We start from the raw sequence: 103494 nt of genomic DNA on the forward strand, positions 1-103494 counted from the left end.
GCCGGCGCTCAGGCCATAGATGAAATCACGGCGTTTGGAATCGGAAAGAGTGAGAAATTCGTTGAAATCCAACATCACCGGGAAGTTTCCTACCTCTGCGGCAACACGCGCCTTCCGGTCGGTTTCGGTCCGTTCCCCGCGTGCCGGAGAAACTGTAATTGATTCGGAGATGGTTACATTCGGTATGCCCTTTGTAAGCTTCGTGGTCCGTTCAAATGTGCGGGTGAACTTGAATCCCTCGAGCTCCAGCCCTACGCTCATCACGTTTTCATCAGAAGAGAATTTGTAATTGTCCAATGCTCTCTTTCCGTTCCCTGGCACATAACCGAGCATGGACATTTGCAACGCTTGGAGGCGGGTGGTCTTACCCGATCCGTTCCGGCCAATGAAGATGTCTTTTCCGGTCAGAGGCTGCTTGGCCGTCGTTCCTTTCAGATTCTGCATGGTGATCGCTTGGATTTTGCTCATCAGAACTTCACCTCGCCTTCACCAGCGGAAGCAGCGCGGCTGAACAGATCGCCCTGATGCCCAGAGGATACGGAAAACTCATCTTCTTCCTGATCGATGATCATATCTTCGGTAGTGGCTTCGGCAGTAGTTTCGATGATCTCAGCACGTTGGCCGTTCACCTTGATTTCTTCTCCGCGCTCAGCCTGGGTGGATATTTCCAAAAGCTGTTTACGGTCAAACTCGTTCACATAGCCGACCACGGTAACAGCTGCCACACGATTTTTTTCAGGGCCACTTACTTCCACGTATGGATAAGCCAATGCAGGATGCTTGGACATCACCAAGCGCTCGCAAATGGTTTGAGCATTCCGCTCAGCAAACTGCTTTTTATTGATGAAGGTATCTACTGCTTTGAGAATTTCTTTGTGGGTGAAATCCACGTATACACCAAGAGGGCCTTGGATTTTGTAGAATCCGCCACTTCTCTTTTCTTCTTCTGTCAGCATGGCCTCCATGCAAACCCGACCAGCGTCTTTGTTATATTTGACCTTGTTGGTCAGGTCTTGAATGAAATACATGTTCACATCGTAGAGAAGTGTTGCAGATGTAATCACGAGGTTCCCAATAGGGCTGAAGCCGATCGCAAGTTTTTTGACCCAGACCTTGCTGATCGTTCCACTCTCGGGATCAATGATCGGATAAGGATTGACCACCGTGTGCCCTTCAGGAAGCGTTAGTTTTTCGGGGGTTACAATGGAAAGGCCGGCAATCTGATTCAGTTTGTTAAACCCCTTTGCCGTTACCATCCCTTTGTCTTGAATCACTGCGATTTCGCCTTGCTTTTCGGAAAGGGCCATTCTTCCTTTTACGGAGCGAATTTGCCCTCCATCCGTTTTCTTGACAAAAACATTGCCATCACCGAGGCTTGTGATTACCGCCAGCTCATTACTCATTTACGTACCTCCCACTTGTTTTTTGGAGGCGAACACGCTAGGCTAGAAATAACCGAATTCTAACAGCGTTTCACCTAATGGCTCAGCGTTGCAGCGCTGGGTCTTTTATTTTTGCTGAGACAGGCATTTGTCGCACACTGCTTTTCCTACTGTTTGTCCAGGAACATCAACACTTGATAACACTGTCTGTTCTTTGCTTTTGCAATCAGCGCAACCGCCATGTTTTACTTCTGACATTTTCACTCCCCCCTTTCTTAGCCACGAGGTCGCCAGCAGCCCAACCTCTCTGCCAGCCGTCACAGCTCCGATGACTGCTCCCGTTGTGACCTCGCTTATGTATGACCAGTCTCATCAGGCAGGGAATGGTCATTCCCCTGCGACTGAGGCGGCAAGCCCCAGTTTCGACTCTTTAACCGGCGAGAAAATCCCGCTGACTTAATCCGTGGTACCCGAGAGGATTTTTCCGATATGCAGCGGAATCCTGATACATCTCACGAACCGTTTCCTCGGCTACGGTAAAAACGGAACGGTCCAGCTTTTCCCACACGTAATCGCGGATGTATTCGCGGCTGTAGACCTGATCGTGATATTCAAAGAGGTCTAACAATTCCTCTGTCTCTTGGGCAAAGAGATCGTCCTGTTGCAAATCAATCGTCCCATCCTCTTCAACGAACCGCTCAGGATTGCTGCTGTACACGTTTTCCAAGCGATCTCTGACCAGCTTTGCCATAATGCTTACCAGTTCCAGAATGTTGTCGCCTATGGACATGTCCAAATGGTTCACCTTGTTTTGCACATCGATTTGCTTCTTGGCCAGTTGCTCCAACTGCTGCTCCGTATCTTTTAAGGCTTGCTTTTCTTCATTGAGAAGCGCCGACAGGTTAGTGGTCTCCGTAATCAACGAGCGAGCTCTTGTGATGTTGCTCAGCGTGCTGCTTTTCATATGGGTTGCCCTCCCTTTAAGGAATGTGTTATTCTTCCGGTATCGAATATTTTCGTTAGGCCGTCTGTTGCGAGCAGGCGGTTTTTTCTTTGTCTTGGATTTGTTCGGTCAATTCCCGTGTTATTTGCTTATAGACTTCATGAGCAACTAAGTCTCCAGCCGTTTTAGCAATGATCATCATCCGTTGATAAAAGTGGAGCTGCATCCGCAGTGTTTGGATATTCACGCTGTTCCCTCCCTCTCTTCAACTTGTTTCCGAAATTCGTTCAACCGTTCAGCATACAGCTGATTTTGCCTTTCCCCCTCTTGTACAAAGAGAGCCATCTGCTTTGCGTCATATGGATAGGTTTGCTCCAACACTTCCAGCACCCGGCTATTCCAATCCTGAGCCTTCGTCATTTCACCCCACCTCCCCCGGTCACTATTTTTAGAAATCCTCGTTTGGCCAGTTTGGCTTTATGGTGTGTCCATTGATACACCCAGGAAAGCTTGACTTCCCTACAAATTACAGCGGCCATGTTGGTGGTTGAGGTGATCACGTCGAGGGTTTCCTGTATCAACTTCTCTAGCTGCTGACGTTCTTGCGTCGTAAGGCTCTTCGGCGGCTTAATTAAAATTGCTTGGGCCTTCTTGATCGCATCCAGGAGCTCTTCGACTTCCTCGACTGTCTTGGCAACGGCTGTGTGCCGGTTTAGATCTACGTTATCGCCGTCAAGGATCACCGGGCTTGTCCCTGCGGTAGATTCGTGAGCTGCAGCCATTGCCAGAAACGCGTTATCAGTAAGAAGAATCGATTTTGATTTCACATCCGGTGGAGCTACAGCTCGTCCATTTTTGTAAGCAGATACCGCTTCTCTGCTTACATGTGCTTCGAATCCAAATGTCATTTGCGTCATGTTAGCTTCCATTAGCGCATTTCCTAACTGGTGGCCGAATTCATTTGCGCTCATCCGTTCGTTCACTCCTTACCTTCGCTTTGTAGTTTTATGAGATACAATGAATTTGCTCATCTTCCAGACTCTCCCTCGGCTCCCACCGAGGGGGTTCCTTTAGAGGCGATCATGCGGATACCTCTTTCGGTGGGGTTTCTTGATCCAGCCAACGGAAGAAAGCATCCCTTGGTACACGGATCGATTTACCTACAACGATCTTTGGAAAAGTTGGGTTCTGAGCCAACTCATATGCACGGCGCAGGGCAATGTCCATTACGTTGGCTACATCACGCATTTTCATCATCAAGGGCAGTTGATCAACGTCCGTAATTCTTTGCTTTGTCATTACATTCACTCCCTAGGCTGGCTTTGAACTAGACATCTCTCTTATAACGGAATCCGTTAGTTCATCATCAAAAAAAACAGCTGGCTCAACACCTAATACGAATGCAATTACACCTAATCTCTCAACATCTAATCGAACATTACCAGAAGTAATATGTCTGTACCCTTGTAAGGAAAGATTAAGTTTTTGAGCTAAATGGGTTTTTGTAACACCTTTTGCTTTCCTAATACGTTCTACATTCAAATGTACCATTCAAGATCACCTCTTCTTTCAATTAACCAATTTCGTTAGTTTGATTATACTAACGGATTTCGTTAATGTCAACATGACTTTTCAATAATTTCTCATTTTTCGTTAGTTCACTACCGAATTACGTTAGTTGTTGATAATATTAATATATGGAGGTGATTTGTGCTGGAAACGGTCGGCCAGAGAATAAAGAGACTTAGAAAAACTAAGAACTGGACTCAAGAACAATTCGCTGTTCGAGTTAATGTTTCTTCACAAAAAGTCTCTAATTGGGAACGTGATTACACTCCTCCAAGTGTTGAAGATGTTGCTAAAATTGCGGAGATCTGTGATACAACCTCTGATTTCATACTAACAGGGCGCACTGAAGATCAATCTTCTACTGAAAAGAAAACCGCGAACGAGGGTACGAGTTCTTCAATATCTGAACTAGCTAAGACAATTAGTAGAGCTTTCCATGACTTTGACTCATTGCCGGATGACGAAAAGGAATTTTTGCTCGAGGAGCTACCTGAAACAGCAAAGTGGAAACTAGAAGAGTTTAGGAAGCACAAAGCGAGGGTTCTGGAGCAGAATAAAAAATCTGGAAAATAAATGACCCTGGACAAGCCAGGGTTTTTATTTCTACTATATAACCGAACGTACGTTTGCTTTTTTGAGGAGGTTATTATGTTTAACTTTTACGAACCAACAGTCTTGGAAGAATGGGTCGAGAATTTTTACATCGAGCATGACATCAGAACCCCCTTTGATTTAACCATTGATAACATTTCAGCAACTTTAGGAATTGGTGTTACATTCGCTCCAGGTATACATGACGAAGCAATATTTGACGAAGACTATACCCACGTGTTTATTAACTCACTCCACTCTCCGCAACGACAGTGGGAAATTTTCTGCCATGAGTTATGCCATTCACTTCGACATATCGGAAATCAATTGATGATGCCTAATACATTCCGCGAACTCCAAGAAACTCAGGCAAACAGTTTTCAGCTTTACGCTGCGCTCCCCTTCTTTATGATTAGGGAGATGAACTTACCTGCCACGCAAAACGAAATTATCGATCATCTCTCTAAAGAATTCGGAGTAACGCATCAATTGGCAAACAGGCGATGGGATCAAATACTTCGAAGAGTCACACGCGGCCGATCACATTATGAATTTGTTACCACACTTGCAAATCAGTATAAAAGAGCTGATCCAGCCAACTGGTCACATGAAACAAAAAAGCTTTTCCATCTGGCAATACAAAGAAAACTTCGAAAGGGAGAAGGAGTTGTATCTCGGTGAAAATCACGGTTTATTATGACTATCTAGAAGAAAAACTAGCACCTATCTGGTATGTCGTTGTTTTCCCTAAGGGGGAGCTTGATTGGTCAAAAAATACACTATACCTCCCTATTGAAGCCCCGTTTCAAAGACAAAATTCGGATGATTTTCATTCCGAGGCATTGAGTATTTCTGTTACACTTGGCGACTTAACTCTTAACCATGAAAAGCCAGGAAAGTTCGGTATTTTTCTTCCATTCTTACTACAAAGGGCTGCCGCAGCTAATGTAGACTTTAGAGACATCAAGCAATTAATCATACAAGTTTCCGACATAGAAGAAGTGTTATCGGCCAGAATATTTAGCAATTAAAACCAATTTCGTGATAAAATAACTGCAACCTCATCTGAAAGGACTTATTCGTTATGAAGGATTTACTTGACCAACATAAAATTCTAAAGATTTCATTGGTTGTAAGTATTGTAGTTTCAGTTATATTAATTTTAATACAGATAGTAAGTCTAATAGTTGGACATACCTTAACAAACTTAGAAGCAATGCTAATAAATATTCTTGTTTTTGTATTTTCGATTGTATTCTCTGGTATTTTTACCTATTTAGGCGCAAAATACAGTTTTAAACAAAGCCAAAAAGAATTTGCATCGAGTGCTTACCGTCGAATAAAAGAAATTGAAGCTGCATCCGATTCTCTAGCGGAAGAAATAATTAAAATAGACCAAGGTGAAGACTTAAACACTAACTCATTAAAAGTAATCAATTCTTTTTTAAACAGAGCAATTAGTTCATCAATCGAAGATTGGTATCAAATAATTGGAAAAGAAATTGAAACTATAAAGGACATTGAAGATAAGAATGCTCACGTGATGCAACTTGAAATAATGAAGGATTTAATATTGTCTGAAAAGGAATCGGAAGTATCAAAAATCAAGGAAATAAATACTGAAATAAATGCCCTTAAAACTGAAATTAAATCGTTGAAATCAGAATTACCTCAAAGTTTAAGAAGTAGTAATATACTTACCGATGAGCAAATTCAACGACTAAGGAAACGATTTTCTGGTCATTTTGCCTTCTCCCCAGAAATAGCCGAAAGAAATGAAAACGACTTTAGGTTAAGGCTACAACAAGATGAAATTGTTTTACAAATAGGTGTAACATCTTCATTTTTTGAGGAATTTGTAGGAATTAATCCACCTACATATGAACCTAACGAACTTTTAATAATTAAAAAAGATAAGCGATTTTATTACTTAGAAAACGATCGCGGACAAAAGACTCGTTTTATCAAAACTGGCATTGGAGCAAAATCCAGAAAGATTTTCGATGAGTTTTTAGAAGAGAACATGCTCGATCTAAATGACATTCATTTTAAGGTAGTTAACTGGTTACCAACCGAAATGACAGGAGAAGCAATACTTATCAAATCACCCATCCCATCTGTATCTAATGAGATTAATGCTAGTTAAGTCCATCTTGGACTTTTTCTTTTTACCACATTTAAGAACACATGTTTCTATTTAATTTACATTACTTTCTCGCTCCGTACCGTAACATTATTTTGATGTGGATTAATACGAGGAGGATGAACATATGAAAGGACATGTTAGAAAACGAGGTTCCAAGTGGTGTTTCGTGCTTGATCTTGGTAAAGATGAAACCACCGGTAAACGACAGCAGAAATGGTTCTCCGGTTTCGCAACTAAAAAAGAAGCTGAGAAGGCTATGGCTGAAAAGATAACTGAAATTAACCAGGGGACTTATATAGAGCCGTCTAAAGAAATGTTTTCTTCGTTTCTTACGTCCTGGTTAGATAACAAAAGGATGAGTGTGCGGAGTTCTACTTATCGCAACTACGAATGGCTCGTCAATATTCACATCCTCCCTCATCTTGGGAAATATGAATTATCAAAGTTGAATCCTATGCACATTGAAGCTTTTTATAGAATGCTTAAAAGAGACGATTCACCTCTATCGGATGAGGTCATAACTAAAATCCATACAATCATTAATGCTGTCCTGACACGCGCTCATGAACGAGGATTCGTTGCAAAAAATGTTGCTAAATTGGTTGATAAACCACGATTTAGTAAAAAGAAAATGGAAGTTTGGAGTGAAAAGGAAGTATTGCAGTTTTTGGATGTGGCAAGGGAGGATCGACTTTACATTGCTTTTTTCCTTGCAATTACCACCGGGATGAGACGCGGGGAAATTCTTGGCCTCCGGTGGAAAGATATTGATTTCGAAAATGGGGAGATATCGGTTCAGCAAACACTTTCAAATAAAGGTGATGAATTGCAGGAACCGAAAACAAAAAGCGCCCAAAGGTCAATAGCACTACCAGAACAAACAGTAGCTGAACTAAAAAAACATAAAAGGAGAATTGCTCAGGAAAAATTGATGGCACGATCGGTCTACCAAGACAACGATTTAGTTGTTTGTACATCAGTTGGGACGAAGGTTTTACCACGAAATTTGATTCGTACCTACTACCGCTTGTTGAAAAAGGCTGACGTTCCAAAAATACGGTTCCATGACCTTAGACATTCTCATGCTACTTTACTTCTTAAAAAAGGAGTTCATCCGAAGATTGCCCAGGAACGCCTCGGACATGCCAACATACGTATTACACTGGACACCTATTCTCATGTTCTTCCTAACATGCAAAGTGAAGCAGCCAAGCAATTTGGTGACTCACTTTTTAATAAGGATGAGGACAAAGAAAACGGCAAAAAAGCGCTTTAGTAAGGTAAAGGTTTGCAATTTGTTTGCAAACCTCTTTTTTTAATGCAAAAAGCGCGGCCTCTCATTTCGAGAAACCGCGCCGTTATCAGCTTTTTTATGGTGATCCGGACTGGGTTCGAACCAGCGACCCCCACCCTGTCAAGATGGTGCTCTCCCAACTGAGCTACCGGATCATGGGATATGTATGTGACCTTGTGAAACGTATGTACTCACTTAATGGTGGGCCCTGTAGGACTCGAACCTACGACCAATCGGTTATGAGCCGACCGCTCTGACCAACTGAGCTAAGGGCCCCAATCGCACCGGACGTCGATCACATTTATTACTATACAGCATCCTAAATTGGATTTCAAGAGGAAATGAATAATTTCTTGTAATTTTTTTCACTCTGACCAAAAGAACTTGAAAAACCCGCTTAAAACCTACTTTATGGCGTATTCACCACCTGTAAAACTCAAGCTGTCTCCCCTTTCTGCTGAAAAATAACCGATAAATTTTTCCTCGCCCTCCACTCCTCAACTTTTCCAAGTTGTTACTGACTGCCCCCCTTTTCTAAGTACACTCCTAAATCATTGCTACATCCATCAATTCTGGGGCTTGGGGAATGAAAAGTGGGGGTCGGGAGGGAGTGCCGTCGCCTTGCTCTTGTCCTTGCTCTTTATCCCTCTTCTTCCCCTACTCCAACACTTTAACTTCCCCCTCCCCCTACTCTCACCCCCGAACCCCAAAAAGCCATCCCCCCCGCCGCTCCTCTCCCCACCCTTCCTGCCACTCGCTCCTGCAAGCGGCAGCCCAAATGGGAACAGCACCAACGAAAAAATGGCTCTTGATTACTTTATACAATTTACTATTTTTGGATCTTCACTAGATTTTTACAACGCTCTATCTTTTTACCATCTACTACCTTTTCAAGACCGACAGGCTTTTCACAATCCCGCCAACAAAATTCCGCTTCCTTGTTCTTCCTTGCTTTCCCCCTACCTCCCTAATCCCTGCCCAAAACAACCACACAAAGATAGGTAGGTAACAATCCAAGCCACCTAAATCCTCTCAACCATCAAAACCGCCAACCTACGCAGCAACGCATTTACCCCGCCTGCTCGGTTCCCCCGGCCTTTTCCTCCACGCGCAGCTTGGCTTCCCCGCGCTTGAGGGCTTCGGCTTCCAAGCGGGCTTGTTCTGCTTCCTGTTCGTCCCGCATGCGGTGAGCCATGCGGCTGGAGGCGTTTGCGGCCACGGAGGCTACGAGGTCGTCGAGGAAGGTGTGGACGCGGCCCTCCTCCGATTTGGTGTCCAGTCTTTTGATGACGCCCACTTTATGTTTGTCCAAGTGACCAAAAGTGGTAACTGCGATGCTGCCGTATCCGAAGACGGAGCCTAGTGCCAATGTCTCGTCGCATCCGAACAGGCCTTCGTCCGTTGCGATGATCGATTGGAGCGGCTCGGACAACAGTCCTTTTTCCGCCAGCGTATCCAACTCAACGCCTACCAAAATGGCGTGCTGCATTTCCCTTTTTTCCAAGACGGCTTTTACGCTCTCGATGCACGGTTCTATCGTCAGGCCAGGGTGATAGGGAGCCTGCATGAGATAGACAATCTCAGCGATATCCTCCACCGTGACGCCACGTTCTGCCAGACGGTTGAGAGCAGCGTTTCTGACTTCGATGCTGTGTACTTGCTTCTTCATATAAGAGACAACCCCTTCCACAAATCGAGTGAAGTCGTTTCCTACCATAGTATCACATGGTGACAAAATTGCGACAATCTTTCGCCCAAATAATTGGTAATTCGCCCTTCCGCCGAGCCACAGCAAAATGCTTGAAGGGCAAACTAGCTCGCGACGATGCGCGGGAGCACACGAAAGCATTGGGCAGGTTATGTGCTCTCCTGTATAATAAATTTTGCGAAGAACACCCAGAAGGAGGACACTGCTGTGGCCCTTGAGGAAATCGTCTTGGACAGCCGGCTGCTCGGAACGCCGGAAAAATTGATTGTCTATACCCCGAAACGTTACTCGCCGCTTTACTCCTATCCGGTTCTTTACGTGCAGGATGGCGACGATTACTTGGCAATGGGCAGAATGGCGACCTTGCTGGATCAGATGATTGCGGACAAAGAAATCCCTGATCTGCTCGCCGTTTTTCTTCCCGTCGACAAAGCCAAACGCTTCGACCGCTACCATCCGGATGGGAAAGAGCATCTTGCCTATTCCCGTTTTCTCGCGGATGAAGTGGTCAGCTTCATTGATTCGCATTACTCCACGCATCCATTGGGCAACGGACGCACGTTGCTGGGTGAATCGCTTGGCGGCGTCGTTTCGCTGTTCACCGCGCTTGCTTACCCGCATACGTTTGGACAAGTTGCCAGCCAGTCAGGTGCTGTGGACGAGCAGTTGAACCGCCGGATCGCCCAAGCTGATCTCACCGTGTCCCAAACGTTCTACCTGGAGATTGGGACAGAAGAAACAGCCGTGAACTCTTCTCGCGGCGTCTTGAACCTGTACGCAGCCAACGAGGAGCTGCGGGCGATTTTGCAAACGAAAAAAGCCACCCTCTATTACGAAACATTCGAGGGTGACCATACATGGGGCCACTGGCAGAAAAATTTACCGCGCATGTTACGGACGCTTTACGGGTAAACTTACCGTGGCTGTTCTTCCTTAGGACCTTCATCTTTTAAAGGCGAGACGAGTGCTTCTTCGAACTCTCCTTTGCGGATCGCTGTCAAAATGGTGAAGGTCAGGACGGACAACAAAAGCAGGACGAGAAAAATGAATGTAATCATCATGGCCGTGTACATGCAGCGCGGCACCTCCTTGCACTACACAGTGTTTCCTGACGCGGCTGGAATATACGGATCGGCGCATAACATTACACAAATGAAGAATTTTCTGTTAAAATAGTTTCTTGTAGAGCATGATAGATAGTAAGGAGGAGTGGTTCTTATGTTGTACAGTATCGTAGTCTTTCCATCCAGCAAGGTGCAGGAAGTAGCCAACTCTTACCGGAAGCGTTATGACCCGGCATACGCATTGGTCCCTCCATATATCCGCTTGAAAGAAGCTTTTGACCTCGATGAAGCCAAGCTGCCAGAACTGGTGAGCCATCTGGAGCAGGTTGCCTTTTCTTCGGAGAGCTTTACAGCGCACTTCCATCGGGTATCTTCTTTCCATCCTACAACAAACGTGATCTACCTGGCTGTGCAAAACAAAGAGCCTTTTACCGCACTGCACGAGCAAATCGTGAACAAGTGTGTTTCGGAAAAGGAAACGTATGCGTACGTTCCGCATCTGACCATCGGGCGCGATCTGTCCGACGATGAGCTGCGTGATGTAACCGGACAATTGAGCATGGCCAAAATCGATTTGACCAGCGAGATCGATCGCTTCCACCTGATTTATCAACTGGAAGACGGAATCTGGAGCGTTTACCAGACATTCCTCTTGAACAAATAAAGCATTTCTCTTCCCCTCCTCGCGAGCCTGACTTGCCGGGAGGGATCTTTTTACTGCCACCAGAAAAGGACGTGTCCCCACAGTGAAACAACAATCTTATGCGATTCAAAAAGTAAGCTCGGAAAAAGAAATGCAAGATGCGCTCACGGTGCGCAAAGCAGTGTTCATCGACGAGCAACAGGTTCCTGCCGAGCTGGAAATCGATGAGCATGACGAGCAGGGCAGCGGCACGGTGCACTTCGTCGCTTACAACGAACAGGAACCAGTCGGAGCGAGCCGCTTGCGTCCGTACGCGCCTGGCGTTGGAAAAGTCGAGCGCGTCGCTGTGCTGCAAAGCGAACGCGGAACCGGACTTGGCCGCCAGATCATGCTCGTGATGGAAGACGCGGCAAAAGAACTCGGCTTCGACAGCCTCAAACTAAACGCCCAGACACACGCGCAGCGTTTTTACGAAAAGCTCGGTTACGAGCCGCACGGAGACGTTTTTGATGAAGCAGGCATTGAGCATATCGCGATGGTCAAAGCTTTGCGATAGATGCGTTGCCCCAGGCATCATAGACGTTCCTTGCGCTACATAAACCACTGGCAGGTCGCCTTCTTAGCAACCTGAGCTTTTCTTTTGCCCTCCCCTCTTTGTCAAAGCAGGCGGAGGGCGTTTTGCTCTTGACGACTTTTGCCATCTGAATTAGGATGGAAGCAAAACATACGCAACCGTATCTTTAGAGGTGAAGCATGCAATATACGCGAGAAGATTGGGTTCGCGCAGGGCTGAATACGTTGGCGGAGGCGGGAGTGGAAGCTGTGCGCGTGGAAGCCATTGCGCGGAAGTTGTCCATTAGCAAGGGGAGTTTCTACCACCATTTTGCCGACCGCCAAGATTTGCTGAACGCCATGATCGACTACTGGGAGCTGCACGCCACGGAGCGGATCATTTCTGCGCCGGAAGCCGAGCAGGCTACGTTGGAGCAGCTCTTGTCGTTCGTGTTTGCAACCGAGCGCAAGACGGAAGCAGCGATGTACGCCTGGGCCAAGCAAAACCCGGAGCTGGGCAAGCGCGTTGCCGGGATTGAAAAACGCAGAATCGGCTACGTAGCTGCCTTGTATGCCAAAAAAGGACTCTCCCCGGGCGAAGCAAATGCCCGCGCTCACCTCGCTTACCTCGTCTACATCGGTTGGCTGGTGCGCGGGGAGCTGGACGAGCCGTTTGACATCGCTGCGCCGTTGCAGCATTTTTTGAAATGGACAACGTGAAGCTTGCCTTGCTGTGGAGACTTCGTAGAGGTAGGGCTGTGCATGATGATGAGCCATATGGTCTCCATCCGGCAACATGAAAGCATTTCTTTCTGAGTGAGCTTCCTCATGCTGGGCACGATGATGTACCGTACAGCTCCATCTGACAACATGAAAGCATCCTTTCTTTCTGCGGAACTTCCTCGATCTAGGCACGATGATGACCATATGGCTCCATCTGACGACCTGAGAAAGTCCCTATCTGCGGCGAACTTCCTCATGCTGGGCACGGTGATGTACCGTACAGCTTCATCTGACACATGAAAGCCTCCTTTCTGCGGAACTTCCTCGATCTAGGCACGATGATGACCATATGACTCCATCTGACAACATGAAAACATCCTTGCTGCGCGAACTTCTTCATGCCGGGTACGATGATGTATCATATGGCTCTATCCGACGACCTGAGAACGTCCCTTTCTGCCCCCTCCCTGCACTGGGGGATTCTCGCGCCCGAAACATACGCTTGCGTATCTTTTGCAAAAAAACGCCCACGAAGCTTTAACCAAGGAGGCACTCGCATGACCACATTCGTCGTCTTATCTACTGCGACTATCCTGGCCGTTCTGTCATTGTTGCATGTGTACTGGGCATTCGGCGGCCGTTGGGGAAGCACTGCGGCCATCCCCGTTACTGCGCACGATTCCCGCCCGCTATTTCGTCCCGGAAAGATCGGGACGCTCATAGTCGCTGGCCTGCTGCTTTTCGCCGACTATTTGCTGCTCGCGCAAAGCGGTTATTTAGCGCCGCTGATGGCGCCCGCCTTGATTCAATGGGGCTGCATCTTCGGTACTGCCGTTTTTTTCTTGCGTGCTGTCGGCGACTTTCGTTACGTGGGCTTCTTTAAAAAAGTCCGGCACACCGTCTTCGGCCGCCAAGACACCAGATTGTTCACTCCGCTCTGCCTGTGGCTCGGAATGGCGTTTTTGCTGACGGTTCTGTAATCCGCCAGTCACGGTAGTTGCCGACATTTCCCAGGCACAAGGCAATATGTAATTTGCCAGACAAAAAAGCCCCTTCATCCGGTTCAGCCAATCGTCTGACGGATAAGGGGCTACTTTTCTACTTTTCTGTTCCAACAGGCAGGGGAGGCTACTGCGTTATTGCTTTTTGCTCCAACAGACAAGACAAGCCCCTGCGTTCTTACTTTTCGCTCCAACAGACAAGCCAAGCCCCTGCGTTCTTACTTTTCGCTCCAACAGACAAGCCAAGCCCCTGCGTTCTTACTTTTCGCTCCAACAGACAAGCCAAGCCCCTGCGTTCTTACTTTTCGCTCCAACAGACAGGCTAAGCCCCTGCGTTCTTACTTTTTACCCCAACAGACAGGCTAAGCCCCTGCGTTATTACTTTTTGCTCCAACAGACAGGCTAAGCCCCTGCGTTATTACTTTTTGCTCCAACAGACAGGCTAAGCCACTACGTTATTACTTTTTACCCCACCAGCACAGGCTAGACTGCTGCGTTCTTACTTTCTACTCCAACAAGCAGACCAAGCCCTTGCATTATTACTTTTTACTCCGACAGACAGGCCAAGCCCCTGCGTTACTACCTTTCACTCCAACAGGCAGACTAAACTACTGCGTTATTACCTTTCACTCCAACATATAAACCCATCTGCTCCAATTACCCCTTCCGCCTCCGAGCAATCTCACGCAACTGCTCTACCGCCTCTGTCGGCGCCGTGTGCGAGCCGAGCATGGCGTGAAAAGGCTCCTCGCCGCGCCAGCCATGAAAGTCGGAACCGCCTGTCACGACGAGGCCGTGCTCTTGTGCCCACTTGCTGTAGCGCAGCTTTTGCAGCTCATCGTTGTCCGGATGGTTGACTTCGATGCCGTCCAGCCCGAAGACGATCAGCTCGCGCACAAGCTCGTCATCGTCATACAAACCTGGATGCGCCAGCACGGCCGCGCCGCCCGCCTCCTTGATCAGCGTGATCGCCTCCTGAGGCGAGATGCGCGGAGGATTGACGTAAGCCGCTCCCCCTTTGCCCAAATACTTGTCAAACGCCTCTTCGATTGTGGCCACGACGCCCAGCTCGATCAGCTCTTCGGCAATATGCGGGCGACCGATGTTTTTATCTGTGCCTTGCTTGCGGCGGTAGACGTTTTCCAGCGTAATCGAAATACCCAGCTCCTGCAGGCGGGCAATCAGCAACTCGTTGCGCTGGTGGCGCGTTTCTCGCAAGCCCACAAGTCGCTCTTGAAACGCCTGATCCTCATATGGAACAAAATAGCCTAACACGTGAATGTCTTGCCCGTTTCCTACCGAGCTTACTTCCACGCCCGGAATGATTTCCACCCCGAGCCTCGCTCCCGCTTCGATCGCTTCTGCCACGCCCGCCACTGTATCGTGGTCGGTAATCGCCAGAGCGGCAAGTCCCGCTTCTTTCGCCAGGCGCACGTTTTCCGCAGGTTCGCAGGTCCCGTCCGACGCCTTCGTATGTGTATGTAAGTCTGCTTGCAACAGCATATTTTCTCCACTCCTTCTTTTCTTTTTCTTCAAGTCTGAAATCTGCCCACCGCACATAGGATGGTAGCAAACCCGAATTTCTCACAGGTTGAGCCGAGGAGGATGTCCATGCGGTTAAAAAACAAGACCCTGACCGGTGTCGTGCAGCCACTCTCCTATGTCGACAAAATGCTCAGACAGCAGGGGTTTCACCGATCAGGCGGGGACGGCATGCCCACGTACGATGTCGTCATGTACGATTCTGCCAGCAGCAGCACGTATTTCCTGCGCATTCCCACCAATTTTACCACCTCGTCCACTGGAAAAGGCGAGATGACAGTCAAGCTGGGCCATCCGTATCTGGAAGCAAAATTTTATATGAACACCTCTGAAGAGATTTTTTTCATCCCCAAATCCGTTCGGGAAGCAGCCGAGCATAAATTGGCCGAAATTGCCGATTATCTCTCTTCTTCGTCTGGTCCATCCTGAACCGTGCTCCACAACCATCTGTTGGCACAAAACCGATAGGTCACTCTCTTTTCTTTTACCAGTCCGACGAGATAGCCCATGAAAGCCGTCCGAAACAAGGCGTAGCTTCCGGCGTTTTCTATGGAAATGTGCAAGCGTTCACACAGGAGGGCGAGAGCGTCTTCTACTCCGCGCTCCTCTCTTAAAATGTCTTCGATGACAGCGTAAATCCGTTCATGCCATTCCATATTTTTGTGCACCGCACCTTGAGAGGAGGTGGTGTACGCTCCGTGACCTGGCAAATATCCTGTGCATGTGGTCGCGAGGAGCTTGTGCAAACTGTTCATCGTCTCATGCGCATCCACAAGAAACGGCAATTTGTGCTTTTCCAATACTTCTTCACCCAAATAGCTGTCGGCTGCAAAGCATATGTCGTCGCAGATCAGACCGACCTGCTGATAGCTGTGCCCCGGCAGAGAAAGGATCGTAAAAGGCACACCGTCGATTGCAATCGTTCCTTCTAATGGAAGAAGGTGGTCCACCCGGGAAGCTTGCGCCAGCAAAAACTTGTTTTTCAAATCGGCAAGAGGTTCTGCTCCCATGTTCAAGTAGATGGGTTCCAGAATCGGATAGCGAATGATCGCTTCTTCCAGCGGTGGTGCGTATACTTTGGCTTCGGGCCAGCATCCGAGCAGGTAGGCGTTTCCTCCGAAGTGGTCGGCATGAGCGTGTGTTTGAATGATCGCGCACAAGGGCTGGGCTATCGCGTCCAGCCCTTTTTTGATTTTCTTCGCCGTTTGCGCCTCCAGCCCGGAATCAATCAGGATGGCCCCGCTCTCCCCTATCACCAACCCGATGTTTACGTGACCGGGAAAATAGCCGACCCGCTCCGTAATCATTTGCGGTGTATGTGTAGACACAATGTTCGCCCCTCATTTCATCCTTTTCCTATTTATTTTCTCCAAAAACTTTGCTTCCCCTGCCCTGGTTCTTCCGGTTTGTTTTGCGCGTACAGATGCGAGCTGTTGTCTTTTCCTGTAAAAAACCGGCAAGACAGGAAAGGCTCGCAACCGTTCTTTGCTCCGCTCTGCGCGCAAAGTGTGCAGCGGGCCAACGATGGTATAGGGCGGGTGCGGACGCCCGATCCCGCTGAACATGTGTGTCGTGGCTGCGACGGCGACGATTGTCAGCAGCGAAAAGGCGGTGCGCACAAGTCCGATCGTATGCAGCGAGCAGGCCACGATCAGACCGTCAATCACCAGGATCAGCAAAGCCACAGGCAGACGAAAGCGCCGGGCCAAAAATTGCGCTACCAGATCCGTTCCTCCGGTATTCGTTTCGAAGGCGAGCATCAAGCCTACTCCCATGCCGATCAGCAAGCCCCCCGTTACAGACGAAATCGCCATAGACCAACTGTTGAAATCGCGCAAATCGGACAGGACATCGATCAAAAAGGCTGAGATCAGCATCCCGTGAAAACTGTGAAAAAACAGCCGACGATCGTAAAAAAACACGATGACATACACCGGAATACTGACGACAATCATGATTATCCCGGGCGGCCACTGCATGTAATACGTCGCCAACAGCCCGATCCCGATCATCCCTCCGTCCATGAGGCGGTGCGGCACCAAAAACAGATTGACGCCAATGGCAACCAGTACGCTCCCCATGACGATCGCCACGCTTTTTTGCAGCCAGTACACACGCCTCCCCTCCCTCGGACAACTGCTCGTTTATGTGTATGAATCGAGGGATTCCCGTATGTCCGGACAATGTGCAAAATGCGCCCGGGCAAATCGGAACGTTTTGACTCTTCGGTTGACCTATTGGTATACTTACCTGTAACAAGGAAGTTACGAATGTTTATTCCTTTTGGTTCGTACATTTAAAATACAATTAGCGTAACGGAGGTGAATTCTCCACCTTTCGCACCGCGGAAGGCTGGAGGTGCGCTTGGAGAGTCCGATAGGGGAGATTACGCTGAATCTGCTGCTCGTGGTGTTTTTGGTCCTTTTGAACGGCTTCTTCGTCGCAGCAGAATTCTCGCTGGTTAAAGTTCGCCAAACTCGTTTGGCCCAGCTCGTCAGTGAAGGCAACAACAAGCGTGCCCACTACGCGCAAAAGGTCACCCGGGAGCTCGACGCCTATTTGTCTGCCTGCCAGCTCGGCATCACGCTGGCATCGCTTGGATTAGGCTGGGTTGGTGAGCCTGCAATCGCCCATTACGTCGAACCCATGATGGCATACTTTCAATTCCCGCCGTATATGGTAGGCCCTGTTTCTCTTGCCATCGCGTTTGCTATCATTACGTTTTTGCACATCGTTTTCGGAGAGCTTGCTCCCAAATCGCTCGCGATTCAAAAAGCGGAAGCGACTTCGCTCTGGACAGCTGCTCCGCTCATGTTTTTCTACAAGCTCAGCTACCCGCTCATCTGGTTTTTGAACGGAGCGGCCAACCTCTTCATCCGCCGCTTGGGCATCGAGCCTGCTACGGAGAGCGACCCGGCCCACACGGAGGAAGAAATACGCTTGCTGGTCAATCAGAGCCATAAGAGCGGCCACATCGACCAGACAGAAATGGCCCTGGTGGACAACGTCTTTGATTTTTCCGAACGACTTGCCCGGGAAATTATGATCCCGCGCATCGACATGATTTGCTTGTACGATGACAACACGTTTGACGAAAATTTGCAAATCATCCGGGAATCCCGCCACTCACGCTTCCCTGTCGCCCATGAAGACAAAGACAGGCTGATTGGCTTCGTGCACACTTCCGACTTTTTCCTGTCGGCGCTGACAACCGGGAAAGCCGAGTTAAACGATTTCCTTCGTCCCCTGCTTACGGTGCCAGAGTCCATGGAAATCAGCCATGTGCTGCGGCTCATGCAAAAGCGCCGCTCGCAAATCGCGATCGTCATCGACGAGTATGGCGGCACAGCAGGGATTTTGACCATGGAAGACATCCTGGAGGAAATTGTCGGCGACATTCAGGATGAATTTGACGAAAATGAACGGCCTGAAATTGAAGAAAGTGCGAGCAATGCCCTCTCGGTTTCTGGAAAAACACTCTTGAGCGAGTTGAACGATTTTCTGACGATCGAGATCGTCTCCGATGAGGTCGATACGATTGCCGGCTGGCTCTACAGCCAACTGAACGAAGAAGTGGCATCAGGCAAAGCCGTCATGTACGAAGGCTATCTGTTTACAATTAGCGAGTTGGAAAATCACCGGATCACACGCGTGGCGATCACCCATCTGGATGAGGAAGAATCGGCCGCACTTCCGGAGGACACGATTTTGCTGCACGCCCAGTCATAGCGAACAACATTTGGCAAGTGTCCCCTTCAAGCCAGGGGGCACTTCTTGTTTCCACAGTCAGACCGTTGACAAAGAAGCTGTTTTTTCGAGGTGCCTACATGAACTATGCGTTACTAGACAACAAACCCATCCTGTTGCAGCCTGACACTTACAACCGCATACCGTTTTGGCGCATGGCAGCCCGACAGGACAAGGTTCGCTGTCCGGCCTGCGGCTCCCCGTTGCGCCTGGTTGCGGGCATCAGCTTTGAGCCTTATTTCGCGCATTCGCTGGAAACGGACTGTCCGCTTTTGCCGCAAAACAGTCCTGCCACTTTTGAGTGGCTGCAAGCGTTGGACGAGACGGCAGCGGCGGCGCTCCACCCTATCGTCACTGGCACCGCTGCTGTCGCCAGCACTGACGCAGCTGTAGAGCATACGCCAGCGGATGCAGATGGTACAAGCTCTGCAACTGGCGCACCAGCTGACAATTCGCTCGGCCGCGCGACGGAAAAAGCATCCTGCGAAGACGATCGCACGGAAACGGAAACGGAAACGGAAACCGACACCACAACGATCGGTTCCTTTCGCCTCCCGAAAAAACGGACGATTGGCAGCAGCGTCACACCAGCTCCGCCTCCGCCAAAGCCCCCGGTCTTTCGCAAGCGCTTCATGCCGAAAAAGACGATCGCGCACTTGGCGGAGCAACAGCTTGACCAACCGCTCCACCCTACGCAGCAGCAGGCTGTGCATGCGACAGATGGGCCGCTTTTGATTCTCGCCGGAGCCGGCAGCGGCAAGACCCGCGTGATGACAGCGCGCACCGCCCACCTGATCAAAGATCTCGGTGTGGAGCCAAACCGGATCATGGTCGTGACCTTTACCACGAAAGCCGCGGAAGAAATCCGTCTGCGCATTGCCAGACAGCTTCCGTCCGGTCAGGCCCGCGAGCTGATTGCCGGAACGTTTCACAGTATTTTTTACCGCATGCTCTTGCACCATCAGCCGAACAATTGGGATCAGCAGCGGCTTTTGAAAAAAGACTGGCAAAAGTGGCGGCTCCTGCGCGAAACCGGGTCGCTGCTCGGACACGACGAGCTGGCTGCCTTAAAAGAAACTGACATCACCGAAGCGCTCGGCATCGTCAGCCGCTGGAAAAACGAATACATCCTCCCGCGTGAGGTTGCCTACCGCGAACTGGCGACCGATGCGGAAAAGCGGGCGGCACAGTTGTATCCGCTCTACGAGGAAGCGAAGAAAAAGCACCAATGGTTTGATTTCGACGACATGCTGCTCGGCTGCTACGAGCTTTTGCGCGACAATCAAAACTTGCTGCAGCGCTACCAGGAGCGGATTACCCACGTCATGATCGACGAGTTTCAAGATATTAACCGCATCCAGTACGAGACGGTCAAGCTGCTGTGCGCACCGCAAAACAACCTGTGCGTCATTGGCGATGACGATCAGTCGATCTACGGCTTTCGCGGCAGTGATCCCCAGTACATATTGGGCTTCACCAAAGATTTTCCCCAAGCCTCTACGATTACACTGGAAGTGAACTACCGCTCTCACTCTTCCATCGTCAGTCTCGGCTATTCGCTCATCGGCCACAATCGCGCCCGCTGGGACAAGGCGTGCCGTTCGTTCCACCGCGAGGAAGGCGACACGTTTTTGTTTGAACCGGACGACGAAGAAGAGCAGGCATCCCGGATCGTGGATGAAATCATCCATCGGCGCGAGCAAGGAACGGCTTTAGGCGAATGCGCCATCCTCTACCGGACAAACGAGTCGACGCGCCCGCTTTTGGAGCGGTTGAGCGAGGCGGGCATCCCGTTTCACTACACCCAGGAGGAAGAGTCGTTTTACCAGCGTCAGACGGTTCGCTGGACTTTGCACTACTTGCGGCTGGCGCTCAATCCGGACGACACGGATGCGCTCAGGGAAATCTTGCCGACGCTGTACATTTCCGGCGAGACATGGAATGCCGTGCGCAGCCAGTCCATTTTGGAGGACAAGCCCGTTTTGCATATCCTCCCGCACCTGACACAGCTCAAACCGTACCAGCGCAAGCATATGCAAGTGATCAACGACATTCTCGCCGCCTGCAAGGATTGCCCCCCTGCCCAGGCGCTGGAACTGATTTACGAAGACGGAAAGCTGCGCGACTACTTGAAAAAGCGGGCCCGTGACCGGGAAGATGGCCGGGAACGCTGGAGCGACGAGCTGCAGCAAATTCTCGCCGCCGCCAAGCGGCACGCCACGATCGGCGACTTTTTGGCTTACATCGAGCAGATGACGCGACAAGAAAAAGAGTGGCGCAATATGCGGCCACTCCCGGACGAAGCTGTTCACGTATTAAGCATTCATCGGGCAAAAGGGCTGGAGTACGACCATGTCTTCCTGCCAGACCTGGTGGAAGGCGCTCTCCCTCACGAGTACACGCTGGATGAACTGCGCAAAGGGCAGACGACCGCCATCGAAGAAGAACGCCGTCTCCTATACGTTGCGATTACCCGTGCCCGGCGCAGTTTGTGTATCGGTATCCCCCGGGAGCGCTTCGGCCGGAAGACCCGCCCCTCCCGCTTCGTCTCCGAAATGGGCAGGTAAATACTGAAAGCCGCCGCCCATGTAAATCAAAAATTCTTCCATGTTTGTAATCAACGGAAACATAAAAAGGCTCCCTTCGTCGCATTTTTGTATAGTATGCGAGCGGAGGGAGCCTGTTATTCGTTTAGCCGCCGATGATGCTGTAGCCAGCGTCTACGTGCAAAATTTCGCCGGTGATGCCGCGGGAGAGATTGCTGAACAAGAAGAGGGCCGTGTCGCCTACCTCTGTCTGGTCAATCGTGCGACGCAGCGGAGCTTTTTCTTCGATTTCTTTCAGGACCGCATTGAAATTGCGGATGCCTTTTGCCGCCAGCGTACGGATCGGGCCAGCAGAAATCGCGTTCACGCGGATGTTCTCTTTGCCGAGGTCGTTCGCGAGGTAGCGTACAGATGCGTCCAGCGCCGCTTTTGCCACGCCCATGACGTTGTAGTTTTGCACCACGCGCTCGCCACCCAGGTAAGTCATGGTCACGATGCTTCCGCCTTCTGTCATCAGCGGACGAGCAGCACGCGCTACCGCTACCAGCGAGAACGCGCTGATATCCTGTGCCAATGCGTATCCGTCACGGGAAGTGTTGACGAATTCGCCTTCCAGCTCCTCTGTTTTGGCAAACGCGATGCAGTGTGCCAAGCCGTGAATGACGCCCACTTTTTCCCGGATCGTCGCGAATGCTGCTTCCACTTCTTCATCCTTGGTCACGTCGCAGTTCACCAGCAAAGATTCCTTGCCCAATTTGGCAGACAGCTCTGCTACGTTTTCGCGCAGGCGATCTCCCTGATAGGTGAAAATCAGGTTCGCTCCCGCGTTGTGCAAAGATTGGGCAATGCCCCAAGCGATGCTGCGGTGGTTCGCTACACCCATGATTACGATATTTTTGCCTTGCAACAGTGTATTCATTATGTATTCGCCCCTTCCCAAGCTATTCCCCGCCATTATAACCGATCTTGTCCTTCGTTACGAGAGGGGCGCGTGAAAAGAGCAGGAAACGCTTCGTTTCGACATCGGCTTCATCGGCTTAGGCGAACTACTCGGTCGCCGCCGAAGACTCGCTCGGGGTGGGAACGAACGTCCCCCACGCTTCGTCAAAAGGATTCAGGGAAGTTCCCATGACCGGGAACTCGCTCGCCGCCTGCGCGGTTTCGTCGACTTGATTACGATTTTGTTCATTCATGCTCACCAAGGCTCCTTTGCGTCAATCTGTCATGCCATTCTGTTCATTAGGCTGGCAAGGAGCGCCCTGGTTTATGCATGAAGATGATTCGCGTGCAAGTAAGCAGACAACACCATATAGACCAGGACGGAACCAAAAAAGTAGACACCGTATTCCGCTCGCCTCGCCTGCACAATGTATGGCACCAGATGACTGGCCGACACGTACAGGAAAATTCCCGTGGTCATCGCAAGCATCACATCCGACCAGTTCGGCGGAAAAATACGCTCGGCAACTCCGAAGCTGCAAGCTCCGACAATCGTGGCAATCCCCAGGGAGGTCGCGGCCCAGAGCGCTTTTTTCCGCGAGTTTGTAGCCGCGAGCATCAAGGAAGCGACCGTGACCCCGTCCGGTATTTTGTGCAGCAGCATAGCCAAAAGGACGGACATGCCTACCTCCGAATCCACCGTCAAGCTTGCCACAAGCGACACACCTTCGACAAAGGCGTGCAGCAAAAATCCGCCTACGACACCGATGATGCTTGTCGAACCGATTTCTCCTCCGGCTTTCCCGAGCAATTCCAGGGCAAACATCGCCGCAAAACCGACGAGCACAAACGGCATCATCCGCATATTCGCGCCCTGGAGCACATGCGGCATCAAGTCCAGAAACGTAATCGCCAAAAGCAGGCCCGCTCCGGCGCTGATCATGGCGAACAATGCCTTTTGCGACCAGACGCGCAGACAAAGCAACAGTCCGCCCACGCAGCTTGCCAGCGCGGCCGCAAGCAAAACTACCCAAAAGACAGGTTGCATCATCCAGTCCTCTCCTCATCCCGCATGAGTATGGGACGTGTATTCCCTCCATATGTACGCGCCTGTCCGGGCCATTATGAGTGGAAGCAGCCATTTCGTCCTGCTCGCGACTCTGTGACAAAAAACAACGGTCTGTCCAAATCAGACGAAATGCCACTACTTTTTAGAACCTTTGTCGATTCTCTCTTACCCGGAAAAAAATGGTGCTATAATGAGTCCACCGGGAATACCCAGGGGAAAAAGGAGTGATTCGGGATGGATGTACAAGTTTGGATGGCTTCGAAAGAGGTAGCTGATCGCCTTGACGTGCACGTTCGTACGCTGCGCAACTGGCTGGACTTGTTCGTACCTGTCAAGGAACGTCTGAAAAATCCGCAGGGTCACTATTTGATCAGTGAAGCAGGCTTCGCCCTGCTGCGAGAAGTAAAAGAGCGCAAAGATAGCGGAAACAGCTCCCTGAAAGAAATTCAGCGACAGCTCATAGATGAAGGCCGTTTGTCGGAAGAAATGCTGGCAGTCGAGGAGTGCGCCAGCGCGGAAGAAACGGCTGTAGCTTTCAGTGCGGGCACCCAGGTGGAGTCCGGCATGCGGGAAATGGAGCTTGCCGTCCACGAGACGCTGGTGAAGTTTCAGCAGGAACTGACGCAACTGTCGTCTTTGAACAGCATGCAATCGACCATTTTGCAAAAGATCGCGGATATCGAGGAAATGCAGGAATCATTGCGCCTGGAGATGCGCCGCGTCACATTTGAAATGGATTTGATGCAGCAGCGCCTGACTCGTCGCAAGGAGCGCTACGCCCGTCACGAGCCGCGCTGGTCGTTGAATCCGTTCCGCTGGTTTACCCGCTCCGACCGCGCCGCCGAGCAGTAACAAGTGGAAAAAAACGACAATTTGGCGAAGTGACAGGAAGCGGTAGTGTCCCGGTCTTTCCATATGATAGAATTAGACTATACGATGTGACTGAAAATCAGGACTATTTACATTCTATCGACAAAGGACTGGGGCTTTCGTTGTGAGAAAATTGCATATTACTTCAGTAAAGCCGGGAGATATCATTGCCAAAAGCATTTTTCAGGAAAACGGAAACGTCCTCTTAGGTCTGGGTGTACAACTGACTGAACGCTACATTGAACGTCTCAAACAATTGGGGATTGATACGCTCTACATTCAGGACAAGCGCACCGAAGACATCATACCCGAAGACACGATCCGCGACGAGACGCGCAAAGAAGCCGTCGATACCGTCTACAAAACAATGACGACGCTGATGGATCAGCCGCAGATCAAGCGCCGCACATCCCTTCCTGATTTCGGGAGCACCTTTCAAAAGGTGTTCCGGGAAATTATGCAGGACTTGAGCAGCCGCAAAGACGTTTTGGTCAATTTGTCCAATCTTCATGTCATGGACGGCTATTTTTTTCACCACGCCGTCAACGTTGCTGTGCTCGCAGGAGTCGTCGGTCTGGCCAAAGGCTACAACCAGCAGCAAATGATGGAGCTGGGGATTGGCGCTCTGCTGTTCGACATCGGAATGACGCAGGTGCCAAAGGAACTGTGGAGCTTGCGCAAGGAACTGACCGTCGAAGAACGGCAGCGCCTGCAATACCACACGGAAGACGGCTTCAACATTTTGCGCAGCCAGCACAATATTTCTGTCGTATCCGCGCACTGTGCGCTGCAACACCACGAGCGCTACAACGGGACAGGCTACCCCCGTCAGCTCTGTGAAAAAAACATCCACGAATACGCGCGGATTGTCGCGATCGCGGATGTGTACGATGCGCTGATCTCCCCGCGTCCTTTTCGCAAAAGCTACTCGCCGAGCGATGCGACCGAGTATTTGTTTGCTTCGGGGAACACGTATTTTGACCTCGACCTGCTCAAATTGTTCTTGCAGCATGTCGCGATTTTTCCGATCTCCTCTACCGTCTTGCTCAGTTCCGGGCATACAGGGGTCGTCTCGCGGGTCAATCCGCTCGCGGTCAATCGGCCGATCATTCGCATCCTGACCAACGAGGACGGCTCAGAGGTCGCTTCTCCTTTTGAGATCAACCTGTACGACAAAGACTGGATGAGCGTGACCATCGTCAAAACGCTATAGATACGTTGTTATAAAAAAGCAGCCTCTTCGCTGGAAGAAGGCTGCTCTTTTCTTTTATATGGGCAACTATTCGTTCAACAGACGGAACACTTGCTCGACGTCTTTGTCGCCTCGACCCGAGAGATTGACGATCAAAATCTGCTCCCGCGAAAGCGTCGGGGCGAGCTTGAGGGCATGGGCAATTGCATGGGCGCTCTCCAGCGCTGGGATGATGCCTTCCGCCTTGGACAGCTCCTGAAAAGCTGCCAGCACCTCTTCGTTCGTCACTGTGTAGTATTCGGCTCGTCCGCTCGTTTTGAGCTGACTGTGCTCCGGGCCGATTCCCGGGTAATCCAGACCGGCTGCAATCGAGTACGTCTTCTTCGGTTCCCCTTGTTCATCGAGCAGCACCAGACATTTGAACCCGTGCAGCACTGCCGGAACCCCTTCGTTCAAAGTCGGTGCCTGATCAGGCTCGACGCCGATCAAGCGCACGGAAGGCTCGTCGATGTAATGCGCGAACGCACCGATTGCGTTGCTTCCGCCACCTACCGCAGCGATCACGGCATCAGGCAGGCGACCTTCCTTCTCCAAAATTTGGCGCTTGGATTCCTCGCTGATGATCGCCTGGAAGTGCTTGACCATCGTCGGGAATGGATGCGGCCCTACAGCGGAGCCCAACAAGTAAAACGTATTTTCGTAGTTTTCCACGAGGTCGTTCAGCGCTTCATCGACGGCGTCCTTCAGTCGGCCTTGTCCTTTGGACACCCCGATGACTTTTGCCCCCAAAAGCTCCATCCGAAACACGTTCAAGGACTGGCGCTTCATGTCCTCTGCACCCATGTAAATGATGCATTCCATGCCGAACATCGCGCAAGCTGTGGCGGTAGCTACACCGTGCTGCCCCGCGCCAGTCTCCGCGATAATGCGATGCGCGCCCATGCGCTTTGCCAACAGGATTTGCCCGATGACGTTGTTGATTTTATGTGCACCTGTATGGTTCAAATCTTCGCGTTTCAAGTAGATTTTCGCGCCGCCGAGCTTTTCTGTCAGCTGACGGGCGTAGGTCAGCGGATTTTCCCTCCCCACGTATTCTTTCAGGTAATACTTGAACTCTTCGTTAAATTCGGGATCGTCCTTGTACTTCTCAAACTGCTCCGCCAAATAATCCAGCACTTCCTGAAGCTGCGGCGGCACAAAGCTTCCGCCAAATTCGCCAAAGTATCCTTTTTTCGTCTGTTCTGTCAATGACATGCTCATCTCTCCTCAGCTAAAACTAGACTCTTCTAATTTTTTCAATCATATAAGATAGAAAGCGGATTTGTCAATGAATGTAAAGTTTATTCTGAAACTTCCTTTTCACAAAAAACGGGGAGCACAAACGCGCTGCTTCCCGCTTCATTCCTCCCGCTTGTCAACTCGCTTTTCCTTTTGAGCGCTGCCTGTACCCTAACAGCAATACCGCCAAAACCAACACCGCTTTGACCAAAAAAGCCAGCCCCGGATACGGATCGACCCAGGCCCGAACCGTTTCCTCCGTCAAAATCATATTGGCCGCGGCGAGTGCGAGCACACCCGAGCCGAAGTAGACGAGCCAAGCAAACCGCTCCATCACGCGAAGGATCAGCTGGCTGCCAAAGACCATCAGAGGGACGCTGATGAGTAGCCCGATGACAATCAGCAAAATGTTTCCCTGGGCTGCGCCCGCGATCGCAAGCACGTTGTCCAGCCCCATCATGATATCCGCGACCACGATTGTTTTCACGGCAGAAACCAGATCCTCGCTGGCATCAATGTCGTCCTGATCGTCTCCCTCGCGCAACAAATTGTAGCTGATCCACAATAAAATCGTCCCGCCAATCAAATACAAATAAGGAATTTTCAACAGGTACACAGCGAGAATCGTCGCAATTACCCGCACGATGACAGCCAACGTCGTTCCCCAAACGATCGCCTTTTTCTGCTGCTCGGCAGGCAGCCTGCGGCAAGCAATCGCGATGACGACTGCGTTGTCTCCGCTGAGGACGATGTTGATGGTGATAATCAGCAAGAGCGAAGAAAAGAAGTCAGGATCAACCAAGGATAGTTCCTCCGTTTCGGTTTACTCGGTTCTGCTACTGCCATGAACAGCTTGTCCGGGCTTGTTGTCACTCCGCGATTTCAGTATGATGGTAACGAGGAGGGTTGTCGAAATGTCGAAACAATTCGTTATTGAAGCGATTATGTTGGCTATCTACGGGGAGTTGATGGTCCCATCGCAACCGGTAGAATATCTGATACCCGCGTCGACAATCTATGAATTGGACGAATTTATCCAGAGTCCTGAGCCAATCATGCCCTACTCCGGTGACGATCAGTATGTGCGCCGGATCATGCAGGAAATGAGCCAGTTTTTTGCCGATCCATTCAATCGCAAACGACTGGAAAAAGGACTGATTGCCCCTTGGTCGAAAGTTCCTTTTGCCTTTCCGAACGGCGTTACGCTGACCGTCATCAAGGTAGAGGACAATGCCATGTGGGGAGAAATATTTGATCCTGTCGAGACGCAGCTTTTGCTGACGTCCGTACGCTTTGAAGTCCCGCTGCTCACAGACCAGCCCGATTTTCAGGATCGGATTTTGGAATATATCGTGCCTGTTCAATTTTACGATGTGGATGATTTTGATTTCGCCCTGGAGCAAGGCATTTCGCTCAACGACTTGCGCGAGCCGTAATGCGCCAAAAAACAGACGAACAGACTGACGAGCCTTTTCGCTTGTTGGTCTGTTCGTTTTCTATTATGGCTGTTTCTCCTAAGAAAAATTGCTCGCTTGGCAAACCGGGCACGAAGATGGAAAAAATGCCGCCCAACAGGTTTGTCCATGGTACAATATGGGTAAAGACATAGGAAAGTGGTCCGGGGAGGAATTGTATAGATGGAACTGACAAAGCGAAACAGCGGCACAGATTGGGAGGGGGAAGCTGCAACGGCCCAATCGATCTTGTTTAAAATGGGAAGTGAGTATTACGGGCTGTCCATCGCGCTGGTGCGCGAAATCATCAAGCCATTGCCGATCACCCGTTTCCCCAAATCGCCTGAGTATGTAGAAGGCGTCATTGACCTGCGCGGACGAATTTTGCCGATCGTCAACCTGCGCAAAATGTTTGGCCTGGAGCCGCTGGAACAAACAGACGACACCCGCTTTGTCGACTTGCAGCTGGAAGGGCTGAACATCGGGATCATCGTCGATGCGGTATCCGAAGTCATGAACATTCCGCAGCACCTGATCGAACCGGCTCCCCCTATCGTGGCGGGTGTCGAGGGCAAGTATTTGCAAGGCATTGCCCGTCTAGATGACAAGCTGATCATGCTGCTGAATATCGATGAAATTTTTGGTCAGTGGAAAAAATAAGCAGACATTTATGGCTGAAGGAAACCAGTACACGTCGTTGGTACTGGTTTTTTGCTGACTCTGTTCCTTTTTGCCGAGGATGTCACGCCAGGAAACTTGAGCGCGACCTGGTTCGTACTAGCTGTTGAGATTTTTTGCATACGGAGCGTGATTTTCGATGCTTGCTCACCCGCTTTTCCCGCTGGCTCGTGCCATCCCGCTTGCTTTGAGCAGCGGACAATACTCGGCGCTGTATGACATGTGCAGCAGCGCTTTTCGGGACGAGGTTAGCAGGGAAGAATTTATTTCCTTCGCCGCCGATTTTCATCGCGATCTGGAATGCTACGAGGAACAGCCACTGTCTGTCGTGCCGCTGAATGCGATGACGCGCTTCGTCTGGACGGCTTGCGACGGACAAAAGGGCTTGTCTGCCGCCATCGATGCAGACGGGATCATTCACGGGCTGCGCCTTTCCCACCTGACGTCTCATCCCGACACAGACCAGGCTTGCAGCCGCCATCTGTACCGCCTGCCTTTTCAGGGAACGTGGTTTACTTTTTGGGGCGGGAAAAACGAACTGATCAACTATCACTACGCCTACGACAACCAGCGTTACGCCTACGACTTTTTGATCATGAAAGAAGGGCGCTCCTGTCACGGCGATCCTGCTGTCAACGAGAGCTATTACGCTTTTGATCAGCCCATCGTGGCTCCGTGCGTCGGAAAAGTGGTCAAGGTCGCAAGCGATGTGCCGGACAACGCGCCAGTCGGCGTGATGAACGAGGAACAGCCTGCGGGAAACTTCGTCGAGATCGATCACGGGCAGGGCGAGTTCAGCCTGCTCGCCCATCTGAAGCAGCATTCCATCACGGTCAAGCCCGGCGACATCGTGTCGGCAGGAGAAATCATCGGACGTTGCGGCAACTCTGGCAACTCCAGCGAGCCTCACTTGCATTTTCAAGTGTCGAATGCCGTGAACTTGTACACGGCGATTTCCATCCCGATTCGCTTTTCGGAAAAGGAACCGATCATCCAGGGCATGTTCGTCGGCAGCTGAATCGCCCCGCTCCTTCGCCCCTAGCATCGCTCAACCGACCGCTCAAACAAAAGCAGGACGGGAGCCATCTGCCCCCGTCCTTTTCTGTCGTTACTCCCTGCCTCCGCTTGCCAAGTACGCATAATTGACCCATACCATTTCCTCAATCCCTAAAATCTCTTTGAAAAGATCGACTGAGTCGTACAATAGTGAAGCCCCGGTCTCATCGTCTACGTCTGTCAGCAGTTGCAAGTCGAACAGCGAGCGCAGCTGCTGCACCTGTTTGGGGCCCGCGATCCGGTTGAAGGATTGCGGTTTGATGCGGGTAATTCCCTTCCCTACCTCTCGCCGATACAACTCCGAACGCACAACCCGGTCCAGTATGTCTTCATACTTTTGCCGAACGTCCTCGCTGTCTGTAATTCTTTCCTGCAGGTCAATCTCCGGATAAAGTCTGCCGAACTCCGCCTCTGCCATCTCCACATCCAGTGAATAGCTGATCGTCGCCGAAGAGACCTCGAAGCCAGCATCGAACAGACGAAACCCCCAGCCATTGTCTTCTGCATCATGAAACCAAAGCAGCGGCACGAATTGCTTCGACAGTGTAAGCAAAAAATCAAGCGTCGAGGAGGTTTCAATCCATTCATCCTGCAGGAAAAATGCGTTCCAGTCGCCATTGATGTTTCTGTGGAAGTACGGTTGCGAAGACTTGGACAAGGCAATCAGCACTTTCGGTTCGTATTTGCGTGGATAAAGAATGCCGGTCGTGAACTCACCCATCCGTTTTCCACCGCTTTCTGGAAAGCTTTCCCCTGGTCCTTTTCTTAGTCTATTCAGGTACCGCTCGTTTTTTGCTGTGATCTTTATCAAACGTGCTCGTATGAATCACGGTATGCACGGCTCCTTCTGGCAAAAGCTCCGAACGGTACAGATAGACATGCCGTACTTTCCAGCGCGGCGAATCGGGAGCCAAAAACCGCTCGTTCCAGTCCATGAGCGGCAGTCCTTCGCTTCCTGCCTGCGGCCCGCGGGCAAGCGTGATGTGCGGCCGATAGCGCTTGCGGTCATACGCCACGCCCTCATGCAGCTCAAAACGTCTGGCGAGCAAGAGATGCAACTGCTTCAGCGGATTCGTTTGCCCGCGCAGTCCGAGCCACAAGACGCGAGGATGCTGGGCGTGCGGGAATGCGCCAAAGCCGCCGATGCGCAAGGTGAACGGCTCGATAATCGCGCTGACGATGTCCATGTCCTCGCAAACAGCCGGGACAAGCCGCTCGTCCACCTCTCCGAGAAAATGCAGAGTCAGGTGCAGATTGTGCAGCGGCTGCCATCTGTCTGCCATCACTTCCGGCTTGAGCCGTTCTTGGACAGCGGAAATATATTGAACCGCTTCTTCTGGAATATCCAATGCCACGAACAAACGCATAGACGTCTTTTCGTCCTCCTTTTGACTGCCTTCTTGCCTCAACGAAAAATAGCCCTCCTGTGACGGAGAGCCATTTTACCATCTACGCCGCTTTAGGCAGCCATCATCTTTCCGGTTACGATGCCCAAAACGCTGCGCACATATTCGCCCAGTCGTCCAGAGCCAGGTTGATAGGTGAAGCGAAGTGTCAGCTCGACGTGCCCGACATGCCCCGCCGGAGGTATGTTCCAGAACAGGTCAGCTTCGCCGTACAAAATTTCCTCAATCCGCAGTTTCTTGCCCTCGATGTCCAGTTCCGGATCATGAGACAGCGAGAATTTCATCATGATGGAAAATGAATCTTTTTTTACTCCGCCCCGCAAGTTTAGTTTGCCGTGGATCGCGACGAGTCCCGCTTCCCCCCACAAGTTGTACTCCAGCAAAGCCTGGCATTGAGGCTGCACCTGCAATTCAAGCGCAGGCAGACCTCCCTCAATCGTTAGTGCATGACGCTTTGCCAATTGTTCGATCTCCCCTTGAAAACGGTGAGCGCAATCGGAAACAGCCTGGAACAAATCGGGCTCTACAGCGTACATCGTCGTCACCTCTCCCCAACGGATTATCTGCTTTATTACTTCGTACTTCCCCTTGTCGTATCCTTTGTTGAAAAATGACTTATTTACCCTTATTTCATCGAAGGGCAAAAGATTCCTATGAAAATGCTATTTCACAATGTTGCAACATTTACTGATACGGAACAGGCATGCCCGGAAACGCTTTCACGAACAGGGTTTGCAGATGCGCCTGTACATTTTCGTCCAGCTCCAAATGATAGAGTACGCCATTTTCATAGCGCAAAAGCGGATACGCGCCCAGACCGAGCGCAGAAACTTCTTTTGTCTCCACATATTCCGGCAGCGTCAACAGGAAGCGGGAAAACGGATTGGCGTCCTCCTCTGCCATGTGGATGACCTCAAACAAGTGCCCAAGCCCTGGGGTGACAATCAGATCGAGCAGTTCGCCGCGCTCCGCCACCCATACGGTAAACGCGGACTCCCGCACCTCGCTGCGCGCGTGTCTGCGCATCACCCAGACAGCCTGGCGAACGGTGCTCATCAGCAGGTGCTGGGCGCCTTCTTCGCCATGTACGGCCTGCATCCGTCTGTAGTCGAGGACAAAAGCCAGCCCTTCTTCCGTGAAAACCGTGTCGGGAAAAGACAGTGCCGCGATGCTTCGCATTTCTTCCTCGCGCACCTGCGCTTCCTGCGGGATCGTCTCGACTTTCCCATCAAAAAGGGAACGAATCATTTCCCGGGTGCGCTCGACTTCTCCTGCGGAAAAAAAGATGGACTCGGAGTAAATATGCGTCAGCTCGCCTTCCCCGTAAGCCAAATAGTGCAGGAGCGTACAAGGCTGTTCCAGCATTCGCAACGCCATTCCCCGCTGCTCCGCCAATTGGATGTCAAAAGTGAGCGGAAAGCCGAGCGGCTGGAGCGGATCAGACAGCGTCCAGATCACGCCCAAAAGCTTGCCTTGATACGTCTTGAACTCAACAGAGACAGCATCCCGCGTCTGCTCGACAAAAGCGTCCACCGATTCAAACACCAGGTACAGCTCGACCTCTCCTGTTCCGTTCATGCGGGCAAAATAAGGCAGCCCCGCTTCGCTGGCGAGCTGGTACAAGTCGAAAAAATCGTGCTTATCGAGAACCTCGCCCTGCGTCTCCTTGACGGGAGAGCGCAGAGCCGGGTCCGGGGCAAGCACGGGATTGAACTCCTCATTCATCTGGCTGCTCCCCCTGCTTTTCCCATGGCTGCATCAGCGGCCAGCCGTCCATCTGCTTGAGCAGCGAACGATCCGTGGCATCGATATGGACAGGCGTGACGGCGATGTAATCATGCTTCACCAGGTCGTAGTCATACGGCTCTGCAATCGGCATCACCTGCGGGTACTCCCGCATCAAAAAATATCCTTCTGCTGCTTCGCTGTACTTGTCCTCATAATGATGCAGCGAAAGCGTCGCCGGAACAATCCCTTTGACTTGCGCAAGCGGGACGTGCGGAATGTTGATATTCCAGAAAACTTCTGGCGCCAATTCACCTTTTCCGGCTCGCTCCGCAAAATCTTTCACGAGCGGCGCGATCATCTGTACGACGTCGCCGTAATTTTCCTGGTCGTACCAGTTGTCATAGGACAGGGCAACGCCGGGAACTCCCAAAATAACCGCTTCTCTGGCCCCGCTGCATGTGCCGGAGTAATATATGTCGCGCCCCAAATTCGTCCCTACGTTGATTCCCGAGAACACGATATCGGGCTTTTCTTCTGCCGCAAACAGCAAATGATAGGCGGCTTTCACGCAGTCGGCGGGATTGCCGTTCACCGCCCACGCTTTGACGGGAAGACCGTAAAAGTCGCGTTTTTCCGTTGCCAGTGGCGTGCGATAGGTCACCCCGTGGCCAACGCCGCTTTTTTCCTCATCGGGAGCCACCACAAAGATTTCTGCCTGGTCCAGTACGAGCAGCGCTTCCACCAGCCGCTTGATGCCCAATGCCTCGATGCCGTCATCATTCGTAACTAAAATTCGCAACATAAGATCTCCTCCTTCATCGTGGCGCCTAGTCGCATTTGCTTCACACTTCCTTTTATTGTACTTTAGAAAGCTTTGCCAAGCCAAGCTTCCCGCCCGCAACTTGCGACACATCTGGACAATAAAAAAGACCCCAATGCGATTGGGGTCGTAATTAGTCGCCGACGATCTCTTTCCAGCGATCGCGCCAGGCGATCCCTTCGCGAATCCATTCTTCCACTTGCGCCTGCTTCTCCTGGGAAATGCCGATCAGGCAAGCGATGCGCGCGATTTCCTTCGTCTCCAGCGGCGACAGCTTCCGGTCAATCAGCGCCATATGGTACAGCTTGCGCATCATGACGAGCTTCTCGCTCTGGCTCAGGTCGACCATGTCTTCTACGATCACCTCGGGACGTTTGGGGTAATCGATGTCGTCCATGAGGATTTGCCGCTCTTTTAGCGTAAAATGTTCCGAATTGACAATGTCATGAATGCGGTCAACTTCCCGGGAACCTATATAACCGTCGGCATGCCCGACGCAAATCATCAAGCGCAAGGATGCAAACAAAATATGTTTGTCTTTTTCCGTTTTGGTATACAACGTGTCGTTCCTCCTCCGAACAAGTAATAAACAAACGATGATATATACATCTAATAATACGATAAAAAAGGAAAGCGGTTTCATATGAATGTGTGACAAATTTTTGCTTCTCTTTGGCTGGGAGGCGCGATTTCGCCACATTTTCGGGCGAAGTCGGCCATTCCCTATATGAACAAAGGCAGAGAATGCGATTATCGCCCAAAGACCGTCCGAAAATCGATCCAGCCGTACGCGTCCAGGCTGATTCCCGACAGACGAGGGTGTGCTTTCATCTCGACGCGATTGGCGTACAGGGGCACAAAAATATGATCAGCCATCAGCTTTTCCATCATCGTGCGCACAATCGTCTGACGCTCCTCTGTCAGCGTAGTTTGCCCCAAGCTGCGAATCAGCCGTTCCAGCTCCGCTTTGCCGTGTGCAGTCAGATGGTGCGTGATGCTCAAGGCTTCTGCCAGCAAAAACTCGACGAGCGACAGCTCCGTTCGCTCGTCCACATTGGCGCTGTCGACGACGAGATCAGCGTGTTGCAGCAAGGCAGGTAAAGCCAGTTCTTCCGGAGTGGCGTACTGAATCTCGATCGGAATGCCGTACGCTTTGGCCTTGTCCCGAATCCATTCGGCATCCTCGATGTGATCCGCGTCTGGATAAGTGTACAGGCTGAGCGTCTCTTTGCCGTAGCCTCTGGCATCTACCAGGCAGGCGATTTCCGCTGGATCGTCTGGAGTGGAGCCTGCCGTCTGCCGATATCCTCCCCATACCTCCGCCTGCTCCCTGCCGCCCTGCAACTCCTCCCTGAGCGCAGGGCCAGCCAAAAGCTCCGCAAGCAAGCTGCGAAAGGAAGCGTCCGCCAAAGGGCCTTTTTTGGCTGCATTCAAACTGACGTACTGAAAGCATTTCTCCTGACGGGCGACTTCGTTCCACGCAAGCTCTGCCTCCGCTTCCTGGAGCGAACTCGCTTTCGCCACAGTCAGCACGCTCTCATCTGCCCAGTCCGCTTGCCCCATGCCAGGGACGCACCAGATTTCAATTTTGTCCAAAAACGGCCGCCCGGCAAAATACGGCGCGAACGCCTCAAGGACAAGCATGGAATCGTCGTGGCGCACAACGCGAAACGGCCCTGTCCCTACCGGCAACCGCGAGAACTGCTCTCCCATCTGCTCGGTGTAGTCACGCGGGACAATCGACAGTTGTTCTTTGCTCAACGCTTGCAAGAACAGCTCATCCCGCTCTTTCAACTCAATCGTCACGACATAGTCATCACAGACGTTTACCGACTCGATAGAACGAGCCAGCCAGCGATGCTTGAACGATTGCTCCATCAGGCGCAGCAAGGAAAAACGGACGTCGTCAGCAGTCAGCAGGCGGCCATGGTGAAACAGCACGCCTTTTCGCAAGTAAAACGTCCAGCGCTTTCCGCTCTCGTCCGTCTCCCAATGAAAGGCCAACTGCGGCTCTATTCGCTTCGTGAGCGGATCAAACCGGACAAGCGTATCGAACAGATGCTTGACCAAATGCGTTTGCGAACGCAGCAAAACATGAATCGGGTCCAGTGCTTCAAACGGGCGATCGAGCAGCAAGCGCAATGTATCGACTCGGCTATTACTACCCTTTTCCCGCGTCACCCGCGCTCCAAACTGACTTTTCATCCAGAGTGAAAAATTTTGCGAAAAAGTCGGCCACGCCTCCCCGTATTGCTGCATCAGTTCCTGGGACGCGCGAATTTCCCCTGTTTGGGCAAGCTCCTTGGCTACAGACAGCAGCAAATCTGCCGGTTCCAAAAGGAGGGTCAGAACGGAATGATTCCCCCTGCCTCGTCCCGGCTGCCAGCCGAGCCAGCCGCGGGCTTGCATTTTTTTCAATGTCAATGTGGCATTGCGCAGCGTACAGCACAAAATCGCCGCGACTTCTGCCAGCGTGATCTCCAGCGGACGACCGACCGAAACGGTTGGCCTCAGCGCACATAAACGAAGATATTGTTCAACCAGTTGCATCTCATTTCACCGCCAATAAAAAACATGAAAAAATGATTCCCCTAATCGTACGCTTTTTCTGTGTCGTCCGCCAGCTTACAATTCGAAGAACCAACCACCAAGCCGGAACCTCCGGAGAAAGGACACACGTCTATGCATCTGCTCCCCGCTTCCTTCCGCAACTTTATCGCGGAATACCCTGCCTTGCTGTGGGTTCGTCTGTTCGGGGAAACGCTCACTTCCCTGTCCAGCACGATGATCGCGCCTTTTCTCGTCCTGTACTTGAGCGAAAACATCAGCGGCTCCGTCACACTCACCATGCTGGTGATCGGCTTGCAGCCGTTTTCCGAGATTTTGCTGACCTTGTTCGCGGGCGGATTGACTGACCGGATTCGGCGCAAAACGATGCTGCTCGTTGCCTTGCTGATTCAAGGCTTCGCCATGCTCGGGATGGCTTTTGCCGATTCTATCGCCGCTTTTGCCGTCCTGTACGTGCTCAACGGCGCTGGCCGCTCCCTGTTCATCCCGGCAAGCCGCGCCCATCTGGCCGATACGATCCCGCCTGGGCAAATGGCAAGTGCTTTTGCTCTGTTGAATACGTCCTCAAGCATTGGGGCGGCAATCGGGCCACTCCTTGGCGTGATTCTCTACAAGTACAATCCGGCGATGGCTTTTCTGTTTACCGCGATCTCGCTTTTCGTTTACGCGGCGGCGGTCTTGTGGAAAATCCCGCAAACGCCGTTGCCGGAATGGGCGGAAGCAGCTCACGAGAAAGCGCCACGCTTCAGTAGAGGAGCATGGAAGGCATACCGCCCGGCATTGGCGATCATGACGCTTTCACTGCCGATCAGTCTGTTCTATGCGCAAACCGAAACAAATTTGCAGCTGCACATGAAAAATACGCTGCCCGACTATTTGCAAGCTCTCGCCTTGCTCATCGCTGTGAAGGGGATTTTGCTCATCATGTTTGAATTTCTGCTCGTCAAGTGGACACAGCACATGCCCGCTCGCTGGCTCATCACCGCATCATACGGCTGCTTCTTCCTCGTCGCTCTCGGTTATGCCTACATCGATTCCTTGCCGCTTCTGCTCGCCATGCAAGTGCTGCTCGTCATCGGCGAAAGCGTCGGCTTGACCCAACTGCTCGCTTTTGTCACGCGGATTGCGCCATCCTCGATGCGCGGCCGATATTTTGCCATCACCGGGACACACTGGGATATTTCCCGCATGTGCGGCCCGTATTTGGGCAGTCTGGTCTTGCTGCACTACGGCGGCACGCTGCTGTTCACGATCGTCGCTGGCATCCTGGTCATTGGAGCGTTCGCCATGCACCGCTATTTGACCGCCAAAGAAAAAACCTTCCCGCTCGCGCAGGAAGGCTGATGAAAAGCGTTAGGTCAACAAGAATCGGTCTTCGCTGAAGCTCTCTCCGCCACGGGCTGCCTCGAAGGCGCGCAGCAAGTCTTGCGGCTTCATGGTTCGTTTTTTCTCATCCGGAATGTCGAGAATGATCCCGCCGTCGTGCAGCATCAACAGGCGATTCCCCATGTTCAGCGCTTGCTCCATGTTGTGCGTGACCATGATCGTCGTCAGCTTGTGGCGAGCGACAATCTTGTCGGTCAGCTCGACAATGAGCTGCGCCCTTTTCGGGTCCAACGCTGCCGTATGCTCATCCAGCAGCAAAATTTTCGGTTCCGTAAATGTAGCCATCAACAGGCTGAGCGCCTGACGCTGACCGCCGGAAAGGAATCCCACCTTTGTTTTCAAACGGTTTTCCAGTCCTTGGTCAAGCTGCTTCAACTGCTCGCGGAACAACTCGCGCTTGTGGTTGTTCACTCCGAAGCCTAGCGTGCGGCGGCGTCCACGCCCGAGCGCGATCGCCAAATTTTCTTCAATCGTCATGTTCGGCGCAGTACCTGCCATCGGGTCCTGGAACACCCGGCCGATCAATTCGGCCCGCTGGTGCTCGCCCAGGCGCGTGACATCCTTGCCGTCAATCGTGATCGTTCCGCTGTCCGGGAACAGCCCGCCGGAGATCATGTTCATCATCGTCGACTTTCCGGCTCCGTTACTGCCGATTACGGTGATGAACTCTCCGCGCTTGACGTGCAAGTTTACATTGCGCAACGCGATTTTTTCATTGACGGTGCCCGCATTGAACACTTTGTTGACATAGGAAATTTTAAGCATTGCTGTTTCCTCCCCTTACCGAGCGTACCGCTTGTTTTTTCCAGATTCCTTTGGCAACGGTCGGAACAGTCAATGCGACAATCACGATCAAGGCGGTAATCAGCTTCATGTCGGACGGATTCAATCCCGCCTGCAAAGCCAGGGCAATCACCAAACGGTACACAATCGAACCGAGAATGACAGCGAGTGTGACGCGGAAAATGGAGGAGCTGCCGAACAGCACTTCCCCGACAATAACAGAAGCAAGACCAATCACAATCATCCCGATCCCCATGCCGACATCGGCAAAGCCCTGGAACTGGGCAACCCAAGCGCCAGACACAGCTACCAGACCGTTGGACAGCGCCAGACCGATAATCGTGGTCGTGTCCGTATTCACTCCGAAGCTGCGAATCATTTTTGGATTGTCCCCTGTCGCCCGCAGATCGAGGCCGAGGTCGGTGTGCAGGAACCAGTCAATTACCAGCTTGAGCACGAGAACTCCGACGAAAAATACGATGGATACGCCAGTCAGCAAAGTGACGCCGCCTACCGTCAAGTCGGGAATGCTCAAATCTTTTACATAGGTGAACAACGTATCTTCACGCAGCAAAGGCAAATTCGCCTTTCCCATAATCCGCAGGTTGATCGAGTACAGCGCGATCATGGTCAAAATCCCTGCCAGCAGTGCGTTGACCTTTCCTTTTGTATGCAAAACGCCGGTAAATGCCCCTGCCAATCCCCCGACGATGAACGCCAGGAGAGTAGCCAGGTACGGGTTGGTTCCATCGATGATAAACTTGGCTGCGATCGCTCCGCCCAAGGCGAAGCTGCCATCTACCGTCAAGTCAGGTACGTTTAGAATGCGAAAGGTCAAATACACGCCCAGAGCTAAAATTCCGAATAGCAAGCCCTGCTCGATGGCTCCCATTATTGCCAAATTCATAGAAGAAATCCTCCTGTTGCTGCGATTATTACTCGATCACTTCGCCAGCGCGGTCGAGCATGGATTGCGGAATGGTCACTCCCATTTTCTCCGCTGCTTTTTTGTTCAATACGAGCTTCATGTCTGCCTGCATCTCGACAGCCATGTCTGCCGGCTTCGCTTCGCCCTTCAAGATTTTTGCTGCCATGTCTGCTGTTTGTTCGCCGAGCTTGGTGTAGTCGATTCCGTAAGTAGCAATCGCACCGCTCTTCACGGAGTTTTCTTCCCCTGCGATGACCGGAATTTTTTGCGCTTCGGCAACGCTCAGGACTGCTGCAATCGACGATACGACCATGTTGTCTGTCGGCACGTAGAACGCGTCTACTTTGCCTACCATCGACTCAGCCGCTTGCTTCACCTCTGTTGCGCTGGTGATCGCTGCTTCCTGAATGGACAGGCCCAGCTTGTCCGCTACTGCTTTCGCCGCATCTACCTGCACTTTGGAGTTCACTTCGCCGGAGCTGTAGATAACTCCAACTGATTTCGCATCTGGCTTCAATTCTTTGATCAGCTTCAATTGCTCTTCCACCGGGTTCATGTCGGAAGTACCTGTCACGTTTGCTCCCGGTTTATCCATCGCTTTTACCAGACCTGCCTCTACCGGATCGGTTACTGCCGTAAACAAGATCGGAATGTCTTTGCTTGTTTGGGCAGCAGCCTGAGCGGTCGGCGTCGCGATCGCCAGTACGAGGTCTACTTTGTCAGACTCGAATTTTTGCGCGATGGAGATTGCTGTATCCATGCTCGCTTGCGCTGATTTGACGTCGATTTTCACTTGTTTGCCGTCTTCGTATCCGTTTTTGGCAAGCTGCGCCACAAAGCCTTCGCGTGCTGCATCCAATGCCGGGTGCTCTACGAACTGAGAAATCCCGATTTTAAACTGTTTGGTTTCAGCAGCTGGCGCCGGCTGGTTCGAAGCAGGTGGAGTCTGCTCGTTGCTCGCCGGGGTAGCGCTTTGCTGTCCACATGCGGTAACAGACAAAAGCAGCAAAGGAAATAAAAAACTCTGAATTTTTCTGATAGTCTTTTTCTGTTTGAACATGTGATAAATGCCCCCTTGAAAAATTTTTTCTAATTTTAACACGGATAAAACAGTTTTAAAAGAATAAAAAGAGAGCTTGACGCTCTCTTTTTACTTGGTGATTTCTTTCGCCTGCTGTTTGAGTGCCTCTGAAATCGTGAGACCAAACTTCCCGGCTGCTGTTTCATTGATGTACAGGTCGGCCTGCTTTGAAATTTCGACAGGAGTGTCTGCAACCGCTTGTCCTTTGAGGACACGGGCAGCCATTTCGCCTGTTTGCTTGCCAATCTGGTAGTAGTCGATGCCGTACGTGGCTACTGCGCCGCGTTTTACGGTGTCTGTGTCGGAAGCAAAAACAGGAATCTTGTTCGCTTCCGCTGCTCCCAGTACAGCCTCAAAAGAGGACACGACGGTATTGTCAATCGGAATGAACATGGCGTCGGCTTTTCCAGCAAGTCCCTGAGCTGCCAATTGCACCTCGGAAAGCTGCGAAATGCCCGCCTTGATGATTTCTACGCCTTCTTTGCTCGCTGCCTCTTCCAGCTCTTTTACCTGTACCTCAGAGTTGACCTCGGAGGTGGTGTAGATCACGCCCAGCTTTTTCAACTGGGGCAGGAAGGTTTTGATCAGCTTCAATTGTTGTTCCATCGATACTTTGTCGCTCGTTCCAGTCACGTTCTTGTCCGGTTTTTCCAGACTGCTGACCAGCTGAGCCGAGATCGGATCTGTTACGGAACTGAACAAAACAGGTTTGTCGGTAATCGCCTTGGCTGCAGCCTGAGCGGATGGAGTCGCAATCGCTACGACCAAATCCTTCTTGTCTCCGGCGTACTTCTGCGCAATCGATACCGTGTTGTTCATATCGCCATGGGCGTTCTGGTAGTCAACCTCCAGATTTTTGCCCTCTTCGTAGCCGGATTGTTTCAAGCCATCCAAGATTCCTTGATGAATCGCATCCAAAGCGGGATGCTCTACGAATTGCGTCAAGCCCAGCTTCACCGTTTGGCCTTGGCCGGAACTGGTCGCTGTTGCTTCATTTTGTCCACCTGTTTGATTGCCACATGCTGCCAAAGAAATGGCCAGCAAAGTGGTCAGTGCCATACTGACTGCTCGTCTCATCTGTACTTCCTCCTCTAAGCTCTGCTCTCTGTGCCTGATCACCCTCTGGTAACAAGGCATCTTGCATTTGTGCAACTTGTGTCCCATTATAGCATATTATTGCGTCCTGAAAAGCTTTTTTCATCAATCTTCCGTTCCGGTTTCTTCCTCTGCATTTGGCATTTTTTTCACGAGAACCCTGGTAATCCGGTAGTGATCGACTTCCCCCACCACAAACTCGAACTTGCCCTCCCGCACCCGGTCGCCTACGCGGGGCGGATGGTCGATTTGCATGTAAATCCACCCGGCCAGCGTATCGACCTCGCTGGATTCCAAATCGAGGTCCAGGTAGTCGCCCACTTCCTCCAAAAGCATTCTGCCGTCAAGCGACAGCATGCCGTCGTTCTTTTCTACTTCCGGACGCTCGTCGTCAAATTCATCCTGGATATCGCCGACGATTTCTTCCATAATATCTTCAAGCGTCACCAAGCCAGCCGTGCCCCCGTACTCATCGATGATGATCGCCATTTGCCCGCGCTGTTTTTGCAGCATCGTCAGCAGACGGCTGATCGAGATCGTCTCGGGAACCGTCAAAACGGGGCGCATCAACGTTTTCAGATCGCTGTGCTCGCCTTCCAAAAGCCCTGTCAGCATGTCTTTGATGTGCAAACTCCCCACGACGTGATCCTTGTCGCCATCGACGACCGGATAGCGGGTGAACCGGCCGTTTTGCACGAGGCGGACATTTTCGTCAAACGGATCGCGCACGTTGAGCACAACCATATCGGTTCGCGGAACCATAATCTCCCGCGCCATCGTCTCGGAAAAATCAAAAATGTTGTCTACCAGCATCAGCTCTGTCTGGTCGATCAGGCCGCTTTTGTGACTTTCGTTGACCAGAATGCGGATTTCTTCTTCTGTATGCGCCTCCTGATGTGGCTCCATGGAAATGTGGAACAAGGCGAGGATGCGGCTTGCCGACCAGTTCAGCAAAGCTATAAACGGATACATGACTTTGTGAAACAGCTGGATCGGCCGACTGACAGCGAGCACGACCATTTCGGTGCGCTGAATCGCAAGTGTCTTCGGAGCCAGTTCGCCCAGCACGATATGCAAAAAAGTGATCACGGAAAACGCAATAATAAAGGAAATGCTGCTCACCAGCGTCTCGTTCAGCTGGAAGTAGCGAAATACCGGATGCAGCAAGTGAGCCACAGCAGGCTCGCCAAGCCAGCCGAGTCCGAGCGAAGCGAGAGTGATGCCCAATTGGCAGGCAGACAAATAAGCATCCAAATTGTGGATGACTTGCTCCACGTTCTCCGCCCGTTTGTTGCCTTCTGCCACGAGCTGGGCAATGCGCGACTCCCTCACTTTCACCACGGCAAACTCGGTTGCAACGAAGAAGCCGTTGAGGAAAACGAGGATCAAGACCAAACCCAAGTTAAACAAGCTTCCCCACATTCCCATTCTCCCCGCCTCCCTTTCCGACCATTGCTTTGGGATATTGTTTCCCATCCTATCGCAAATGTTACCTGTCTGTTTTTCTTTCTTTTCCGGATTGTGATACCATAGTGCTGATTCATATGCCGTTTGTAACGAGGTGAATCTTTTGTCTTATCGTCCAGACTTGCCGATGATCGTCCAAAGCGATCGCACTGTATTATTGGAAACACAACATCCGTTGTTTGCGGAGGCAAGACAGGCCATCAGCGGTTTTTGCGAATTGCTGAAAAGTCCGGAGTACATCCATACATACCGGATTACCCCGTTGTCGCTGTGGAATGCGGCAGCCAGCGGACTTTCCCCGAATGAAGTAACAGGAGTGCTTGGCGCATACAGCAAATACGGCGTGCCGCCAACGCTCGTCAAAGAAATAGAAGAAACGATGCGCAAATACGGGCTGATTCGGTTGGAACGTCACGGGGATGATCTCGTATTAAATAGTGACGATCCTCTTGTTCTCACAGAGCTGACCGGATACAAATCGATCGCGGCCTTGTTCGAAGAAGGCTATACACTCAAAAGCTACGCACGCGGGCTGATCAAGCAGGAGCTGATCAAGCTTGGACTGCCTGTGCAGGATTTGGCGGGGTATTCGCAAGGGGAAGCCTGTCCGGTCAGCTTGCGGCAGACCAGTGCGTCGGGCAAGCCGTTTGCTTTGCGCTCCTATCAAAAAGACGCTGTCGATGCTTTTCACTTGGGCGGCGCGGTTACGGGTGGCAGCGGCGTGCTCGTCCTGCCCTGTGGAGCCGGGAAAACGGTCATAGGCATTGGCGCGATTGCGCAATTGCAGACCGCTACCCTTATTTTGACGACGAATACGACCTCCGTGCGCCAGTGGATTTCCGAGCTGCTGGACAAAACGGAACTGGACCCCGATCTTGTTGGCGAATACACCGGAGATCACAAGGAAGTAAAGCCGATAACTGTGGCAACTTATCAAATTCTCACATACCGCCCCACCTCTCTGGATGAATTTCCTCATATGAAACTCTTTTCAGAGCGTGACTGGGGGCTTATTATTTACGATGAGGTGCATTTGCTGCCTGCACCTGTCTTTCGTGTTACTTCCGGCATCCAGGCTACACGCCGACTCGGGTTGACCGCCACGCTCGTCAGGGAAGACGGCCGGGAAGAAGACGTCTTTACGTTGATCGGCCCGAAAAAGTACGAGGTTCCCTGGAAAGCGATGGAGGAAGCTGGCTGGATTGCGGAAGCGCGTTGCCGCGAAATCAGGCTGCCTTTTGAGCCAAAATGGCGGGAAGCGTACGCACATGCAACCGCCCGGCAAAAGTTCCGGATCGCTGCCGAAAACCCGAAAAAGCTCGAAGTGGTCCGCAAGCTGCTCGACCGCCACGAGGGCGACAGAGTGTTGATCATCGGCCAGTACGTCGATCAACTGGAGCAAATGGCAACCGCCTTGCAGCTTCCGCTAATTACGGGCAAAGTCCCGGAAAAAGAGCGCGAGACGCTGTACGAACAATTTAAAAAAGGGGAAATCACACGCCTGATCGTCTCCAAGGTAGCCAATTTTGCCGTCGATTTGCCGGACGCCAATGTCGCGATTCAAATTTCCGGCACGTTCGGCTCCCGTCAGGAAGAAGCACAGCGCCTGGGACGCATCTTGCGACCGAAAACGGACAACAACACTGCCCACTTTTATACACTCGTTACACGCGATACGAGAGAGCAGGAGTTTTCGCTCCATCGTCAGCTTTTTCTCGTAGAACAAGGCTATCCATACGAAATTATAGAAAACGAGATGCTGGTCTGAAACGTTTCGACAGAAGCCAGCGTCACATAGAGGGAAGGGAGGCCGGAGATTCAATGCAATCCGACGCCGAAATCATTCAGCGGATTCTTCAGGGCGAAATTGAAGGGTATCGCGACCTCATCCAGCGATATCAGCATATGATCTACGTTTTTATCTACAAAATGGTGAACAATCGCGCTGATGCAGAAGATCTTACTCAGGAAGTGTTCGTCAAGGCGTATGAAAAACTGTCTACGTTTCGAGGCGACTCGCAGTTTTCATCCTGGTTACATACGCTTGCCCGCAACAAGAGTATCGATTTTTTGCGCCGCCGAAAGTTTCACGACTCTGACGAGCAATTGGCGTACGTGCCGTCCAATACACGAGACGAATCTCCGCAGGATTCGCTCATGAACAAGGAGCAGCGCAGGGAAATCCAGGAAGCATTCGCCTTGCTGTCGGATACTTACCGGGAAGTAATCGTTCTGCGTTGCACGCATGAGTATCCGTTTGAAAAAATTGCAACTCTTCTCGGCATCGCCGAGTCTACAGCACGCGTCCGCTACTTGCGCGCTCGCCAAGAACTCGCAAAATTGTTAACCCGCAAGGAAGGGGGACTCGTACATGAACTGCCAGGCATTTAGAAAAGCATGGCTAGATGACACAGACAGCGATATTTTCTCTCATATAGAAACTTGTGAGGAGTGTATCGCATGGATTGAAACGCAAATGACAACAGAAGAGGAGGTGCAGTTCTTGAAGGAGGTTCCACTGCCCCAAGCGAATCTGGAAGAGCGGATTATGCAAGCCATCTACCAGAACGCAGGACAAGGTGTGCCCCCTCATGCCGCCACCGCAACCGTCGCTGTGCTTCCACAGCAAGCGGCAGCACCAGCAACCAGCAAGCGTCGGCCCAAAGGCTTCCCTTCATTCGCCTGGGTCAGCGCCGCAGCAGTCCTCCTGGCAGTGGGCTTCCTGAGCTATCAGCAGCTTCAGGACGATCAGATGATGCAGACAGCCGCCCAACCGGAAGCCAATCAGGCAAGTGCAAGCAATCAAATCGTGGCGTACAGCGGCACTGCGACGCAAGCGCAAGAGACAGCTCCAGCCGCTCCTCCTGCACCACCCCAGGCGACAACAGGTGCAACAGGCGGCAGTCAGCCAATGGCGAAGCAAAACGAAGCGGCTACTCCGTCCACAGGAGCGGCAGCAGCAGTTAATCCGAACGGTGATGCCGCGCCAGCTGCCGCCAATGCCCTTGTTGCGCTGGACGACACGCAGCAAAGCAAAGCGGCGCCGCCGCAAGCGCGCACCGCTCAGCCGGAAAACCAGGGGGCTGCGGCTGCCCGAAGTCAACCGACTGCCAAAGTACCTGCGGTGAATGCCAAAGAAAACGCGGCAAGCGAAGAAAACGTCGCCGAGAACGCCCTGATGGCTGCGAAAAAAGGCGGGGCACCCGCGATCACGGCCGATCAGCCTATGGGAATGACAGCCGTGCCCGAGCAAGAGAACAGCGAAAACGGACTCGTCGGCCCGTCGTTGGCCATGGCAGCCAAACAGCCGATCACGCTGTCGACCTTTACGGATACAGATACAGCCGTACAAGCGTCCGATATGCCCGTTCCCGTGCTGGCCCAAAACCCGAACAGCTTTTCGTTAAGCTCGATTTCCGTGCAATACGAATCAGAAACGAGCCAAAAAGTAACGCATCTGGCCGCTGATTACAAGCGCAACAACGACTGGATTCGGATCGACGTAGTACGGAACACACAAGGCAAACGCAGCTTGTCGATTCCCGGAACGTTTTCCGCCACTCAGCTGTTTGCAGTCAATGGCGAGCAAGCTATTGCCGTCTCGTTTGACAACAAGGACGCGAAAAATGCGGTCGCGGAGCACGCGGTCCATTTCAACGCCCAGTCCAATAATCAGTCCCTGTACGTAGTGATAACCGCCCACGGTGTTTCGCTGGACGAATTGATTGAAGCTTCCAAGCAACTGACCTGGAAGCCTTAACGAAAACACGATTTTCCAAAGACACGACCTGTTCCATCAGGCTCGTGTCTTTTTTTATTTGCCAAGCCTGGCTTCGAGCGGCCGGGTCGGGGATGGAAAAGTTTTAGTACGGTATTGATCACTTTAAACTAACGTGTATAATGTTTGTTATAACATAAACAAAAACAATTTTTGTTTATTAAAAAGGAGTGCACCCACATGTCTAATGCTTCACCTCCCCGCTCGTCCCTGTTTCAAAATACGTATTTTCGCACCATCCTGTTGTCAGGAGCGCTTTTGCAAATCGGCGTCTGGGTTCGCAACTTCGCGATTCTTTTGTTTGTCATGGATCAGACGAACAACGACCCTTACGCCGTTTCCCTGATTTCCGTCGCGCAGTTTGGCCCGATCTTTCTGTTTTCGATCATCGGCGGGACATTTGCGGACCGCTGGCGCCCGAGAAAAACGATGATCATCTGCGACTTGCTTAGTGCGCTCTCTGTTGGCGCTGTGTTGCTCACCCTCGTGCTCGGCACATGGAAGGCAGTCTTTTTCGCCACCTTGATCTCGGCGACGCTCTCCCAGTTCTCGCAGCCTTCTGGCATGAAACTGTTGAAGCTTCACGTTCCCGGACACGAATTGCAGCCTGCCATGGCGATGTTTCAGACGATGATGGCAGTGTTCATGGTAATCGGTCCGGCTCTCGGCACTCTCCTCTACCAATCTTTCGGGATCTCGTCCGCCATTGGCGTGATGGGCGTCTCTTTTGTCCTCTCCGCTGTCGTTTTGTTCCAGCTCCCGCGCGACGAGGACGGGCAAAAAAATCACACTGGCGAAAGCTTCTGGACCGAGTTTGCAGCCGGGTTCCGCTATGTGTGGTCAAAACCTTCCTTGCGCGCGCTCGGCGCGATCTTCACTTGCATCGGGCTGGCATCTGGCTTGATTCAGCCGCTGTTTGTCTTTTTGGTCGTCGAACGCCTCGGGCTCCCCAAGGAACATTTGCAATGGCTGATGATGGTCAACGGAGCCGCGATGCTGATCGGTGGCGGTGCCGTCATGAATATTGCGAAAAAAGTCTCGCCGCAAATGCTGATTGCTGCCGGTCTGCTCATAAGCGCCATCGGGACTTTCGGGAACAGCCTGTCTACCGCATTGTGGGCAGTCATGTTTTTCCAGTTTATCAACGGTCTGTTCTTCCCGTGCATTCACGTCGGAATCAACACGCTTCTGCTGAAAACGAGCGATGCAGCGTATATCGGCCGGGTAAACGGCGTCCTGACTCCCCTGTTTATGGGAACGATGGTCGTCTCCATGAGCATCGCGGGATGGCTGAAAAGCCTGTATTCCCTTCCCTTGCTTTTCGGTGGTGCGGGCCTGTTGTTTGCCGTCAGCATTTTGTTTGTCCTGCCTATGCTGAGACGTAAAGAGGTGCTGGCTGCTCCTTCGCAAAAAGCTTGAACGACTAGACAAACAGCTTTCGCGTCTTCTCCTTTTGCCCTGTTCGCTTCTGGCTGTCTGCTATAATCAAGAGGGTTGCCCTTTCAGAAACAGGAAAAGGAGAAAAGATATGCAAACTTTTCATATCGGCTTCGGCGATTCTGCGTGTGGGACGTTGCGCGTATTTCTGCGTGCAGCCAGACTGCCAGGCTCGATCATTTGCCTTCGCGATGACTTCTCGATCGGCCCGATTGCCCATTTGACTACCGAGGATGGAATGGAGCAACGCTGGCAATGGTTCAAAAACTTGCTCGTCGCAACAGAACCTGACTTTCAGGAGGATTTGGAGCTGTTCGCCCAACAATTTCAGCAAGACCGGACGTTCGCTGCCGACATCCCCGCAGACAGCACGGTTGTTTTGTGGCATGGCGGACGGTGCACTTCCGATCAGCTCGGGATACGTTACGTCGTCTCCATGCTCCAATCCAAATCAATCCGCTTCGAAGCCGTGGATGTGTCCGCCTATAGTCAGCGCATCCACTACACCGTCACAGATGAAGAGAACAACACCATTCCGTATGTGATCAGAAGTGTCGGCGAGATTTATTCGGAACGTCTCCATGGTGCATGGGAGACAAAAGCAAGCTTGTCTAGCGCTCAAATCGAGGAATGGGTGCATGACTGGGAAGCTCATTGGCTGCACTCCACCAGCCGCCTGCGCATAATCGAAAACGGGCTGGTTCAAGCGGTGCCGGAAGATTACTACGATGCGGCACTGCTTCAGTGCTCCACCCGTTCGTTCCAGAAAGCCGGCCGCGTCATTGGCGAGGTGATGGGCCGCAGCGAGCAGTGCATCGGTGACATGTATTTGCTGCAACGGATTCAGGAGTTAATCCGAGCAGGAAAACTGAGCTATCGGGGCGAGCTTGCTCCTATGCGATACTTGGAGATTCGGTTAGCCGACGCCGCTCTGACGGAATAAGGTTTTTGCACACCAAAAAACGCCGCCTTTTGCCATGAAGCACAAAAGGCGGCGTTTCTTCTTTTATTAATGGGTTTGATTTTTAGCCTGGTTCCACTGCTTGATTTGCTCGATAATCTCTCTGATCTGATTGCGGGCATCCTGATGCTCCGGCTCGCTGCCCCAATGCTGGATGAGCGGCGGCATTGCTTTTGCCATCGTCGTATACAAACACCATACTTTCACCATCTCGATCCGCTCCGGCGTCGCTTCGCCTGTCAACAACTCGGTAAACTTGTGCAGCAACTCCTCCAGTTCAGGCACCAGCACTTCCTTTTTCTCACTCATGAATGATCCCCCGCTTTCCTATGTTTTCCTTATTCATCTATTGATCTTCGTATGCAAAATTTCCACTGGCCAAAAGCAGCGGTTGCCTTCGTGGGCCTCTACAGTGTGAGGAACGTAAGCAAGCCGTACGCAACGGCTACAGTCAGGATGATGCTCCATAAAACAATGCCGATCGACATCCACCACATCAGCTTGCCGACTGGTGCGCCGAGCGAAATCCCGATCGCAGCACCGAGCGGAGCGCCAGTTAACAGTGGCGAGGCCAGTCCAAGTCCGATGACGCCGTACTTCTCCCAAATGCGTCCCATTCGTCCTTGGTTTTTCCCCTTTTTCTCCACCCGTTTCATCAGCCAGCTTCGCAGGGAGCCGCCCAAAAAGATGACGATACCCGCGCTTGCTATTGCACCAATGGCACTGAACAGCCCCGTCAAAAACGGCGGCAACTGCAATAAAAATCCAACGGGAATCGCTCCCCACAATTCAAGCATGCTTGTCAAAGCGACTGTCCCGCATTTCCATAATACGTCCATACTCTCTCGTCAATCTCCTCTCGTTGCCATTCCTGATCCTCTCAGTAAATACGAACGAGAAGGAAAAAGGTAGCGCTTTTTTCCAAATTAGGAAGTGACGTCCCGGCGGATAAAGACGGTGTAGGCTACGATCAGAGCAGCTACGGCCCATATACTCAGCACAGTCAAGGAAAACGGAAGCGTCATTCCTTTGATCGGAGGCAGTGTGCCGTTCAAATAATCGGTCAACTGCAAATTGACGACGAACAAGTATTTGGACGACTCCCAGGAGGAGGCCATCTGGGTCAGAATCATGCCGCTGATCAAAGCCGCCATCATGACTCCCATCCCGGCGGCGGCGCTGCGGATCAGCACGGAAACCATGAACGTGATCGTTCCGACTACGAGGCACACGAACCAGCCCAGTCCGTACTGCATGAGCAAAAACTGCCACTGCGGCAACATGAACGCCCCTGCTGTCTGCAACTCTCCGCCTGCCACTTCGAAGCCGGTGAGCACAGGCAAGTCCCATCCGGAATAGCCAAAGACGAAGCCTGACAGCGAATAAGCCATAAACAGCGTCATCACCACGGTCAAGGACGTAAACAGCAGCAAAGTGATGTACTTGCTGGTCAACACCTTCCAGCGCCGAACGGGTCTGGTCAACAACAGCTTGATCGTCCCTTCGCTCAATTCCGCCGAGACGATATCGACTGCCAAAATGACGATGATCATCGGCAAAAACATGGAGATCGTCTGATCCATAAAACCGCGGGCAAAAGTCGGACCTCCGGGCGCCATCGGGTTGATATCGTGGTCGAGATAATATTGCTGTTGCTGAATGCGGATTTTAATGATGTCGCGCCATTCGTCCGGGAGGCGGCTGGAGGCAAGCCTGTTTTGCATATCGACGATTTGCTGGGTCAAAAGCGGACGCCAGTCAGTCGTGCCCATGCGCTCCTGGGTGGTGATCACGGAACGATACTGCGCGTATGTAAAAATCGGGATGAGGATCGCCAGAATCAGCACGACGACGAGGAAGCGGCGGCGGCGCAGCAGTTTGACCGTTTCATTTTGGACGAGGCCCAGCATGCTTGGATTCATTTTTCTCCCCCTCCTGTCAACGTCAGGAACAAGTCTTCGAGCGTCACCGTTTTCGTGGCAATTCCCACGACCGGAACGCCTGCCTGAACCAGCGCCTGGTTGACTTCTCCTACCCGTTCCATATCCATGTGCGTTTTCAATCGGTCTTCTCCGACCGCGGCAATCTCCGTCACAGCCTTATGCCTACGCAGCACGTCCATTGCCTTTTGCATATGCGCAGCGGAGATGGTCCATTCCACCTGATCGGCAAACTGCTCCATCAGCTCAGTCACCAGCCCAACAGAAATAACCTTCCCCTGGCTAATAATCGCTACCCGATCGCACATCATCTCGATCTCGCTGAGCAGATGGCTGGAAATGAACACAGCAAGTCCCTCTTCCTCTGCAAGCCGCCGGATAAACTGGCGCATTTCGCGGATGCCAGCCGGGTCCAGTCCGTTTGTCGGCTCGTCGAGAATCAAGATTTTCGGTCGGTGCAACAGCGCCTGCGCGATTCCCAGCCGCTGTCTCATCCCGAGCGAGTACGTCTTGACCTTGTCGTCAATCGCCCGTTCCAGATCGACGAAGCGCACGATCTCCTCTATCCGCTCCGGCGCAATCCCGCCGCTCATGCGGGCAAATTGCTCCAGGTTTTCTCTTCCCGTCAAAAATTTGTACAGCTCGGGATTTTCCACGATGCAGCCAACTTGCGCGATCGCTTCCGGGAAATTGTCGCGCAGCGATACTCCCCCGATGCGAATGTCTCCGCCATCTGCTTTTGCCAGACCGACCAGCATGCGGATCGTCGTCGTCTTGCCCGCTCCGTTTGGCCCGAGAAAACCAAACACTTCTCCGGCGAGCACTTCAAAAGTAATATCGTGAATAATCTGCTTTTTGCCGATTGTTTTTTGCAATCCTGATACTGCGAGGACCGTATCGCCCAATGTGCGCCCTCCTGTCTTTGTTTGCGCTGCCCGCGACTGACGCAAGCTCTGCGTTTATGGTACACTGGCATAAGATGTCCAATCACATTATACCATGTCTGTTCACTTCACATCGAATAGGAGGATAGCCGATGCGCACATCCGGCAAACTTCTCTGGCGGACCGCAGGGTTGCTGTCATTTCTGTCCTTTTTGCTCTTGGCTACAGGCTTTGTCCTGGCGATGAACCCGCAGCAGCTGGCACCGGCTACAGGAACATCCCCTGCCGAATCCGCGAAAACGCCAGCGCCTTTGCCTGCTGAAGGCGTCCGCAAAATCGTCGCGCTCGGTGACTCGCTCACACGCGGTGCCGGCGATGCAAACGGTCAAGGATACGTCGGGCTCGTCCGGCAAGCGTTGGAAAAAAAGGCGGGCCACTCGATCATGTTTACCAACCTCGCGATTAACGGACAAGAGTCGACCGACCTGCTCAAGCAAATGTCCGAAGCACAGGTCAAAACGCTGATTGCCGATGCCGACCTGATCTTGTTCACCATCGGCGGCAACGACTTGTTCAGGCAAACCGGAGGACTTTACACGATTGAACAAGAAAAAGTGGCCGCAGCCATTCCCCGCTCAGCCAGCACGCGGGCTGCTTCCAATCCGGCAGGGCCAGCGCCCACGACCGCGACCTTTTTGCGGACAGTTGCCTGTGCCAACGCCCACTCCACCTCTCTGCCGACCATCGGGTTGACCAGACAGGATGCGACCTTGCCATCGAAAATATGATCGAGGCAAGCTTGGTTACAGGCGATGCACGTATTGACTTCATCAAAACGTCCCTGAACGCTTTTCGCGACGATTTGCGGGTCAGCCAAAAACGGACGGGCCAGCGAAACGAGATCGCAGCGGCCAGCCTGCAAAATTTCTTCTGCGTGACGGATGTCGTTGATCCGGTTGCTGGCGATGACCGGGATGTGGACAGCCTCTTTGACTTGCTGGGCGACCCACACATACGCTCCGCGCGGCACCATCATGGAGATCGTCGGCACTTTCGATTCATGCCAGCCAATCCCGATATTGAGCGCGTCAACCCCGGCCTCCTCCAGCATCCGGGCGAATTGCAGCGTTTCTTCGATCGTGGTGCTGTCCGGAATCAGATCAAGCCCGGACATTCGGAACAACACAGGAAAATCACGGCCAACTGCTTCCCGCACGCGCTTCGCTACTTCCACCCCAAAGCGTGTCCGCCGCCCAAAGTCTCCTCCCCATTCATCCTGCCGCTGGTTGGTCACAGGAGAGAGAAACTGATTGATCAAATACCCTTCCGACCCCATGATTTCGACAGCGTCAAAACCAGCTTTCTGCGCCCGCACCGCACCACTGGCAAAAGCGGCAATCGTCCGTTCAATGCCAGCCTCGTCCAGCTCCCGCGGCTGTGTGCGATTGATCGGCGCCTGCAACGGCGAGGGAGCTACCGGATCGAGTCCTGTCACCTCTTTGTACGCGTAGCGGCCCGCATGGAACAGTTGCAACGCGATTTTGCCCTTTTGCTGGTGCACTTTTTCTGTAATGATCCTGAGCTGTTCGATATGTTCATCGAGAAACACGTTGCAGTAGACCTCACCCATGCCACCCTCCGGCAGCACAGCCGCTCCTCCCGTCACGATCAATCCTGCTCCCCCGCTGGCTCGCTCCGCATAAAAATCTGCGAGGCGCTCTACGCCGTTCGGCAGCTTCTCCAGCCCGACGTGCATCGAGCCCATGATGATCCGATTCGGCAGTGTCATCGCTCCGAGCCGGATCGGCTGTTGGACATTTGCAAGCTTCATGATAGGACCCCCTCAAACAAGAATGAATGCTCATTCATTTTCTGTTTAATCGATTCTGCATCTCTGCCCGCAAATCCTGCCCGCTGTTTCCGCAAAACAAACAAAACATGGGGAGCGCCTGCCGCCTTTGCAGCAAACCGCTTGCCTTTCTTTCTAGACCGGGAAGCAAAAAAAGCCGAGAGGTGTCCCTCCCGGCCTGTGCTTCGCTTTGCTCGTCCCGGCTTATCCCAGCTTGACCAGCTCTCCCAAATCCGCTGCAAACCGCTCCAGCGTCTCGTTCAGCGCGGTCTCTTGCTCTGCACGCTCTGGCGTCTGCACGACAAAGTGGTAGTCCACCTGTACAGATGCCTCCACCAGCTTGCCTGGCTCGGTATAGCGGCGTTTCTCGGTAACCGAGCATTCTGCTACCCGCCCTCTCGCCTGCTCCCACAAGTCCTGAACCTGTTTTTCCTGGAGTTTGCCCGGATATTGAATCTCTACCTCAACTTCGCAGCTCTGCTCGTCTTCCAGCAAAAAAAGATGAATCGTTGCCGTCGGCTGTTCCTCTTCAAAAGAGCTTGCGAAGGTGATCATGACCTCGCGCATTTCTTCGTCTTCCAGCAAGGAGCGATCCGAACGCAAAACGACATCCGTAATCATCCCTCGTGTAGACAGCAGTTGATTTAGTTTTTCTACCAATAATTGCAGCACGGTAAATGGTTCCTCCTGTAAATGCGTTATTCCCTATCCAGCTAGAAGTATAGCACGATTGCCCGGTGCGCGAAAAACCCCTTCGCTCAGGAAGGGGTCGGTGTATTGTTCATATTTTTTTGATTCATAAATTCAGAGAGCCAGGCGCGTCTTACTTCTTTGTTTGGGCAATAGCCTAAAATGTAGCTTTCCCCGCGCATATATTTTTCCTTGATCCACTCTTTATGCTTGCGGAAAAAGGCGTGTTGGAAATCGATCGGCATTTGCTGATATTCTTCCAGCGCTGAGGGGTTCTGGAGGAAAAAATCTTCATCGTACACAAGCTCTTCATTTTGTTGGCGGCTGATCAGGTACACAAAGGCAATCACCAGAAACAGGTTCACCAAGAAAATCGTCATCCAAATCCCTCCAGTCAGGTAAGTATTTTTCTGATTAATCTGTCTTATCAGCATATTATTATTGTACCACGAATTTGGTGTTTTCTAAACCTTTCGTTTCATTTTTTATAAAAAAAGTTCTATTGAAAACAGAAAAGGCTTGGCAACGTTTTGCCAGCCTCATTAAAAAGCACCCGCTCTTTTTCAAGAAACGGGTGCTTTGCCTGCTTGCTATGATGGAGTCGTTGTCGGGTTCGATGCTGGTGCTCCGCCGTCCTGTCCGGTTGCAGGCGGAGAAACGATATCGGGAGGTGGTGCCGTAGTCCCGCTATTTCCTGCTGGAACGGCAGGAGGCTGCTGGATGACAGTCCCATTCGGAACTGTCGTCTGCGACTCAGGTGTAGTCGTCTGGCCCGGCTGTTCCGGATTCGCTACATCTGGCGGTGGAGTCGTTCCATCCGTCACGCTTTCCTCGCCCTCTGCGACTTCCTGTTCCGTCGACTTTTTCGTCTCTTCGCTTGCTTTCGGCTTGGCCGAAGCTGCCGACTCCGTCGTTTTCTTTTTGGTCGATCGGTTGCTGCTCGATGCCGACACAGTTGATTCCCCTGATCCCAATGTCGGGGAGTTGTTCAGCTTTGCTACTACATTGCCGGACACGCCCATTTCCGCTTGCAAGGAATCGCGAATCAGATCGAGCTTCTCTTTTTCCAGGAACGTATAGCCGCCTTGCCAATAAGCGCCGTTGTCCAGCGTCGTCAGCGTCGAAGCGCTAAATCCTTTGAAGTCGTAAGCGAGTCCCTTGATTTGTTCTTTGGACAGGTCCGTATGTATATGCTTTTTCCCTACGTCCATGATGTTGAAAACTTTGGTCAATCCATCCAGGGAGCCTACCTTGTCAACGACGGCACGAATCACTTCCTGCTGGCGTCGATTGCGGTCGAAATCGCTGGAGTAATACTTGGTTCCCCGATTGTCGTGGCGGTGGCGCACATAGCCAAGCGCCTGCTCGCCATTCAGCTTCTGCAGTCCAGGATTGAGGTTGATGTGCGTATCGTCAGTCGGATCGTCGTAAACGAGCTTGCGGTCGACATTGACCTCGACACCGCCCAGCTCGTCGATCACAGCTTTGAAGCCATCAAAATCGACCGCTACGTAATGTTCGATGGGAATCCCCAAAATTTCGTTCAATGTTTTCTTCGTGAGCGAAATTCCGTCCTCTGTCGGCGTCTGCTTGTTTCGCTCGGCCTGTCTGCGCTCAGCCTCGCCGTTGGCGTAAACCGAGTTGATTTTGTGATAATCGCGATATCCCGGAATTTTCACACGCGTATCGCGCGGGATGGAGACCATCGTCACTTTTTTCGTCTCCGGGTTGGCTACCGCGACAATCATCACGTCCGTGTTCATCGAGCCTGTCTCTGGCCGTGAATCGGAGCCGAGCAAGACGAAGGACATCGGCTTGTCAGAATGATAGACCGGGTCCACATTTTTGGATACTTCAGAGGTAAAACCATTTTCTACAGGGCTCGTTACTTCGTCCAGAGTGTCTTCAATTTTCCAATAAATTGCTCCAGCGACACCGCCGACCAGCAACAGAACCGTCAAGGCGAAGATCGTCAGGAATCTGCGCAGCTTCCGGCTACGGGTTGGCTGCTGCTTCTTCTTGCGCGGAGCAGAAGCGCGTGTTTTTGCAACAGTTTCTGGCATATGTATCAATCTCCTTGTTCGCGCACGCTTTTTGACAAAAGAAAAGGGAGGCACAATTGGGAACAGTGCCACTTAACCAGATGAACTAATATTTTCTTCTGTTGGTAATCATCTGATTCAGGTATTGTACCATAGGATTGTCTGCATTTGTAGAAAAATGTTCCTTTCACGCAAAACTCCCCTACCGTTTTTGTCGATAGAGGAGTTTTTTTCTGTGAAAAACGTCCCGGCATTTTTTGCCGAAAAAAGAGGTGACCGCTTGCGTTGGGCAAAGCGGTCACAATCGGTTTGCTGTTTATTGCAGACCTTTTGGCGCCTGGCTAAAACCTTGCACTGGCCCATCTGGCTGCTTTTGCTTGGAGCGGTGCGAATCGCCGCCTTGACGCACGTGGCTTTCTTGCTTGCCGTTCACATCGTTGGACTTCTTTTCCATGTACACTCCTCCTCGGGACAAAATACCCAATTAGTGTACGCCGTTCTATGTACCCTCATTCCCGCTCGAAAATTTGCATCTCTTTTCCAGTAAAAGACTGTTTTCGCTGCATGAGCAGTTCCAGATTGTAAGGGCGATGTTTGTCGCGGCTCATTTCCGCAAGCGCCATTCCGTAGGCCGCTTGTTCCCGCAGCAGGGGCGTCCGATGCTGCGCAAAAAGAATGCCCGCGGCAAAAGCGTCGCATGCCGCTTCGCGAATCGGCGCAGGAGGAGCGGCGATCCAGATCGATTCGGCTTCCCGGCACAAATACAGGCCCGCTTCGCCGCAGTTGATCATCAACTGGCGCACGCCTTGTTCGAGCAATCGTTTCGCGCATACTTCCACATCGTTAAAGGAATGCAGCGATTGGCCGGACAATATTTCTATCTCATCAATGCTCGCAATCAGCACATGCACCCCATGCAAAAAGGGCCGCCATTTTTCCGCCTTTTTCACGGAGACAGGATCGACAGCAACGATTTTTCCCAGCCTGTTTGCCTCTTCCAAAAAGGCGTGCATGACCGGCACGGGCAAGTTTGCATCCATAAACAGGCCAGCAGCTTGCGGCAGGCGCTCCATAGCCTGACGGACAAGCTCCTCTGTCCACGCCTCGTTGACTTCCATGTCTGCCACTGCTGTGTACAGCTCTCCGTCGAGATCGCGAATCGCCAAATACCTGCCAGTCGATTTACCAGCAATCCGCAACATCCCGTGGGTCGATACTCCGCTTTTGGCCGTCACTTGCCGCAGCCATTCCCCGTCAGCATCCTCTCCCACAAGAGCAAAAAGCTGTACTTCTTCCCCAAGCCATCCCAGATTTTCTGCCACATTACGAGCTACTCCGCCTGCCACTTGCTGAACATGCCCCGGATTGCTCGTTCCAGGCAGCAATCTGGCAGAAGTGACTCCTTGCACGTCCACATTGGCTCCACCCACGCATAGCCAGTATTCGGTAATCCCTTTCAGCACTTCGGCACTCCTCCCAGCCTTTTGCTCATGGTCTCGTCCTTCATCTTTTCGACAACGCATTTGCATTTACCTACCGATCCCAAAACTTCATCGTGGAAGACGAAGCGTATATCTCGTCGGCATATTCCATCCAGACAGTGATGACGCCTCCAGCCCATCCGTGCTACAGTGAGAAAAAGTCAACGGTAACTTCTCACTGAACAAGAAGCTGCACGATTTTCCCACTCTGAATAATGGAGATGAACTGACATGAGTGCCACATCGACACCGCTGCAAGCGTCTGGGGCAACAACAGCAGCACCTACCGTGTATCGCATGCTGTTTGCCATCAGTCTCGTTCATTTGCTGAACGACAGCTTGCAAGCGGTCATTCCGGCCTTGCTTCCCATCGTGGAAAAAAATCTGGCGTTGACCTTCACACAAGTCGGCTTCATTCTTTTGGTCATGAACTTGACTGCATCCGTCTTGCAGCCTGTTGTCGGTTACTTCTCCGATCGCAAGTCACAGCCGTTTCTGCCTCCGCTTGCCTTGCTCGTCTCCGGGCTCGGGATGCTCGCTCTCGCTTTTGCAGGCAGCTACTCCTTCGTTCTCGTCGCTGTTGCCTGTGTCGGTATCGGCTCCGCTGTCTTTCACCCGGAGGCGTCCCGTTTTGCGCATCAGGCATCCGGCCCGCGCCGCGGCTTGGGGCAATCGATTTTTCAGGTCGGCGGAAACGCAGGCCAAGCGCTTGCTCCGCTCATGACGATTCTCGTCTTCGCCAATCTCGGCCAGCCGGGAGCGGCCTGGTTTTTGCTTCCGGCGGTTTTGGCAAGCGGCGTTCTGCTTTACGTGGCGCTGTGGTATCGCGGTCAACAAAGGCTGAAAAAAGCCGCTGCCGCGGTCGTGACGTACACGAACCGAAAGCAGCGGCTCGTCGCCTTGTGGCTGCTCATCCTGATCGTCAGCGTCCGCTCCTGGATGAATGCGGGCTATCAGAGCTTTTATCAATTTTACTTGATGTACGTCAAACATATGGATTATTCCAGCGCCCAGCTAGTTGTGTTCGGCTTCCTGCTCGCCGGAGCCATCGGCACCTTTTTTGGCGGCCCTCTGTCGGATCGGTTCGGAAAACGCAATCTGCTGATTCTCTCGACACTCGGCGCGTTGCCGTTGACCTTGCTGACGCCTTACGTCTCCGGCTTCTGGTCTTTTCCCCTTCTGCTCGTAAGCGGCTTCATCATGCTGTCCAGCTTTTCGGTCACCGTTGTTTATGCCCAGGAGCTTTTGCCAGGCAAAATCGGCACCGTGTCCGGCTTGATTATTGGCTTGGCTTTCGGCATGGGCGGCATGGGTGCTCTCGCTTTTGGCTACCTGGCAGATATGTTCGACCTTGGCTTCGTCATCACCCTCTGCTCGGTGCTCCCGTTAATTGGTCTGGTCGGATTTTTGCTGCCGAAAGACAAAACCTTGCAATCGTGGGTGCAATAACAGCACGCTTTTGCGTCAAAAGAAAAAACCCGAGGAGCGATTCCTCGGGTTTTGTTTTTATACCAAGACGCCAGTCGGCACACCCAGCAAATGGGCAATCGCTGGCGGATACAGCTCAGGCGTGCTGTACAGACGCCAGTTGCCATCCTCGCCTTTGCCAAACACGCCGGAAATCATCCAGTCAGGCGCCAGCACGTCTTTTCCGTCAGCAGCGATAGCCAACGTGATTTTTTCACCATCAGGACGTTTGGCAACCCAGCCGTTTGCGGCTGTATCCAGCAAGAGCAGCGTTTCCTCTGCTACTTCTTTCGGAGCGGAAGTGTTGCCGTACAAGTTCTGATTGGCTTCCTTTTCCAGTACGCCACGCAAACGGTATGCTTCTGGCAGCGTCTCTTTCAGCTCTGCCAGCAAAGACTGCATGTTCGCGTACAAGGCACTGGCTCCTTGCTTGTCCAGCCACTTGAAGAATGCGGTCAGAACAGACAGCAGGTTTGTTGCCAACGTTTTCGTCGCAGCATCTGCACGGGTAAAAATGTCATGAACGAGGAAATAAGCAAGCTCCTCCTTGCGCAGCTGCTCCCAGGTAAACGCAGGGCCAAACGCGCCTCTGACAAAAGAGCGGAAGTTGTTCATAACCTCATCATATTTTTTGACCGTAGCTTCCGACTTGCCTTCTGTCATCTCTTGCACGAAGCGATTGATGTCAGCGAGTCGGTCAGGATGCACGGTGTACACACTTTCTGGCAAGCCTTCGATCAATGGTCGGTTGAGCAGGTTGTTCACGTGCAGGCTGGCATTGGACAGGCTCAGGCGCGGACGGAGCATGTCCATCCGAATGAAACGGGCAATGCCTTGTCCTACTTTGTGATCCTGTTCCATTTGCACCAGGAGGCTTTCCAGCTTGGCGTGAAGCTCTTTGCTGTCTGACGCCGCCACCAAAACAGGAGGCAGGTCGTCGAGCGCATCCTGCGGGTTCACCAGCCATTTTTCCGCAAAATACGTCTGCACAGCCCATTGCAATACTTTTGGCGGCAATGTCGGCTGGCTCGTAATGAACAAGGTTCCTTTGGACAGTCTGGAACCAGTCGAGGTCAGGACGCGAATCTCTTCCTCTTTTTCGTAAGCGAGCAGCAAAAGCAGCTGCGCCACTTCCTCCAGCTCCGAAGCGTATCCTTCCAGATACAGCTTGTCGCCTTCCAAAATTGCCTCTGCCTGCACTTCATACAGTTCAAGCAACGCATCTTTCAGCGCCGGGAACAGATGCTCTTCCTTGCGTGTCGCATATACCCAGATTTCCTTGGCGCCATCGGACTTTTTCAGCTCGAAAGCTGGATTGGCCTCGATCGCTTTGGAAAGCTGATCGCGATTGGGCAACACATACGTGCGGCGCAGCAAGGTGCCTTGACCAGATGCTGGCTGTTCGCTGCCTGTTTCTGTCCCGCCGAACTGAACGATGAAACGGTACAGCTCCGTCGTATACACTCTTTTGCCCGCGTCTTCTGCCGCATGCTCCACTTCCGGATGCTGATTCAGCCATTCCAGCAAGCTTTCTTTGACATGCGGCTGCAAAATGATGCTGCCGGAAAAGAGCATGTTGCGCAAGCCGAGGTTCAACAGGCGACCGACGATCATCTGGCCTGGCATGACATTCAGGCTGTTGGAACGCAAAATGTAATGCTTTTCCAAAGTGAGCGGATGTTGAACCGTCATGACATCGCGGTCTACTTCCGTGATCTCGTATACGTTCAGATGCAAGCCTGCAAAAGCACGACGGAGGTCAGGCTCCATCCGGCGGCCGTGCTGCTTGATGTAGTTCTCCAGCAGCGTGCTTCCGCCTGTTCTCACATCCAGGACACACCAGTTGAAGAAATGCGCAGCCCACTCCGGACGCGTGACTTCTTCTTCGGTCAAGCCCACTTCTGCTGCAAAACGGCTGCGCGCTTCGGAAATGGTCTCGCTGGTGACATTGCCACCTACGAAATGGTTCAGACGCTCGACCCAGCCTGCATATTCTTTCTGCAATTTTTGTTCATGACGGCTGCGCAACTCGGTAATCGGTGTAACGACTCCGCAGCACTTCTTGTATTTTTTTCCGCTCCCGCACGGGCACAGTTCGTTTCTTCCTACTGACATAGAGGGTTTGGATCTCCTTTCCATCCCACGCGGCATGCGCGGGGAATCCTACACAATCCCCCTATATTACCGCATTTTCCATCATGTGTTCAAGTGTTCTCGTTTTGGCTCATGTGCGATTCCCACATCGCCGTTGCCTTCCCACTGGGAAATAAACAGCTCCAGACGGTTCATCAAGCGGACGATGCGCTGCTTTTCGCTCATGCATGTAGATATAGCAGAGAGCTGGTTGGCGGCAAAAAGTTCCACCACTTCCCGCTCCATGTCTTGAAGGCGAATCCGATAACTCGCGATGATGTCGCGCAGCAAATCAAATCGCTGTTCCAACCGGATCATGGCCTCAAGTTTACTCATTGTTGCTCACTGGTTGCCAGTACTTGCTGAATGCCAAGTACGATTTGCTCATGCTTATGTTTCTCTTTCATCAGCACTTCTATAGCTTGCATATTGCTTTGTTGGAAATGCGCGACGACTTCCTGGGACATCTCCTGATTGCGGCCTTCCAGGCGGCTGATTGCTTCTTGCAGCAATTGTTGTACTTCCTCCAGCACTCGTACATTCGTAGCGTTTGTCATGTTCGTTTCCTCCTTGGTAAAAATTGTTTCTTCTTGTTTCGGTTCCTGATGCAACGGGCTTGCTGTTTCGGGTGCAACTTCCTCTGTTTCATTCTCGATGACGGCTATCGATTCAGAAGAGTCCGCCGCTGCGATTTCTTCCGCAGCCAGCTCCTCATCGGTTTCCTCACTGCGAACAATGATATACAGCGTTTCTCCCTCGACCCGGAATCGGTCATCCAGCAGGGGCAGAAAAGCGGCATCCCCAGCGATCCCCACCTCTTGCTCCAGAAAATGGACAAGCGAGCGGGCAGCTACGTGCGTGATGCCGTTATCCCGGCAAAAATCGTAGACTTGGTCGTTTGCCTGCGTCCACTCTGCCAGGAACCATCGGTCGTCGCCTTGATACTGAACAAAGCGAGGGTCGCGTTCCAATTGCAACATGCGAAGGATCTGATTCCAGCCAAACTGCGTCTGACGGCGCAACTCAGCGACGATCTGTTCCAGCTTTTTAGGCGTTTGGGTATCGCGCAAAAAGCGGTGCGCCAAATCGTACACCTGATGCGGCTGGTAAGTGATCTCCACGATCGCCTCCGAGCTGGCAATCCGTACAGGCGACTGCTCCATCTTCAACACTTTATCAAGTAGTGTCGCGCTATCCAGATCCAAAAAAGCCGTCAGCTCATTCACTTCCATCCGGGAGCAAATCTCCGTACGTGGGAGGGAGCGCTCGCCGGACCGGAACACCTTTTTGACAATACTTGGTAGGGTATAGGTTGGCCGTTTCATGCACTTTCTCCTTCTCGTGATCGGCATTTTTGCCAAATCAAATGGGAATCAAGAAGATATTCTACAAAAAGCAAAAAAATCCTACTAGCTATGAAGTGTTTGTCTATTTTGAAAAGAAAGGCATGGGACAATCCATGCAAACAACCCGGCAGCACACAGCCACGCCGGGTCGTTGCCTGTTTTGGTTACTCGGTCAGCTCACGCCAGCTGTCCGCTACTTCGCCTGTTTTGGCTTCCACCTGCAACGCTTCCGTATCCGCCGTCGGCACATACGCGAGCTGCGGAGTGGCAGCTGTCTGCCCGCCGATCTGCGGATAGAAGTACGCAAGGAGCAAAGCAGCATGCTTCAACAACAGCTCTTTGGCTCGCTCCTGACCGATGACCCCTTGTTTGTCCAACGCGGCTGGCATCGCGGCTGTTTCGTTCACCTTTGCTTTGACGACGTTCCCTTTTTTCGCGTCTACTTCGATGGTAAACAGCGGAGTAGACGCGCGGATTCCAGTGGCCTCGGGATAAAAATCGTACTGGTAGAGCGGCCGCACCACATTTTGATCGGCCCATCCGGGCAAGTAGTCAACCGGGCGGGTTTGTTTGACCACAAAGCTCTGTTCCCTGGACAACAAATTCGTTTCTGCAAAACGGAGGGCCAACGCTTTTGCTTCATCTTCACTCAGCGGTTTTTCCCGTTCGCTTTGGGCCGAACCATCCAGGGAAAAGGCAAGCAATGACTTCGATTTCCGCTCTACCAGCACGGAGGCACTCTGGTACATTCTCGCGTTCCACTCGTACAGATCGGTGTCGCGTTTCTTTTGTTTCACGGATGGGGCCTCGAATGTCAGGCTGCTCATTTTCAGCGCGAAGTTCTTCGCAAGCCACTCTTCCATTTTAGTGCGATCGCCCCAGCTTGAGTTGCCAGCGGTTCCTTTCAGCTTGACGGTTTCCGTTGCCGTGACAGTGACTTCCGGGACGATTTCTCCGGTCAGGGCATCCACAACCGGGAGCTTGACCGGCTCGTATACGAGCTTGCCCGCAGCGGTATCGTAAACAAGCTGCACGTCCAGGTCATTGCCCCACGCGCTCGCCGCCTTTTCCAGAGCGATCGCTTTTTTCGGGTCAGTCACCTCTGCCACCAGTGGAAGCTTCTTTTTCTCTTGCCAAAAGTGCACAATCTGTCCCGAAGCATCGATATAGGCGCGACCCATCTCCTTTTTCACCCAGACGCCGTTGAGCACCGGATAAAACGGCACGACTGCCAAGCGGTCGAGTCCCGCTTTCCGATCTGTAGAGAGCCTGGGCTGTGTCGCTATGACGATATGATCAGGCACGTTCTCGCGAATAAAATCCGTCAGCTTTTTGTAGGTTGCTTGTTTGTCCCACTTTTGCTGATCACGGTCAGCGCCATTCAGTTTTAAGGAAGTAATGTTTCCATCTGCATCGACGACGAGATCGAGAAAAATATTTGCGGTAATCACGCTTTTTCGGTCGGACAGAGCAAGGATCGTCTCGGACTTGCTGCCTTTTCCGATCGCATCGACGTGCAGGTCGGACAAAAGCGGCACGTAATCTTCCTTCAAATCGACCAAAAGCTTGCGTATATCGTCAGGCAGCGGAATGACTTCGAGATCAGATTTGCCGTCGTAGGCATAGACAGGTGCCGCTGTTCCAATCGCAGCTCCCGGCACGGCGAGAACTGTCGCCACCAGCATTACTTCAATTATTTTGCTGCTTTTTTTCATAGCAAACTCCTCCTTTGCAAGCCAATCTTGTAGTAAGACGGTACAGGAAGGAAAAGGTTTCAGAAAATTTGTTCGGCACAAAAAAGCCAACTGCCTGATTCGAGCAGTTGGCTTTCTGGTTTTGGTGCTTTTCCTTTTTCATGCTGCCAGATGACGATTAGTAGCCTCGCCAAACTTTTCGTCTGAGCACACCTGCGTACGCCCACTCGTCTTCCTCGCCCATGTCGGCGAGTGTTTGCCCGAGTGCGTTCATTTTGCTGTCGATCTGGTCCAGGTAATGGAACAAGACAGCCGTCGGAGTCTTGCCGGATACGGCGCTTCCCCAGCCGTTCTCCACTTCCCCATGATGACTCAAAATGCAATGTTTGAGATGAAGCACTTCGGCGTCTCCGAGCGGAATGTCCAGCTTGCGGCAAATGCCGCTGACCATCTCGACGCCCATCACCAGATGGCCGATCAGCTGGCCTGGCGTGGTGTAGTCCGGCGCAATCGGGTCTGACAGCTCGTACAGCTTCCCGATATCGTGCAGGATGCAAGTGGCGTAGAGGACATCTCTATCGACCTGCGGATAGAGCGGAAGCAAGCTTTGCGCCGCTGACAGCAAGGAAACGATATGTTCCAGCAGTCCGTGGTAGTAATTGTGGTGCATTTTTACCCCTGCCGGGTACTGCCTCAGCCGCTCGCTGATTTCCTCCGTGGCCAACGCCTCGCGGATAATCGCTCGCAGCGTGTCGCTTTTCAAGCTGTCTACCGTCTGCATGAGCTTCGTCCACAGCTCGTCCACCGGAACCGGGGATACAGGGATCAGCGACTCCATCAACACTTCATCCGATGCGGCTGCCGGGCGAATGCGCTGGATCACCAGCTGCTTTTTCCCGCGGTACATCTGGACGGCGGCGTCGATTTTCACCACAGATTTTACGGCGATCCACTCTTTCATTTCAGGGCTGACATCCCACAGCTTGGCCATGAGCGTGCCGGAGCGATCTCCCAGCTCCAGGTTCAAATACTCGCTCTGGTTGCTCGCCACGCCAGCCTCTTTGCTTTTCACCAGGCAAAAGGCGACGACTCTCTCTCCCTCTTGATAATCCAGCAAATATTTTGTCATTCGTGTCCCATCCTGTTTATTTTTTTCGGAACAGTGTCTCTTCCAGCTTTTTCACGATTTTTTTGCCAACGAGGTCATCTGCCGACTTCACGACCTTCGTAATGACACCGAGCAAGTCTTCCTTGCCATTCCAATGCTCGCGCACGATTTTTTCATCCACGTCCACCAAAATTCGCCGCAGCGCGTAAACTGCCAAAACGACGTCGTCCAAAAGCCCGACGCCGCCGACGAGCGCTTCCGGGATAAAATCGATCGGCGTGATGAAATAAGCGACCGCCACCCCGGCAATCGCCTTGGACTGAACGCCTACCCGCTTGTCCAGAAGCAGACGGGCGAGCAGCACGAACAGATCCGGCGCCAACAAAATATAGTTCGCTGCCGTGTCATTGACGCCCTTGTCTTTGATGAAAGCTTCGATTTTGGCCCGCAGTTTGTCGTAGAAACGCTGATGCACCTCGGGTAATTCTAGCGGAACCAACTGCTCAGGCTCGCGAATCACTGGCAGGTTATTGTCTTGCCGATTCTCTTCACTCATTGCATTCCCCTCCGTTTTTGTTTCTTCAGACTTGCCCGATGCCGCAAATAAGACCAGCCGGCAATGATTGCAAACAATGCGATAAAGAATATAGCCAGATTGCGCGAGATGAGATCGAACAGTTCATCCCAGCGCTCTCCCAACTGCCAGCCCAAGGTGACGAACAACAGGCTCCAAAACAGGCCGCCCGTATACGTGTACAGCAGAAATGTCGGAAACGGAAGTCTCGTAATTCCCGCGAAGTAGGCGGTAAACTGTCGCACCCCAGGGATAAAATAGCCGAGCGGCAGCGCCCATTTTCCTACCCGATTGAACCATTCTTCCGTTTTTTTGTAGACGGTGTACCCCATGCCGAGCCGCTTCCCGTACTTCTCTAAAAAAGGGAAGCCCAGCTTTCGCCCGATCCAGTAGGCCGTCGTCATCGCTGATATCGAGCCGAGAAAGCAGACGAGAAAAGTAGGCCAATAAGCCAGTTGACCTGTCGAAACCAGAAAACCGGAAAAAACGAGCAGCGTTTCTTCTGGCAGCGGCATCCCCAAAATTCCCAGAAAAAACAAGCCAAACAAGGCTCCGTATCCGTATTGCGCAATGTAGTCGCCAAATGTAGTCATCACTTCTGCCATAACTTCCACCACTTTTCTTGCGGGTCTGCCCTCTCCATTATGCCAAAAGATAGCAGCATTCACAAATGAACGCTCCTCTCGGTCGGCGTGGACAAAGGGGTATCAATTTTTGCCAGGAGAACTGGACATACTTGTGTTAATTGGCTTCCCCCAAGCGAAGCCTTTTTTGGGAAAAACAGAACATGAGTTCAGACAAAAGAGAGGCAACTATGTGGAACAAACTGTACCGCAAACTGAAATTCGAATACTACAAGCTGATCAGAATGAAAGGGGCGCCTTCTTTTGTCGCCCGCGGCTTTTCCGTCGGGATTTTTGTCGAGTTCATTACCCTGCCCACCTTCGGCCTCGCTTTTTTGCTGCTCTTTCCGCTGGTCAGGCTGTTTCGCGCCAGCCTGCCTGCGGGTTTGATCGCGTTTGTCATCGGAAAACTCGTGCTGCCTATCTTCATGGTCGTGAACTACAATATTGGGTACGCTTTTGTCGGAAAACCGTTACAGTCTCCCCCCGCCCCTCCGCACGAAGCGTGGCCGCAATGGCTTGTCTGGATGAAAGAAAAAGGGTTGGCCTACTTCACAGGAAGCGCGATTATGGGCCTGGTCGTCGCAGTCGCCAGCTATTTTTTGGTACATGGCGCTCTTCTGATGTATCGCCGGAAAAAACTGCGCCGCTCCGTGACCCACGGCCGCACCTCTCCTTGAAAAAGTCGGCGGCTCCACCGCTTCGCACTAGAAAACTTGGCTGCGCCAAGCCTGCGGCGCAGCCTTAGTTGCACTTATACTGGATAAGAATCTTATATCTGTATAAAAAAGACCGGAACTGACAATTTCTTGTCCGTCCGGTCTTTTTTATGTACGCAATCTTGCGTTACGCCAAGTAGCCTTTATCCCGCAGTTGCTCGATGATTTCTGCAACAGTAGCGTCTTGTTTCAACAGTTCCATCGTAACTTCCACTTGTTCCGGGGACAGGCCGTTCGCTCCGAGGCTTTCTTTTACCAACACGTCGTTAGGACGGCGGAAATACGTTTGCAACGTACGTTTCACGCGGCCTTCGAGGCTCGTTCTCAGCATCAATTCAGTCGTCGACATCTGTTCCACCTCTTTCCTAGAAAGTTTTGTGCGTAACTTCTATTATCGTACAAAACTGCCTAATAATCAACCTGTCAGTGAAACAGCTTCCTTCATCAGCACGATGCGGTTTTGCTCGTGGGAATCTTGCAAATACTGGCCGATCGGCGCACCGTCGTAAGAGATTTGCCGAAAGCTCTCAGCCAGCGCTTCCTCGCCCATCCCCGCCGCTACGCCTTCGAAAATCAGCTTCCGGGCAGCAAGCAAATACTCTTGGTCCCGTCTGATCCGGCGCAAAATTGACTCGCGCCCTTTTGCCGGGACGCCGTGCCCCGGAATGAGCTCTTCAACCTCGCCGTCCACGACCAGCTTTTCAATCGCTTGCAAGCTCGACAAGTACGCGCTGCTGTCGTCCACAAACGGAAATTCCAGGTTGGAAAGCATGTCGCCGACGACCAGCAGTTTTTGCTCGCAAAAGAGCGTCGCCAGCTGATCAACCGTATGGCCGGGAACCGGGATAAACCGCACTTCTTCCCATGCTTCCACCTGCTCGATCAGCTTGTCAAACGCGGGAGGATTCAGCTCGTACGGACGATTCACATAATACGAGCCGTCAAACTTCCTCGCCTTCTGCAGCTTTTTGGCAAGCCGCTCAGGGTCGGTAATTTTTTTGTACCCAATCAGCTTGGCATCGGCAAATCGGGGATAGCCCACAATATGGTCCCAGTCGCCATGCGTCAAGACGAGAACAAGCTCCCGTCCGTTTCGCGCACTTTGCACATACTCGGCAATCGCCTCGATCTCGTGCGGAAAATAGGCCGGGTCAAACAAATACAGTCGGTCAGGCGTCGAAACGACCGCACTCGTCGTCTGCCACAGGCAGCTCGTAAACAGCTTGTAATCGCTCATCTTAAATACCTGGCATCAGGTTGCGTTTGTGTTCGGAGATGCGGTGCAAGTAATCGATGCGCTCTTTTGCTTCCGGTCTGGTTTCTCCGGTAATCAGCAGGCGGTCGAGGTCTTCGTACGTAAAGCCCATTTCCTGCTCATCCGTTTGGCCTTCCCACAAATCGGCGGAAGGAGCTTTCGTAATGATCGCATCCGGCACGCCAAGTGCAGCGGCGAGAATGCGCATTTCGTGCTTGGTCAGGCTCGCTACCGGGTTGAAGTCAGCCAGACCGTCTCCGCCTTTTGTCATGTAGCCGACATGAATCTCGCTGCGGTTGCACGTATCGGCAACCAGATAGCCTTTCTGGTTAGCTACGGCGTACAGCACGGTCATGCGCAGGCGCGCTTTTGTATTTCCTTTTGTCTTGTCGTCGAGCGCGAGCACTCCTTCAATAGCTGGAACAAGCGCATCGTACGCAGCTCCGACATCGACTGTATGCAAATTCATTCCGATCGCTTCAGCCAAACGCTGTGAATCTTCGGCGTGAACGTTTTGCGAATACGCTGGCAGCCAGATGCCAACGACTCGTTCGCGGCCCAGGGCACGCACGCACAAAGCCGCTGTTACGGCGCTGTCGATCCCGCCGGAAATGCCTACGACTACGCCGCCCAGCCCGTTTCCGTCAATCTGCTCGCGAATAAATGCGACGCGTTTTTCGATATCGTCCTTTACATGAATCTGGTAGTTCGCCAGATGTTCTTGAAACTTGTCCACGCTACCTACCCCCAGGTTGTTTAGTTCTTCCTCATCCTACCATGCCGTTTTCACTGTGGCAATTAGCCCCAAACAGGTCTACACTGTATACTGTATAGAGAGCATTTGAACTTACGCGAGGACAAGGAGAGAGTCGATGATTATCCTCAAGACACCCGAAGAAATCGAACTGATGCACGCAGCAGGCAAGATTTTGGCTGCCTGCCATCGCGAGATTGCGAAGATGATTCGTCCTGGGCTAACCACTTGGGAAATTGAACAATTTGTAGAAGAGTTTTTGGCGAGCCACGGCGCAACACCGGAGCAAAAAGGCTTCCACGGCTACCCGTACGCCACCTGCGCTTCCGTTAACGACGTGATTTGCCACGGCTTCCCGAAAAAGGAACCGCTGCGCGATGGAGATATCGTCACGATCGACATGGTTGTGCGCAAAAACGGCTGGCTGGCGGATTCGGCCTGGTCGTACGAAGTGGGCACCGTCTCACCGGAAGCGAAAAAGCTGCTGGAAGTCACGGAAAAATCACTGTACCTGGGCATTGAACAAGCGGTTGTCGGCAACCGGATCGGCGACATTTCCCACGCGATTCAAACGTACGCCCAAGCACAAGGCTACTCGGTTGTGCGCGACTTTACCGGCCACGGAATCGGACAGGAAATGCACGAGGAGCCGTTCGTTCCGCATTTCGGTCCTCCAGGACGGGGTCAGCGCCTGAAAGAAGGCATGGTCATCACGATCGAGCCGATGCTCAATATCGGCACCTACCACGCCACTGTCGATGCCGACGGTTGGACGGCCAGAACCCGCGACGGCAAGCTGTCTGCCCAGTACGAGCACACGATTGCTATTACGGCGAACGGGCCGGTTATTTTGACGAAGCAATAAGTACAGGACTCAGTTGCATTGCTCAATCCATCTGCCAACGAGTCAAGGGTTTGCCTCACCTCACTCCCTTGACTCCGCTGGCTATGGTAAATCTACATTCTCGCCATTTTCATATGGCCCTCCCCATTTCGCCATCAGCAACAGCTCTTTGTCTCCCCATTCCCGTTCTCGGATTCAGGCGTGCAGCAAACTGCTGCAATCTCCCGATGAGTATCTGCATCTGCTTTCGTGTAAAAGAACTCCCACTCGTTTCCATCCGGGTCGTGTACCCAGAATTTATCCTGGGTTGCATAACAGCAGGTAATGTTCCTTTCATCTTTATTCGAAAAAAGATTGCGCTTCTCCAAACGTGTTTTATGGATGAGGACGTCCTCTGTCGAAGCGACTTGAAATCCAAAGTGGCTCACTTGATTCCCGGTCACTTCACGGCTTACATTCAGCGTAAAATTCAAAGCTGGAGAAGACAGAAGAAACTTCGCGTAATCAGGCTTTACTTTGACAGGTTCAGCGTCAAACAGCTTAGAGTAAAACGCGATCGACTTCTCCAGATTTGTTACGTTAATCCCAATATGAGCATACAACATGACTGTTCCTCCTCAATATCAAAAAAATTTGATGTTTTGAATAAAAAAATTTTAGCAACAAGTGTTGCTAGACCGGAACACACAACAAAGCTCTTCGGAAAGAAGGTGATTGATCTGAGTTTCGTTTAGCTGATAGTAGTTCCATGTTCCATCCGTTTCTTTTTGGATGAGATTGGCATCGAGAAGGATCTTGAGATGATAGGACAGTTTGGACTGTGCCATATCCATCACTTCTGCCAAATCACATACACAAACCTTGCCGCGCTGCGTCAGTTCGTACATGATTTGCAGTCGCTTCCGATCCGCAAGAGCTTTAAATTTGGCTTCATATTGTTCAAATGTCCCGCTTATATCTCCTTGCTTCATCCTGTCTCACCTGCATCAACTTTTTTTGATGTATTAACTGTATCACCAAAATCTTGCAAAAGCAACGGATTACATCAATTTTTTTTGATATTGGAAAATGCCCCCGCTTACCTATCCGAGAACCGGGGGCATTTCATGTTATTTTCCTGCTTCCACGAACTGGACGACACGCTTCCTGATGGCATCACGAACGGTTCGGAACTGCTCCTTTACTTCCTCCTCTGTCCCTGTTGCCTTGGCTGGGTCATCGAACCCCCAATGCAGCTTGATTGCGTTTTCGTTCGGGATCAAAGGGCAATTCTCATCTGCATGCCCGCATAACGTAATGACGTAATCCGCTTTTTTCAAAATGACAGGATCAATCTTGTCGGAAGTGTGATGGCTGATATCTACTCCTGCTTCTTTCATCACATCTACAGCCCGGGGATTCAGCCCATGCGCTTCTAGCCCCGCACTCATCACCTCGTACTTTCCCCCGCCAAGCGCTTGTAAAAAACCGTGGGCCATTTGGCTCCTGCAAGAGTTGCCCGTGCAAAGAAAATAGACGAATGCTTTGTTAACCATGTTGGACTCTCCTTTACTTTTGGCCTGGATGAAAATACTTCTTCTGAAACCAAAGTGCCAAATTCACGAGTGCAATCATCACGGGCACCTCTACCAGTGGGCCGATCACCGCAGCAAACGCAGCCCCGGAGTGGAGCCCAAAGACGCCCACGGCAACAGCGATGGCCAATTCGAAATTGTTGCTTGCAGCGGTGAACGCCAGCGTAGAGGTTACTGGATAAGGAGCTCCTGCCTTTTTCCCCATGAAAAACGACACCAAAAACATAATGACAAAGTAAATCAACAGTGGAATCGCAATCCGCACAACATCCAGCGGAAGCGCGACGATGACGTCCCCTTTGATCGAGAACATGACAATGATCGTAAACAGCAGAGCGTTCAACGTGATCGGACTGATTTTTGGGACAAACACGCTCTCGTACCAGGTACGCCCTTTTCGGTGGACCAACGTATAGCGTGTGATCATCCCTGCAAGAAACGGCACCCCCAAATAAATAAAGACGCTTTTGGCTACTTCAGCGATAGTTATGTCAACCACCATCCCCTGCAAACCGAACCACTCTGGCAAAACTGTAATGAAAATGTACGTATAAACGGAATAGAACAAGACCTGAAAGATTGAATTGAAGGCAACCAGTCCCGCCGCGTATTCAGTGTCTCCCTTACAAAGATCGTTCCATACAATGACCATTGCAATGCAGCGAGCGAGCCCAATCATCATGAGACCTACCATGTACTCGGGATAGCCTTGCAAGAAAACAATCGCTAGCACAAACATTAAAATCGGACCAATCACCCAGTTCTGTACAAGGGATAACCCCAGCACTTTCCCGTCGCGAAACACCCGCCCCAATTCTTCATAGCGCACCTTTGCAAGCGGCGGATACATCATCAAAATGAGCCCGATTGCGATCGGAATAGATGTAGTTCCGACCTGAAATTGATTCAGGATGGCAACCGTATCAGGAATGAAAACGCCGACTCCAATTCCGAATGCCATGGCAAGAAATATCCACACGGTCAAATAGCGATCTAGGAAAGACAAACGCTTTCCTGTGTGTTCACCCACTTTTGCCCCTCCTTTCTTACTCGCACGTCACTAGCAAACCTTGCTTACCAAGTTCCTCGATCTCGGCAGAAAGGTCGGGCAATTGACTCAATCCGTATCCTACTTCTGCCAATCTGCTTCGATTCAAGGAATAAATCACCCACTGGCCTTTTCGAGTTTCCGTGACAAATCCAGCAGCCTTGAGCCGCCCGACATGCTTAGATACCGCTGGCTGAGAAATTTTGAAGATCGGAACCAATTCACAAACACAAAAGTCCCGGAGCTTCAATAAAGCAATCATCTTCAGCCTCGTGGGATCGCCCAGCGCTTTTAGACTGTCTGCCAACTCCAAAATGTCCATGCTCCATATCCCTCCTCTCTTCACAAAGAGTATAATATAACTATAAGGTTATGAATTGTTTTTACGGGTTTCTTTACAAATCCTTTACACTGGAACCAGATCGCAAATGTGCTGCCACAGCCGATCGAAACATTGACAGCAGCCTCCCCTCCCCGTAAGATGCAAGTACGTTTGTTACTAACCAGTAACATTCTGACACCCCAAAAGGAGGGTTCCCTTTCCATGGCAAAAACATTGCGCGATATTCCGCTGTCTGTGCTGGATCTCGCTCCTATTGTAGAAGGCAGTACAGCTGCCCAGTCGTTCCAAAACAGCCTTGACCTCGCCCAAAAAGTCGAGAAGTGGGGCTTTCACCGTTACTGGCTCGCGGAGCACCACGCCATGCCCAGCGTCGCCAGCTCTGCTACCTCTGTCCTGATCGGCCACATCGCGGGAGGGACATCGACAATGCGCGTTGGCTCCGGCGGGATTATGCTGCCCAATCACGCCCCACTCGTCATCGCGGAGCAGTTCGGCACTCTCGAATCGCTCTATCCGGGGCGGATTGATCTCGGGTTGGGCCGCGCTCCCGGAGCAGATCAGCGGACGGCGCGTGCGTTGCGACGCGACCTGCGGATTGGCGGGGATGACTTTCCTGAGCTTTTGGAAGAACTGCGCGAGTATTTGCGTCCGCGTACGAGCGATGCTCCCGGTGCCTTGCGCGCCATTCCCGGCGAAGGCTTGAACATTCCGATCTGGCTGCTCGGCTCCAGCGATTTTTCCGCGCGTCTCGCTGGGCTGCTCGGGCTTCCCTTCGCTTTTGCCGGACACTTTTCCCCCAACTACACATTGCCTGCCTTGCAGACATACCGCCACGCCTTCCGCCCTTCCGAGGTATTGTCCGAGCCTTACGCGATGGTGGGCGTCAATGTGATGGCGGCTGATACAAACGAGCTTGCCGAACGATTGGCCACCTCGCACTACCAGGCGTTTCTCAACCTCGTGCGCGGCGACTTGAAACCGATCCAGCCGCCCGTGGACAATATGGATGAGCTGTGGAGCGAGTTTGAGAAACTTTCGGTGCAGGCCCAACTCCGCTCCTCAATCGTGGGCGCCCCGGATACCGTGAAAAGCAAACTGTCTGAGCTTTTGGAAGCGACCCAGGCGGACGAGCTGATGATTACGACGCAAATGTACCGCCACGCCGATCGGGTGCGTTCTTTCGAGATCGTCGCGGATATTTGGAAATCGTAACAGAGAGCAGGACGCTGCCATGACCACAAGCAAACGAACCAGGGTGCCCCGCGCCAAAGCGCAAGAAATCATTTTGAACGCAGCCGAAGAACTGTTTTACCAGGAAGGCATCCATGCCGTCAGTGTAGACGCTATCGTGGAACGTGCCGGACTGAACAAAATGAGCGTCTACCGCCAGTTTTCCTCGAAGTCAGACTTGATTTTGGCCTACATGCAAAAGAAGCAGACCGTTTTCTGGCAAGAGTGGGAGCAAAGCATGGCCAAGCATCCCGACCAGCCTCGGGAGCAATTGATCCAGTTTTTTGCCGACCTGGCTGCCAAGGCGTCTTCCCCGGAATTTCGCGGCTGCTGCTTCATCAACGTCTCGATCGAGTTTCCCGACACCGCCCATCCGGTTCGCGAACTGGTTTGCACGCATCAGAAACGGATTTCGGATGCCTTCCTGGAACGCACAACGGCGCTTGGTGCCGCGAATCCATGTGAGTTGGCCTACACACTGATGCTGTTGATGGAAGGAACGTACGCCGACAGTCAGACGTACGGAACAGACAGCGCCGCCATCCGGATGGTGCCGACGATTGTGGAAAAGCTGCTCGACGCCTCGCCTCGCGAATAAAAGACAGGACGCAAAAAAGTGGCTGACTGCCGTTTGGGCGGTCGCCACTTTCTCTGTTTTCACAAGCCCGCATCCTTTTTTACGCGCATCCTTAATGCTGGCCGCTTGTTGCGTACTTCTCTTTGTTGGTCATTTCTTCCAAGGCTTTTACGTCTTTCTCCAGCTCTTGGATGTCTTCTTCAATCAGCTTTTTCAGGTGCTGCTTTTCCCGCAAAACTTTGCGAGTCTGCTCCAGACGCTGATTCAAATCGAACACGCCGAGATACACTGCCGTTCCCTCCCTATGTACATTCTCCACCTTACATGTTATGCACCGGGATGCCGAAGTTGACTGGATTTCCGCCAATAATTTTCCTCAGCCAGTTGCGCCCGAACAGCTTGCCTTTTCGCCAAAAGAAAAAGGCTCCCCGTGCCAAGTGGACAAGGAACCCTTTTTGCTGCTTACAAGCCTCTGTATTTGCTCAGTTCTTCCCGCAAACGATGCACTTCCTGCACCAGCGCCTGTTTCTCCAGACGGTCAATTTCCGAATCGAGATCGTTCATCCGCGAATGTCCAGCCTTCGGAGTGTCGTACAAGCCAAATCCGTCACCGGCAAATGCCCAGCTCGGTTCTTTTGGCATGATCATCGCCATGAGCAGATAGATCAGGATCGGAAATCCTGTACAAACAGTCAAAATGACAACGCCTACACGTACAAGCGTCGAATCAACCCGCAAAAACTGGGCAATGCCTCCACAAACCCCAAACAGTCGCTTGTCTTGCGAAGAGCGGTATAAACGTCTTTCCATGGGAACCAATCCTTCCTCTACAATATCCGCTTGCCTTATATGTATTAAGGATACCCTAGTGCGTAGCGCGGCAAAATGGCCCATAGAGGGATTTGTCCTCAGCCCCTAGACGGATATCGGCTTTTCGCGTATGAAAACCGCGCAGAATAGTCACGCTACTAACGAGGTGAAGCATGATGCGGTTTCTTCTGTTCCTCTTCACAGGCTTGCTCCTTGGCGGCTGTACGGCTGATGGGCAGGAACGCTCCTACATCCAAAGCGATCGGAATTTGTACTACCAGCAAAGCGTCGTTCACCCGCTGGGCCAGGAGCCGAACGCCACTCCTTATGGCACGCCTGCCAATGCCGGGACTTCCTCCGATTACGACAGCTGGATCAGACCCGATGCCATTTCCCGTTATCCCGGTCTGAACTAGCGAACAAGAGAACGCCAAAAACCGTTCCAGCTGCCTGCCGGAACGGTTTTTCTCTGTCTACAAGCGCGATTACTTGGATGCAGGGTCAGGCTCGTAGACGGGACGCGGGCGGTCAAACAAATCTCCCAAAGTGGCATACGTATGCCCTGCCAGCCTGCTTACGGGTGCGAAGGCATGGGCGTCAATTCGCCCGGCGTGATACAGCTCGTCGGCTACATGTACGTGCACAACTTCCCCGATGATCAGGTCGGATGTAGTCGGACTTCCCAACTCGACGACCTGGTGCAGCTTGCATTCAAAATGAATCCGCGATGCCAAAAGTCTTGGAACCGCAACAACCGACGAAGGAGCAACGGCAAGGCCGAGTGCGTCGACCTCGCTCACTTGTGGCGGATAGTCGGCAGATGTCTGGTTGACGGCGTCCACATTGTGAACATCCACCATGTTGACGACAAACTCGCCCGTCTCCACGATGTTTTGCGCCGTATCTTTGCGGACGCTGCCCGGCTTGCGCATGACAGCGACAGACACCATCATCGGCTCGATGCTCGCCACATTGAAATAGCTGAAAGGAGCGGCGTTGATGACACCGTTGCCATCCTGCGAAGTCACCCAGGCGATAGGCCGGGGAATGATGCAGCCGATCAACAGTTTGTACTTCTCCTGCCTTTGTAACTCGTCAATCCTGATTTCCATCGTGATCCCGCCTTTTTTACGCGAAAAACGTCTCGACGTTATTTATGGTAAGTGATGCGACCACTTGCGATCAACCGTAACGCTCACGGCCGCTTTTGTGTTCACTCGGACGGCAGCCAGCTCGACATGTACGCTTCGTCCTCCACTGCCAACGCTTCTTTTGTGACGTAAAGCGGCTGGAACGTATCCAGCATGACCGCCAGCTCCATCGTTTCCTTTTTGCCGATGCTCGCCTCGATTTTGCCCGGGTGCGGCCCGTGCGGAATGCCCATCGGGTGCAGTGTGATCGATCCTTCGTATACGCCTTTTCGGCTCATGAAGTTGCCATCCACATAGTATAACACCTCGTCGCTCTCCACATTACTGTGGTAGTACGGAGCGGGGATCGCCTGCGGATGGTAGTCGTACATCCGCGGCACGAACGAGCAGATGACAAAATTTTGTCCGGCAAACGTCTGATGCACCGGAGGCGGCTGATGGATGCGCCCGGTAATCGGCTCAAAATCGTGAACACTCAGCGCGTACGGATACAAGTAGCCATCCCAGCCTACGACGTCAAACGGATGGAAGTCGAAAAAGTAGCTGTAGACAACGGATTGGCGCTTGACGCGCACTTCGAACTGGCCGCTCTCTACGTGTGTCACCAGCTTTTCCGGTACGCGAATGTCCCGTTCGCAAAAAGGGGAATGTTCCAACAATTGACCGTGCTCGTTGCGATAGCGCTTCGGAGGGACGATTTCGTTTTGCGATTCAATCACCAAAAAGCGGCTCTGCACACTGGGCACGATCCGATACGTCGTGCCGATCGGAATGACCAAATAATCTCCGGGACGGTAGGTAATCGTGCCGAAGATCGTTTGCAGCTCGCCCTCTCCCTCGTGCACAAACACGACTTCGTCGCCGTCTGCATTGCGGTAAAAGTAATCCATCGGCTCTGTCGGCGAACAAACGCCCATGACTACATCGCTGTTCCCCAGCAAGTAGCGGCGGCCAAAAACCGGATCGCCTCCTTGTGCCAGGTCAAACGTTTTGAAATGCTGGTGCTTCAAATCCGCCTGCTCTACAAATTCCAAGCGCACATCCGCATATTTGCGCGTCTCGCGCACTTGCGTCGGCGGGTTGTGATGGTACAAAATCGACTGGATGCCAGAGAACCCTTTCGTTCCCATTACTTGCTCGCGGTACAGCTGGCCGTCCGGTTTGTAAAAAGTCGTGTGCCGTTTTTGCGGCAATTCTCCCATGCGGTGATAAAAAGCCATCCTGCTTCCCCCTCTATTATCGTGATTCGCTGATCGTATTTCTGAGCACGCCCAGGCGCTCTACTTCAAGCTCTACCACGTCGCCCGGCTTGAGCCATCCGTATTGCTCCGGCCCCAGCTCCAGAATGCAGCCAGTGCCCACTGTCCCGGAACCGATGACATCGCCCGGATACAGCATGCAATCTTGCGAGGCCCTGGCGATCATTTCCGCAAACGTATAGTGGATGTCGAGCAAATTGCCGCGGGAATACTCCACGCCGTTCACCCGCGCCACCATCGTCAGATCGTAGCGCTCGCCTTTTGCTCCCGCTACTCGTACATCCTCCAGCTCTTCCGGCGTAACGAGCCACGGCCCCATCGAAGTAGCGAAGTCTTTGCCTTTTGCTGGCCCAAGCCCGACCTTGACCTCTTCACGCTGAATGTCGCGGGCACTCCAATCGTTGAGGATGCAAAAGCCTGCTATATGCTCGTGGGCACGCTCTGGCGGAATATCTGCCCCTGCCTTGCCAATCACGCACGCGACTTCCAGTTCATAGTCGAGCCATTCTGTCGCTTTTGGCTGCTGGATGCTCGCGTCCGGCCCCAAAAAGGCTGCTGCATTGGAAAAGTAAAAGACCGGGAACCGATACCACTCGGGAATCATATCCAGTCCGCGCCGTGCCCGGGCTGTCTTCACATGCGCTTCAAAGGCGTAAAAATCGCGAAAGCTCGCCGGGCGCGGCAATGGCGAGCCGAGGAACACGTCCTCTGTGGCCAGACCCGTTGCTTGCACGTCTGCGCTTTGCGCAAGCGTCAGCAAACGCCCTTTCCATTCCTCCCACTGTTCCAACAATCCCAGCAGCGTATCGGGTGCGCCCGGCAGCGCCTGCGCGATGTCTGTGATTTTGCCTTCCGCAAGCAGTCCGGCGCGCCACGCTCCCCTGTCGATTTGTCGATAGGAAACCAGTTTCATGCGCTTCCCTCCTTCCTTTTGTTGCACAAAAAAACCCAGCTCGCCCCCGTTCGCTCAAATCGGTGCATGACAAAGGAAAGGGGTGTCCCTGTATCTTGTCAAAAGCTCCGAAACGTGCGTCAGGCGCAAGCTGGGTCTGTCTGCTACCGAAAAAAATCTTGCGGGATTTTTCCCCGCAGACAACCAGCTGTTTCCACAGCTTATTTGTTTGTTTCTTCTATCATATCGAAAACGCTTTCTGCTTTCCACAGAAATTTGCCGAATTTTTTTGCGACTTCTTTCTAGCTGCCCGCAGGCCGTTCCGGGAAAAACGTTCGCAGCAATTGCTGCATATCCGCTGGCAATGGCTCGGCAAATTCCATAGGCTCGTTGCTGCGCGGGTGAACAAAAGACAGTCTTGCCGCGTGAAGCGCCTGTCTTCCGATATGCTCCCGTCCGCCCAGGTAAAGGTCGTCGCCTGCAAGCGGATGACCGACGCTTTGCATATGTACCCGAATCTGATGCGTACGGCCTGTCTCCAGCTTCAGCTCCAGCAACGTCATGCCCTCACCGCGAGCCAGTACCCGATAATGCGTAACAGCCGATTGACCGTCTGGCCGGATTTGCCTCGTGATAAACGAATTTTCCGCAAGCCCGATTGGCGAATCAATCGTGCCTGCATCGTTCGCAACGATCCCTTCGGCAATCGCCTGATAAAAGCGCTGGAGCGTCCGCTCTTGCTGCATGCGGCTGAACTGCTCGTGCGCCCACTGGTTTTTGGCGACAATCATCAAGCCTGACGTATCTTTGTCCAGGCGGTTGACTGCGCGAAACCGCCGCGCTTCGCCCCGCTTTTTCCAATAGGCAATCACCCCGTTGGCAAGCGTACCTGACGGATGGTTGCCTGTCGGGTGCACGACCAGTCCAGCCGGCTTGGCGATGACCAGCAAATCGTCGTCCTCATAACGAATGCAGAGCGGCATTTCCTCAGGAGCTACCGTCTCTTCTGTTTCTTCTTCGACCATGACAGCCACTTCGTCTCCGGCTTGCAGCTTTTCATTCACGAACACGAGGACTCCGTTGCGCGTAATCGTTCCTTTGAATTTGGCACGGATCAGCAAGCGGCGCGACACACCGTAACGCTTTTGCAGCACATCCCGCACCGTTTGTCCTGCATCTATCTCATCCGCTGTAAAGCGTATCAATTCTTCCTGCATGTTGTCTCTCCTTTGGGATTTTCCCTGTTGTCCAGTATAGCAAAAAGTCCCGGTGAGTAGACAACCTTTGCGAGGTTAAAGCGGGCGATTTTCCCTGACCTCAATCACAAAAGCATGTCCCGCATCGCCTTGGCTCCACTGCCCGCGAACGTCAAACAAATACCAGCCCGGCTGCTCGGGAGCCTTCCATTGGTTTCCGTTTTCAAGGAGCTGTTCGATCCGCTTCGAGCCGATCCATTGCGCGACCGTAAGAGACTCCGTCGTGGGCGGCGGCGAATATGTAACGGTTAGCATGGCGCCGGGATTCACTTGCAACGGCTTGGGCTTTTGTTCCCCAATCACTTCCGGCGGAGCGGCCATATCCATGCAGACACCCTCGTTTTCGTAGTTCCAGCAGTATGAGGTCGGAACCGTCACGGCTGTTTTGCCTTTCCACGCGATGACAGGCGCGGGCGGTTGGGCCAGCTCTTGAAAAGACGACTGATTGAGCATGCCAAGCTGACAGCCTGTCAGCAGCAAGACAGCTGCCATGTACAGCGGGGCTATCTTTTCTACCTTTTTCATCCAATCACCTCTATTATGAGACGCGAAAAAGAGCGGTTCGTTTCAACCGCTCCTGGCAATTTGTGCTATCGCTTTATCGAACACGTACAGTGGAAGGAAACCAACTATCGCAGCGTCTTGATGAGCAAACAGCTGACGCCCTCATAAAGCCCGGCTTCCTACTGCCACACACTCGCCGGGATGGAAAAGGCACGGGACATTTCCGCCAGGTACGCATCGAGCTGCTCGGCGGGATTGTGTACCGCCTGGCCGTGACATACTTCCAGCCGAAGCGGGTTCAACTCTCGCACGATTCGGCTGCTTTTCACCGCTTCTGTCATGTCGGCCGTAAACATCGGCATCGGGCGGTGCAGTTTTCCCCGCTTGGAGGTAAACAGATCACCTGCCAGCAGGACGCGATCTTGCTCGTGGTAGTAGACGACGTGACCAGGTGAATGCCCTGGCGTGAGGTACGGCTTGAGTCCAGCGATCGCAGCCAGTCCTCCGTCCTCTGTTTCCGCGAGCGGCTTCGCCAGGCCCGGCTGAACGTTCTTTTCCAGCTTTTTGCGGCGCGGATACAGCTCTCTGCCTTCCATGTACGGAATCTCGATCCGATGGGCATACACCGGAACGGGCATCGTTTCCACCAGCCGCTTGACGGCTCCTACGTGATCGGAATGGCCGTGCGTCAACAAAATTTGCTTCAATGGCCCTACTCCCTGTTTTTGCAGAAACGCCGCAATGCCTTTTGCCATGAACGGCATCCCCGCATCAACCAGCGTCACGCCGTCCTCTTCTACCACCGCCCAGACACGAACCGGAATCAACATCCAGCTGCGAATGCACCAGATGTGCTTGGAGATTTGCTCGATCTTCATTTTTCACCACTCCTTGTCATCGTTTGTTTGCTGCCCGCGAGGATGACGTCCACAGCCAGATCGAACGTCGGCGCCAATCTGCCTAGCAACTCTTCCAGCGATTCCTCCGAATGGGTATACGTCCCGACGATGCCGTGCAACGTATAAAAATAAATCCGTGCATACGCCAAAGCTTCCTCTTCCCCGACCTCAGGCGGCAAGCAGAGCAACACGGCTTTTCTCAACAGCCCGAACAAGTGCGTGCGCAGCGCTTGAAGCTCTTGTTCCGGCTCTTCTTCGTCTATGCGCGATGCTTTGATCATGAAAAACAGCGTGTACATGTTGCGATTCCCCAGGCAAAAGCGGATGAACTGGCGACTGATTTCACGCAGTTTTTCCTCGGATGACCGCTTTTCATCCGCAAGCGCAGCTTCCATTTCCTGTGCCAACGTTTGCAGCGGCCCTTTGGAAAGCTGATGCAGAAGCGCTTCCTTGTCTTTGAAATAAATGTAGAGCGTCGTATGTGAACAGCCTGCCGCCTTGGCGATTTCCCGAATCGAGACGGCCTCGAAGCCCCGCTCCGCGAAAAGTTGTGTCGCGGCCGCGAGAATCGCCCGCTTCGTTTCCTCTGATCGCACTTCCTGTCTGCTTGCCATGCAAGACTCCACTCCTGACTTCCACCGAACAAAATAACCAGTGGTTAGTAACCATTGGTTATAATATAACCATTGGTTACTAAAATCGTCAACACATTTTTGCAGCTCCCCAAAAAACAGGCGCCGCCTGGACAAAACAATCCAAAACAAAAACCCCCTCCTCGTCTCCATAGACGAAAAGGGGGTCTGACTCTCAGCAGATTGCTTGCGAAAAAGCTTACTTCGCAGCTTTTGCAGCAGCGATTGCCGCTTCGTAGTTTGGATGCTCACCAGCAGCAGCCACATACTCCGCATGAACCACTTTGTCATTTGCATCGATTACGAATACAGCGCGGGACAGCAGACGAAATTCCTTGATCGCTACGCCGTAAGCTGTACCGAAGGACAGGTCTTTGTGGTCGGATACAGTTTTCACTTTGTCGATGCCAGCAGCACCGCACCAGCGGTTTTGCGCGAATGGCAGGTCAACGGAAACAGTCAGAACTGTTACGCCTTCCAGACCGGCAGCCTCTTCGTTGAAACGACGAGTTTGCGCGTCGCAAACACCTGTGTCGATGGATGGGATTACGGAGATGATGCGAACGGTTCCTTTGGAATCGTCCAGAGTTACAGGGGACAGGTCGCCGCCTACTACGGTGAAGTTAGGAGCAGTATCTCCCACTTTGATTTCCGGACCGAGCAGGGTAACAGGACCCCCTTTGAAAACAAATGCGCCTTGACGCTCAACAGCAGTTGTCATGATTTCTTCCTCCTCACCAATACTTTCATATGTACCTCATTTATCATACCCTATCATTCACTTTTTTTCACTATGCCAATAGTAGAAATTACAGATTCACTTGCACTTTCCCGGAAGCTTTGGCATCCACCTTGACGATGCGCTTCACTTCGTGCTCATACTCCCAGTCTGTTTTCGCGTTCAGCTCGTGGCAACGCATCAGCGCATGGTAAAGCGCGAAGCCAAAATCGACATGCTTCATCTCGTAGCGCGTAGCGTGTGCCTTTGGCAGTGCCGTATTGAAAATCTCGATCTGATACGTAGCCTTTTCCCGCTTCTCCCTGACCGGGACGATGTAGCCCATCTGCTTCAGGACAAATCCGTAGTCAAACTCGCCCTCGTCGTCAAAGTCAATCGTATCGTCGGACGTCGCCAGACATTCCAGCAGCGTGCCCATATCCAGCATGTCAAAGCAGGCCGGCTTGGGCAGCGCCAATACCGAGCCATCCTGATTCACGAAGTAAATATGGTCGCGATAGTGAAAGATCAGCTCATCCTCGGGAACTTCCTCCGTGAACATCCAAAAGCTTTGCGGAATAAGCAAGCGCCAGATTTGCGCAGGTTTCGCGTTCATCAATTCCATGGCAGGGTCCCTCCTTTTCCCTACCAGTTTTGGCAAAACGCGCCTCTGCTATTCAGCCCGCTCCATGAAGGCGCGCCAGTCTCCGTGCTCCACTCTGGTCCCGACCCGCTTCACATAGGCTTCATCCAAATAGCGGTAAACGTACACCTCTACCTCTTGCCCAGTCTCTCGGACACAGGCTGTTACGGGAATCCGCTCGTACTCGTTTCGCGAGTCTCCCTCGCCGTAGTAGGTTTCCAGCTCGTCGAGACCAGCCAGCGCCTTTTCGTACACCTCAGGGGCAAAATCGACGATCTCGCCTGCCACTTCTCCCGCGTCTGTCATGAGCAAGCCGGGGTAGCCTTCTGGCAAATGATAGATTTCCCCCTTGATCGTCGCCCTTGTTTTGGTATGCGAAAACGGTTTGATATAACCGCTGTCATTATGAAAGCCGGACAATAATGTGCCATAGACGAAAACAGGCAGTTGCTTTGGCAAAACGATTCACTCCAGTCAGTTGGCTTATGTTGTAAAAGAAAAAAGGGTGTCTTGTATCACGAAAATTTTGTATATTTATGCTATATATAATTTTTTCATGTCTCTCAAAGAGACAAAGGGGGAGAGAAATTTGGAAAAGAGAAAGATTAATCGGCTGCTGGTAGCAAACCGCGGAGAAATTGCGATTCGCATTTTCCGTGCGGCTACCGAGCTGGGCATCCGTACTGTAGCGATTTACTCTGAGCAAGACAACGTCTCGATTCATCGTTTCAAAGCGGACGAGTCCTATTTGGTCGGTGCCGGAAAAGGCCCGATCGAAGCTTACCTGGACATCGACAGCATCATCGAGATCGCCAAGCGCAACGATATCGATGCGATCCACCCCGGCTATGGATTCCTCGCCGAAAACGCCGATTTCGCCAAACGCTGCCAGGAGGAAGGAATTATTTTCATCGGTCCTTCTTCCGAGTTGATCGAGAAATTCGGAGACAAGGTCGAAGCGAGAAAGCTTGCCATCGAAGCACAAATCCCGGTCATTCCAGGCACGCCGGAGCCGATTGAGACTTTGCAGGAGGCCCTGCTGTTCGCCAAGGAATACGGCTATCCGATCATCATCAAAGGCGTCTCCGGCGGTGGCGGTCGCGGGATGCGCATCGTCCGCAGCCAGGACGAGCTGCAAGACTCGCTTGATCGCGCCCGTTCAGAAGCGCGTTCCTCCTTCGGCAACGCCAAAGTATACCTGGAGCGCTATCTGGAGCAGCCAAAGCATATCGAAGTGCAAATTCTCGGCGACAACCACGGAAACATCGTGCACTTGTTCGAACGCGATTGCTCGGTGCAACGACGCCATCAAAAAGTGGTCGAAGTGGCGCCAAGCCTTTCTCTCGACGATAGCCTGCGCGAAGAAATTTGCCAGGCAGCTCTCACCCTGATGAAAAAAGCTGGCTATTCCAACGCAGGGACGGTCGAGTTTTTGCTCACGCCGGACAAGCGCTTTTATTTTATTGAAGTCAATCCGCGGATTCAAGTGGAACATACGATCACCGAGCTGATTACCGGCATCGATATCGTGCAGTCGCAAATTCGCGTCGCGGAAGGACACGCCCTCTCCGATCCGGAAATCGGGATCGCCTCGCAGTCCCAGATTCAAATGAGCGGCTATGCGATCCAGTGTCGCGTAACGACAGAAGATGCAGAAAACAACTTCCTGCCAGACGCGGGCCGTCTGTCAGCCTGGCGTTCCGGCGGCGGCTTCGGCGTCCGGCTCGACGGCGGAAACGGCTACCCTGGCGCGATTATTACACCGTTCTACGACTCCTTGCTGGTGAAAATCTCCACGTACGGAACCAGCTTTGATCAAGCTGCGCGCAAAATGCTGCGTACGCTGCGGGAGTTCCGCATCCGCGGTGTGAAAACCAACTTGCCTTTCCTGGAGAATGTCGTCACACACCCTGATTTCCTCAGCGGCAACTACGACACCTCCTTCATTGATACAAAACCGGAACTGTTCGTGTTCCCCGGCCGTCAGGACAGGGGTTCCAAATTACTATCGTACATCGGCAATACGATTGTCAACGGCTATCCGGGCATGGCAAAGCCGGACAAAAAGCCGCACTTTGACTCGCCGCGCATTCCGCGCACACCGTTTACCCAACCGTACCCGGATGGAACAAAGCAAATTTTGGACAAAGACGGAGCGGATGGCCTGGTTCGCTGGATTCAGGAGCAAAAGCAGGTGCTCGTAACCGATACGACATTCCGCGATGCCCACCAGTCGCTGTTTGCCACGCGCGTGCGCACGTACGACCTCGCGTCGATTGCCGAAGCGACGGGCAAGCTTGGCTCGGGACTGTTCTCTTTGGAAATGTGGGGCGGCGCTACGTTTGACACCTCCATGCGCTTTTTGCAGGAATCGCCTTGGGAGCGGCTGCAGATTTTGCGCCAGCGCATCCCGAATGTGCTGTTCCAGATGCTTTTGCGCGGGGCAAACGGGGTTGGCTACACGAACTACCCGGACAACGTCATCCATGCGTTCGTCAAGGCTTCGGCGGAAAACGGCATTGATGTCTTCCGCATCTTCGACAGCCTGAACTGGCTGCCAGGCATGCAGACGGCCATCGACGCCGTGCGCGAAACAGGCAAGGTGGCGGAAGCGGCGATTTGCTACACAGGCGACATCCTCGACCCGAGCAAAACGAAATACACGCTGTCCTACTACGTCAACCTGGCGAAAGAACTGGAAAAAGCAGGCGCGCACATTTTGGCGATCAAGGATATGGCCGGATTGCTGAAGCCTTACGCCGCTTACGAGCTGGTTCGCGCCTTGAAACAGGAAATCGGCATTCCGATTCACCTGCACACGCACGATACGTCTGGCAACGGTGCGGCCATGCTGCTCAAAGCCGTCGAAGCAGGAGTCGATATCGTCGACGCGTGCGTCAGCTCCATGTCGGGCTTGACCTCGCAGCCAAGCCTCAACGGATTGATCGCGAGCCTCGCCCATACCGAACGCGAGACGGGTTTGTCGCTTGATTCGTTCAACAAGCTGTCCGATTACTGGGAAGATGTCAGACCGTACTACCAAGGCTTTGAAAGCGGCATGAAAGCGAGCAATACCGAAGTATACGTGCATGAAATGCCAGGCGGTCAGTACACCAATCTGGAGCAGCAGGCAAAAGCTGTCGGCTTGGAAGGCCGTTGGGACGAAGTCAAGCACATGTACGCCGTCGTCAACCAAATGTGCGGGGATATCGTCAAAGTCACTCCGTCTTCGAAAGTCGTCGGCGATCTGGCCTTGTTCATGGTGCAAAACAACCTGAACGAAGAAAATATTTGGGAGAAAGGCGAACGCCTCGACTTCCCTGATTCCGTCATTCAGTTTTTCCAAGGCTATCTGGGTCAACCGCCAGGCGGCTTCCCGAAAAAGCTGCAAGAACTCGTGCTGAAAGGCCGCGATGCCTTTACAGCTCGTCCTGGAGAGTTGCTTGCGCCGATCGACTTCGCCCAGGTGACATCGGAGCTGGCAGAAAAAATCGGCCGCGAGCCGAGCGAGTTGGATGTGCTCTCGTACATCATGTATCCGCAGGTTTACTTGCAATTTGACCAGCGCCTGAAAGAATACGGCGATCTGTCTGTCCTGAACACGTCGACGTTCTTCTACGGCCTACGTCCCGGCGAGGAAACAGCCATCACGATTGAGCGTGGAAAAACGTTGATCATCAAGCTGGTTGCTGTCGGCGAGCTTCATCCGGATGGCCGCCGCATCATTTACTTCGAGCTGAACGGTCAGCCGCGGGAAATCTTCGTCCGCGATCAGTCGGCAAAAGTCTCGGAGACGATCCGCAGAAAAGCAGACTCGCAAAATTCCGCTCACCTCGGTGCTTCCATGCCAGGCAAAGTATTGAAGGTACTCGTGGCGGAGGGCGACAAAGTCCGCAAAGGCGAACACCTTCTCGTCAGCGAAGCGATGAAAATGGAGACGACCATCCAGGCACCGCAGGACGGAAAAGTCAAAGCCGTTTACGTAAAAGCGGGCGAAGCGATCGAAACTGGCGATCTGCTCATTGAAATGGAGTAGTCATCGTCTATAATGGAGAGTAACAGACGATGGTTTCCATCGAAATCCAATTGTTCGTGGTGAGGTGATCGACTTGAAATTGGACCGAGTCAGCCAAATTCCTTACAGCTCCCGAGTCGGCCGCTATCATTTTCAAATGGTTCAGGCGAAGCTCAGCTCTCCTGTCGAGCCGATTTTCGGATATAGTCTGCAGCCTTACTATACCCGGCAGCAACAGTGGAAGGCTGATCTCTCCGATTCCTTGTCCCGCCTGTACCGCTGTTTTGCTGACCTGGATCAAGCTGCCCAAGAGTTTGACCCCGCGCGACCGGAAAGTGCCATCAATCAGCGCGCTGTCGTCTCCTCTCAACCGGAGGCGGCAGCTGTCAAACCCGGTCCGCGAGCAACGAACGGCACGCACCGTCTGTCCATCGGCTCCTTGGCGCGTGGACAGACCAACACAGGCACAGCATTGCCGGATGACTTCCCGACGCTTGTCACAGAAGGCCCGCAGCAGTTTAGCCTGCGGCAGGGGGAGCAAGAGGAGTTCTTTTCCTATTATTCGCATGGCAATGACACTCACGCAGACAGCCTGCGTTCCGCTGCGGAAGCACTGCGCAACAGCTCGCTTCCTGTAGATGTCCGCCAGAAATACGAAGGGCAGTATGTAGCGTTGAGCGTTTCTTCGCGCAAAACAGGAGCCGGCGAGTCTTTTGCCTTGCAGGATGTGAGCGGAAATACGATCCGTGTGCTCGGCCTTGACCGCGCGACGACAAGCGCCGCTGACGCTGTGTTTGTGTGGAATGGAAGGCGGGATTCAAGCCCCTCCAACCACGTTTGGCTCACGAACGATGCCGTACAAGTCTCCATGCTTCAAACAACAGCTACAGACATTGTCATCGAGATTGCGCCTGACTACGATCGGCTTTTGCAAAAGACGCACGCGTTCGTCAACCGCTACAACCAGTTGCACGACTTTTTGACAGAGCAGGCATCTGCCTTGTCATCGCAAAAGCTTGATCCGTTCGCACACGTAACCCGAGCGTCCAGAGGAACACTCGACCGTTACGGGCTTGGCTTTCGCAAAGATGGATTGTTGTCCTTCGATGAGCAAGTTTGGCGTGAAGCCACTTCTGCGCATGTTTCCGGCTTTGTCGACGAAATGACTCGCCTCTCCCGCGCGATTCGCGAAGAGGTCGTCAAGGTGCAGAGCAAGCCGTTTGGCTCGTTCTCCCAAGCCTACGCAGCCGCAACCTCGGCCAATCCGTACTACAACACTTCCGCTTCGGGAATGAACTACCGCTACGTGGCGCAAACAGGCTTGTTCCTCAACCAATTGTGGTAGAGAAGTGTGCTGATGAAAGCAAAAAACAGGTATGCCCCGTAATAGGCGCATACCTGTTTTCATTTTTTAACCCCGGTCCATCAACTCTTCCAAGTCGTGATCGTCTACCCTCTTCCTTCCCGGATGGGACTGAACAGGCATCTCGTCGTGCTTTTTAAAAAGCGACTGCATCTTGTCCACAAACTGCGGAACGGAGTCGAGAATCCGATCGTACAGATGCGTCGTATTTTCTAGCGGTATGGAGCGTATTCCTTGTTTTCCGACGACCAAAAAGGCCACGGGTGTAATCGAGACACCGCCCCCGCTACCGCCGCCAAACGGATGTCCATCGATTCCCTGGTGATGCTGGTCGTAGTGAAATTCGCTACCCCCAGCAGCAAAGCCGAATCCCACTTTGGAGATAGGGAGAATCACACTGCCATCCGGCGTCTCGACAGGATCGCCAATAATCGTGTTCACGTCCACCATTTGCTTGAGATTTTCCATCGCTGTTCTCATGAGGCCCTGAATCGGGTGGTCTGCCATAGTAAGCTGCTCCTCCTTCCTGCATGTCTCATCTATTAACATTCCCCCAACAATTTCAGAGCATGTACAGGAACGCGGCTACATGACGGAAAGCGTCACGTTTTTTTGTGCTGGTTCATGCTTGCGATGGGCTTGTATGCCATTTGCGCTGGCCTGTTTTCCTGATCCGCCAGGCAATTTTCAGCAGCGAAAACAGAAAGTGCCCCAAGTAAAAGCGAAAGACACAGCGAAACGTTGTCTGGATCACCGCATCATTCCACACGGGCTGGACGCTCATCGCAGGCATCGTCCGCAGCGAGATCGAGTGTGACAACACCCCGACAATCAAGCTTTTCACGCCCCAGATCACTCCGGTGATGGCTCCTGTTTCCGCAGCCTGCCCTGTGCCGAGCAACGTATGCCATTCCAGCTTGGTGCAGTGAATCTGCTTGCACAAGTCGCGGATCAGCGGCAGCAAATCCCGTACGCGATCGACCAGCTCCCGATAGTTGTGATACCATCTTTTTACTTGGCGGCGGGTAAAGTCTTTGATTTTTTCCTGCACCTTGCTTCCTTGCTCGATCGTCTCCACCTTTGCCACCAGCTCCGGGCCTGCCGGGGACACTTTGAACAGCAAAATCGGCAACTCGTATTTTCGGGAAAAAAGGCCATGCCACGCCTCAAGCTCCACTTCCAGTTGATCGTCTTCCTCTTTTCGATGATAATAGCAACTGATTTTTACTGGGGTCATCACAAGCAGCAGCAATAAGACAAGCAATCCGAGAAATACCCAGGCCCACAAAAAAATCCCACCCTTTCCACGTTAGTATGAGTGGAAAGAGCAGGAAATATGTCCGTGACGATATGTTAATCCAGCACGTATACTTTGACGCCCTGCTTCATGCCGTAGTTTTCGGCTTCCTGCAAGGTCGGCAAATACAAGTCGACGTGACGCTGCTTAACGGCACCGCCAATGTCTGCGGCAACTGCGTAGCCGTAACCATCGATGTACAGATGGCTGCCGAGCGGAATGACGGACGGATCGACAGCGACGACACCTTCACGGAGCGGATACTCCAAATACGACAGGATCGGCTGGTTCGGGTTGCTGTAGGCGGTCGTCTGCACGGTCAGCGCCTGCTTGTAGGCCGTCCCGTTGAACAGCTGCTGCCCGCTTTTGGAAGCTTGGCCGCTGACGAGGTGCACGGCCGCATACGTGGCTGCTTCCGCTCTCGTCATCCGGTTTTTCGGCTTCAGCGTACCGTCGCCATAGGCGCCCATCAAGCCTTTTTCCAAGGCGTACACGAGCGGACGCTGGTAACCTTCATCCACGCTGCGCCCATCCGGGTATTTGGCCAACGTCTGAACCGTCGTCGACCATTTGAGCTGATTGACGACACCGCTATCGCCCATCGTTCGAATCAAAATCGAAGCAAGCTCCTCTCTCGTAACAAGCTCCTCCGGTTTCAAAAATACTTGGCTTCCTTGTTTGGTGCCATGGACGATTCCAAGGCGATAGGCAGTTTCCGCATATGGTGCCATCCAACTGTCTGACGGAATGTCAGCAAACGGCGACTGGCTCGCTGTGCCTGGCTCTATCCCTTTTGCCTTGACAAACATCGTTACCAGTTCCCCGCGCGTAATCGGATCATCTGGCCGAAACGACTCGGTATCGCCAATGACTCCCGCTATGTATAATGTTTCAATTTCCTTTTTGGCCCAATGCTCTGCAATGTCTGTGTACGGTGTACTGCTCGTCTCGTTTGTCTTTGCCTCTGCAACCGGCGCGCCAATGACCAGCAAGGCTGCCAGCGAGGCCAGGATCATCTGTTTCCTCATCATCATCCTCCAGAAAAAAGATTCGAAGCCGTTTCGTTTCATTTTATCGAAACATTTCGTGAAAACAAGGGACAATTCTTCCCAGTTTCCTGTCCCTTCCCGCCAGGCGCGAACGACGCGCATTGGGGCTTTTCAGGAAAAAAGACTCTTGCTTTCCGCTGGCTGTCGCGGAAAAACAAGAGTCTGTTACGTCGCTTCTCTTCGTCACTTGGCAAAAATGTGCTTGCCGATTTGCACCACTTGCGGACGCGACCAAATCCATTTGGACGTGGCGGTCGCCGGGTTGAAGTAATAGAGGGCACCATTGGTTGGGTCCCAGCCCCGCACTGCTTCCCACGCTGCCCGGTAAGCCGTCTTGTTGGGGCTCAACCAGTACTGTCCATCATCGACTGCGGTAAAAGCGTACGGCTCGAAAATGACGCCCTTGAGCGTATTCGGGAAGTCTTTGGACTGAAGACGATTCAGGGCGACGGCCGCAACCGCTACTTGCCCCTTGAAGCTTTCGCCCCGCGCTTCCGAATAGACGAGCTGAGCGAGCATTTGCATCTCGTTCTGATTGACCGACACTTTTTTCAGTGAACGCCATGTATTTTCACCAGCGATCCCATCGGCTGGCAGACCGTATGCTTTTTGAAACTGGCGCACCGCCTGAGCCGTGTTCGCCCCAAAACTGCCATCCAGCTTGTCCTGATAGTACCCCAATATTTGCAGGCGATACTGCAAGTCCCACACATCCCCGCTCTCGCTGCCGCGCTTTACAAGCGATGCCGCGTAAGATTCGGCAGGGAAGACAAACGCGACGGCAAGCATCGCCGCGAGCAGGGTCGTCAATGTTTTTTTCTGCCATGACATGAACATCCCCTCCTAACGCCACCATTCTACCCGCTGGCGAAAGTAGGTTCAATTCAAGCATTTTGGCAGCAGAGGTAACATCTGACTCGCTTTTGCCGACTTTATCCTTTGGGCCGGAAGATAAGCGCCATCAAAAAGCCAAACACAATGGCAGCGGATATCCCTGCACTGGTCACCTCAAAAATGCCGGTCACAACGCCGATCACCCCATGCTGCTCCGCTTCGGCCATCGCCCCGTGAACGAGCGCGTTGCCAAAGCTCGTAATCGGGACGGTCGCACCTGCTCCCGCGAACTGAACCAGCGGCTCATACAGCCCGAAGCCATCCAGGACGGCACCTGCGACAACGAGGGACGACATCGTATGAGCGGGGGTCAGCTTGACCACATCCATGAGGAATTGCCCGATGACACAGATGATCCCGCCTACGAGAAATGCCCATAAAAACGTCATGCTATCACTCTCCAGGTTACTCGGACTCTATGGCTACTGCGTGCGCGATACACGGGATGCTCTCTCCTTGCTGGTACGAAATAGGCGATAACAGCGCACCTGTGGCAACCAGCAGCATCCGCTTCCATTCGCCTGCCTTCATTCTCCGCAGCAAATGTCCGTAGGTGACCGTCGCAATGCAGCCACATCCGCTCCCGCCCGACCAGACGTTCGGATTGTCGCCGTAGATCAGCTTCCCGCAATCGACGTAGCGTTGCAGCGGAACCATGACATTATGCTTCGGCAGCAATTCCGACAAAATCGCGTGGCCGACTTTTCCCAAGTCACCCGTCACGACCAGATCGTAATAGTCGTGTGGCAACTGAAAGTCACGAAAATGCGATTCGATCGTCGTCAGCGCTGCCGGAGCCATGGCTGCCCCCATGTTGAACGGGTCAGTCATCCCCATGTCTACAACCCGTCCAATCGTCGCCCCTGCAATGTGCAGCCCCTGGCCTTGCTTGCCGACGACTGCTGCTCCCGCTCCGGTAACGGTCCACTGTGCCGTAGGCGGCTTCTGCGAGCCGTACTCTGTCGGGTACCGATACTGCTTCTCCGCCGCTCCATTATGGCTGGAGGTTGCCGCAAGCACGCAATCCGCAGATTGGCTGTCTACCAATTGCGCAGCGAGCGCCAAGCCTTCCATCGCTGTCGAGCAAGCCCCGAAAATCCCGAGAAACGGAATCGCCAACGTCCTTGCGGAAAAGCTTGCCGAGATGATCTGGTTCATCAGATCGCCCGCCAGTAAAAAGTTGATCTGCTCCTTCGTCAGATTCGCCTTTTCGATCGCTTTGGAGCACGCCTCTTCCAGCAGCACTTTCTCCGCCTTCTCCCAGCTCTCCTGTCCTATCATCAAGTCTCCGTGCAGCGTATCAAAATCCTCGGCCAACGGCCCCTGAGCCTCAAATGGCCCGCCGATGGCAGCGTGGCCGAGAATGACCGGCCTGGAAGGAAACACCCACGACTGATGACCCTGGCGCATGTGTCACCCTCCCATCGTAATCAATGTTTTAATCAAGCCGATGACAAATGCGGCAGCAACACCAAACACAATCACAGAACCTGCGAGCTTGAACATGTTTCCCCCTACCCCAAGCACCAATCCTTCGCTGCGGTGCTCAATGGCGGCTGAGGTAATCGAGTTGGCAAATCCGGTCACCGGAACACTGGTGCCCGCCCCGGCCCATTGGGCGATCCGGTCGTACACGCCCAGTCCCGTCAAAAGCGCCGAGAGCAGAATCAGAACCGCGACAGTCGGGTTTCCCGCCGTTTTCTCGGTAAAGTCAAAGTAGCGGATGAACAGCTCGGTAATCCCCTGACCAATCAGGCAGATGACGCCGCCCACGATAAAGGCGCGGAAAAAATTGCGCACGAGAGGTCGCTTCGGCTCATGTCGCATCGCCAACTGCTGATACTCCTGCTGCACGGGGGTTAAATTCTTCTTTTTTTGATCGGCCATTCTTCTCTCACTCCTTTTTACCGTATTAAAAATGGCTTGACCTGGTCGATGATCGTCTGCAATTGTTCGGCGTCGCGCTGATACGTCTGTTTGGCTGTCTCGTTTTTTGTCCCGAGAGCAAACAGCTCCAGATCAGCCTGGCATTTTTTCAGAGTCGCAAAAGTCAGCTTCGTTGCCTGCGGAGCCGGAACCTGTATCTTGTCGTCATACAGATCGAGGTACAGCTCGCCTCCTTTGTCTACCTGGGCGAGAAACACATTTTCCAGCGCCACACCCGCTTTTTGCAGCTGCGTGCGTACCCATCTGCGGTTGTAGCCCGCCGTTGCCAACGGCTCGTCCATGATCACCCCATCCATGATGACGACCTGGCCTTCTTCTGCTGGCGGCACCGTCAGCTCCAACTGTTGAGCCGTCAGAGGCTGGTTTTCCGACTTCAGCAGTACACTCAGTTCCCCGTTTGTCTCCATGAGCGCAAATTCGACGTCTGCCACCCGAAACACGTTTTTGATTCGAAGCTGCTCCATTAAATCTTCTGCCGTCAGCCGCTCCCTTTTCAGGTTGTCCTCCATGATTTTCCCTTCTTTGATCAGCACGGTTGACTTGCCTTCGAACAAGTCGCGCATCACCTTGCTTTTCAGCGATACCCATTCCATCAAAACGGGGAAAATCGCAAACACACCCATGGAAATCAAACTGTGAAAAACAGGCCCGTCCATCTCCGTTGCCATGAAGGCTGCAATCGAGCCAATCGTAATCCCGACGATGTATTCAATGAACGTAAGCTGCTTGATTTGCCGCTTGCCAATAATTTTGGTAAGAAGGAACAAGTACGCCAACGCTCCTATGGAACGCAGCAAAATATTTAACCAGTCAGGCATGCTCCACCTCCATCAACCGTTGACCCTTGAAGAAAAGCCAAGAGAGAGAGCGTCTCTCCCTCTTGTTTTGCAGCATGGCTAGAAGCCTTTGTACTGTGGCTCTTCGTTCTCCAACTCGGTAACACGCTGTTGCAAGTTGTCCACAATCGTTTGCGTCTGCGCAGCTGCATCCGTGTACAATTGCTTTGCTTGCTTGTTCTGCGTGCTAAGAGCGAACGACTCCAAATCTGCCTGTGCCCCTTTCAGGCTGGCAAGAGCCTGTTTTACCTGTGCTCCAACTGTCATAGCCAATCACCTCCCAACACATATAGAATCAGCCAGTACCGCGGAAATATGCGGTTAAGTTTGGTTTGTCGGCTGTAACGTTTTTCCATTTCATCGACTTTTTCCCCATAAAAAAAGGAAAGACACCCGCAGGTGCCTCTCCTCATCCACTTATGCAATTAGCCACGGCCAGCCAATTGTTGTTCAGCGAAAGCAACGAGACGTTTTGTGATCTCGCCACCAACTGAACCGTTTTGACGGGAAGTGGTGTCCGGACCAAGCTGAACGCCGAATTCAGAAGCGATTTCGTACTTCATTTGGTCCAGCGCTTGGTTAGCTTGAGGAACCACCAGATTGTTGCTGGATCTGTTGTTAGCCATCTGTAATCACCTCCTCGTCGTTGGTAGGTTTAATATGCGTGAAGTTTTCCTTGTTCATTCGCGATTTTTGTTTCCAATTTTAGACTCCAGCGAAAAAAGGACGTGTGCGATCTCAACTGCTGCCTCCGGGCGCCGCAGCTTGTCCATGTGCGCGGCAAGCTCTCCCATGCGCCCAGAGCCGCACAAGCCCCGAATGACTTCGCGAATCTCCTGCGGAGAGCGAGCGAGAATCGCCGCTTGCTGCTCTGTAAGAAACGCACTGTTGTACTGCTCCTGCCCTGGCAACGGCTGATGCAAAATGAGCGGCGTCCGCAAAGCGAGCGCCTCCGCACAAGTGATTCCTCCCGGCTTGGTCACATACGCATCTGCCGCCCCGATCCATTGCCACATGCGCTCCTCGTAGCCTTTCACGACAAAACGGTGCCGCTCGCTCCACGGCGAAACCACGGTCTCCAGCCGCTTTTGCAAACTTGCATTTTTGCCCGTGATGACGACAATCTGTAACGGCTCCTCTTCCTCTGCCAATGTGCGAATCACTTCTTCCATCTGGCCGTATCCGCCCTCGCCGCCGCCAATCAGCACCGTAAATCGATCGACGGCAATGCCGAGCTGACTTTTCCAATCCGACTTGGTCTTACTCGCAGCATAATGGAAAGCACGGCGAATCGGGATGCCGCAAACATGCACTTTTTCAGCGGAAATGCGATAGCGATGCGTCAGCCTTTCCGCCATCTGCTCATGCGCTACCATATAAGCGTCAATTTGCGGGTGTATCCAGAAGCGGTTGACATGAAAGTCAGTAGGGACGCTCACCAGTTGAAAAGGCTTGTCCGCCTTTTGCTTGGCATAGGCGAGCGCCGACAGGCAGTAAGCATGTGTCGCCACCACGACGTCCGGCTGCTCCGCACGCAAAACACGCTGGAGCAGCCTTGTCGAGAGCCACCAGCCGAGCGGCTTGGATAACGATCTTCCCCACATCTCATCTTGCTCGTACATTTTGTGCCAAACCGGCTTCGCATACCGCAGCATGTTCAGATAAAAAAAACGGGACAGCACCCGCAATCCCGGGCTGGCCGTCTGTAAGCCTCCGATCACCCGCGCAGATTGTGCGCCGTCCATGTTTTGCAATACTTCCTGGATCGCCTCTGCCGCTACTCGATGTCCGCTGCCTGCCCATTCCTCCGTGACCAGCAAAAAGCGCTTGGCCATCAGAAGGCATCCCCTGTCGTCGGCTTGCTCTGGCCGTAACGCTCCAAGAGCAATTCCTTGGACATGTAGACGCGCTTCAACGGCATATCTTGCTTCCACGTCTGCACGCGCTTTTTCCCGTTCGGGTGGACGATTCTGAGCATGAGTCGCAAATACCAGCGCTTGTAGCGGAAAAACCAGCTCATCGGTACGTCGGAAATGGAAAAGCCCAAAGGAGCCACGCCTTTGTGCAGCATGGTTGTGCCGACGATTCCCTTGATTTGCTCCCGTTCCTCCATCGCTTCCAGAAAAGCCGCCAGCCTCGGCAAGGATTGCAAAATATGCCTGCGCAATAACAAGGCTACTTTCAGTTCGTCTTTGACGCCCCTGCAAAGAGTGGCAAAGTAGTAGTTGTGAATATGTATTTTCAAAATCAGATCGCCGTCATGAATGATCCGCTCGTCTGACGTACGCAAAGACTCACCCCGATAACGCAAGGGAACGACCCGAAAAATATTGTTCCCTTTTTCAATATAGGTAAGTCTGGTGCACCGTTGGTAGATTTCATCCCAGTATCCCCATAGCATCAAGAGATTTGTGTTCATATGCAACGGTTCCTTTCCAGCGATGTTTACTTTGTAGTATTCCCCACTACCGCTTCCTTTCATTACCTGGTCAGGCCCTTTTCATCCGCCCCCACAGCATGATCAATGCGGCAGCAATCACGGGAAGCCACATGTGATTCAACATCAGCGGATTGAGCCATTTCCACACGTACGGGTCTTCCAGACACATGTCCACAGCCGTAAACGCCAACACGCCGCCACCGATGATGACCAAACCTGGGAAACGGTTCATCAGCCGCGCGACCCAGACGCTTCCCCACATCAGCAGCGGGATGCTCATCCCCAGTCCAAGCAAAACCAGCCATATATCGCCATGTGCGGCTCCGCCAACCGCCAAAACATTGTCCAAACTCATTACAAAATCTGCTAATATAATCGTTCTGACCGCTTGGCCGATTGTCTGATTGTGCGCAACCTCTGTCGTCTCGTCGTGGCTGCTCAGCATCAGCTTGCAGGCAATCCAGAGCAGCAGCAACCCTCCGATCGCCTTTACAAGCGGAATGTCCAGCATCCACGTCATCACGCCTGTCAAGCCAATTCGCAATACAACAGCCCCAATCGTTCCATACATGATTGCACGGCTTCGCTCCCGTAAAGGCAAGCCCCGACAGGCCATTCCTATGATGACAGCATTGTCGCTGCTCAGTACCAGATCAATCATGAAAATATGCACCAGACCCAGCCAAAAATGCTCTCCCATCCCTGCCTCCCTGGTCCATGAAATGTTTGTCCATTCTACTTTATGCGACTAGAATCGGACCTATGATTGAATATTTTTCCGAAAAAAGGCGGTTTTCAGCGGATTTTGTCAACAAAAAAATTCCACAAAAAAACATTTTATCGCGAAATCGGGATATTTATACCTTGTCTAATCTTACCTTTTTCCCTTACGATTCTAGTGGGGTGGATAATGAGATGGTGGAGACTGTGACGCTTAACTTATTGCACGTTTCACGGAAAATTTTAGACTTGGCTCCAAGAATTACTACGATATGGATGCAGGAAATTGTTCGCAGTATGGAAATCCCTGTAACAATTCCTCGTGATTTTGCGGAGAAACGAACGGTTCTCTTAGCCCGTTATCTGGTGGAAGACGTAGACCAGGACATGCAGAACTGGGCACTGGATATGGGAGAGTGGCTGCGTTCGCAGGAGTTCCCCTTCTCCTCCATTTTGCGCACGTATCAGTTGTATCGAAACGTATTCTGGCGTGTGCTTCAGCCTGAACTGCAACATTGGTCCCTCTCTCCCCAGGACATGCACTATCTGGAAAAGCAACTGGGCAAAGCGATGGACGAGAGTGTCTTTTGGGCTGTCTATCATTTTGAGCAAATGATCAACAAAGAGCTCGTTCAAAAGGAAGAAACGATTTCTTACCTGCACAACGACAAGCTGACCATGCTGGGGAAAATCGCGGCCAACATGGCTCACGAGCTGCGCAATCCGCTCTGTGCCATTGAAGGCTTTCTCAAACTGATCAGTGAGTCGACGCAGGAGCAGGCACAATTGCAAACGTACATTCAGGTCGTCATGCATGAATTTGAAAACTTGCATCGGCAAATTACCGGCTTTCTCAGCTTTTCCAAAAAACCGATTCTCGATGAAATTTTCAAAACTGTCCAAGTTGAGCAACTGCTCGCTGAAGTAGAAACGCTGATTACTCCGAGACTTTTGGGAGAAAACATACGATTCGAAAAACAAATCCACCCCTGCTCTCTGGCTTGTTATGAGGAAGGCTTGAAACAGGTTGTCGTCAACTTGCTGAACAATGCGATTGACGCCGTGCAAAACCGAACGGACAAGTACGTCCACATTATCGCTACTGCTTCGGATGGCTGGCTTTATTTAAGTGTGGAAAACAACGGTGAAATGATTCCTCCCGACATTGTGGAGGTTCTGTTCCAACCGTTCTTTACAACCAAACAAAACGGGACGGGCATTGGCTTGTCCATCTGTAAAAATATTATTGAGAAGCACAACGGCACCATCCATTGCGACTCCAACGAGAAGCGCACCCGTTTCGTCGTATCGCTTCCGATCGTAACAGTAGAAGAAGCTGTAGAGCCTGTGGAAGCGACCAACTGAATCCTGGTGGGTTAGTATAATAGTCAAGTCAATCGCGCTTCTGTGAACACAAAAAAGCCTCCTGGTCATCAGGAGGCAATGCAAGAGATCCGTTACCTATACGTTCGGTAAGCGACCTTAGCCTTACTGTACACGAAAACATATGTTTCTACCACTGAAACCGTCAGACAGCTTTCGACATCGTTTTTCTGAAGCTTTTACGTTCATAAGCACTAAACCTGCTGCTTCGTTCATTCGTCTCTCGTCGGATGAAAGAAACCCGGACTGATTCTGTTTCTTTTTGTTTTTTATACTTACGCGAATAAAAGACCTCTGGCACGCTGGACTGACGCAGCCACACGAGGTCTTTTTCTGTTGGATCGGTTGCTTGCGGATAGAGATGATGGGAGAATAACGAAAAAAGCAGAGAGCCGTTTAGCTCTCTGCTTTTACATATGGAGCGGGTGATGGGAATCGAACCCACGCGACCAGCTTGGAAGGCTGGAGTTCTACCATTGAACTACACCCGCATCGAACGAACTTGGTGCCGAGGACCGGACTTGAACCGGTACGGGAGAAACTCCCGACAGATTTTAAGTCTGTTGCGTCTGCCCATTCCGCCACCCCGGCAGCTTTTCACGAATCGTTAGGCAAATCATGGTCGGGAAGACAGGATTCGAACCTGCGACCCCTTGGTCCCAAGCCAAGTACTCTACCAAGCTGAGCTACTTCCCGACTTTGCTATTTCTCTTCCCTTTTAAGGTAAAGAGGCGTGCCCTGAGAGATTCGAACTCCCGACCTTTTGATTCGTAGTCAAACGCTCTATCCAGCTGAGCTAAGGGCACATGATATGAAGCGGACGACGGGTCTCGCTTCTACTGGCGCTGCTTCGTCGATTTCCTGCCCGACAAGCCAGATCTGAAGTGCCCGTGACACTCTTCATTGATGCTCTTCAAGGGTAAACCCGGAACGGGTGAGAGACCCGAGAACATCTATGGAGCGGACGACGGGTCTCGAACCCGCGACCTTCGCCTTGGCAAGGCGACGCTCTACCAATTGAGCTACGTCCGCATGCTTGATAAGAAAATATGGTGCGGTCGAGAGGACTTGAACCTCCACGGTGTTGCCACCACTAGAACCTGAATCTAGCGCGTCTGCCAATTCCGCCACGACCGCCTATCCATTTTGTAAAAACTGGTGAGCCATGAAGGACTCGAACCTTCGACCCTCTGATTAAAAGTCAGATGCTCTACCAACTGAGCTAATGGCTCAAATACTGGTGGGGAGAGACGGATTCGAACCGCCGAACCCGGAGGGAACAGATTTACAGTCTGCCGCGTTTAGCCACTTCGCTATCTCCCCAGTAAATGGTGCCGGCAATAGGACTTGAACCCACAACCCCCTGATTACAAGTCAGGTGCTCTACCAATTGAGCTATACCGGCATACTATTTGATTATAGCATATCTTTCATAAAATGATCAATGTTTTTTAGTTTGATTAAAATATATTGTCATTTCATGAAAACGGCCACCTTGTAAAGATGGCGGAGCTGACGGGACTCGAACCCGCGACCTCCGGTGTGACAGACCGGCGTGAACTCCAACTTCACCACAGCTCCATGTTGTTATATCTAAACCCAGTAAGGCGTGCGAATGTTGATCGCTTGGGCAAAGAGAAAATTTGGTTGCGGGAGCAGGATTTGAACCTGCGACCTTCGGGTTATGAGCCCGACGAGCTACCGAGCTGCTCCATCCCGCGACGATTAGGACAACCAAGTGTCAGTGTCACCACAAAATGCGAGGGTTTCAACTGACCGTCCTGCTGATTTATAAATGGTGGAGGCTGACGGGATCGAACCGCCGACCCTCTGCTTGTAAGGCAGATGCTCTCCCAGCTGAGCTAAGCCTCCGTACTCCCCCACAAAGTGAAGAGATTGCGTTGTAGCAACACCAAGTACTTTGCGAGAGCCCCAACAAATAGTTGGGTGTATAGGTGACCCGTAGGGGATTCGAACCCCTGTATGACAGCGTGAAAGGCTGCTGTGTTAAACCGCTTCACCAACGGGCCATGATTGTTAGGATGACTTCTGGTGCTCCCGACAGGAATCGAACCTGCGACCTCTTCCTTACCATGGAAACGCTCTACCGACTGAGCTACAGGAGCATCATATGGCTCCTCGGGACGGACTCGAACCGCCGACCGATCGGTTAACAGCCGATTGCTCTACCAACTGAGCTACCGAGGAACGTTGAAGGATTTATTCCTTCAAAACTGAATACGCATGATTGCTAAGCATGTGTGGATAAGTCCTCGACCGATTAGTATTCGTCAGCTCCACGCGTTACCGCGCTTCCACATCGAACCTATCAACCTCATCGTCTATGAGGGGTCTTACCAGCTTGCGCTGTGGGAAGTCTCATCTTGGAGGGGGCTTCACGCTTAGATGCTTTCAGCGCTTATCCCGTCCGCACATAGCTACCCAGCTGTGCCACTGGCGTGACAACTGGTGCACCAGCGGTGCGTCCATCCCGGTCCTCTCGTACTAAGGACAGCTCTCCTCAAACTTCCTACGCCCGCGACAGATAGGGACCGAACTGTCTCACGACGTTCTGAACCCAGCTCGCGTACCGCTTTAATGGGCGAACAGCCCAACCCTTGGGACCTACTTCAGCCCCAGGATGCGATGAGCCGACATCGAGGTGCCAAACCTCCCCGTCGATGTGGACTCTTGGGGGAGATAAGCCTGTTATCCCCAGGGTAGCTTTTATCCGTTGAGCGATGGCCCTTCCATGCGGAACCACCGGATCACTAAGCCCGACTTTCGTCCCTGCTCGACTTGTAGGTCTCGCAGTCAAGCTCCCTTCTGCCTTTACACTCTACGAATGATTTCCGACCATTCTGAGGGAACCTTTGGGCGCCTCCGTTACCTTTTAGGAGGCGACCGCCCCAGTCAAACTGCCCACCTGGCATGGTCCTCTCGCCCGATGAGGGCGACGAGTTAGAAACTCCGTACATCAAGGGTGGTATCCCACCGACAGCTCCACAGAGGCTGGCGCCCCTGCTTCTCAGCTTCCCACCTATCCTGTACATGATGCACAAAGTTCCAATACCAGGCTACAGTAAAGCTCCATGGGGTCTTTCCGTCTTGTCGCGGGTAACCTGCATCTTCACAGGTATTATGATTTCACCGGGTCTCTTGCCGAGACAGCGCCCAAGTCGTTAC

Annotated in this window: 113 protein-coding genes, 17 tRNA genes, 1 rRNA gene and 2 pseudogenes (2 of these 133 running past the window's edge); 34 read left to right on the forward strand and 99 right to left on the reverse strand. The window is 52.3% G+C overall.

The genetic code is table 11. From position 1 onward, the window contains the following. From NST23_RS18855 to NST23_RS18895, 9 genes are all read right to left on the reverse strand, one after another. Positions 1–468, reverse strand: partial view of a hypothetical protein gene (locus NST23_RS18855; protein WP_340964355.1) — the 5' portion only. Its footprint begins 1680 nt before the window's first position; only the first 468 of its 2148 coding nucleotides appear in the window; the start codon lies at positions 466–468; its stop codon lies beyond the left edge, outside the window. Then, positions 468–1403, reverse strand: a complete 936-nt coding sequence (locus NST23_RS18860) for a hypothetical protein (protein WP_340964357.1) — start codon at positions 1401–1403, stop codon at positions 468–470. Before NST23_RS18860 ends, NST23_RS18855 begins: the two co-directional genes overlap by 1 nt. A gap of 105 nt (positions 1404–1508) precedes the next feature. Beyond that, the gene (locus NST23_RS18865; protein ID WP_340964360.1) at positions 1509–1640 is read right to left on the reverse strand and encodes a hypothetical protein; all 132 of its coding nucleotides are present in this window, start codon (positions 1638–1640) and stop codon (positions 1509–1511) included. A 172-nt stretch (positions 1641–1812) separates the two neighbouring features. Then, entirely contained in the window at positions 1813–2346 is a 534-nt protein-coding gene (locus tag NST23_RS18870; RefSeq protein WP_340964363.1) for a hypothetical protein, read from the reverse strand. A 55-nt stretch (positions 2347–2401) separates the two neighbouring features. Further along, positions 2402–2572 carry a hypothetical protein gene (locus NST23_RS18875; RefSeq protein WP_173597757.1) on the reverse strand — a complete coding sequence of 57 codons (171 nt, stop codon included), beginning with the start codon at positions 2570–2572 and terminating at the stop codon, positions 2402–2404. Next, entirely contained in the window at positions 2569–2745 is a 177-nt protein-coding gene (locus tag NST23_RS18880) for a hypothetical protein (protein ID WP_340964364.1), read from the reverse strand. Before NST23_RS18880 ends, NST23_RS18875 begins: the two co-directional genes overlap by 4 nt. Then, positions 2742–3296: an XRE family transcriptional regulator gene (locus NST23_RS18885; RefSeq protein WP_340964366.1), complete on the reverse strand. Its 555-nt coding sequence runs from the start codon at positions 3294–3296 to the stop codon at positions 2742–2744. Before NST23_RS18885 ends, NST23_RS18880 begins: the two co-directional genes overlap by 4 nt. A 109-nt stretch (positions 3297–3405) precedes the next feature. After that, entirely contained in the window at positions 3406–3624 is a 219-nt protein-coding gene (locus tag NST23_RS18890; RefSeq protein WP_340964368.1) for a DNA-binding protein, read from the reverse strand. 12 nt (positions 3625–3636) lie between these two features. Further along, positions 3637–3876 (reverse strand): helix-turn-helix domain-containing protein, encoded by a 240-nt coding sequence (locus NST23_RS18895; RefSeq protein WP_340964370.1) that lies wholly within the window; start codon positions 3874–3876, stop codon positions 3637–3639. Between the two features lie 159 nt (positions 3877–4035). Here NST23_RS18895 and NST23_RS18900 point away from each other — a divergent pair, with 159 nt between their 5' ends. The 5 genes from NST23_RS18900 (at position 4036) to NST23_RS18920 (ending at position 7907) form a co-directional block, all read left to right on the forward strand. After that, positions 4036–4467, forward strand: a complete 432-nt coding sequence (locus NST23_RS18900) for a helix-turn-helix domain-containing protein (protein WP_340964372.1) — start codon at positions 4036–4038, stop codon at positions 4465–4467. A gap of 75 nt (positions 4468–4542) precedes the next feature. Next, positions 4543–5166, forward strand: a complete 624-nt coding sequence (locus NST23_RS18905) for an ImmA/IrrE family metallo-endopeptidase (protein WP_340964375.1) — start codon at positions 4543–4545, stop codon at positions 5164–5166. Next, a complete protein-coding gene (locus NST23_RS18910; RefSeq protein WP_340964377.1) occupies positions 5163–5516 on the forward strand; it encodes a hypothetical protein in 354 nt (117 codons plus the stop codon). Before NST23_RS18905 ends, NST23_RS18910 begins: the two co-directional genes overlap by 4 nt. Before the next feature lie 53 nt (positions 5517–5569). After that, on the forward strand, positions 5570–6631 hold the full coding sequence (locus tag NST23_RS18915; RefSeq protein WP_340964380.1) for a hypothetical protein: 1062 nt from the start codon (positions 5570–5572) through the stop codon (positions 6629–6631). Between the two features lie 124 nt (positions 6632–6755). After that, positions 6756–7907, forward strand: a complete 1152-nt coding sequence (locus NST23_RS18920; RefSeq protein ID WP_340964383.1) for a site-specific integrase — start codon at positions 6756–6758, stop codon at positions 7905–7907. 97 nt (positions 7908–8004) lie between these two features. Here NST23_RS18920 and NST23_RS18925 read toward each other — a convergent pair. The 3 genes from NST23_RS18925 to NST23_RS18935 form a co-directional block, all read right to left on the reverse strand. Continuing rightward, a tRNA-Val gene (locus NST23_RS18925) sits at positions 8005–8080 on the reverse strand. A 44-nt stretch (positions 8081–8124) separates the two neighbouring features. Further along, positions 8125–8201: transfer RNA gene (locus NST23_RS18930), tRNA-Ile, on the reverse strand. A 793-nt stretch (positions 8202–8994) separates the two neighbouring features. After that, positions 8995–9594 carry a phosphatidylglycerophosphatase A family protein gene (locus NST23_RS18935; protein WP_122964839.1) on the reverse strand — a complete coding sequence of 200 codons (600 nt, stop codon included), beginning with the start codon at positions 9592–9594 and terminating at the stop codon, positions 8995–8997. Between the two features lie 246 nt (positions 9595–9840). On the opposite strand from NST23_RS18935, the gene NST23_RS18940 reads away from it, so the two are divergent. Next, positions 9841–10545, forward strand: a complete 705-nt coding sequence (locus tag NST23_RS18940) for an alpha/beta hydrolase (protein ID WP_173597768.1) — start codon at positions 9841–9843, stop codon at positions 10543–10545. 2 nt (positions 10546–10547) lie between these two features. Here the strand turns inward: NST23_RS18940 and NST23_RS18945 are convergent, their stop codons facing one another. After that, positions 10548–10706, reverse strand: coding sequence for a hypothetical protein (locus NST23_RS18945; RefSeq protein WP_167470313.1), 159 nt, complete (start codon positions 10704–10706; stop codon positions 10548–10550). Positions 10707–10851: 145 nt separating this feature from the next. On the opposite strand from NST23_RS18945, the gene NST23_RS18950 reads away from it, so the two are divergent. From NST23_RS18950 to NST23_RS18965, 4 genes are all read left to right on the forward strand, one after another. Next, positions 10852–11361, forward strand: coding sequence for a 2'-5' RNA ligase family protein (locus tag NST23_RS18950; RefSeq protein ID WP_173597769.1), 510 nt, complete (start codon positions 10852–10854; stop codon positions 11359–11361). Positions 11362–11443: 82 nt separating this feature from the next. After that, a complete protein-coding gene (locus NST23_RS18955) occupies positions 11444–11896 on the forward strand; it encodes a GNAT family N-acetyltransferase (RefSeq protein ID WP_242775029.1) in 453 nt (150 codons plus the stop codon). 197 nt (positions 11897–12093) lie between these two features. Next, positions 12094–12612 (forward strand): TetR/AcrR family transcriptional regulator, encoded by a 519-nt coding sequence (locus NST23_RS18960; protein ID WP_340964385.1) that lies wholly within the window; start codon positions 12094–12096, stop codon positions 12610–12612. 560 nt (positions 12613–13172) lie between these two features. Next, the gene (locus NST23_RS18965; RefSeq protein ID WP_340964387.1) at positions 13173–13595 is read left to right on the forward strand and encodes a DUF3995 domain-containing protein; all 423 of its coding nucleotides are present in this window, start codon (positions 13173–13175) and stop codon (positions 13593–13595) included. Positions 13596–14273: 678 nt separating this feature from the next. Here NST23_RS18965 and NST23_RS18970 read toward each other — a convergent pair. Further along, on the reverse strand, positions 14274–15119 hold the full coding sequence (locus NST23_RS18970) for a PHP domain-containing protein (RefSeq protein ID WP_122964834.1): 846 nt from the start codon (positions 15117–15119) through the stop codon (positions 14274–14276). 108 nt (positions 15120–15227) lie between these two features. Here NST23_RS18970 and NST23_RS18975 point away from each other — a divergent pair, with 108 nt between their 5' ends. Beyond that, positions 15228–15587: a hypothetical protein gene (locus tag NST23_RS18975; protein ID WP_122964833.1), complete on the forward strand. Its 360-nt coding sequence runs from the start codon at positions 15228–15230 to the stop codon at positions 15585–15587. Here NST23_RS18975 and NST23_RS18980 read toward each other — a convergent pair. Then, positions 15557–16465 carry an MBL fold metallo-hydrolase gene (locus tag NST23_RS18980; protein ID WP_122964832.1) on the reverse strand — a complete coding sequence of 303 codons (909 nt, stop codon included), beginning with the start codon at positions 16463–16465 and terminating at the stop codon, positions 15557–15559. The genes NST23_RS18975 and NST23_RS18980 overlap by 31 nt on opposite strands. A 33-nt stretch (positions 16466–16498) precedes the next feature. Beyond that, on the reverse strand, positions 16499–17272 hold the full coding sequence (locus tag NST23_RS18985) for a YitT family protein (protein WP_281868022.1): 774 nt from the start codon (positions 17270–17272) through the stop codon (positions 16499–16501). 244 nt (positions 17273–17516) lie between these two features. Between NST23_RS18985 and NST23_RS18990 the strand changes: the two genes are divergently transcribed. Both NST23_RS18990 and NST23_RS18995 read left to right on the forward strand, forming a co-directional pair. Continuing rightward, positions 17517–18887 (forward strand): hemolysin family protein, encoded by a 1371-nt coding sequence (locus NST23_RS18990; protein WP_122964830.1) that lies wholly within the window; start codon positions 17517–17519, stop codon positions 18885–18887. A gap of 98 nt (positions 18888–18985) precedes the next feature. After that, positions 18986–21472: a UvrD-helicase domain-containing protein gene (locus tag NST23_RS18995; protein WP_340964388.1), complete on the forward strand. Its 2487-nt coding sequence runs from the start codon at positions 18986–18988 to the stop codon at positions 21470–21472. Between the two features lie 124 nt (positions 21473–21596). Here NST23_RS18995 and fabI read toward each other — a convergent pair whose 3' ends face one another. The 3 genes from fabI to NST23_RS19010 all read right to left on the reverse strand — a co-directional run bounded on the left by fabI (position 21597) and on the right by NST23_RS19010 (position 23441). After that, positions 21597–22370 carry an enoyl-ACP reductase FabI gene (gene fabI, locus NST23_RS19000; protein WP_063230109.1) on the reverse strand — a complete coding sequence of 258 codons (774 nt, stop codon included), beginning with the start codon at positions 22368–22370 and terminating at the stop codon, positions 21597–21599. 127 nt (positions 22371–22497) lie between these two features. After that, entirely contained in the window at positions 22498–22644 is a 147-nt protein-coding gene (locus tag NST23_RS19005) for a hypothetical protein (RefSeq protein ID WP_167470312.1), read from the reverse strand. A gap of 71 nt (positions 22645–22715) precedes the next feature. Next, on the reverse strand, positions 22716–23441 hold the full coding sequence (locus tag NST23_RS19010; protein WP_217023072.1) for a ZIP family metal transporter: 726 nt from the start codon (positions 23439–23441) through the stop codon (positions 22716–22718). 252 nt (positions 23442–23693) lie between these two features. Between NST23_RS19010 and NST23_RS19015 the strand changes: the two genes are divergently transcribed. After that, complete coding sequence (locus tag NST23_RS19015) at positions 23694–24311, forward strand: MerR family transcriptional regulator (protein ID WP_122964828.1); 618 nt, start codon at positions 23694–23696, stop codon at positions 24309–24311. 142 nt (positions 24312–24453) lie between these two features. Further along, the gene (locus NST23_RS19020) at positions 24454–25542 is read left to right on the forward strand and encodes an HD-GYP domain-containing protein (protein ID WP_173597778.1); all 1089 of its coding nucleotides are present in this window, start codon (positions 24454–24456) and stop codon (positions 25540–25542) included. A 66-nt stretch (positions 25543–25608) separates the two neighbouring features. Here the strand turns inward: NST23_RS19020 and trpB are convergent, their stop codons facing one another. Beyond that, the gene (gene trpB, locus NST23_RS19025; protein ID WP_063230105.1) at positions 25609–26775 is read right to left on the reverse strand and encodes a tryptophan synthase subunit beta; all 1167 of its coding nucleotides are present in this window, start codon (positions 26773–26775) and stop codon (positions 25609–25611) included. Positions 26776–26935: 160 nt separating this feature from the next. After that, a complete protein-coding gene (locus NST23_RS19030; protein WP_122964825.1) occupies positions 26936–27601 on the reverse strand; it encodes a TerC family protein in 666 nt (221 codons plus the stop codon). 112 nt (positions 27602–27713) lie between these two features. Here NST23_RS19030 and NST23_RS19035 point away from each other — a divergent pair, with 112 nt between their 5' ends. The 3 genes from NST23_RS19035 (at position 27714) to NST23_RS19045 (ending at position 29949) form a co-directional block, all read left to right on the forward strand. Continuing rightward, positions 27714–28235, forward strand: a complete 522-nt coding sequence (locus NST23_RS19035) for an ADP-heptose synthase (protein ID WP_122964824.1) — start codon at positions 27714–27716, stop codon at positions 28233–28235. Between the two features lie 201 nt (positions 28236–28436). After that, a complete protein-coding gene (locus NST23_RS19040; protein ID WP_173599608.1) occupies positions 28437–28913 on the forward strand; it encodes a chemotaxis protein CheW in 477 nt (158 codons plus the stop codon). A gap of 157 nt (positions 28914–29070) precedes the next feature. After that, positions 29071–29949, forward strand: coding sequence for a M23 family metallopeptidase (locus tag NST23_RS19045; protein ID WP_173599607.1), 879 nt, complete (start codon positions 29071–29073; stop codon positions 29947–29949). 90 nt (positions 29950–30039) lie between these two features. Here the strand turns inward: NST23_RS19045 and NST23_RS19050 are convergent, their stop codons facing one another. From NST23_RS19050 to NST23_RS19080, 7 genes are all read right to left on the reverse strand, one after another. Further along, positions 30040–30708: a hypothetical protein gene (locus NST23_RS19050; RefSeq protein WP_122964821.1), complete on the reverse strand. Its 669-nt coding sequence runs from the start codon at positions 30706–30708 to the stop codon at positions 30040–30042. A 49-nt stretch (positions 30709–30757) separates the two neighbouring features. Beyond that, positions 30758–31354: an RNA 2',3'-cyclic phosphodiesterase gene (gene thpR, locus NST23_RS19055; RefSeq protein WP_280649038.1), complete on the reverse strand. Its 597-nt coding sequence runs from the start codon at positions 31352–31354 to the stop codon at positions 30758–30760. A gap of 92 nt (positions 31355–31446) precedes the next feature. Beyond that, entirely contained in the window at positions 31447–31929 is a 483-nt protein-coding gene (locus NST23_RS19060; RefSeq protein ID WP_063230099.1) for a hypothetical protein, read from the reverse strand. 148 nt (positions 31930–32077) lie between these two features. Continuing rightward, complete coding sequence (locus tag NST23_RS19065) at positions 32078–33118, reverse strand: hypothetical protein (protein ID WP_287102421.1); 1041 nt, start codon at positions 33116–33118, stop codon at positions 32078–32080. Then, positions 33111–33923, reverse strand: a complete 813-nt coding sequence (gene surE, locus NST23_RS19070; protein ID WP_122964819.1) for a 5'/3'-nucleotidase SurE — start codon at positions 33921–33923, stop codon at positions 33111–33113. Before surE ends, NST23_RS19065 begins: the two co-directional genes overlap by 8 nt. 151 nt (positions 33924–34074) lie before the next feature. Next, entirely contained in the window at positions 34075–34500 is a 426-nt protein-coding gene (locus NST23_RS19075; protein WP_063230096.1) for a TerB family tellurite resistance protein, read from the reverse strand. Positions 34501–34691: 191 nt separating this feature from the next. Continuing rightward, positions 34692–36491 (reverse strand): SgrR family transcriptional regulator, encoded by a 1800-nt coding sequence (locus NST23_RS19080; RefSeq protein ID WP_173597780.1) that lies wholly within the window; start codon positions 36489–36491, stop codon positions 34692–34694. Positions 36492–36623: 132 nt separating this feature from the next. Between NST23_RS19080 and NST23_RS19085 the strand changes: the two genes are divergently transcribed. Then, complete coding sequence (locus NST23_RS19085) at positions 36624–37853, forward strand: MDR family MFS transporter (RefSeq protein WP_173597781.1); 1230 nt, start codon at positions 36624–36626, stop codon at positions 37851–37853. 9 nt (positions 37854–37862) lie between these two features. Here NST23_RS19085 and NST23_RS19090 read toward each other — a convergent pair whose 3' ends face one another. From NST23_RS19090 to NST23_RS19110, 5 genes are all read right to left on the reverse strand, one after another. Continuing rightward, complete coding sequence (locus tag NST23_RS19090) at positions 37863–38660, reverse strand: ABC transporter ATP-binding protein (RefSeq protein ID WP_063230093.1); 798 nt, start codon at positions 38658–38660, stop codon at positions 37863–37865. Next, positions 38653–39585 (reverse strand): ABC transporter permease, encoded by a 933-nt coding sequence (locus tag NST23_RS19095; protein WP_122964816.1) that lies wholly within the window; start codon positions 39583–39585, stop codon positions 38653–38655. Before NST23_RS19095 ends, NST23_RS19090 begins: the two co-directional genes overlap by 8 nt. Positions 39586–39613: 28 nt before the next feature. After that, positions 39614–40666, reverse strand: a complete 1053-nt coding sequence (locus NST23_RS19100; RefSeq protein WP_122964815.1) for an ABC transporter substrate-binding protein — start codon at positions 40664–40666, stop codon at positions 39614–39616. A 90-nt stretch (positions 40667–40756) separates the two neighbouring features. Further along, on the reverse strand, positions 40757–41764 hold the full coding sequence (locus tag NST23_RS19105; protein WP_122964814.1) for an ABC transporter substrate-binding protein: 1008 nt from the start codon (positions 41762–41764) through the stop codon (positions 40757–40759). 123 nt (positions 41765–41887) lie between these two features. Then, entirely contained in the window at positions 41888–43210 is a 1323-nt protein-coding gene (locus NST23_RS19110; RefSeq protein ID WP_122964813.1) for a hemolysin family protein, read from the reverse strand. Between the two features lie 142 nt (positions 43211–43352). Here NST23_RS19110 and NST23_RS19115 point away from each other — a divergent pair, with 142 nt between their 5' ends. The 5 genes from NST23_RS19115 (at position 43353) to NST23_RS19135 (ending at position 49407) form a co-directional block, all read left to right on the forward strand. Beyond that, a complete protein-coding gene (locus NST23_RS19115; protein WP_173597782.1) occupies positions 43353–45017 on the forward strand; it encodes a DNA repair helicase XPB in 1665 nt (554 codons plus the stop codon). 53 nt (positions 45018–45070) lie between these two features. Continuing rightward, a complete protein-coding gene (locus tag NST23_RS19120; RefSeq protein ID WP_063230087.1) occupies positions 45071–45640 on the forward strand; it encodes an RNA polymerase sigma factor in 570 nt (189 codons plus the stop codon). Positions 45641–45743: 103 nt separating this feature from the next. Continuing rightward, complete coding sequence (locus tag NST23_RS19125; RefSeq protein ID WP_340965199.1) at positions 45744–47009, forward strand: hypothetical protein; 1266 nt, start codon at positions 45744–45746, stop codon at positions 47007–47009. Between the two features lie 198 nt (positions 47010–47207). After that, positions 47208–48446: an MFS transporter gene (locus tag NST23_RS19130; protein ID WP_340964391.1), complete on the forward strand. Its 1239-nt coding sequence runs from the start codon at positions 47208–47210 to the stop codon at positions 48444–48446. A gap of 109 nt (positions 48447–48555) precedes the next feature. After that, entirely contained in the window at positions 48556–49407 is an 852-nt protein-coding gene (locus tag NST23_RS19135; protein WP_340964392.1) for a DUF1835 domain-containing protein, read from the forward strand. Between the two features lie 66 nt (positions 49408–49473). Here NST23_RS19135 and NST23_RS19140 read toward each other — a convergent pair whose 3' ends face one another. The 4 genes from NST23_RS19140 to NST23_RS19155 all read right to left on the reverse strand — a co-directional run bounded on the left by NST23_RS19140 (position 49474) and on the right by NST23_RS19155 (position 52270). Beyond that, a complete protein-coding gene (locus NST23_RS19140; protein ID WP_063230083.1) occupies positions 49474–49734 on the reverse strand; it encodes a DUF2573 family protein in 261 nt (86 codons plus the stop codon). A gap of 98 nt (positions 49735–49832) precedes the next feature. Then, positions 49833–50264, reverse strand: coding sequence for a small multi-drug export protein (locus tag NST23_RS19145; RefSeq protein WP_122964808.1), 432 nt, complete (start codon positions 50262–50264; stop codon positions 49833–49835). Positions 50265–50351: 87 nt separating this feature from the next. Continuing rightward, on the reverse strand, positions 50352–51347 hold the full coding sequence (locus NST23_RS19150; RefSeq protein ID WP_122964807.1) for an ABC transporter permease: 996 nt from the start codon (positions 51345–51347) through the stop codon (positions 50352–50354). After that, positions 51344–52270, reverse strand: a complete 927-nt coding sequence (locus tag NST23_RS19155) for an ABC transporter ATP-binding protein (protein WP_173597787.1) — start codon at positions 52268–52270, stop codon at positions 51344–51346. Before NST23_RS19155 ends, NST23_RS19150 begins: the two co-directional genes overlap by 4 nt. 221 nt (positions 52271–52491) lie before the next feature. Between NST23_RS19155 and NST23_RS19160 the strand changes: the two are divergent. Then, positions 52492–52797 (forward strand): annotated as a pseudogene (locus tag NST23_RS19160) (SGNH/GDSL hydrolase family protein); the annotation flags it as partial. Between the two features lie 80 nt (positions 52798–52877). Here NST23_RS19160 and NST23_RS19165 read toward each other — a convergent pair. The 6 genes and pseudogenes from NST23_RS19165 to NST23_RS19190 all read right to left on the reverse strand — a co-directional run. Then, positions 52878–54080, reverse strand: a pseudogene (locus NST23_RS19165) (oxidoreductase); the annotation flags it as partial. Between the two features lie 222 nt (positions 54081–54302). Continuing rightward, the gene (locus NST23_RS19170) at positions 54303–54770 is read right to left on the reverse strand and encodes a hypothetical protein (RefSeq protein WP_173597789.1); all 468 of its coding nucleotides are present in this window, start codon (positions 54768–54770) and stop codon (positions 54303–54305) included. 86 nt (positions 54771–54856) lie between these two features. Beyond that, positions 54857–55168: a hypothetical protein gene (locus NST23_RS19175; RefSeq protein ID WP_005828950.1), complete on the reverse strand. Its 312-nt coding sequence runs from the start codon at positions 55166–55168 to the stop codon at positions 54857–54859. Positions 55169–55378: 210 nt separating this feature from the next. Beyond that, a complete protein-coding gene (locus NST23_RS19180; RefSeq protein ID WP_173597790.1) occupies positions 55379–56851 on the reverse strand; it encodes an LCP family protein in 1473 nt (490 codons plus the stop codon). Positions 56852–57146: 295 nt separating this feature from the next. Beyond that, positions 57147–57284 carry a hypothetical protein gene (locus NST23_RS19185; RefSeq protein WP_167470311.1) on the reverse strand — a complete coding sequence of 46 codons (138 nt, stop codon included), beginning with the start codon at positions 57282–57284 and terminating at the stop codon, positions 57147–57149. A gap of 55 nt (positions 57285–57339) precedes the next feature. Further along, entirely contained in the window at positions 57340–58293 is a 954-nt protein-coding gene (locus NST23_RS19190) for a carbohydrate kinase family protein (RefSeq protein WP_122964798.1), read from the reverse strand. Between the two features lie 249 nt (positions 58294–58542). On the opposite strand from NST23_RS19190, the gene NST23_RS19195 reads away from it, so the two are divergent. Further along, complete coding sequence (locus NST23_RS19195; RefSeq protein WP_122964797.1) at positions 58543–59760, forward strand: MFS transporter; 1218 nt, start codon at positions 58543–58545, stop codon at positions 59758–59760. Positions 59761–59817: 57 nt separating this feature from the next. Here NST23_RS19195 and NST23_RS19200 read toward each other — a convergent pair whose 3' ends face one another. The 7 genes from NST23_RS19200 to NST23_RS19230 form a co-directional block, all read right to left on the reverse strand. After that, positions 59818–61893, reverse strand: coding sequence for a YecA family protein (locus NST23_RS19200; RefSeq protein ID WP_173597791.1), 2076 nt, complete (start codon positions 61891–61893; stop codon positions 59818–59820). An 81-nt stretch (positions 61894–61974) separates the two neighbouring features. Further along, positions 61975–62247 (reverse strand): hypothetical protein, encoded by a 273-nt coding sequence (locus tag NST23_RS19205; RefSeq protein ID WP_063230068.1) that lies wholly within the window; start codon positions 62245–62247, stop codon positions 61975–61977. Further along, positions 62244–63236, reverse strand: a complete 993-nt coding sequence (locus NST23_RS19210) for a hypothetical protein (protein ID WP_122964795.1) — start codon at positions 63234–63236, stop codon at positions 62244–62246. Before NST23_RS19210 ends, NST23_RS19205 begins: the two co-directional genes overlap by 4 nt. 185 nt (positions 63237–63421) lie before the next feature. Beyond that, positions 63422–64972, reverse strand: a complete 1551-nt coding sequence (locus tag NST23_RS19215) for a hypothetical protein (RefSeq protein WP_340964395.1) — start codon at positions 64970–64972, stop codon at positions 63422–63424. 157 nt (positions 64973–65129) lie between these two features. After that, positions 65130–66080 (reverse strand): 3'-5' exoribonuclease YhaM family protein, encoded by a 951-nt coding sequence (locus tag NST23_RS19220; protein WP_122964793.1) that lies wholly within the window; start codon positions 66078–66080, stop codon positions 65130–65132. A gap of 16 nt (positions 66081–66096) precedes the next feature. Further along, positions 66097–66615, reverse strand: a complete 519-nt coding sequence (locus tag NST23_RS19225; protein ID WP_063230064.1) for a YkvA family protein — start codon at positions 66613–66615, stop codon at positions 66097–66099. After that, positions 66612–67238, reverse strand: coding sequence for a DedA family protein (locus NST23_RS19230; protein ID WP_122964791.1), 627 nt, complete (start codon positions 67236–67238; stop codon positions 66612–66614). Before NST23_RS19230 ends, NST23_RS19225 begins: the two co-directional genes overlap by 4 nt. A gap of 209 nt (positions 67239–67447) precedes the next feature. On the opposite strand from NST23_RS19230, the gene NST23_RS19235 reads away from it, so the two are divergent. Further along, the gene (locus tag NST23_RS19235; protein WP_122964790.1) at positions 67448–67936 is read left to right on the forward strand and encodes a DUF2062 domain-containing protein; all 489 of its coding nucleotides are present in this window, start codon (positions 67448–67450) and stop codon (positions 67934–67936) included. A gap of 166 nt (positions 67937–68102) precedes the next feature. Here NST23_RS19235 and NST23_RS19240 read toward each other — a convergent pair whose 3' ends face one another. The 3 genes from NST23_RS19240 to nadE form a co-directional block, all read right to left on the reverse strand. Beyond that, positions 68103–68324 carry a hypothetical protein gene (locus tag NST23_RS19240; RefSeq protein ID WP_063230062.1) on the reverse strand — a complete coding sequence of 74 codons (222 nt, stop codon included), beginning with the start codon at positions 68322–68324 and terminating at the stop codon, positions 68103–68105. 66 nt (positions 68325–68390) lie between these two features. Continuing rightward, positions 68391–69212, reverse strand: a complete 822-nt coding sequence (locus NST23_RS19245; RefSeq protein ID WP_340964397.1) for an MBL fold metallo-hydrolase — start codon at positions 69210–69212, stop codon at positions 68391–68393. Between the two features lies 1 nt (position 69213). Beyond that, a complete protein-coding gene (gene nadE / locus NST23_RS19250) occupies positions 69214–69966 on the reverse strand; it encodes an NAD(+) synthase (protein ID WP_122964788.1) in 753 nt (250 codons plus the stop codon). Between the two features lie 136 nt (positions 69967–70102). On the opposite strand from nadE, the gene map reads away from it, so the two are divergent. Next, positions 70103–70849 carry a type I methionyl aminopeptidase gene (map, locus tag NST23_RS19255; protein ID WP_122964787.1) on the forward strand — a complete coding sequence of 249 codons (747 nt, stop codon included), beginning with the start codon at positions 70103–70105 and terminating at the stop codon, positions 70847–70849. Positions 70850–70983: 134 nt separating this feature from the next. Here map and NST23_RS19260 read toward each other — a convergent pair whose 3' ends face one another. From NST23_RS19260 to NST23_RS19280, 5 genes are all read right to left on the reverse strand, one after another. Next, complete coding sequence (locus NST23_RS19260) at positions 70984–71433, reverse strand: ArsI/CadI family heavy metal resistance metalloenzyme (protein ID WP_173599602.1); 450 nt, start codon at positions 71431–71433, stop codon at positions 70984–70986. A 51-nt stretch (positions 71434–71484) separates the two neighbouring features. Beyond that, positions 71485–71784 carry an ArsR/SmtB family transcription factor gene (locus NST23_RS19265; RefSeq protein WP_122964842.1) on the reverse strand — a complete coding sequence of 100 codons (300 nt, stop codon included), beginning with the start codon at positions 71782–71784 and terminating at the stop codon, positions 71485–71487. A gap of 153 nt (positions 71785–71937) precedes the next feature. Further along, positions 71938–72363 carry an arsenate reductase (thioredoxin) gene (gene arsC, locus NST23_RS19270; RefSeq protein ID WP_122964785.1) on the reverse strand — a complete coding sequence of 142 codons (426 nt, stop codon included), beginning with the start codon at positions 72361–72363 and terminating at the stop codon, positions 71938–71940. Between the two features lie 13 nt (positions 72364–72376). Then, positions 72377–73432 (reverse strand): ACR3 family arsenite efflux transporter, encoded by a 1056-nt coding sequence (gene arsB / locus NST23_RS19275; protein ID WP_122964784.1) that lies wholly within the window; start codon positions 73430–73432, stop codon positions 72377–72379. 16 nt (positions 73433–73448) lie between these two features. Next, positions 73449–73772: an ArsR/SmtB family transcription factor gene (locus tag NST23_RS19280; protein ID WP_122964783.1), complete on the reverse strand. Its 324-nt coding sequence runs from the start codon at positions 73770–73772 to the stop codon at positions 73449–73451. Positions 73773–73994: 222 nt separating this feature from the next. Between NST23_RS19280 and NST23_RS19285 the strand changes: the two genes are divergently transcribed. Together NST23_RS19285 and NST23_RS19290 are read left to right on the forward strand one after the other, a co-directional pair. Continuing rightward, positions 73995–75005: an LLM class flavin-dependent oxidoreductase gene (locus NST23_RS19285; RefSeq protein ID WP_122964782.1), complete on the forward strand. Its 1011-nt coding sequence runs from the start codon at positions 73995–73997 to the stop codon at positions 75003–75005. Positions 75006–75024: 19 nt separating this feature from the next. Continuing rightward, positions 75025–75621 carry a TetR/AcrR family transcriptional regulator gene (locus tag NST23_RS19290; protein WP_122964781.1) on the forward strand — a complete coding sequence of 199 codons (597 nt, stop codon included), beginning with the start codon at positions 75025–75027 and terminating at the stop codon, positions 75619–75621. A gap of 91 nt (positions 75622–75712) precedes the next feature. Here the strand turns inward: NST23_RS19290 and NST23_RS19295 are convergent, their stop codons facing one another. After that, on the reverse strand, positions 75713–75889 hold the full coding sequence (locus tag NST23_RS19295; protein WP_167470310.1) for a hypothetical protein: 177 nt from the start codon (positions 75887–75889) through the stop codon (positions 75713–75715). Positions 75890–76062: 173 nt separating this feature from the next. Continuing rightward, positions 76063–76410, reverse strand: coding sequence for a PspC domain-containing protein (locus NST23_RS19300; RefSeq protein WP_122964780.1), 348 nt, complete (start codon positions 76408–76410; stop codon positions 76063–76065). Positions 76411–76583: 173 nt separating this feature from the next. On the opposite strand from NST23_RS19300, the gene NST23_RS19305 reads away from it, so the two are divergent. After that, positions 76584–76826 (forward strand): hypothetical protein, encoded by a 243-nt coding sequence (locus tag NST23_RS19305; RefSeq protein ID WP_233454156.1) that lies wholly within the window; start codon positions 76584–76586, stop codon positions 76824–76826. Between the two features lie 69 nt (positions 76827–76895). On the opposite strand, the gene NST23_RS19310 is transcribed toward NST23_RS19305, so the two are convergent. From NST23_RS19310 to NST23_RS19355, 10 genes are all read right to left on the reverse strand, one after another. Continuing rightward, positions 76896–77522 carry a flavin reductase family protein gene (locus NST23_RS19310; protein ID WP_122964778.1) on the reverse strand — a complete coding sequence of 209 codons (627 nt, stop codon included), beginning with the start codon at positions 77520–77522 and terminating at the stop codon, positions 76896–76898. Positions 77523–77623: 101 nt separating this feature from the next. Then, positions 77624–78781: a homogentisate 1,2-dioxygenase gene (locus NST23_RS19315; protein WP_122964777.1), complete on the reverse strand. Its 1158-nt coding sequence runs from the start codon at positions 78779–78781 to the stop codon at positions 77624–77626. Positions 78782–78797: 16 nt separating this feature from the next. Further along, positions 78798–79733, reverse strand: coding sequence for a fumarylacetoacetate hydrolase family protein (locus NST23_RS19320; RefSeq protein ID WP_122964776.1), 936 nt, complete (start codon positions 79731–79733; stop codon positions 78798–78800). A 281-nt stretch (positions 79734–80014) separates the two neighbouring features. After that, the gene (locus tag NST23_RS19325; protein ID WP_122964775.1) at positions 80015–80929 is read right to left on the reverse strand and encodes an RluA family pseudouridine synthase; all 915 of its coding nucleotides are present in this window, start codon (positions 80927–80929) and stop codon (positions 80015–80017) included. A gap of 75 nt (positions 80930–81004) precedes the next feature. After that, the gene (locus NST23_RS19330) at positions 81005–81493 is read right to left on the reverse strand and encodes a hypothetical protein (protein WP_122964774.1); all 489 of its coding nucleotides are present in this window, start codon (positions 81491–81493) and stop codon (positions 81005–81007) included. A 158-nt stretch (positions 81494–81651) separates the two neighbouring features. Next, positions 81652–82350, reverse strand: a complete 699-nt coding sequence (locus tag NST23_RS19335) for an MBL fold metallo-hydrolase (RefSeq protein ID WP_281868016.1) — start codon at positions 82348–82350, stop codon at positions 81652–81654. Continuing rightward, positions 82347–82985: a TetR/AcrR family transcriptional regulator gene (locus NST23_RS19340; protein ID WP_173597796.1), complete on the reverse strand. Its 639-nt coding sequence runs from the start codon at positions 82983–82985 to the stop codon at positions 82347–82349. The genes NST23_RS19335 and NST23_RS19340 overlap by 4 nt, the downstream gene beginning before the upstream one ends. A 217-nt stretch (positions 82986–83202) precedes the next feature. Next, positions 83203–83724, reverse strand: a complete 522-nt coding sequence (gene tpx / locus NST23_RS19345) for a thiol peroxidase (protein WP_122964771.1) — start codon at positions 83722–83724, stop codon at positions 83203–83205. Between the two features lie 88 nt (positions 83725–83812). Then, positions 83813–84346 carry a hypothetical protein gene (locus NST23_RS19350; protein WP_173597798.1) on the reverse strand — a complete coding sequence of 178 codons (534 nt, stop codon included), beginning with the start codon at positions 84344–84346 and terminating at the stop codon, positions 83813–83815. Positions 84347–84394: 48 nt separating this feature from the next. Then, entirely contained in the window at positions 84395–84823 is a 429-nt protein-coding gene (locus NST23_RS19355; protein WP_122964769.1) for a gamma-glutamylcyclotransferase family protein, read from the reverse strand. A 130-nt stretch (positions 84824–84953) separates the two neighbouring features. On the opposite strand from NST23_RS19355, the gene pyc reads away from it, so the two are divergent. Together pyc and fliD are read left to right on the forward strand one after the other, a co-directional pair. Next, complete coding sequence (gene pyc, locus NST23_RS19360) at positions 84954–88400, forward strand: pyruvate carboxylase (RefSeq protein ID WP_122964768.1); 3447 nt, start codon at positions 84954–84956, stop codon at positions 88398–88400. A 64-nt stretch (positions 88401–88464) separates the two neighbouring features. Beyond that, complete coding sequence (gene fliD, locus NST23_RS19365; protein ID WP_274874133.1) at positions 88465–89724, forward strand: flagellar filament capping protein FliD; 1260 nt, start codon at positions 88465–88467, stop codon at positions 89722–89724. Between the two features lie 66 nt (positions 89725–89790). On the opposite strand, the gene ytfJ is transcribed toward fliD, so the two are convergent. The 13 genes from ytfJ to NST23_RS19430 form a co-directional block, all read right to left on the reverse strand. Next, positions 89791–90249, reverse strand: coding sequence for a GerW family sporulation protein (gene ytfJ / locus NST23_RS19370; protein WP_063230686.1), 459 nt, complete (start codon positions 90247–90249; stop codon positions 89791–89793). Positions 90250–90364: 115 nt separating this feature from the next. Continuing rightward, entirely contained in the window at positions 90365–91030 is a 666-nt protein-coding gene (locus NST23_RS19375; protein ID WP_122964766.1) for a DUF2953 domain-containing protein, read from the reverse strand. Between the two features lie 65 nt (positions 91031–91095). Beyond that, positions 91096–92067 carry an S-layer homology domain-containing protein gene (locus tag NST23_RS19380; RefSeq protein ID WP_122964841.1) on the reverse strand — a complete coding sequence of 324 codons (972 nt, stop codon included), beginning with the start codon at positions 92065–92067 and terminating at the stop codon, positions 91096–91098. A 204-nt stretch (positions 92068–92271) separates the two neighbouring features. Further along, positions 92272–92919, reverse strand: a complete 648-nt coding sequence (gene sleB, locus NST23_RS19385; RefSeq protein ID WP_122964765.1) for a spore cortex-lytic enzyme — start codon at positions 92917–92919, stop codon at positions 92272–92274. A 101-nt stretch (positions 92920–93020) separates the two neighbouring features. Then, the gene (gene spoVAE, locus NST23_RS19390) at positions 93021–93371 is read right to left on the reverse strand and encodes a stage V sporulation protein AE (RefSeq protein ID WP_122964764.1); all 351 of its coding nucleotides are present in this window, start codon (positions 93369–93371) and stop codon (positions 93021–93023) included. Between the two features lie 16 nt (positions 93372–93387). Beyond that, entirely contained in the window at positions 93388–94392 is a 1005-nt protein-coding gene (gene spoVAD / locus NST23_RS19395) for a stage V sporulation protein AD (protein WP_063230691.1), read from the reverse strand. 3 nt (positions 94393–94395) lie between these two features. Then, positions 94396–94869: a stage V sporulation protein AC gene (spoVAC, locus tag NST23_RS19400; RefSeq protein ID WP_063230692.1), complete on the reverse strand. Its 474-nt coding sequence runs from the start codon at positions 94867–94869 to the stop codon at positions 94396–94398. A 17-nt stretch (positions 94870–94886) separates the two neighbouring features. Next, entirely contained in the window at positions 94887–95747 is an 861-nt protein-coding gene (locus NST23_RS19405; protein WP_122964762.1) for a DUF421 domain-containing protein, read from the reverse strand. Between the two features lie 78 nt (positions 95748–95825). Beyond that, a complete protein-coding gene (locus NST23_RS19410; RefSeq protein WP_063230694.1) occupies positions 95826–96032 on the reverse strand; it encodes a DUF1657 domain-containing protein in 207 nt (68 codons plus the stop codon). A 158-nt stretch (positions 96033–96190) separates the two neighbouring features. Further along, on the reverse strand, positions 96191–96391 hold the full coding sequence (locus tag NST23_RS19415) for an alpha/beta-type small acid-soluble spore protein (RefSeq protein WP_063230695.1): 201 nt from the start codon (positions 96389–96391) through the stop codon (positions 96191–96193). 54 nt (positions 96392–96445) lie between these two features. Continuing rightward, positions 96446–97600: an MGDG synthase family glycosyltransferase gene (locus NST23_RS19420; protein ID WP_340964398.1), complete on the reverse strand. Its 1155-nt coding sequence runs from the start codon at positions 97598–97600 to the stop codon at positions 96446–96448. Then, complete coding sequence (locus NST23_RS19425) at positions 97600–98184, reverse strand: YkoP family protein (RefSeq protein ID WP_122964840.1); 585 nt, start codon at positions 98182–98184, stop codon at positions 97600–97602. Before NST23_RS19425 ends, NST23_RS19420 begins: the two co-directional genes overlap by 1 nt. A 70-nt stretch (positions 98185–98254) precedes the next feature. Further along, on the reverse strand, positions 98255–98905 hold the full coding sequence (locus NST23_RS19430; RefSeq protein ID WP_122964760.1) for a TerC family protein: 651 nt from the start codon (positions 98903–98905) through the stop codon (positions 98255–98257). 215 nt (positions 98906–99120) lie between these two features. On the opposite strand from NST23_RS19430, the gene NST23_RS19435 reads away from it, so the two are divergent. Beyond that, positions 99121–100290, forward strand: coding sequence for a sensor histidine kinase (locus tag NST23_RS19435; protein WP_122964759.1), 1170 nt, complete (start codon positions 99121–99123; stop codon positions 100288–100290). A 435-nt stretch (positions 100291–100725) separates the two neighbouring features. On the opposite strand, the gene NST23_RS19440 is transcribed toward NST23_RS19435, so the two are convergent. From NST23_RS19440 to NST23_RS19515, 16 genes are all read right to left on the reverse strand, one after another. Next, a tRNA-Gly gene (locus tag NST23_RS19440) sits at positions 100726–100799 on the reverse strand. Positions 100800–100811: 12 nt separating this feature from the next. Then, positions 100812–100899: transfer RNA gene (locus NST23_RS19445), tRNA-Leu, on the reverse strand. A gap of 28 nt (positions 100900–100927) precedes the next feature. Next, a tRNA-Pro gene (locus NST23_RS19450) sits at positions 100928–101004 on the reverse strand. Between the two features lie 36 nt (positions 101005–101040). After that, a tRNA-Arg gene (locus NST23_RS19455) sits at positions 101041–101114 on the reverse strand. A gap of 150 nt (positions 101115–101264) precedes the next feature. After that, a tRNA-Gly gene (locus NST23_RS19460) sits at positions 101265–101340 on the reverse strand. Positions 101341–101358: 18 nt separating this feature from the next. Then, positions 101359–101445 (reverse strand) — tRNA-Leu (locus NST23_RS19465). 19 nt (positions 101446–101464) lie between these two features. After that, a tRNA-Lys gene (locus tag NST23_RS19470) sits at positions 101465–101540 on the reverse strand. Positions 101541–101546: 6 nt separating this feature from the next. Continuing rightward, positions 101547–101631, reverse strand: a tRNA-Tyr gene (locus tag NST23_RS19475). Positions 101632–101637: 6 nt separating this feature from the next. After that, positions 101638–101713 (reverse strand) — tRNA-Thr (locus NST23_RS19480). A gap of 99 nt (positions 101714–101812) precedes the next feature. Continuing rightward, positions 101813–101889 (reverse strand) — tRNA-Asp (locus NST23_RS19485). A 63-nt stretch (positions 101890–101952) separates the two neighbouring features. Next, positions 101953–102029: transfer RNA gene (locus NST23_RS19490), tRNA-Met, on the reverse strand. Positions 102030–102104: 75 nt separating this feature from the next. Continuing rightward, positions 102105–102180 (reverse strand) — tRNA-Val (locus NST23_RS19495). Between the two features lie 84 nt (positions 102181–102264). Next, positions 102265–102338: transfer RNA gene (locus tag NST23_RS19500), tRNA-Glu, on the reverse strand. Between the two features lie 20 nt (positions 102339–102358). Continuing rightward, positions 102359–102434: transfer RNA gene (locus NST23_RS19505), tRNA-Thr, on the reverse strand. Between the two features lie 6 nt (positions 102435–102440). Continuing rightward, positions 102441–102516: transfer RNA gene (locus NST23_RS19510), tRNA-Asn, on the reverse strand. A 53-nt stretch (positions 102517–102569) separates the two neighbouring features. Further along, positions 102570–103494, reverse strand: a 23S ribosomal RNA gene (locus tag NST23_RS19515) (it continues 2003 nt past the right edge of the window).

The organism is Brevibacillus sp. FSL K6-0770 (genome assembly GCF_038000275.1).
GTDB lineage: Bacteria > Bacillota > Bacilli > Brevibacillales > Brevibacillaceae > Brevibacillus > Brevibacillus parabrevis.

Excerpts from the sequence above, each read along its gene's own strand:
- NST23_RS18860 (WP_340964357.1), bottom strand. The coding sequence starts at position 1,403 with ATGAGTAATGAGCTGGCGGTAATCACAAGCCTCGGTGATGGCAATGTT.
- NST23_RS18865 (WP_340964360.1), bottom strand. The coding sequence starts at position 1,640 with ATGTCAGAAGTAAAACATGGCGGTTGCGCTGATTGCAAAAGCAAAGAA.
- NST23_RS18870 (WP_340964363.1), bottom strand. The coding sequence starts at position 2,346 with ATGAAAAGCAGCACGCTGAGCAACATCACAAGAGCTCGCTCGTTGATT.
- NST23_RS18880 (WP_340964364.1), bottom strand. The coding sequence starts at position 2,745 with ATGACGAAGGCTCAGGATTGGAATAGCCGGGTGCTGGAAGTGTTGGAG.
- NST23_RS18885 (WP_340964366.1), bottom strand. The coding sequence starts at position 3,296 with ATGAGCGCAAATGAATTCGGCCACCAGTTAGGAAATGCGCTAATGGAA.
- NST23_RS18890 (WP_340964368.1), bottom strand. The coding sequence starts at position 3,624 with ATGACAAAGCAAAGAATTACGGACGTTGATCAACTGCCCTTGATGATG.
- NST23_RS18895 (WP_340964370.1), bottom strand. The coding sequence starts at position 3,876 with ATGGTACATTTGAATGTAGAACGTATTAGGAAAGCAAAAGGTGTTACA.
- NST23_RS18905 (WP_340964375.1), top strand. The coding sequence starts at position 4,543 with ATGTTTAACTTTTACGAACCAACAGTCTTGGAAGAATGGGTCGAGAAT.
- NST23_RS18915 (WP_340964380.1), top strand. The coding sequence starts at position 5,570 with ATGAAGGATTTACTTGACCAACATAAAATTCTAAAGATTTCATTGGTT.
- NST23_RS18920 (WP_340964383.1), top strand. The coding sequence starts at position 6,756 with ATGAAAGGACATGTTAGAAAACGAGGTTCCAAGTGGTGTTTCGTGCTT.
- NST23_RS18935 (WP_122964839.1), bottom strand. The coding sequence starts at position 9,594 with ATGAAGAAGCAAGTACACAGCATCGAAGTCAGAAACGCTGCTCTCAAC.
- NST23_RS18945 (WP_167470313.1), bottom strand. The coding sequence starts at position 10,706 with ATGTACACGGCCATGATGATTACATTCATTTTTCTCGTCCTGCTTTTG.
- NST23_RS18950 (WP_173597769.1), top strand. The coding sequence starts at position 10,852 with ATGTTGTACAGTATCGTAGTCTTTCCATCCAGCAAGGTGCAGGAAGTA.
- NST23_RS18960 (WP_340964385.1), top strand. The coding sequence starts at position 12,094 with ATGCAATATACGCGAGAAGATTGGGTTCGCGCAGGGCTGAATACGTTG.
- NST23_RS18965 (WP_340964387.1), top strand. The coding sequence starts at position 13,173 with ATGACCACATTCGTCGTCTTATCTACTGCGACTATCCTGGCCGTTCTG.
- NST23_RS18970 (WP_122964834.1), bottom strand. The coding sequence starts at position 15,119 with ATGCTGTTGCAAGCAGACTTACATACACATACGAAGGCGTCGGACGGG.
- NST23_RS18975 (WP_122964833.1), top strand. The coding sequence starts at position 15,228 with ATGCGGTTAAAAAACAAGACCCTGACCGGTGTCGTGCAGCCACTCTCC.
- NST23_RS18980 (WP_122964832.1), bottom strand. The coding sequence starts at position 16,465 with ATGATTACGGAGCGGGTCGGCTATTTTCCCGGTCACGTAAACATCGGG.
- NST23_RS18995 (WP_340964388.1), top strand. The coding sequence starts at position 18,986 with ATGAACTATGCGTTACTAGACAACAAACCCATCCTGTTGCAGCCTGAC.
- fabI (WP_063230109.1), bottom strand. The coding sequence starts at position 22,370 with ATGAATACACTGTTGCAAGGCAAAAATATCGTAATCATGGGTGTAGCG.
- NST23_RS19005 (WP_167470312.1), bottom strand. The coding sequence starts at position 22,644 with ATGAATGAACAAAATCGTAATCAAGTCGACGAAACCGCGCAGGCGGCG.
- NST23_RS19010 (WP_217023072.1), bottom strand. The coding sequence starts at position 23,441 with ATGATGCAACCTGTCTTTTGGGTAGTTTTGCTTGCGGCCGCGCTGGCA.
- NST23_RS19015 (WP_122964828.1), top strand. The coding sequence starts at position 23,694 with ATGGATGTACAAGTTTGGATGGCTTCGAAAGAGGTAGCTGATCGCCTT.
- trpB (WP_063230105.1), bottom strand. The coding sequence starts at position 26,775 with ATGTCATTGACAGAACAGACGAAAAAAGGATACTTTGGCGAATTTGGC.
- NST23_RS19035 (WP_122964824.1), top strand. The coding sequence starts at position 27,714 with ATGTCGAAACAATTCGTTATTGAAGCGATTATGTTGGCTATCTACGGG.
- NST23_RS19040 (WP_173599608.1), top strand. The coding sequence starts at position 28,437 with ATGGAACTGACAAAGCGAAACAGCGGCACAGATTGGGAGGGGGAAGCT.
- NST23_RS19045 (WP_173599607.1), top strand. The coding sequence starts at position 29,071 with ATGCTTGCTCACCCGCTTTTCCCGCTGGCTCGTGCCATCCCGCTTGCT.
- NST23_RS19050 (WP_122964821.1), bottom strand. The coding sequence starts at position 30,708 with ATGGGTGAGTTCACGACCGGCATTCTTTATCCACGCAAATACGAACCG.
- thpR (WP_280649038.1), bottom strand. The coding sequence starts at position 31,354 with ATGCGTTTGTTCGTGGCATTGGATATTCCAGAAGAAGCGGTTCAATAT.
- NST23_RS19060 (WP_063230099.1), bottom strand. The coding sequence starts at position 31,929 with ATGTACGCTGTAGAGCCCGATTTGTTCCAGGCTGTTTCCGATTGCGCT.
- NST23_RS19065 (WP_287102421.1), bottom strand. The coding sequence starts at position 33,118 with ATGAATGAGGAGTTCAATCCCGTGCTTGCCCCGGACCCGGCTCTGCGC.
- surE (WP_122964819.1), bottom strand. The coding sequence starts at position 33,923 with ATGTTGCGAATTTTAGTTACGAATGATGACGGCATCGAGGCATTGGGC.
- NST23_RS19080 (WP_173597780.1), bottom strand. The coding sequence starts at position 36,491 with ATGCAACTGGTTGAACAATATCTTCGTTTATGTGCGCTGAGGCCAACC.
- NST23_RS19085 (WP_173597781.1), top strand. The coding sequence starts at position 36,624 with ATGCATCTGCTCCCCGCTTCCTTCCGCAACTTTATCGCGGAATACCCT.
- NST23_RS19090 (WP_063230093.1), bottom strand. The coding sequence starts at position 38,660 with ATGCTTAAAATTTCCTATGTCAACAAAGTGTTCAATGCGGGCACCGTC.
- NST23_RS19095 (WP_122964816.1), bottom strand. The coding sequence starts at position 39,585 with ATGAATTTGGCAATAATGGGAGCCATCGAGCAGGGCTTGCTATTCGGA.
- NST23_RS19100 (WP_122964815.1), bottom strand. The coding sequence starts at position 40,666 with ATGTTCAAACAGAAAAAGACTATCAGAAAAATTCAGAGTTTTTTATTT.
- NST23_RS19105 (WP_122964814.1), bottom strand. The coding sequence starts at position 41,764 with ATGAGACGAGCAGTCAGTATGGCACTGACCACTTTGCTGGCCATTTCT.
- NST23_RS19110 (WP_122964813.1), bottom strand. The coding sequence starts at position 43,210 with ATGGGAATGTGGGGAAGCTTGTTTAACTTGGGTTTGGTCTTGATCCTC.
- NST23_RS19120 (WP_063230087.1), top strand. The coding sequence starts at position 45,071 with ATGCAATCCGACGCCGAAATCATTCAGCGGATTCTTCAGGGCGAAATT.
- NST23_RS19130 (WP_340964391.1), top strand. The coding sequence starts at position 47,208 with ATGTCTAATGCTTCACCTCCCCGCTCGTCCCTGTTTCAAAATACGTAT.
- NST23_RS19135 (WP_340964392.1), top strand. The coding sequence starts at position 48,556 with ATGCAAACTTTTCATATCGGCTTCGGCGATTCTGCGTGTGGGACGTTG.
- NST23_RS19140 (WP_063230083.1), bottom strand. The coding sequence starts at position 49,734 with ATGAGTGAGAAAAAGGAAGTGCTGGTGCCTGAACTGGAGGAGTTGCTG.
- NST23_RS19145 (WP_122964808.1), bottom strand. The coding sequence starts at position 50,264 with ATGGACGTATTATGGAAATGCGGGACAGTCGCTTTGACAAGCATGCTT.
- NST23_RS19150 (WP_122964807.1), bottom strand. The coding sequence starts at position 51,347 with ATGAATCCAAGCATGCTGGGCCTCGTCCAAAATGAAACGGTCAAACTG.
- NST23_RS19175 (WP_005828950.1), bottom strand. The coding sequence starts at position 55,168 with ATGACGATTTTCTTGGTGAACCTGTTTCTGGTGATTGCCTTTGTGTAC.
- NST23_RS19180 (WP_173597790.1), bottom strand. The coding sequence starts at position 56,851 with ATGCCAGAAACTGTTGCAAAAACACGCGCTTCTGCTCCGCGCAAGAAG.
- NST23_RS19185 (WP_167470311.1), bottom strand. The coding sequence starts at position 57,284 with ATGGAAAAGAAGTCCAACGATGTGAACGGCAAGCAAGAAAGCCACGTG.
- NST23_RS19195 (WP_122964797.1), top strand. The coding sequence starts at position 58,543 with ATGAGTGCCACATCGACACCGCTGCAAGCGTCTGGGGCAACAACAGCA.
- NST23_RS19200 (WP_173597791.1), bottom strand. The coding sequence starts at position 61,893 with ATGTCAGTAGGAAGAAACGAACTGTGCCCGTGCGGGAGCGGAAAAAAA.
- NST23_RS19205 (WP_063230068.1), bottom strand. The coding sequence starts at position 62,247 with ATGAGTAAACTTGAGGCCATGATCCGGTTGGAACAGCGATTTGATTTG.
- NST23_RS19210 (WP_122964795.1), bottom strand. The coding sequence starts at position 63,236 with ATGAAACGGCCAACCTATACCCTACCAAGTATTGTCAAAAAGGTGTTC.
- NST23_RS19215 (WP_340964395.1), bottom strand. The coding sequence starts at position 64,972 with ATGAAAAAAAGCAGCAAAATAATTGAAGTAATGCTGGTGGCGACAGTT.
- NST23_RS19220 (WP_122964793.1), bottom strand. The coding sequence starts at position 66,080 with ATGACAAAATATTTGCTGGATTATCAAGAGGGAGAGAGAGTCGTCGCC.
- NST23_RS19225 (WP_063230064.1), bottom strand. The coding sequence starts at position 66,615 with ATGAGTGAAGAGAATCGGCAAGACAATAACCTGCCAGTGATTCGCGAG.
- NST23_RS19230 (WP_122964791.1), bottom strand. The coding sequence starts at position 67,238 with ATGGCAGAAGTGATGACTACATTTGGCGACTACATTGCGCAATACGGA.
- NST23_RS19235 (WP_122964790.1), top strand. The coding sequence starts at position 67,448 with ATGTGGAACAAACTGTACCGCAAACTGAAATTCGAATACTACAAGCTG.
- NST23_RS19240 (WP_063230062.1), bottom strand. The coding sequence starts at position 68,324 with ATGTCGACGACTGAATTGATGCTGAGAACGAGCCTCGAAGGCCGCGTG.
- NST23_RS19245 (WP_340964397.1), bottom strand. The coding sequence starts at position 69,212 with ATGAGCGATTACAAGCTGTTTACGAGCTGCCTGTGGCAGACGACGAGT.
- map (WP_122964787.1), top strand. The coding sequence starts at position 70,103 with ATGATTATCCTCAAGACACCCGAAGAAATCGAACTGATGCACGCAGCA.
- NST23_RS19260 (WP_173599602.1), bottom strand. The coding sequence starts at position 71,433 with ATGTTGTATGCTCATATTGGGATTAACGTAACAAATCTGGAGAAGTCG.
- arsC (WP_122964785.1), bottom strand. The coding sequence starts at position 72,363 with ATGGTTAACAAAGCATTCGTCTATTTTCTTTGCACGGGCAACTCTTGC.
- NST23_RS19280 (WP_122964783.1), bottom strand. The coding sequence starts at position 73,772 with ATGGACATTTTGGAGTTGGCAGACAGTCTAAAAGCGCTGGGCGATCCC.
- NST23_RS19285 (WP_122964782.1), top strand. The coding sequence starts at position 73,995 with ATGGCAAAAACATTGCGCGATATTCCGCTGTCTGTGCTGGATCTCGCT.
- NST23_RS19290 (WP_122964781.1), top strand. The coding sequence starts at position 75,025 with ATGACCACAAGCAAACGAACCAGGGTGCCCCGCGCCAAAGCGCAAGAA.
- NST23_RS19300 (WP_122964780.1), bottom strand. The coding sequence starts at position 76,410 with ATGGAAAGACGTTTATACCGCTCTTCGCAAGACAAGCGACTGTTTGGG.
- NST23_RS19305 (WP_233454156.1), top strand. The coding sequence starts at position 76,584 with ATGATGCGGTTTCTTCTGTTCCTCTTCACAGGCTTGCTCCTTGGCGGC.
- NST23_RS19310 (WP_122964778.1), bottom strand. The coding sequence starts at position 77,522 with ATGGAAATCAGGATTGACGAGTTACAAAGGCAGGAGAAGTACAAACTG.
- NST23_RS19315 (WP_122964777.1), bottom strand. The coding sequence starts at position 78,781 with ATGGCTTTTTATCACCGCATGGGAGAATTGCCGCAAAAACGGCACACG.
- NST23_RS19320 (WP_122964776.1), bottom strand. The coding sequence starts at position 79,733 with ATGAAACTGGTTTCCTATCGACAAATCGACAGGGGAGCGTGGCGCGCC.
- NST23_RS19325 (WP_122964775.1), bottom strand. The coding sequence starts at position 80,929 with ATGCAGGAAGAATTGATACGCTTTACAGCGGATGAGATAGATGCAGGA.
- NST23_RS19330 (WP_122964774.1), bottom strand. The coding sequence starts at position 81,493 with ATGAAAAAGGTAGAAAAGATAGCCCCGCTGTACATGGCAGCTGTCTTG.
- NST23_RS19335 (WP_281868016.1), bottom strand. The coding sequence starts at position 82,350 with ATGAAGATCGAGCAAATCTCCAAGCACATCTGGTGCATTCGCAGCTGG.
- NST23_RS19340 (WP_173597796.1), bottom strand. The coding sequence starts at position 82,985 with ATGGCAAGCAGACAGGAAGTGCGATCAGAGGAAACGAAGCGGGCGATT.
- tpx (WP_122964771.1), bottom strand. The coding sequence starts at position 83,724 with ATGACAACTGCTGTTGAGCGTCAAGGCGCATTTGTTTTCAAAGGGGGT.
- NST23_RS19350 (WP_173597798.1), bottom strand. The coding sequence starts at position 84,346 with ATGGAATTGATGAACGCGAAACCTGCGCAAATCTGGCGCTTGCTTATT.
- ytfJ (WP_063230686.1), bottom strand. The coding sequence starts at position 90,249 with ATGGCAGACCACCCGATTCAGGGCCTCATGAGAACAGCGATGGAAAAT.
- NST23_RS19380 (WP_122964841.1), bottom strand. The coding sequence starts at position 92,067 with ATGAGGAAACAGATGATCCTGGCCTCGCTGGCAGCCTTGCTGGTCATT.
- sleB (WP_122964765.1), bottom strand. The coding sequence starts at position 92,919 with ATGTCATGGCAGAAAAAAACATTGACGACCCTGCTCGCGGCGATGCTT.
- spoVAE (WP_122964764.1), bottom strand. The coding sequence starts at position 93,371 with ATGACGTTTTTATGGGCATTTCTCGTAGGCGGGATCATCTGTGTCATC.
- spoVAD (WP_063230691.1), bottom strand. The coding sequence starts at position 94,392 with ATGCGCCAGGGTCATCAGTCGTGGGTGTTTCCTTCCAGGCCGGTCATT.
- spoVAC (WP_063230692.1), bottom strand. The coding sequence starts at position 94,869 with ATGGCCGATCAAAAAAAGAAGAATTTAACCCCCGTGCAGCAGGAGTAT.
- NST23_RS19405 (WP_122964762.1), bottom strand. The coding sequence starts at position 95,747 with ATGCCTGACTGGTTAAATATTTTGCTGCGTTCCATAGGAGCGTTGGCG.
- NST23_RS19410 (WP_063230694.1), bottom strand. The coding sequence starts at position 96,032 with ATGACAGTTGGAGCACAGGTAAAACAGGCTCTTGCCAGCCTGAAAGGG.
- NST23_RS19415 (WP_063230695.1), bottom strand. The coding sequence starts at position 96,391 with ATGGCTAACAACAGATCCAGCAACAATCTGGTGGTTCCTCAAGCTAAC.
- NST23_RS19420 (WP_340964398.1), bottom strand. The coding sequence starts at position 97,600 with ATGGCCAAGCGCTTTTTGCTGGTCACGGAGGAATGGGCAGGCAGCGGA.
- NST23_RS19425 (WP_122964840.1), bottom strand. The coding sequence starts at position 98,184 with ATGAACACAAATCTCTTGATGCTATGGGGATACTGGGATGAAATCTAC.
- NST23_RS19430 (WP_122964760.1), bottom strand. The coding sequence starts at position 98,905 with ATGGGAGAGCATTTTTGGCTGGGTCTGGTGCATATTTTCATGATTGAT.
- NST23_RS19435 (WP_122964759.1), top strand. The coding sequence starts at position 99,121 with ATGGTGGAGACTGTGACGCTTAACTTATTGCACGTTTCACGGAAAATT.